Annotated in this window: 107 protein-coding genes (2 of these 107 running past the window's edge); 79 read left to right on the top strand and 28 right to left on the bottom strand. The window is 28.9% G+C overall.

The genetic code is table 11. The annotated features are described in order from the left end of the window. The 25 genes from BTO07_RS10565 to BTO07_RS10450 form a co-directional block, all read left to right on the top strand. Nucleotides 1-1,227, top strand: partial view of a cytochrome ubiquinol oxidase subunit I gene (locus BTO07_RS10565; RefSeq protein ID WP_087521197.1) — the 3' portion only. It extends 105 nt beyond the left edge of the window; the window shows 1,227 of its 1,332 coding nt (coding positions 106-1,332); the start codon falls outside the window, past its left edge; its stop codon occupies nucleotides 1,225-1,227. 3 nt (nucleotides 1,228-1,230) lie between these two features. Continuing rightward, complete coding sequence (cydB, locus tag BTO07_RS10560; RefSeq protein ID WP_087521196.1) at nucleotides 1,231-2,304, top strand: cytochrome d ubiquinol oxidase subunit II; 1,074 nt, start codon at nucleotides 1,231-1,233, stop codon at nucleotides 2,302-2,304. 15 nt (nucleotides 2,305-2,319) lie between these two features. Next, the gene (locus tag BTO07_RS10555; protein ID WP_087521195.1) at nucleotides 2,320-2,619 is read left to right on the top strand and encodes a hypothetical protein; all 300 of its coding nucleotides are present in this window, start codon (nucleotides 2,320-2,322) and stop codon (nucleotides 2,617-2,619) included. Between the two features lie 91 nt (nucleotides 2,620-2,710). Beyond that, on the top strand, nucleotides 2,711-3,325 hold the full coding sequence (locus tag BTO07_RS10550; RefSeq protein ID WP_232457012.1) for a TetR/AcrR family transcriptional regulator: 615 nt from the start codon (nucleotides 2,711-2,713) through the stop codon (nucleotides 3,323-3,325). A 1-nt stretch (nucleotide 3,326) separates the two neighbouring features. Next, nucleotides 3,327-4,574, top strand: coding sequence for a TolC family protein (locus BTO07_RS10545; protein WP_087521194.1), 1,248 nt, complete (start codon nucleotides 3,327-3,329; stop codon nucleotides 4,572-4,574). Between the two features lie 102 nt (nucleotides 4,575-4,676). Further along, nucleotides 4,677-5,582, top strand: coding sequence for an HlyD family secretion protein (locus tag BTO07_RS10540; RefSeq protein WP_087521193.1), 906 nt, complete (start codon nucleotides 4,677-4,679; stop codon nucleotides 5,580-5,582). Continuing rightward, nucleotides 5,582-5,962, top strand: coding sequence for a hypothetical protein (locus BTO07_RS10535; RefSeq protein ID WP_087521192.1), 381 nt, complete (start codon nucleotides 5,582-5,584; stop codon nucleotides 5,960-5,962). Before BTO07_RS10540 ends, BTO07_RS10535 begins: the two co-directional genes overlap by 1 nt. Before the next feature lie 10 nt (nucleotides 5,963-5,972). Beyond that, entirely contained in the window at nucleotides 5,973-6,875 is a 903-nt protein-coding gene (locus BTO07_RS10530; protein ID WP_087521191.1) for an ABC transporter ATP-binding protein, read from the top strand. After that, nucleotides 6,875-7,603, top strand: coding sequence for an ABC transporter ATP-binding protein (locus tag BTO07_RS10525; protein WP_087521190.1), 729 nt, complete (start codon nucleotides 6,875-6,877; stop codon nucleotides 7,601-7,603). The genes BTO07_RS10530 and BTO07_RS10525 overlap by 1 nt, the downstream gene beginning before the upstream one ends. 108 nt (nucleotides 7,604-7,711) lie before the next feature. Further along, nucleotides 7,712-8,098, top strand: coding sequence for a GxxExxY protein (locus BTO07_RS10520; protein ID WP_087521189.1), 387 nt, complete (start codon nucleotides 7,712-7,714; stop codon nucleotides 8,096-8,098). Nucleotides 8,099-8,144: 46 nt separating this feature from the next. Beyond that, a complete protein-coding gene (locus BTO07_RS10515) occupies nucleotides 8,145-9,251 on the top strand; it encodes an ABC transporter permease (protein ID WP_087521188.1) in 1,107 nt (368 codons plus the stop codon). A gap of 93 nt (nucleotides 9,252-9,344) precedes the next feature. Next, nucleotides 9,345-10,466, top strand: coding sequence for an ABC transporter permease (locus BTO07_RS10510; RefSeq protein ID WP_087521187.1), 1,122 nt, complete (start codon nucleotides 9,345-9,347; stop codon nucleotides 10,464-10,466). A gap of 134 nt (nucleotides 10,467-10,600) precedes the next feature. Further along, complete coding sequence (locus BTO07_RS10505; RefSeq protein WP_087521186.1) at nucleotides 10,601-11,032, top strand: hypothetical protein; 432 nt, start codon at nucleotides 10,601-10,603, stop codon at nucleotides 11,030-11,032. Nucleotides 11,033-11,151: 119 nt separating this feature from the next. Continuing rightward, nucleotides 11,152-13,335 carry an amino acid permease gene (locus BTO07_RS10500; protein ID WP_087521185.1) on the top strand — a complete coding sequence of 728 codons (2,184 nt, stop codon included), beginning with the start codon at nucleotides 11,152-11,154 and terminating at the stop codon, nucleotides 13,333-13,335. 75 nt (nucleotides 13,336-13,410) lie between these two features. Continuing rightward, nucleotides 13,411-15,021: a T9SS type A sorting domain-containing protein gene (locus tag BTO07_RS10495; RefSeq protein WP_087521184.1), complete on the top strand. Its 1,611-nt coding sequence runs from the start codon at nucleotides 13,411-13,413 to the stop codon at nucleotides 15,019-15,021. A 70-nt stretch (nucleotides 15,022-15,091) separates the two neighbouring features. After that, a complete protein-coding gene (locus BTO07_RS10490) occupies nucleotides 15,092-16,549 on the top strand; it encodes an NAD(P)/FAD-dependent oxidoreductase (RefSeq protein ID WP_087521183.1) in 1,458 nt (485 codons plus the stop codon). A gap of 104 nt (nucleotides 16,550-16,653) precedes the next feature. Further along, a complete protein-coding gene (locus BTO07_RS17440) occupies nucleotides 16,654-16,791 on the top strand; it encodes a hypothetical protein (protein WP_198342454.1) in 138 nt (45 codons plus the stop codon). A gap of 185 nt (nucleotides 16,792-16,976) precedes the next feature. Further along, nucleotides 16,977-17,633 (top strand): DUF6799 domain-containing protein, encoded by a 657-nt coding sequence (locus BTO07_RS10485; RefSeq protein ID WP_087521182.1) that lies wholly within the window; start codon nucleotides 16,977-16,979, stop codon nucleotides 17,631-17,633. 62 nt (nucleotides 17,634-17,695) lie between these two features. Beyond that, nucleotides 17,696-18,589, top strand: coding sequence for a MipA/OmpV family protein (locus BTO07_RS10480; protein ID WP_087521181.1), 894 nt, complete (start codon nucleotides 17,696-17,698; stop codon nucleotides 18,587-18,589). Nucleotides 18,590-18,699: 110 nt separating this feature from the next. Next, nucleotides 18,700-20,010, top strand: a complete 1,311-nt coding sequence (locus tag BTO07_RS10475) for a TolC family protein (RefSeq protein ID WP_087521180.1) — start codon at nucleotides 18,700-18,702, stop codon at nucleotides 20,008-20,010. Nucleotides 20,011-20,058: 48 nt separating this feature from the next. After that, entirely contained in the window at nucleotides 20,059-21,138 is a 1,080-nt protein-coding gene (locus BTO07_RS10470) for an efflux RND transporter periplasmic adaptor subunit (RefSeq protein ID WP_087521179.1), read from the top strand. Between the two features lie 256 nt (nucleotides 21,139-21,394). Continuing rightward, the gene (locus tag BTO07_RS10465; RefSeq protein WP_087521178.1) at nucleotides 21,395-24,589 is read left to right on the top strand and encodes an efflux RND transporter permease subunit; all 3,195 of its coding nucleotides are present in this window, start codon (nucleotides 21,395-21,397) and stop codon (nucleotides 24,587-24,589) included. Nucleotides 24,590-24,681: 92 nt separating this feature from the next. Continuing rightward, on the top strand, nucleotides 24,682-24,987 hold the full coding sequence (locus tag BTO07_RS10460) for a hypothetical protein (RefSeq protein ID WP_087521177.1): 306 nt from the start codon (nucleotides 24,682-24,684) through the stop codon (nucleotides 24,985-24,987). A gap of 18 nt (nucleotides 24,988-25,005) precedes the next feature. Further along, complete coding sequence (locus BTO07_RS10455) at nucleotides 25,006-25,215, top strand: YgaP family membrane protein (protein ID WP_087521176.1); 210 nt, start codon at nucleotides 25,006-25,008, stop codon at nucleotides 25,213-25,215. Between the two features lie 192 nt (nucleotides 25,216-25,407). Beyond that, nucleotides 25,408-26,223 carry a universal stress protein gene (locus BTO07_RS10450; RefSeq protein WP_087521175.1) on the top strand — a complete coding sequence of 272 codons (816 nt, stop codon included), beginning with the start codon at nucleotides 25,408-25,410 and terminating at the stop codon, nucleotides 26,221-26,223. A gap of 246 nt (nucleotides 26,224-26,469) precedes the next feature. Here BTO07_RS10450 and BTO07_RS17635 read toward each other — a convergent pair whose 3' ends face one another. Next, nucleotides 26,470-26,592, bottom strand: coding sequence for a hypothetical protein (locus BTO07_RS17635; protein ID WP_257789745.1), 123 nt, complete (start codon nucleotides 26,590-26,592; stop codon nucleotides 26,470-26,472). Between the two features lie 307 nt (nucleotides 26,593-26,899). On the opposite strand from BTO07_RS17635, the gene BTO07_RS10445 reads away from it, so the two are divergent. Then, complete coding sequence (locus tag BTO07_RS10445) at nucleotides 26,900-27,745, top strand: universal stress protein (RefSeq protein ID WP_157663326.1); 846 nt, start codon at nucleotides 26,900-26,902, stop codon at nucleotides 27,743-27,745. Nucleotides 27,746-27,775: 30 nt separating this feature from the next. Next, nucleotides 27,776-28,069 (top strand): hypothetical protein, encoded by a 294-nt coding sequence (locus BTO07_RS10440; RefSeq protein WP_087521173.1) that lies wholly within the window; start codon nucleotides 27,776-27,778, stop codon nucleotides 28,067-28,069. Between the two features lie 259 nt (nucleotides 28,070-28,328). Here the strand turns inward: BTO07_RS10440 and BTO07_RS10435 are convergent, their stop codons facing one another. Both BTO07_RS10435 and BTO07_RS10430 read right to left on the bottom strand, forming a co-directional pair. Beyond that, nucleotides 28,329-31,775, bottom strand: coding sequence for a hypothetical protein (locus tag BTO07_RS10435; protein ID WP_087521172.1), 3,447 nt, complete (start codon nucleotides 31,773-31,775; stop codon nucleotides 28,329-28,331). A 247-nt stretch (nucleotides 31,776-32,022) separates the two neighbouring features. After that, the gene (locus BTO07_RS10430) at nucleotides 32,023-33,201 is read right to left on the bottom strand and encodes an acyl-CoA dehydrogenase family protein (RefSeq protein WP_087521171.1); all 1,179 of its coding nucleotides are present in this window, start codon (nucleotides 33,199-33,201) and stop codon (nucleotides 32,023-32,025) included. Nucleotides 33,202-33,359: 158 nt separating this feature from the next. On the opposite strand from BTO07_RS10430, the gene rnpA reads away from it, so the two are divergent. The 20 genes from rnpA (at nucleotide 33,360) to BTO07_RS10330 (ending at nucleotide 54,794) form a co-directional block, all read left to right on the top strand. Further along, complete coding sequence (gene rnpA / locus BTO07_RS10425) at nucleotides 33,360-33,776, top strand: ribonuclease P protein component (protein WP_232457011.1); 417 nt, start codon at nucleotides 33,360-33,362, stop codon at nucleotides 33,774-33,776. Then, on the top strand, nucleotides 33,763-35,394 hold the full coding sequence (locus BTO07_RS10420) for a S41 family peptidase (RefSeq protein WP_087521169.1): 1,632 nt from the start codon (nucleotides 33,763-33,765) through the stop codon (nucleotides 35,392-35,394). The genes rnpA and BTO07_RS10420 overlap by 14 nt, the downstream gene beginning before the upstream one ends. 26 nt (nucleotides 35,395-35,420) lie before the next feature. Then, on the top strand, nucleotides 35,421-37,100 hold the full coding sequence (locus BTO07_RS10415) for a DUF6909 family protein (protein ID WP_087521168.1): 1,680 nt from the start codon (nucleotides 35,421-35,423) through the stop codon (nucleotides 37,098-37,100). Between the two features lie 35 nt (nucleotides 37,101-37,135). Further along, nucleotides 37,136-38,176, top strand: coding sequence for an ECF transporter S component (locus BTO07_RS10410; protein ID WP_087521167.1), 1,041 nt, complete (start codon nucleotides 37,136-37,138; stop codon nucleotides 38,174-38,176). A 3-nt stretch (nucleotides 38,177-38,179) separates the two neighbouring features. Next, nucleotides 38,180-39,187 carry a dTDP-glucose 4,6-dehydratase gene (gene rfbB / locus BTO07_RS10405; protein ID WP_198342453.1) on the top strand — a complete coding sequence of 336 codons (1,008 nt, stop codon included), beginning with the start codon at nucleotides 38,180-38,182 and terminating at the stop codon, nucleotides 39,185-39,187. A gap of 1 nt (nucleotide 39,188) precedes the next feature. Beyond that, complete coding sequence (gene rfbA, locus BTO07_RS10400; protein WP_087521165.1) at nucleotides 39,189-40,043, top strand: glucose-1-phosphate thymidylyltransferase RfbA; 855 nt, start codon at nucleotides 39,189-39,191, stop codon at nucleotides 40,041-40,043. Further along, nucleotides 40,043-40,585: a dTDP-4-dehydrorhamnose 3,5-epimerase gene (gene rfbC / locus BTO07_RS10395; protein WP_087521164.1), complete on the top strand. Its 543-nt coding sequence runs from the start codon at nucleotides 40,043-40,045 to the stop codon at nucleotides 40,583-40,585. The genes rfbA and rfbC overlap by 1 nt, the downstream gene beginning before the upstream one ends. A gap of 29 nt (nucleotides 40,586-40,614) precedes the next feature. Continuing rightward, on the top strand, nucleotides 40,615-41,937 hold the full coding sequence (locus BTO07_RS10390; RefSeq protein WP_087521163.1) for a flippase: 1,323 nt from the start codon (nucleotides 40,615-40,617) through the stop codon (nucleotides 41,935-41,937). A gap of 42 nt (nucleotides 41,938-41,979) precedes the next feature. Further along, the gene (locus BTO07_RS10385) at nucleotides 41,980-43,113 is read left to right on the top strand and encodes a glycosyltransferase family 4 protein (RefSeq protein ID WP_087521162.1); all 1,134 of its coding nucleotides are present in this window, start codon (nucleotides 41,980-41,982) and stop codon (nucleotides 43,111-43,113) included. 32 nt (nucleotides 43,114-43,145) lie between these two features. After that, entirely contained in the window at nucleotides 43,146-43,922 is a 777-nt protein-coding gene (locus BTO07_RS10380) for a glycosyltransferase family 2 protein (protein WP_087521161.1), read from the top strand. Next, nucleotides 43,906-45,096 carry an O-antigen ligase family protein gene (locus tag BTO07_RS10375; protein WP_087521160.1) on the top strand — a complete coding sequence of 397 codons (1,191 nt, stop codon included), beginning with the start codon at nucleotides 43,906-43,908 and terminating at the stop codon, nucleotides 45,094-45,096. Before BTO07_RS10380 ends, BTO07_RS10375 begins: the two co-directional genes overlap by 17 nt. Further along, nucleotides 45,071-46,159: a glycosyltransferase gene (locus tag BTO07_RS10370; RefSeq protein WP_087521159.1), complete on the top strand. Its 1,089-nt coding sequence runs from the start codon at nucleotides 45,071-45,073 to the stop codon at nucleotides 46,157-46,159. The genes BTO07_RS10375 and BTO07_RS10370 overlap by 26 nt, the downstream gene beginning before the upstream one ends. Continuing rightward, a complete protein-coding gene (locus tag BTO07_RS10365; RefSeq protein ID WP_087521158.1) occupies nucleotides 46,156-47,388 on the top strand; it encodes an O-antigen ligase family protein in 1,233 nt (410 codons plus the stop codon). The genes BTO07_RS10370 and BTO07_RS10365 overlap by 4 nt, the downstream gene beginning before the upstream one ends. Then, the gene (locus BTO07_RS10360; protein ID WP_087521157.1) at nucleotides 47,388-48,344 is read left to right on the top strand and encodes an NAD-dependent epimerase/dehydratase family protein; all 957 of its coding nucleotides are present in this window, start codon (nucleotides 47,388-47,390) and stop codon (nucleotides 48,342-48,344) included. The genes BTO07_RS10365 and BTO07_RS10360 overlap by 1 nt, the downstream gene beginning before the upstream one ends. After that, entirely contained in the window at nucleotides 48,329-48,892 is a 564-nt protein-coding gene (locus tag BTO07_RS10355; RefSeq protein WP_087521156.1) for a WcaF family extracellular polysaccharide biosynthesis acetyltransferase, read from the top strand. Before BTO07_RS10360 ends, BTO07_RS10355 begins: the two co-directional genes overlap by 16 nt. Continuing rightward, entirely contained in the window at nucleotides 48,885-50,117 is a 1,233-nt protein-coding gene (locus BTO07_RS10350; RefSeq protein ID WP_087521155.1) for a WcaI family glycosyltransferase, read from the top strand. The genes BTO07_RS10355 and BTO07_RS10350 overlap by 8 nt, the downstream gene beginning before the upstream one ends. Further along, complete coding sequence (locus BTO07_RS10345; protein WP_232457010.1) at nucleotides 50,117-51,478, top strand: exopolysaccharide biosynthesis polyprenyl glycosylphosphotransferase; 1,362 nt, start codon at nucleotides 50,117-50,119, stop codon at nucleotides 51,476-51,478. Before BTO07_RS10350 ends, BTO07_RS10345 begins: the two co-directional genes overlap by 1 nt. A 5-nt stretch (nucleotides 51,479-51,483) precedes the next feature. Next, complete coding sequence (locus BTO07_RS10340) at nucleotides 51,484-52,254, top strand: glycosyltransferase family 2 protein (protein ID WP_087521154.1); 771 nt, start codon at nucleotides 51,484-51,486, stop codon at nucleotides 52,252-52,254. Between the two features lie 49 nt (nucleotides 52,255-52,303). Then, nucleotides 52,304-53,578 carry a phosphoribosylamine--glycine ligase gene (gene purD / locus BTO07_RS10335; protein WP_087521153.1) on the top strand — a complete coding sequence of 425 codons (1,275 nt, stop codon included), beginning with the start codon at nucleotides 52,304-52,306 and terminating at the stop codon, nucleotides 53,576-53,578. A gap of 166 nt (nucleotides 53,579-53,744) precedes the next feature. Continuing rightward, on the top strand, nucleotides 53,745-54,794 hold the full coding sequence (locus BTO07_RS10330; protein ID WP_087521152.1) for a glycosyltransferase: 1,050 nt from the start codon (nucleotides 53,745-53,747) through the stop codon (nucleotides 54,792-54,794). Here the strand turns inward: BTO07_RS10330 and BTO07_RS10325 are convergent. Then, entirely contained in the window at nucleotides 54,768-55,808 is a 1,041-nt protein-coding gene (locus BTO07_RS10325; RefSeq protein ID WP_087521151.1) for a sensor histidine kinase, read from the bottom strand. The two genes, BTO07_RS10330 and BTO07_RS10325, sit on opposite strands and share 27 nt — an antisense overlap. 10 nt (nucleotides 55,809-55,818) lie before the next feature. Further along, complete coding sequence (locus BTO07_RS10320) at nucleotides 55,819-56,517, bottom strand: response regulator transcription factor (protein ID WP_087521150.1); 699 nt, start codon at nucleotides 56,515-56,517, stop codon at nucleotides 55,819-55,821. Between the two features lie 595 nt (nucleotides 56,518-57,112). On the opposite strand from BTO07_RS10320, the gene BTO07_RS10315 reads away from it, so the two are divergent. After that, nucleotides 57,113-57,832, top strand: a complete 720-nt coding sequence (locus tag BTO07_RS10315; RefSeq protein ID WP_087521149.1) for a 3'-5' exonuclease — start codon at nucleotides 57,113-57,115, stop codon at nucleotides 57,830-57,832. On the opposite strand, the gene BTO07_RS10310 is transcribed toward BTO07_RS10315, so the two are convergent. Both BTO07_RS10310 and BTO07_RS10305 read right to left on the bottom strand, forming a co-directional pair. Continuing rightward, complete coding sequence (locus tag BTO07_RS10310) at nucleotides 57,829-59,697, bottom strand: ABC-F family ATP-binding cassette domain-containing protein (protein WP_087522610.1); 1,869 nt, start codon at nucleotides 59,695-59,697, stop codon at nucleotides 57,829-57,831. The genes BTO07_RS10315 and BTO07_RS10310 overlap by 4 nt on opposite strands. A 276-nt stretch (nucleotides 59,698-59,973) precedes the next feature. Next, nucleotides 59,974-64,080, bottom strand: coding sequence for an immunoglobulin-like domain-containing protein (locus BTO07_RS10305; protein WP_232457009.1), 4,107 nt, complete (start codon nucleotides 64,078-64,080; stop codon nucleotides 59,974-59,976). 464 nt (nucleotides 64,081-64,544) lie between these two features. Here BTO07_RS10305 and BTO07_RS10300 point away from each other — a divergent pair, with 464 nt between their 5' ends. Genes BTO07_RS10300 through BTO07_RS10285 form a run of 4 tightly spaced genes read left to right on the top strand, consistent with a single transcriptional unit; the run spans nucleotide 64,545 to nucleotide 68,580 of the window. Next, the gene (locus BTO07_RS10300; protein ID WP_087521147.1) at nucleotides 64,545-65,561 is read left to right on the top strand and encodes a sugar phosphate nucleotidyltransferase; all 1,017 of its coding nucleotides are present in this window, start codon (nucleotides 64,545-64,547) and stop codon (nucleotides 65,559-65,561) included. After that, nucleotides 65,562-66,539 (top strand): tetratricopeptide repeat protein, encoded by a 978-nt coding sequence (locus BTO07_RS10295; RefSeq protein ID WP_087521146.1) that lies wholly within the window; start codon nucleotides 65,562-65,564, stop codon nucleotides 66,537-66,539. A 2-nt stretch (nucleotides 66,540-66,541) separates the two neighbouring features. Continuing rightward, nucleotides 66,542-67,312: a DUF4292 domain-containing protein gene (locus BTO07_RS10290; RefSeq protein ID WP_087521145.1), complete on the top strand. Its 771-nt coding sequence runs from the start codon at nucleotides 66,542-66,544 to the stop codon at nucleotides 67,310-67,312. Further along, entirely contained in the window at nucleotides 67,312-68,580 is a 1,269-nt protein-coding gene (locus tag BTO07_RS10285; RefSeq protein WP_198342452.1) for a murein hydrolase activator EnvC family protein, read from the top strand. Before BTO07_RS10290 ends, BTO07_RS10285 begins: the two co-directional genes overlap by 1 nt. 1 nt (nucleotide 68,581) lies before the next feature. Here BTO07_RS10285 and BTO07_RS10280 read toward each other — a convergent pair whose 3' ends face one another. The 3 genes from BTO07_RS10280 to BTO07_RS10270 all read right to left on the bottom strand — a co-directional run bounded on the left by BTO07_RS10280 (nucleotide 68,582) and on the right by BTO07_RS10270 (nucleotide 70,590). After that, on the bottom strand, nucleotides 68,582-69,085 hold the full coding sequence (locus tag BTO07_RS10280; protein ID WP_087521144.1) for a mechanosensitive ion channel domain-containing protein: 504 nt from the start codon (nucleotides 69,083-69,085) through the stop codon (nucleotides 68,582-68,584). Between the two features lie 9 nt (nucleotides 69,086-69,094). Then, on the bottom strand, nucleotides 69,095-69,604 hold the full coding sequence (locus tag BTO07_RS10275; RefSeq protein WP_087521143.1) for an acyl-CoA thioesterase: 510 nt from the start codon (nucleotides 69,602-69,604) through the stop codon (nucleotides 69,095-69,097). Between the two features lie 80 nt (nucleotides 69,605-69,684). After that, nucleotides 69,685-70,590 carry an SPOR domain-containing protein gene (locus BTO07_RS10270; protein ID WP_087521142.1) on the bottom strand — a complete coding sequence of 302 codons (906 nt, stop codon included), beginning with the start codon at nucleotides 70,588-70,590 and terminating at the stop codon, nucleotides 69,685-69,687. A 95-nt stretch (nucleotides 70,591-70,685) separates the two neighbouring features. On the opposite strand from BTO07_RS10270, the gene dprA reads away from it, so the two are divergent. Together dprA and BTO07_RS10260 are read left to right on the top strand one after the other, a co-directional pair. Next, entirely contained in the window at nucleotides 70,686-71,786 is a 1,101-nt protein-coding gene (dprA, locus tag BTO07_RS10265; RefSeq protein WP_198342451.1) for a DNA-processing protein DprA, read from the top strand. A 46-nt stretch (nucleotides 71,787-71,832) separates the two neighbouring features. Next, nucleotides 71,833-72,891, top strand: a complete 1,059-nt coding sequence (locus tag BTO07_RS10260) for a hypothetical protein (protein ID WP_087521140.1) — start codon at nucleotides 71,833-71,835, stop codon at nucleotides 72,889-72,891. Nucleotides 72,892-73,010: 119 nt separating this feature from the next. Here the strand turns inward: BTO07_RS10260 and BTO07_RS10255 are convergent, their stop codons facing one another. From BTO07_RS10255 to mutY, 7 genes are all read right to left on the bottom strand, one after another. Then, nucleotides 73,011-73,931, bottom strand: a complete 921-nt coding sequence (locus tag BTO07_RS10255) for an energy transducer TonB (RefSeq protein ID WP_087521139.1) — start codon at nucleotides 73,929-73,931, stop codon at nucleotides 73,011-73,013. 62 nt (nucleotides 73,932-73,993) lie between these two features. Beyond that, nucleotides 73,994-74,851: a DMT family transporter gene (locus BTO07_RS10250; RefSeq protein WP_087521138.1), complete on the bottom strand. Its 858-nt coding sequence runs from the start codon at nucleotides 74,849-74,851 to the stop codon at nucleotides 73,994-73,996. A gap of 162 nt (nucleotides 74,852-75,013) precedes the next feature. Then, nucleotides 75,014-76,507, bottom strand: coding sequence for a hypothetical protein (locus tag BTO07_RS10245; protein WP_157663324.1), 1,494 nt, complete (start codon nucleotides 76,505-76,507; stop codon nucleotides 75,014-75,016). Nucleotides 76,508-76,702: 195 nt separating this feature from the next. Further along, a complete protein-coding gene (gene gldD, locus BTO07_RS10240; protein ID WP_087521136.1) occupies nucleotides 76,703-77,254 on the bottom strand; it encodes a gliding motility lipoprotein GldD in 552 nt (183 codons plus the stop codon). Continuing rightward, nucleotides 77,247-78,575 carry a gliding motility-associated protein GldE gene (locus BTO07_RS10235; RefSeq protein ID WP_087521135.1) on the bottom strand — a complete coding sequence of 443 codons (1,329 nt, stop codon included), beginning with the start codon at nucleotides 78,573-78,575 and terminating at the stop codon, nucleotides 77,247-77,249. Before BTO07_RS10235 ends, gldD begins: the two co-directional genes overlap by 8 nt. A gap of 19 nt (nucleotides 78,576-78,594) precedes the next feature. After that, nucleotides 78,595-79,038 (bottom strand): single-stranded DNA-binding protein, encoded by a 444-nt coding sequence (locus BTO07_RS10230; RefSeq protein WP_087521134.1) that lies wholly within the window; start codon nucleotides 79,036-79,038, stop codon nucleotides 78,595-78,597. 40 nt (nucleotides 79,039-79,078) lie between these two features. Then, nucleotides 79,079-80,122: an A/G-specific adenine glycosylase gene (mutY, locus tag BTO07_RS10225; protein ID WP_087521133.1), complete on the bottom strand. Its 1,044-nt coding sequence runs from the start codon at nucleotides 80,120-80,122 to the stop codon at nucleotides 79,079-79,081. Nucleotides 80,123-80,263: 141 nt separating this feature from the next. Between mutY and BTO07_RS10220 the strand changes: the two genes are divergently transcribed. Then, a complete protein-coding gene (locus tag BTO07_RS10220; protein ID WP_087521132.1) occupies nucleotides 80,264-80,554 on the top strand; it encodes an HU family DNA-binding protein in 291 nt (96 codons plus the stop codon). Nucleotides 80,555-80,848: 294 nt separating this feature from the next. Further along, complete coding sequence (locus BTO07_RS10215) at nucleotides 80,849-82,378, top strand: Rne/Rng family ribonuclease (protein ID WP_087521131.1); 1,530 nt, start codon at nucleotides 80,849-80,851, stop codon at nucleotides 82,376-82,378. A gap of 90 nt (nucleotides 82,379-82,468) precedes the next feature. On the opposite strand, the gene BTO07_RS10210 is transcribed toward BTO07_RS10215, so the two are convergent. Then, nucleotides 82,469-83,524, bottom strand: coding sequence for an endonuclease/exonuclease/phosphatase family protein (locus BTO07_RS10210; protein ID WP_157663323.1), 1,056 nt, complete (start codon nucleotides 83,522-83,524; stop codon nucleotides 82,469-82,471). Between the two features lie 131 nt (nucleotides 83,525-83,655). On the opposite strand from BTO07_RS10210, the gene BTO07_RS10205 reads away from it, so the two are divergent. The 8 genes from BTO07_RS10205 to truB all read left to right on the top strand — a co-directional run bounded on the left by BTO07_RS10205 (nucleotide 83,656) and on the right by truB (nucleotide 91,616). After that, nucleotides 83,656-86,412 carry a TonB-dependent receptor gene (locus BTO07_RS10205; RefSeq protein ID WP_198342450.1) on the top strand — a complete coding sequence of 919 codons (2,757 nt, stop codon included), beginning with the start codon at nucleotides 83,656-83,658 and terminating at the stop codon, nucleotides 86,410-86,412. 23 nt (nucleotides 86,413-86,435) lie between these two features. Then, complete coding sequence (locus tag BTO07_RS10200) at nucleotides 86,436-87,857, top strand: DUF5689 domain-containing protein (protein WP_198342449.1); 1,422 nt, start codon at nucleotides 86,436-86,438, stop codon at nucleotides 87,855-87,857. Between the two features lie 88 nt (nucleotides 87,858-87,945). After that, a complete protein-coding gene (locus tag BTO07_RS10195) occupies nucleotides 87,946-88,425 on the top strand; it encodes a hypothetical protein (protein WP_087521130.1) in 480 nt (159 codons plus the stop codon). 71 nt (nucleotides 88,426-88,496) lie between these two features. Further along, nucleotides 88,497-88,898 carry a methylmalonyl-CoA epimerase gene (mce, locus tag BTO07_RS10190; RefSeq protein ID WP_087521129.1) on the top strand — a complete coding sequence of 134 codons (402 nt, stop codon included), beginning with the start codon at nucleotides 88,497-88,499 and terminating at the stop codon, nucleotides 88,896-88,898. 77 nt (nucleotides 88,899-88,975) lie between these two features. After that, the gene (locus BTO07_RS10185; RefSeq protein ID WP_087521128.1) at nucleotides 88,976-89,854 is read left to right on the top strand and encodes a cell division protein FtsX; all 879 of its coding nucleotides are present in this window, start codon (nucleotides 88,976-88,978) and stop codon (nucleotides 89,852-89,854) included. 4 nt (nucleotides 89,855-89,858) lie between these two features. Then, nucleotides 89,859-90,101: a DUF3098 domain-containing protein gene (locus BTO07_RS10180; protein ID WP_087521127.1), complete on the top strand. Its 243-nt coding sequence runs from the start codon at nucleotides 89,859-89,861 to the stop codon at nucleotides 90,099-90,101. A gap of 2 nt (nucleotides 90,102-90,103) precedes the next feature. After that, a complete protein-coding gene (locus BTO07_RS10175) occupies nucleotides 90,104-90,913 on the top strand; it encodes an undecaprenyl-diphosphate phosphatase (RefSeq protein ID WP_087521126.1) in 810 nt (269 codons plus the stop codon). A gap of 10 nt (nucleotides 90,914-90,923) precedes the next feature. Then, a complete protein-coding gene (gene truB, locus BTO07_RS10170) occupies nucleotides 90,924-91,616 on the top strand; it encodes a tRNA pseudouridine(55) synthase TruB (RefSeq protein WP_087521125.1) in 693 nt (230 codons plus the stop codon). Nucleotides 91,617-91,703: 87 nt separating this feature from the next. Here the strand turns inward: truB and mscL are convergent, their stop codons facing one another. From mscL to BTO07_RS10155, 3 genes are read right to left on the bottom strand one after another with little or no spacing between them, the layout of a single operon-like run. After that, the gene (mscL, locus tag BTO07_RS10165) at nucleotides 91,704-92,114 is read right to left on the bottom strand and encodes a large conductance mechanosensitive channel protein MscL (protein ID WP_087521124.1); all 411 of its coding nucleotides are present in this window, start codon (nucleotides 92,112-92,114) and stop codon (nucleotides 91,704-91,706) included. Nucleotides 92,115-92,162: 48 nt separating this feature from the next. Beyond that, nucleotides 92,163-93,263 carry an alanine racemase gene (alr, locus tag BTO07_RS10160; protein WP_087521123.1) on the bottom strand — a complete coding sequence of 367 codons (1,101 nt, stop codon included), beginning with the start codon at nucleotides 93,261-93,263 and terminating at the stop codon, nucleotides 92,163-92,165. Then, nucleotides 93,256-93,879 carry a thymidine kinase gene (locus BTO07_RS10155; protein ID WP_087521122.1) on the bottom strand — a complete coding sequence of 208 codons (624 nt, stop codon included), beginning with the start codon at nucleotides 93,877-93,879 and terminating at the stop codon, nucleotides 93,256-93,258. The genes alr and BTO07_RS10155 overlap by 8 nt, the downstream gene beginning before the upstream one ends. Before the next feature lie 154 nt (nucleotides 93,880-94,033). On the opposite strand from BTO07_RS10155, the gene BTO07_RS10150 reads away from it, so the two are divergent. The 3 genes from BTO07_RS10150 (at nucleotide 94,034) to BTO07_RS10140 (ending at nucleotide 96,312) form a co-directional block, all read left to right on the top strand. Further along, complete coding sequence (locus BTO07_RS10150; protein WP_232457008.1) at nucleotides 94,034-94,753, top strand: hypothetical protein; 720 nt, start codon at nucleotides 94,034-94,036, stop codon at nucleotides 94,751-94,753. An 11-nt stretch (nucleotides 94,754-94,764) separates the two neighbouring features. Next, nucleotides 94,765-95,748, top strand: a complete 984-nt coding sequence (locus BTO07_RS10145) for a glycosyltransferase family 4 protein (protein WP_087521120.1) — start codon at nucleotides 94,765-94,767, stop codon at nucleotides 95,746-95,748. An 87-nt stretch (nucleotides 95,749-95,835) separates the two neighbouring features. Beyond that, complete coding sequence (locus tag BTO07_RS10140) at nucleotides 95,836-96,312, top strand: DUF4252 domain-containing protein (protein WP_087521119.1); 477 nt, start codon at nucleotides 95,836-95,838, stop codon at nucleotides 96,310-96,312. Nucleotides 96,313-96,332: 20 nt separating this feature from the next. On the opposite strand, the gene BTO07_RS10135 is transcribed toward BTO07_RS10140, so the two are convergent. Continuing rightward, on the bottom strand, nucleotides 96,333-96,680 hold the full coding sequence (locus tag BTO07_RS10135) for an arsenate reductase family protein (protein WP_087521118.1): 348 nt from the start codon (nucleotides 96,678-96,680) through the stop codon (nucleotides 96,333-96,335). Between the two features lie 40 nt (nucleotides 96,681-96,720). On the opposite strand from BTO07_RS10135, the gene BTO07_RS10130 reads away from it, so the two are divergent. Continuing rightward, nucleotides 96,721-97,176, top strand: a complete 456-nt coding sequence (locus tag BTO07_RS10130; protein WP_087522605.1) for a DinB family protein — start codon at nucleotides 96,721-96,723, stop codon at nucleotides 97,174-97,176. Nucleotides 97,177-97,386: 210 nt separating this feature from the next. Here BTO07_RS10130 and BTO07_RS10125 read toward each other — a convergent pair whose 3' ends face one another. The 3 genes from BTO07_RS10125 to BTO07_RS10115 form a co-directional block, all read right to left on the bottom strand. Then, entirely contained in the window at nucleotides 97,387-98,181 is a 795-nt protein-coding gene (locus BTO07_RS10125) for a THC0290_0291 family protein (protein WP_087521117.1), read from the bottom strand. 337 nt (nucleotides 98,182-98,518) lie between these two features. Continuing rightward, a complete protein-coding gene (locus BTO07_RS10120) occupies nucleotides 98,519-100,141 on the bottom strand; it encodes an Ig-like domain-containing protein (protein ID WP_232457007.1) in 1,623 nt (540 codons plus the stop codon). Nucleotides 100,142-100,196: 55 nt separating this feature from the next. Then, nucleotides 100,197-100,883, bottom strand: a complete 687-nt coding sequence (locus tag BTO07_RS10115; RefSeq protein WP_087521115.1) for a ComF family protein — start codon at nucleotides 100,881-100,883, stop codon at nucleotides 100,197-100,199. A 127-nt stretch (nucleotides 100,884-101,010) separates the two neighbouring features. Here BTO07_RS10115 and BTO07_RS10110 point away from each other — a divergent pair, with 127 nt between their 5' ends. Beyond that, nucleotides 101,011-102,552, top strand: coding sequence for a glycine--tRNA ligase (locus tag BTO07_RS10110; RefSeq protein ID WP_087521114.1), 1,542 nt, complete (start codon nucleotides 101,011-101,013; stop codon nucleotides 102,550-102,552). A 71-nt stretch (nucleotides 102,553-102,623) separates the two neighbouring features. Here the strand turns inward: BTO07_RS10110 and BTO07_RS10105 are convergent, their stop codons facing one another. Then, entirely contained in the window at nucleotides 102,624-103,175 is a 552-nt protein-coding gene (locus BTO07_RS10105) for a heavy-metal-associated domain-containing protein (protein WP_087521113.1), read from the bottom strand. A 136-nt stretch (nucleotides 103,176-103,311) separates the two neighbouring features. Here BTO07_RS10105 and BTO07_RS10100 point away from each other — a divergent pair, with 136 nt between their 5' ends. Continuing rightward, nucleotides 103,312-104,187, top strand: coding sequence for a DMT family transporter (locus tag BTO07_RS10100; protein WP_087521112.1), 876 nt, complete (start codon nucleotides 103,312-103,314; stop codon nucleotides 104,185-104,187). Between the two features lie 70 nt (nucleotides 104,188-104,257). Here the strand turns inward: BTO07_RS10100 and BTO07_RS10095 are convergent, their stop codons facing one another. After that, nucleotides 104,258-106,306 carry a M16 family metallopeptidase gene (locus BTO07_RS10095; RefSeq protein ID WP_087521111.1) on the bottom strand — a complete coding sequence of 683 codons (2,049 nt, stop codon included), beginning with the start codon at nucleotides 106,304-106,306 and terminating at the stop codon, nucleotides 104,258-104,260. Between the two features lie 8 nt (nucleotides 106,307-106,314). Beyond that, nucleotides 106,315-107,622, bottom strand: coding sequence for a M16 family metallopeptidase (locus BTO07_RS10090; protein ID WP_087521110.1), 1,308 nt, complete (start codon nucleotides 107,620-107,622; stop codon nucleotides 106,315-106,317). 265 nt (nucleotides 107,623-107,887) lie between these two features. Here BTO07_RS10090 and rplU point away from each other — a divergent pair, with 265 nt between their 5' ends. The 9 genes from rplU to BTO07_RS10045 all read left to right on the top strand — a co-directional run. After that, nucleotides 107,888-108,376 (top strand): 50S ribosomal protein L21, encoded by a 489-nt coding sequence (gene rplU, locus BTO07_RS10085; RefSeq protein WP_087521109.1) that lies wholly within the window; start codon nucleotides 107,888-107,890, stop codon nucleotides 108,374-108,376. Nucleotides 108,377-108,403: 27 nt separating this feature from the next. Then, nucleotides 108,404-108,664, top strand: a complete 261-nt coding sequence (gene rpmA / locus BTO07_RS10080) for a 50S ribosomal protein L27 (RefSeq protein ID WP_087521108.1) — start codon at nucleotides 108,404-108,406, stop codon at nucleotides 108,662-108,664. A 120-nt stretch (nucleotides 108,665-108,784) separates the two neighbouring features. Further along, a complete protein-coding gene (locus BTO07_RS10075) occupies nucleotides 108,785-110,701 on the top strand; it encodes a sensor histidine kinase (RefSeq protein WP_087521107.1) in 1,917 nt (638 codons plus the stop codon). Between the two features lie 97 nt (nucleotides 110,702-110,798). Beyond that, nucleotides 110,799-111,521 carry a LytR/AlgR family response regulator transcription factor gene (locus tag BTO07_RS10070; protein WP_087521106.1) on the top strand — a complete coding sequence of 241 codons (723 nt, stop codon included), beginning with the start codon at nucleotides 110,799-110,801 and terminating at the stop codon, nucleotides 111,519-111,521. A 251-nt stretch (nucleotides 111,522-111,772) separates the two neighbouring features. Further along, nucleotides 111,773-113,005: a 3-deoxy-D-manno-octulosonic acid transferase gene (locus BTO07_RS10065; RefSeq protein ID WP_087521105.1), complete on the top strand. Its 1,233-nt coding sequence runs from the start codon at nucleotides 111,773-111,775 to the stop codon at nucleotides 113,003-113,005. 1 nt (nucleotide 113,006) lies between these two features. Further along, nucleotides 113,007-113,564: a YeeE/YedE family protein gene (locus tag BTO07_RS10060; protein ID WP_087521104.1), complete on the top strand. Its 558-nt coding sequence runs from the start codon at nucleotides 113,007-113,009 to the stop codon at nucleotides 113,562-113,564. A 94-nt stretch (nucleotides 113,565-113,658) separates the two neighbouring features. After that, nucleotides 113,659-114,072 (top strand): YeeE/YedE family protein, encoded by a 414-nt coding sequence (locus tag BTO07_RS10055; protein WP_087521103.1) that lies wholly within the window; start codon nucleotides 113,659-113,661, stop codon nucleotides 114,070-114,072. Beyond that, on the top strand, nucleotides 114,073-115,065 hold the full coding sequence (moaA, locus tag BTO07_RS10050; protein ID WP_087521102.1) for a GTP 3',8-cyclase MoaA: 993 nt from the start codon (nucleotides 114,073-114,075) through the stop codon (nucleotides 115,063-115,065). It begins immediately after the preceding gene. Nucleotides 115,066-115,146: 81 nt separating this feature from the next. Next, nucleotides 115,147-115,343: the 5' end (the start) of a molybdopterin molybdotransferase MoeA gene (locus BTO07_RS10045; RefSeq protein ID WP_087521101.1), read on the top strand. Its footprint extends 1,048 nt past the window's final position; only the first 197 of its 1,245 coding nucleotides appear in the window; the start codon lies at nucleotides 115,147-115,149; its stop codon lies beyond the right edge, outside the window.

Genomic DNA, 115,343 nt, shown 5'->3' with positions numbered 1-115,343 from the left:
TTTAAGTGGAAATATTTAAGAAATAATGATGAAAAATATAACAATGCTGCAAAGTTTTTTATGAAAATTTTTGCTGTTAATTTTACAATGGGAGTCGTTACAGGAATTCCGATGGAATTTCAATTTGGAACCAATTGGGCAAAATTTTCTGAATTAACAGGTGGAATTATAGGTCAGACTTTAGCAATGGAAGGAATGTTCTCTTTCTTTTTAGAATCCTCCTTTTTGGCACTATTTATTTTTGGTGAAAAGTTAATGGGTCAAAAACTACATTTTTTAACAGGTTTTTTAGTGTTTTTAGGTTCTTGGGCAAGTGGTTGGTTTATTTTAGCAACCAATGCTTGGATGCAACATCCTGTAGGTTATGAAATTTTAGAAAACGGAAAATTCGTATTAGAAAATTTCTCAGCACTGTTTAGTAATCCTTGGTTACTGCCCGCTTTTTTACATAATCAATTAGCGTCTGTGGTTACTTCTTCTTTTGTTGTCGCAAGTATTGGTGCTTTTTATATCCTAAGAAAAAAACAAGTAGAGTATGGGCAGTTGTTTTTAAAAACAGGTGTAATCTTCGGATTGGTTTCTAGTTTATTAGTTGCTTTTCCTACAGGAGATTGGAATGCTAAAAATGTTGCAAAATTTCAACCTGGAGCTTTTGCTGCGATGGAAGGAATTTTTGAAACAGAACACGCTGGAGCAGAAATTGTATTGATTGGTCAGCCAAATATGGTTGAGAAAAAGTTAGATAATAAGATTGCAGTTCCGAATATATTAAGTTTTTTAACCTATCAAGATTGGGATAAAAAGATTCCAGGAATGGATCAATTTAAAAAAGAAGAATTGCCAGATAATATTCCTGCGCTTTATTATTCTTATCATATTATGGTTGGTTTAGGTACCATATTTATAGGAGTAATGATGCTTGCTCTTTTCTTTTTATGGCGAAGAAAATTATATACATTGAAACCATTGCTTTGGGTAATTATGTTTTTAGTTCCGTTTCCTTATATCGCAAATCTTACAGGTTGGTATGTGGCAGAATTAGGTAGACAACCGTATTTAGTTTATGGTTTGTTAAAAACAAGCGATGGTATTTCGCCAACAGTTTCATCTGGTAATACATTATTTACTTTATTGGGTTTTGTTGCTTTATATATGTTATTAGGACTATTATTTTTAGTCTTAGTTGGTAAAACTATTAACGAAGGTCCAAAACATCAAAAACATTAAACTATGGAAATATTTTGGTACATATTAATAGCTATCGTTTTAGCTGTATTTTTTATTTTAGATGGATATGATTTTGGAACAGGAATCATTCATTTATTTTTTGCGAAAAAAGAAAAAGACAAAGAAGTAATTGCAAAAGCTGCAGGTTTATTTTGGGATTCTAATGAAGTTTGGTTAGTTGCTGCAGGAGGAATGCTTTTTATGGCTTTTCCAACTTTTTATGCTTCCGTTTTTAGTGGTTTTTATTTGCCATTAATAATCGTTTTATGGTTGATTATTTTTAGAGCAATTGGTTTAGAATTTAGAAGTCAGTTTAAATACCAAATGTGGAAAGATATTTGGGACGCTTCTTTTGGAGTTTCAAGTTTACTATTAGCATTGTTTTTCGGTATTGCTTTGGGTAATATTGTTAGAGGAGTAAATTTAGGTGGTGTTGAAAATGGCATTTCTGTTTACGAAGGGCATTATTTTTTCTTGCCTTTGTGGGATAGTAGTTTTAGTCCGTTAAGTGAAACACCCGGAGTTATAGATTGGTTTACAATTATTATTGGTTTAATTTCTGTGGTTACTTTATCAATTCACGGTGCTAATTGGGTGATTTTAAAAACCAATTCATCTATAAATAATAAATTGAAAGGTGTTATTTTTAAGTTGAATATTGTGTTAGCGTTACTTACCATTTTTTCTTTGGTTGTTTGGCAAATAGTGAATCCGAATTCTTTTGATAATTTTGCAGATAAACCTTATTTAATTGTATTTCCAATAATCTATTTATCAGGATTGGTTGGGTTGTTTTTTATCAAAAGGATAAAAAAAGAAGTTTATGGTTTTGTTTTATCAACCTTATTAATAGTAGGAGGAATAACATCATCATTAGCGTCTATATTTCCTGTAATATTACCTTCTATAAATGATGTTCATAAGCCTTTAACAATATACAATACTGCTGCATCAGAATATGGCTTATCAGTATCTTTTACTTGGGGAATTATTGGTTGTATCCTCATTATTGTCTATATGATTATTCAAAAAAGATTAACGAAAGGAAAAATAGATAAAATGGATTATGGTCATTAGCATAAAACCGTTATTATGACAGAAACATTCATTTCTTTATTAAGTATTTTAATCGGAATCATTGGAGCTAATAGTATAGGTTTCTTCTTAAAAAAGTATTCATTTGGTATTGTTGGTAATACAATTGCAGGTGTTTTTGGAAGTATACTTGTAATGAAAACTTTTGGGCGATTAGGTTTTAATCCATTAGCTATAATGGAAAATGGAACATTTAATGGTTTGTTATTTAGTATTAATTGTATTGTTTCTTTTTTAGGTGGAGTTTTTGGGTTGATAGCTATTAGGTTGATAAAAAGCAAATTAAATAAAGAATAACGTTTAACATAAGTTTATAAATAATCAAACATATATCGTGTTTGATTATTTTTTGTACATTTGTTAACCATTTGGTTAAACTATTTAGTTGATGATTAAAAACAAGAAAAACGAGAATACTGAAAGTCTAATTTTAGAAGCTGCAAAATCCATTTTTCAAACAAAAGGAATGGATGGTGCTCGTATGCAAGAAATTGCAAATGAAGCAGGTATAAATAAAGCAATGCTTCACTATTATTATAGAAGCAAACAATTGCTTTTTGAGGCTGTTTTTAAAAACGCTTTTTCATTATTAGCGCCTCAATTAAATACTGTTTTAAACGACGATTCATCAATAGAAGAGAAGGTTATAAATTTTTCATCAAACTATATTTCATTTATAGTTGAGCATCCTTATCTACCAAATTTCATTATTCAAGAATTGAACAGAAATCCTGATTTTATTTTAAAAATGAAGGAAAGTAGTGCGTTTCCTAATCTTGAAAAGTTTAAAAAACAAGTTGATTTCGAAGTTGAAAAAGGTTTCATCAAAAAGATAAAAGCAGAACAATTATTCATCAATATTTTGGCATTAAATGTATTTCCTTTTATAGCGAAACCTTTAATTCAAAACTTAATAGATGCAGATGATACCGCTTTTCAGCAAATAATTGAGGAGCGTAAAACTGAAGTTGCCGATTTTATAATTAATTCAATAAAAAAATAAGATGAAAAAAATACTATTCATTTTAATAATCACGATTAGTTTTTCTACTTTTTCGCAAAAAAATGTAACACTTAATGATTGTTATCAATTGGTAGAAACGAACTATCCTTTGATAAAACAACATCAACTATTAGAAAATCAGCATCAAATAGATACAGAAATTATTTCGAATTCTAAATTGCCTCAATTTAATTTTGATGCACAAATAACGTATCAATCAGATGTTATTGAACTTCCTGCTGCAATGTCTAGCATTGAACCGCAAAATAAAGATCAATATCGTGCAACGTTTTCAATAAATCAGCTTATTTATAATGGTGGTTTAACGGATGCTAATTTAAAAATAAAACAAGGGCAGTTAAAAACGAAGCAAAAACAGATTGATGCAAATATGTATCAATTAAAAACACAAATTAATCAGCTGTATTTTTCAATTCTTTTAACGCAAGAATCTTTCAAATTATTAGAAGCGAAAGAACTTCAATTACAAGCAAAGCTTAAGGAAGTAAAATCGGGTATTAAATACGGAACATTATTACCTGCTTCAGATAGTGTTTTAGAAGCTGAATTGTTAAAAATTAAACAGCAATTTATTGAAGTTGAAAGTAGAAAATCATCTTTAATAGAAACGTTATCAAGTTTAATTGGAAAGCCTTTTAATAGTTTAACACAATTTGAAAAACCTTTAATTAGAACGCAATTACAAAACGAAATAAACAGACCAGAATTAGAATTGTTTCAATTGAAGAAAGAAGAGGTGAATAATTATGAATCACTTATTTCTAAGAAAAGCTTACCGAAATTAAATGGTTTTGCAACAGGTGGTTATGGAAACCCAGGATTAAATATGCTTGATAATTCTTTTCAAACATTTTATACAGTTGGCGTTAAATTACATTGGAATGTTTTTGACTGGAATACCAATAAAAAACAGAAAGAAGTGGTTGCAATAAATAAAGATTTTATTGAAAATGAAACTGAAGTTTTTAAACTAAACACCAATATTGAATTGAATAAACAGCAAAAGGAAATTGAAAAAATTTCAGCATTTATTAATTCTGATATAGAGATTATTAAACTTCGTAAAAAAGTATTGAAGACTTTAGCCTCTCAACTTAAAAATGGGGTGATTACTTCTTCTGTGTTTGTTACTGAATTCACTAATTTATTTGAAGCAGAAAACACCTTGTTAAAACACAGAATACAAATAGAATTAGCAAAAGCAAATTATAATACCATCAAAGGATAATAAAAACGGTTTCCCGCAAATTTCGCAGATGCACGCAGAAAAATATAAATGTTTAAAAATCTGCGAAAATCTGTGTAATCAGCGGGAGCAAAAATAAACAGAATGAAAAAATACACTCACATATTAGCATTAAGTATCATTGCTACAACGCTATTTTCTTGTGGAAAAGACAATGGAAAAGCAGATGGTTATGGAAATTTTGAAGCAACAGAAATAACCATTTCAGCAGAAAATAACGGAAAACTGATTCAGTTTAATGTTAATGAAGGTGATAAACTTAAAAAAGATCAATTTGTTGGTTTTATAGATACTATTCAATTGGCTTTAAAACGTGAACAATTAGTAGTTTCTAAATCTGTAGTTAGTTCAAAATCTAAAGGAGTTTTGTCTCAAATTTCTGTGCTAAATTCAAAGTTAAAGACTGCTAAAATTAATAAAGTTAGAATAGAAAACTTAATTAAAGACAACGCAGGTACACAAAAACAATTAGATGATGTTTCTGGAGAAATGGATATTATTAAAAGTCAAATTAGAAGTGTCGAAATTCAGAATGCACCTGTTGTAAACGAGTTAAAAAATATTGATGTTCAATTAAAACAAATTGATGATCAAATTAAAAAAAGTAAAATTATTAATCCTGTTAGTGGAACCGTTTTAACCAAATATGCAGAGCCAAATGAGATTACTGCTTTTGGAAAACCTTTATATAAAATTGCAGATCTAAGTAATATGGAATTGCGTGTTTATGTAAGTGAAATACAATTGTCAGACATTAAAATAGGACAAGAAGTTAGCGTTAAAATTGATGGAATTGATGCAATGAAATCTTATAAAGGAGTTGTTAGTTGGATTTCTTCTGAAGCAGAATTTACACCAAAAATTATTCAAACAAAAGAAGAAAGAGTTGCATTGGTCTATGCTGCTAAAATTAATGTTGTAAACGATGGAAGTTTAAAAATAGGGATGCCTGCAGAAATGTGGATAGATAATTCAGATAATAATAAATAATGATGAAACTAAGATTCTTAAATACTACAGGAGCATTACTTGCTTTTTTTATCGGAATAATGTCTGTGTTTTCAGGATCATTAGTATTGTTTGGTACTGCAACGAAAGATTACAATGTATTGCAATGGCTTGTAATTTATAATGTAATAGTTGGAGTCATTTCAATTATTGGAGCTTATTTAATTTGGAGGAATACACTAATTAGTAAGAAACTGATTCTTGTTATTCTAGGGTTGCATTTTTTAATACTATTTTATCTCGCTTTTTTTAGTGAAACTGTTGCTGTTGAAAGTATTCAAGCTATGTCTTTTAGAGTAGTTATATGGCTAATTATAGCAATTGTATCAATATTAATTTCAAAATATCTTCATAAAAAATAATTATAAATTTATGAGTATTACTGTTTCTAACATATCAAAATCTTATAAAAAAGTAAAAGCTTTAGAAAACATTTCTTTTGAGGTGAAACCTGGTGAGCTTTTTGGATTAATTGGTCCTGATGGAGCAGGTAAAACCACGCTTTTTAGAATTTTAACCACGCTTTTAATCGCAAATGAAGGTGAAGCAAGTGTTGCTGGTTTTGATGTAATTAAAGATTATAAAAGTATAAGAAAGAATGTTGGCTATATGCCAGGGAAGTTTTCATTGTATCAAGATTTAACTGTTGAAGAGAATTTAGATTTTTTTGCAACTATTTTTGGAACAACCATTGAAGAAAATTACGATTTAATAAAAGATATTTATATTCAAATAGAACCTTTTAAAGATCGTAGAGCAGGGAAATTATCTGGAGGAATGAAGCAAAAACTAGCTTTATGTTGTGCTCTAATTCATAAGCCAAAAGTGTTGTTTTTAGATGAACCCACAACTGGAGTTGATCCTGTTTCGAGAAAAGAGTTTTGGGAAATGTTGAAGCGTTTACAGAAAAAAGATATTACAATTTTGGTTTCTACACCATATATGGATGAAGCTGCTTTATGTGATAGAATTGCGTTAATTCAAGATGGAGAAATCCTTGAAATTGATACGCCAGAAGCTATTGTAAAACATTATCCACAGCCAATTTATAACGTAAGTGCAAATAATATGTACCAGTTAATAAATTGTTTAAATGATTTTGAATCGAATCACAGTGTTTATCCTTTTGGTGAATTTGTACATTATACAGATAGTAGGTCTGATTTTAATCCAACGGAGTTGGAAACTTATTTAGAATCTAAAAATCTATTCAATATTAAAATAGAGAGAACAGTAGCAACGATTGAGGACACCTTTATGGAATTAGCAAAATAATGGAAAATAATAAAGTCATACAAGTAGAAGGATTAACCAAAATGTTTGGTGATTTTACGGCTGTAAATGCAATTACGTTTGAGGTTGAAAAAGGAGAGATATTTGGCTTTTTAGGAGCCAATGGGGCAGGTAAAACAACTGCAATGAAAATGTTAATAGGTATTTCTACTCCTTCATCAGGTAAAGCAAATGTTGCAGGTTTTGATGTGCATACACAAGCAGAAGACATTAAGAAAAATATTGGTTATATGAGTCAGAAGTTTGCACTTTATGACGATTTAACTGTGAAAGAAAATATTACTTTTTTTGGAGGGATTTATGGTTTGTCAAGAAAACGAATCAAAGAAAAAGCAGCGAGTTTAATAGAAGAACTAGGCTTGCAAGATGTTGCAAATAAATTAGTAGGCTCTTTACCTTTAGGATGGAAACAAAAATTATCGTTTTCTGTGTCTTTAATTCACAATCCGAAAATTGTTTTTTTAGATGAGCCAACTGGTGGAGTAGATCCTATTACAAGACGTCAATTTTGGGAGTTAATTTATAAAGCAGCTCATCAAGGAACAACCGTTTTTGTAACTACACATTATATGGACGAAGCAGAATATTGCGATCGTGTTTCTATAATGGTAAATGGAAAAATAGAAGCTTTAGACACACCAAAAAAGTTAAAGGAACAGTTTAAAGTTGATAATATGAATGATGTGTTTTTAAAATTAGCTAGAGGATAATAATATGTCCCGCAGATTTCACAGATTTTCGCAGAAAAAAAAATTAAAGTGTAATTAAAAAATCTGCGTTTATCTGCGTAATCCGGGGGAGAAAGAAAAAGAGAAATTATGGAAGAAAAAACAGAAAACGAAATTTCATACCTAATAAGAGGAGCAATTTTTAATGTATACAATGAATTAGGTCCAGGTTTGTTAGAATCTGTATATGAAACTGTTTTGATGTATGAATTGCAAAAACAAGGACTATTAGTCAAAAAGCAAGTGACACTTCCTGTGTTTTATGACGGTATTGAATTAGAAATAGGTTTTAGATTAGATTTATTAGTAAATAATAAAGTAATTATTGAAATCAAGTCAGTAGAGACGTTATCTAAAGTACATCATAAACAAGTGCTAACTTATTTAAAAATTTCAGAAATGAAGTTAGGTATTTTAGTGAATTTCAATGTAGATGAAATCACAAAAGGCATTTTTAGAAAAGTAAACGGGTTATAATAATAAAAAATCTGCGGTAATCTGTGAGATCTGCGGGAGATACAAAATGAAAAGATTTATAGGCTTCATAAAAAAGGAATTCTTCCATATATTTAGAGATAGACGTTCGTTGTTTATTCTATTTGGAATGCCAATTGCCCAAATTTTATTGTTTGGTTTTGCCATTACAAATGAAATTAATAATGTTGATATTGCTATTTTAGATCATTCAAAAGATGCAACAACAAAAGAAATTATCAATAAAATAGCTGCTTCAAAATACTTTAGCATCAATCAATTTATTGAAAAAGAATCAGATATCGAAGTTGTTTTTAAGAAAGGAAAAGTAAAAGCAGGTTTAAATTTTGAAAAAGATTTTAGTAAGAGTCTTATCAAAGAAAATAATGCAAGCATACAAGTAATTACAGATGCTACAGATCCAAATACTGCAAATACGATCACAAATTATGTAAATGCGATTCTTCAAAGTTATTTAAAAGAACAGAATAAAAGTGTCGAGCAAGTTTATCAAATTGTACCACAAACACATATGGTTTACAATCCAGAATTAAAAAGCGTGTATATGTTTGTTCCTGGTGTAATGACTATTATTTTAATGCTTGTTTCTGCAATGATGACTTCTATTTCTATCACTAAAGAAAAGGAACTAGGTACTATGGAAATTTTATTAGTATCACCATTAAAACCGATTCAAGTAATTGTTGGTAAAGTATTTCCTTATATTTTTCTGTCAATAATTAATGCTATTGTTATCATTGTTTTGAGCATATTTATCTTTAAGATGCCAGTTCAGGGGAGTCTGTTTTTATTAGGAATGGAAAGTGTTTTGTTCATTATAACAGCTTTGGCATTGGGTATTTTAATATCAACAATTTCTGCAACACAACAAACAGCGATGATGATTTCTTTAATGGGATTAATGCTACCAGTAATATTACTTTCTGGATTTATTTTTCCGATTACAAGTATGCCTTTACCATTGCAAGTGATTAGTAATATTATTCCTGCTAAATGGTTTATCATTATTATTAAAGCCATTATGTTAAAAGGAGTTGGACTTCAATTTGTGTGGAAAGAGACTTTAATTCTAATTGGAATGACAGTGTTTTTTATTGGGTTGAGTGTTAAGAAATATAAAATTAGATTAGAGTAAAAACAGATAATAGAAAATAGATGAAAGAAAAAGACTTGATATCATTTAAAGCGTCTTTGTTCTTTATTCTATTCTCTTTATTCTTTTAAAAATATGAAAACGATTCTATACATTATACAAAAAGAGTTTAAGCAAATCTTTAGAAATAAAGGAATGTTGCCAATCATTTTTGTACTGCCTTTAATTCAGTTGATAATTTTATCAAATGCTGCAACTTTTGATGTTAAAAACATAAAGTTTGGGTATGTAGATAATGATCACACATCAACATCTAGAGCGTTAATAGAAAAATTTAATGCTTCTACTTACTTTAATGTTTTAACAGATTTTCCTTCAGAAAAATTAGCGAGTCAAGCAATGTTAAATGGAGAAGTTGATGTTGTTTTAGAAGTTCCATTATATTTTGAACAAGATTTTTTAAAAGAAAAAAAAGCAGCTTTAGGCGTTACTATTAATGCAATTGATGGTGCAGCAGCAGGTGTTGAAAATGTGTATGTAACTCAGATTATTCAACGTTTTAATAAAGAGTTAAAAGTTGACGTTTCTCAATTTGGTCAAATGCAAAGTCAACCAATACAAATTACTACAATTCCTTCCTTTTGGTATAATAAAACACTGAATTATAAAACGTTTATGGTTCCTGGTATTTTAGTTTTATTGGTAACTATGATTACACTTTTCCTTTCTGGGATGAACATTGTTCGAGAAAAAGAAATAGGAACATTAGAGCAAATTAATGTAACACCAATTAAAAAAAGTCAATTTATAATCGGAAAATTATTCCCTTTTTTAGTTTTGGGTTTAGCTATTTTAAGTGTTGGATTATTGATTGCAAAAGTCATCTTTAATGTGCCAATGGTTGGTAGTTTACTTTTGATGTATTTCTATACTTCAATTTATATATTGGTAGTTTTGGGGATTGGTTTGTTTATTTCAAACTTTACAGATACACAACAACAAGCGATGTTTATTGCTTGGTTTTTTATGGTGATTTTCATATTAATGAGTGGATTATTCACGCCAATTGAAAGTATGCCTAAATGGGCACAAACGATAACCGATTTTAATCCGATAAAATATTTTGTTGAGGTAATGCGCATGGTAATGCTGAAAGGTTCTGGCTTTATGGATATTCTTCCGCAGTTATTAAAAACATTAATGTATGCTATTATTATGAATGGATTGGCGGTTTGGAGTTATAAGAAAACCACATAAATTCTGTTTTTATCATTTTCTTCAAATTATTAGTAAAAAGCAGTGTAAAGTTAGCGTTGTGAATACTCAATTATTGATATATTGCAGTGTTCTGTAGAATTATATATGCGCTAACTAGAATAAAAATCAATAAATTGGAAATATTATTTAAGACAATTTGGATTGGACTTTTACTAATTACTTTTTATGTATTTAGCTGGTTAACATTTGGGGAGTTTATATTTGGAGACTTTGGAACTGGTAATTTTACATTATGGAGATTTATCATTCCAAATATTTTAACTTTTGGAATCTTAATTATTTACACAAAAGAACTTTTATTAGGGTATAAACCTAAAACAAAAAACCAGAATTTAAAGTCATTAATAATTTTCTCCTTTTTAATTATAATTTTGACTTTATTACAAATCCCTCAATTTGAATTATTATTTACGGATTTGAAACCGGAATTTTGGCAAATTATTTTATCACTTATAATTGTATTAACTTCATATTTAGGAATAATAATGAATAGAATACTTAAAATTAAAGACCTGAATAAAAAAATAGCAAAGAACTCCTTATAAAAAATACTTCATTTAGCTAAACCAAAATCCTAATTTTCCTTATATAAAACAGATAAATGAATCTAATGAATTCTAAAATCCTTATTTTTAACCTTCTTTTAAAAAATAGCATTTAAGGAATGTCAATCACTAAAAAATTCGGAACATTTGCAGGTGTTTTTACACCCTCATTATTAACCATTTTGGGTGTAATAATGTATATGCGTTTAGGTTGGGTTGTTGGAAACGCAGGTTTATTGGGCACAATTTTAATTATTCTTATTGCTCATGTAATTTCAATATCAACAGGTCTTAGTGTTTCTTCTGTTGCCACTGATAAAAAAATTGGAGCTGGTGGAATTTATTATGTTTTATCAAGAAGTATGGGAATTCCTATTGGAGGTTCTATTGGTATTGCATTATATGTTGGTACTGCTTTTTCTATATCACTATATTTAATTGGTTTTGCAGAGAGTTTTAATAGCTATTTAGATTTAGGAATGGCAGTAAATGATTTTAGAATTACAGGTACAATTGCCCTTGTAGTATTAACTGCTTTGGCATTAATTAGTACTTCTGTCGCTTTAAAATCTCAATATTTTATTTTGGCAGCAATTGTACTATCTCTTGTTTCTATACTAATAGGATCACATAATTTTACTCCACAATCTGTCCCAATGTTTGCAACTGAAGGTTCAGTGCCTTTAGAGATTGTGTTTGCAGTGTTTTTTCCTGCTGTTACTGGTTTTACTGCCGGTATAGCAATGAGTGGGGATTTAGAAGATCCTAAACGTTCTATTCCTCGTGGTACTTTATTAGCAATCGGAGTCGGGTTAATTGTGTATTTAGTTTTAGCTGTTTTTATCGCTTATACAATAGATTCTAACGTTTTAAAATCGGATTATAATATTTTAATGAAAATAGCTTTTTTTGCTCCTGTAGTTATTGCTGGAGTTTGGGGAGCAACATTATCATCAGCTTTAGGAGGTATTTTAGGTGGGCCAAGAATTTTACAAGCTATGTCTGTTGATAAAGTAACTCCTCGTTTTTTTGCAAAAGGAAGAGGTGAAAATAATGAACCTGTAAATGCTCTGTTGCTTGTGTTTTTAATAGCAGAAGCTGGAATTTTAATAGGTGAATTAGATGTTATTGCGCGTGTTGTTTCTATGTTTTATTTAACAGCTTACGGATTTATAAATCTTTCTTATTTTTTAGAAAGTTGGGCAAATCCTGATTTTCAACCGACTTTTAAAATTAAAAGATGGATAGGTTTGGTTGGTTTCGTGGCTTGTTTTGCTGTGATGTTTAAATTAGATATGATTGCTATGATTGCTTCTTTAGCAGTAATTGGAGGATTGTATTTTATGCTAGAAAGAAAGGAAGTCAAAATAAAATCTACTGATATTTGGAAGAGTGTTTGGGAGAATGTTGTTAATAAAGGATTGATGAAGATTGATACAAAGCATCACATTAATTCTAACTGGAATCCAAATATTATTCTTTTTAGTGGTAAAAGTGAGCATCAATCTTATTTATTAGAGTTAAGTAAAGCTGTTTCAGGAAAAACAGGAGTTGTTACTAATTTTAAGCTAATCGTTGATAAAGAGAATAAAATTCCATTAAAAAAGACTGAGCAGATTGTTAGAGAGGAATTATATAATGATTTAGGGATTTTTGCAAGACAGATAAAAGTCGATAATTTATATAAAGGGATTACTAACATTGCCACTACTTTTGGTTTTTCTGGAGTAGAACCTAACACCATTATGATGGGTTGGCCAAAAGGTCTTGAAGGTTCTTCTGAATATGCAGAAATGACTGAAACATTGCTGTATTTAGATTATAATTTATTGTATTTAGATTTTGATAGAAAGTCAAAATTTGGTGATTATACATTGATAGATTTATGGTGGCGAGAAACAGATAGTAAGAATGCAGAAATGATGTTAAATATTGCTCGTTTTATTATTGCTTCACCAAAGTGGGATAAAACTTCGATACGTGTTTTATTTGTTGATTATAATGGAGTTAATCCAGACGTTATTAAAACAAAAATAGCAAAACTTGTAGAAGATCTTAGAGTAATTGTAGAAATTGTAATTGTGGCAAATGTTGTAGACCAAACACCTTTTTATGATTTAATAAAGAAGTATTCTAAGTCTACAAATTTAACTTTAGTTGGTATCCCTAATTATAAAATTGAAAAACAAGCAGAGTTTGTACTTAAAACGAATTACTTATTTGAAACGATTGGTTCAACCTTATTAGTAAAAGCTGCAAACAATTTTAATGTGTTGGATTTAGATTTTAATAAAAGTAAATAATTAAAATGCTTGTGTAACATAAGTTACCGTTTATAATGATTTTTACTCGTAACTTTATTTGTTAAAGAACAAGTTATGAGGACGAAACATTTAGTATTAGCTTTCTTTTTATTGACAATTGTAAATTCATTTTCACAAGATCAATTTACTGTTGAAATAGAACCTCTAATTATTGCAGATGCGCCAAGTGTACATTCTTTTTCTTGGGCAAAAACTACTGATGGAAAATGGATAATTATTGAAGGACGAGTAGATGGTTTACATCAAAGACAACCTAATGCTGCTTTTCAAGAAAAAGATAATAACAAAAGTGTTTATGTTATAGATCCTGTTGCTAATAAAACTTGGAGTACAACGATCAGTGTTTTACAAGCATCAATTTTTGAGCAGTTACAAGCTACAAATCAAGAATTTTATCAAAAAGAAAATACACTTTATATTATTGGTGGTTATGGTTTTAGTACAACTGAAGATGATCATGTTACGTATGATAAATTAACAGCTGTTGATGTTGATGGTTTATCCAATGCTGTTATTAATGGAACAACTATTACACCCTTTTTTAGACAAATTACAAATACTAATTTTGCAGTTACTGGTGGGCAATTAGGTTTTCTAAATGAGGTGTTTTATTTGTGTGGCGGACAATATTTTAAAGGTCAGTATAATCCTTTGGGACCAGATAATGGACCTGGGTTTATTCAAAGTTATACAGATGAAATTAGAACTTTTCAAATCAATGATGATGGTACAAATCTTTCAATCATAAATTATTTAGCACAAAACGACAGCGATAATTTACATAGAAGAGATTATAATATGGCTCCGCAAATTTTTCCTGATGGAAGTGAAGGTTTTACAATGTTTAGTGGTGTTTTTCAACATTCCGCCAATTTACCATGGTTAAATAGTGTTGATGTTTCTGGTTCCGGTTACACGGTTAATACTACTTTTAATCAGTACTTAAGTCAATATCATAGTGCCAAAATACCCGTTTATGATACTGATAATAATGCGATGCACACCTTGTTTTTTGGAGGAATAAGTCAATATAAATTAGATACAAATGGTAATTTAATTAAAGATGATAATGTGCCATTTGTAAAAACGATTAGTAAAGTCTCAAGATTTAGTGATGGTTCAATGGTAGAAAGTAGTTTAGGGATTGAAATGCCTACTTTATTAGGTACTGGTGCAGAATTTATTCCCTTACAGAATAATTCAAATTATCTAACCGAAGAAATTGTAGATATCAATAATTTACAAGAAGGTAAAACATTAGTTGGTTATATTTTTGGAGGAATTGAAAGCACTCAAGAAAATATATTCTTTATAAATGATGGTACACAAAGTAGTGCGAGTAGTTTAGCGTTTAAGGTATTTATTAATAAAACAACTTTAAATGTTGGCGAAGTAAAATTAACAACAAGTAATATTTATAATCTAAAAATTTATCCAAATCCATCAAAAGATATTTTTTCAATTGATGTGTTTATCCCTAATACAGAAGAAAGTGTTTTAGAAGTTTTTAATGTTTTAGGAGTAAAAGTTGAATCAATAAAAATTGAAAAATCAATTGGATTAAAAACAATTCTTTTAGATCTATCAAAAGTGGCTTCTGGAGAGTATGTTTTAATTTTTAAAAACAATTCTAATATTATTGAGAAAAAAATAATAAAACTGTAATTATTCGTAATGTAACAAAAGTTACTGTGTAGTTCTTTTGTTGAAATTATCTTTAACTAAAATATAAAGTATGTCTAAAATTGTCATTTTAGGAGCAGGGATTTCTGGTCACGTTGCAGCTTCTCATTTAAGAAGAAAGTTGTCTAGAGACCATGAAGTTGTTGTGGTTTCTCCAAATAGCAATTATCAATGGGTTCCATCTAATATTTGGGTGGGAATTGGTAGGATGAAATCTGAAAAGATCTATTTTCCTTTAGCTCCTTTATATAAAAAGAAAGGTATTGGTTATAAACAGGCAAAAGCAATTTCATTTTTTCCTGAAGGTGATAAAGGCCAAGAAAAACCATATATTTTAGCTGAATATGTAGTTGGAGAAAATAAAGGGAAACAAGAAAAAGTAACTTATGATTATTTAATTAATGCAACAGGACCTAAACTTAATTTTGAAGCTACGGAAGGTTTAATTCCGGGAAAAAATAAAGCCTTTTCTGTATGTACTTATACACATGCAGATCATGCTTGGGAAGGTTTAGAAGCTTTAATTCAGGAAATGAAAAAAGGTAAGAAAGTTAAGATTCTTATTGGTACTGGTCATGGAAAATCAACATGTCAAGGAGCCGCTTTTGAGTATATTTTAAATGTAGAACAAGAATTGCACAAATATAATGTGCGAGATATGGCAGAAATCACATGGATTTCTAATGAGTATCAACTAGGTGATTTTGGGATGGATGGAATGCTTCTAAGTTATGGAAGTATGACAATGAAATCTCATGAAATGGTTGAGATGATTTTTGAAGACAGAGGTATAAAATGGATACTTGGTGCTGGCGTAAATAAAATTGAAGACGGATTAGCACATTATGAAAATCTAGACGGAGAGTATAAAAAAGAAACGTATGATTTTGCAATGTTAATTCCTTCATTTTCTGGTCATGGTTTTAAAGCCTATGATAAACACGAAAAGGAAATTACAGAAAAACTTTTTAAAGGTTTTATGATTGTCGATGCAGATTATACTGCAAAACCATATGAAGAGTGGTCTGTTAAAGATTGGCCAGAAACGTATCAAAACCCAAGTTATAAAAATATTTTTGCACCTGGAATTGCATTTGCACCTCCACATGCAATTTCTAAACCAAGAAAAAGTAAAAACGGAACCGTTATTTCACCTGCACCGCCAAGAACAGGAATGCCTTCTGGTATTACTGCAATAGTAGTAGCAGATAATATAATAGATTCTATAAAAAACGGAAAAGAATCACTGAATCATAAAGGTTCTATGGGAAATATGGGAGCTGCATGTATTGCTTCTGCTGGTTATGGATTTACATCAGGAAGTGGTGTAAGTATTACAACGTTTCCAATTGTACCAGATTATGAAAAATATCCAAATACACAAGGTAGACAATTAGGTAAAACCTTTGGGGAAATAGGTTTAGCAGGTCACTGGTTAAAACTGGCTTTGCATTATTCTTTTATTTATAAAGCAAAGATGAAACCATTTTGGTGGTTGATTCCTGAATAAGAAGTGAACCCAAGTTTTTACTTGGTGTGAATCGCTTATCCTGAAAGACCAGAGGGATATTCAGGATCTCATGAAGATATTATAAGAATTTAATAATTAGTAGAATGACACAAAGAATATCAAAATATCAAAAATTCAAAATGATGAATCCAATCATTCAGTTTTTCAAATTCATTTATTTAAGTTTAAAAATAATGATTGTTGTTGCTGGAGGACATGGAGGAACTAGAAAAGTAAGCTGATGTGGTTATCAGTTTAGGTTGGTTAAGATGTTGGTGGTTCAATATCTTGAAAAAAGAGAGCTTTATGCTCTCTTTTTTTTGTAAACAGATTGTAAGTGGTTAAATAAGAGCTGAGTGACCTAGGTCATTCCATTATTGATAGTCTTGCGCTACTTTTATGTTATTAACTGTAAATAAAGGACAAAATGAAAAAAGTAATTTTAGCAATAGCATTTGTTGTTTTAGGAACAACGGCTATGATAGCACAAGACAAAGATCAAATTAGAGTTCAAGATCAAGATCGATTAATGTTAGTTGATGGTGATGTTTTGCAAATTAGAGACCGAGATCAAATACGATTAAAGGACAAAACAACTTTAAATGATGGTACCATCATTAATCCAAATGGAAGTTATCTAACAAGAGATCGTGATAGATTAAGATTAAAGGATGGTGAGTGTTTAGATTCTGATGGAGTTAAGTATAGAAACGAATATCAATATAGATATAAAATACAACAAGAAAATAAAGGGTTAACTCAATCTCAAATTCAAGAAAGAAACCAAAGTAGAGTTCATTATACTTTAATGGATGGAGAAATGTTTCAAATAAGAAATCAATCTCAAAACAGAATACAATCTCAATTAAAATTAAATGATGGAAGTGTTGTTAATGCAGATGGAACATACCAAACAAAAGATCGTAAACAACTAAGACTAAAAGATGGTGAATGTATAAATATGTATGGTAAATTATTTAAAAACACCTATAAGTATAGAAAAATGAATCTTAAAAAAGCTATGTTGAATAAAAAGCTTCAAAAAGCACCTAAGAAGCAAAAAACAACGGGTAAAAAAAGTTAAATAATTCAAAATTTTAAAGGGCTTTTTTATAAAAGCCCTTTTTTCATTTAAAATAAAATATTATGAAACTAATAAACTATAATATTCTAGTATTAATTTTGACTATTTTGTTTAGTAACTTAGTCAACTCACAGAATAATGAGGTTACAGAAAGTGTTAATGAATATAGTAATTCATCTTACATTTCTTTAAGCTTAAATTATATAAATGATGCTGTTTTTATGGGTAGGAAAGACTCTATTTCTACGCCTTATTTATATCCTTCCATTATGTTTCATCATAAATCTGGTTTCTATGCAAATGGATCATTTTCTTATTTAACAGAGCCAAATGAAAGCAGAATAGATTTGTCTTTAATTACAATAGGTTATGATTTTAGTATTAAAAAATTTGAAGGCGATATTTCTATAAGTAAGTACTTTTTTAATGAGGATAGTTACAATGTTATTTCTCAAGTAGAAACTGATTTAACAGTCAATTTAGAGTACGATTTTGATGTAATAGAGTTTGGTTTAATGGCAATTACTTTTTTTAGTAACGATAGTAATACCGATTTTATTTTAATATCAGAATTTAGTAAAGATTTTATTACTAATAATCAAAAATTTCAACTGTCACCAACAATTGGAGCTTCTTTTGGGTCTCAAAATTTTTACGAGCAGTATTATTCAAATACCCAATTCGGAAACGGTAAAAATCAAGGACAAGGTCAAGGAGGTAGCGATAATGTTATAGTTCAAAATAACATTCAAATTAATGAAAGTGAAAAATTCAATCTAATGGCAATTGAATTGAGTTTACCTATTTGGTATGTACATAAATCGTATGCCTTTTTATTTGTTCCAAATCTTGTATTTCCCCAGAACGAATCAGAGTTAATTATAGATGATATCTTAGTTCAGGAAGATTTAGACCCAACTTTTTACTGGATGATTGGAGTCAGTTATATGTTTTAATTGTTTAAATAAAATTTTAAATAATTAGGGCACTTTTTATAACATGTAACATTAGTTACAAACCACCACTTATTCTAAACTTACTTTTGTACCAGATAATTGAAGAATACATGAAAAATACAATATACATATCTATCTTTTTTTTGTTTGCAGGCATTTTGTGTTTGCAAGGACAAGAAGTAAAACCAATTTCGAAAGTAGAAGTCTTAGTTAGAGTTTCAGAGAAGAACACAACAATTAAGATTTCTGAAGAAGAATTTAATGCAGCAAAAGCAGATTATAAGCAAACAAATGCAGTGTTTTTACCAAACATTACAGCAAGTCATACTGGTATTTCAACAACAAATCCTTTAATGTCTTTTGGATCTAAATTAAATCAGGAAATATTAACACAGAATGATTTTAATCCAGCATTGTTAAATGACCCAACAACAACTAGAAATTTTGCAACGAAAGTAGAAATTCAGCAACCATTAATAAACTTAGATGGCTTTTATCAAAGAAAAGCAGCGAAGTCTAAAATGGAAGCAATGTCTTTAAAAACAGAGCGTACACAAGATTATTTGATTTTTGAAGTTGAAAAAGCATACATGCAATTGCAGTTAGCATATAAAGCTGTTTCTGTTTTAGAAAAAGCTTTGGAAGCTGCAAATGCAAATAAAGAAATGGCTGATAATAGTTTTAAACAAGGTTTTTTACAGCGAGCTGATGTTTTAAACGTTGAAATAAGAGTTACAGAAGTTAAAAACCAATTGCAAACAGCAAAAAGTAATGTGCAAAACGCTTCAAACTATTTGTCTTTTTTAATGGATGATAAAAGCTATGTTGTTTATCAACCAACAGAAAGTTTAACGGTTTCGAGTATTCATATTGATAACAAAACAATTTCTGAAAACAGATCGGATATAAAAGCAATGCATTTAGCATCTAAAGGTTATGAGGCTATGAATAAAGCTGATAAAATGGCTTTTTTACCACGCTTAAATGCTTTTGGAAGTTATGAAATGTATGACAACCAATTGTTTCAAGGAAATGCAAATGGATATTTAATTGGAGCACAATTAAGTTGGGATATTTTTCAAGGTTCTAAACGTTTTGGTAAAGCACAGAAAAGTAAAGCTGAATTTGAGAAATCTAAATTAGAATACAATCAATATGTTTCTAAAAGTAATTTAGAATTAAATAAAGTAAAGCGTCAATTGGTTGATGCAAAAAATAGATTAGAGTTAACCGATTTGGCAGTACAACAATCTGAAGAATCTTTAAGAATTAGAAAAAATAGATTTAAAGAAGGTTTAGAAAAAACATCAGATTTATTAATGGCAGAAACTCAATTTGCTCAAAAGCAATTAGAATATTATCAAACAATTTTCGAATACAATTTTACACAAACTTATTTAGAATTTTTAACTAAAGAATAAAGATAGTAACCAGTCGCAGTATTCAGTCAAAAAAAATAAAACAAAAAAATGAAAAAATACATCTACATAATCGCAGTAATAACTGCATCATTATTCATTACTAGTTGTGGAAGTGAAGAGAAAAAAGAAGTAAAAGATACTACACCTGCAATTAAAATTACAGTTAGTAAAGTTGCAATAAATAGTGATAGCCAGTTTTTATCTGTAAGTGGAAAAATTCAAGCATCTAATAGTGCAGATTTAAGCACAAGAATGATGGGTTACGTTAAAAAAGTACACGTAAATGTTGGTGATAAGGTTAGAAGAGGTCAATTATTAGTTTCTATTAATAATACGGATTTACAAGCTAAAAAAGGACAAGTAAATGCAGGTATTACACAAGCTAAATCTGTATTTAATAATGCTGAAAAAAATTACAAACGTTTCAAAAATTTATTTGCGAGTAATAGTGTCACTCAAAAAGAAATGGATGATATGACAGCTAATTACGAAATGGCAAAAGCAGGTTTAGAATCTGCAAATCAGATGAAAAATGAAATCAATGCACAATTTGCATATTCTAATATTACAGCTCCTTTTAGCGGTGTAATTACCAGTAAGAATATAGAAGTTGGAGATATGGCAAACCCAGGAATGCCTTTAATTAGTTTAGAAACGCCTAAAGAGTTTGAAGTAATTGCAATGGTGCCAGAAACTGAAATTTCTAAAATTAAGAAAGGAACGTCAGTAAATGTTTTGGTAAAATCTTTGGATAAAATCTTGAAAGGAAAAGTTAGCGAAGTAAGTACTTCTGCTAAAAATACTGGAGGACAATATTTAGTGAAAATAAATTTAGATAAAACAGATGTTCATATTTTATCTGGTATGTTTTCTACGGTTCAGTTTCCTGTAGAAGGAAAAGTAAAATCAGAGTTGGTTTTAATTCCTAAAGAAGCAATTGTAGAAAATGGTCAGTTATCTGGAGTTTATACTGTAAGTGAAAGCAATACAGCATTATTACGTTGGTTGCGTTTAGGAAGAGTTTATGGAAATAATGTTGAGGTTTTATCGGGTTTAAATGCTGATGAATCTTATATAGTTTCTGCGGAAGGAAAATTATTCAACGGAGCTAAAATAAGTGTTCAGTAGAACAGTCATCAGTTGGCAGTAACAGTTTTCAGTTTCCTGCAAGGTTTCAATAACCTTGTAGGTATCAAGATAAAATTTTAAACAAGAATTATCGCGTTAAGGATAGCAATGGAAATCCTTTTTTTTATACTGAACTGGTTTCAGTATCTCTTTTAAAAGAGCAGAAAGCTTAAGTAGAAAGATGCTGAAATTAATTCAGCACAAGAAAAAAGATTGAAATGAATAGCCTGTTAAAACGCCCAAAAATATAAAAGAAATGAAAGAAGGTTTAGCTGGAAAAATTGCAAAAGTCTTTATAGGATCGAAACTTACAGTGCTTCTAATGGTCGTTTTTATGGTTGTTGGTGTGTATGCTTCGTTTTTGATTCCGAGAGAAGAAGAGCCACAAATTGATGTGCCAATGGCAGATATTTTTGTTGGTTATCCAGGTGCGAGTCCAACAGAAATTGAGAATAGAGTTGTAAAACCTTTAGAGAAATTAATTTCTAATATTAAAGGTGTAGAGTATGTGTATGCTACTGCTATGAATGAAAAAGCAATGGTAATTGTGCAGTTTTATGTGGGCGAAGATATAGAGCGTTCTTTTGTGAAATTATACAATGAGATTAACAAACACATGGATCAAATGCCTGCAGGCGTTACGTTTCCGTTGGTTAAAACACGTGCTATTGATGATGTGCCAATGTTGGGGTTAACATTGTGGAGTGAAAACTACAGTGATTATCAATTAAGCCAAATGGGGCAAGAATTAGAAACAGAGATTAAGAAGATAAATGATGTTTCTATTACGCATAAAATTGGTGGAAGAAATCGTCAATTAAGAGTTGTTTTAGATAAAGATAAATTGGCTTCTAGTGGATTAGATTTCTTGTCGGTTTCTCAAATGATAAAAGCCAATAATACACAATTAAGTTCTGGTAGTTTTGATAAAAATGACACGGAGTTTTTAGTAAAAACGGGTAACTTTTTAGCATCTGTAACTGATGTAGAGAATTTAGTAGTTGGTGTACAACAAAATAGACCTATTTATTTAAAACAAATAGCAACTATTGTTGATGGACCAGAAATTCCACAAAATTATGTGTCTTTAGGTTTTGGACAAGCGAGCGAGAAATCTCAAACATACAAATCGGAATATCCTGCTGTAACTATTTCTGTCGCTAAAAGAAAAGGTGCAGATGCAATGAAAATTTCGGAATTAATTTTACATAAAGTAGCGCATTTACGAACTACTTTAATTCCTGATGATGTTCACGTAGAAGTTACTAGAAATTACGGAGAAACAGCTTCTCATAAAGTATCAGAGTTATTGTGGCATCTTATTGGTTCTATCTTTGCAGTTACTTTGGTGGTAATGTTAGCAATGGGTTGGCGTGGTGGTTTGGTGGTGTTTTTATCTGTGCCAATTACGTTTGCTTTAACATTGTTAAGTTATTACATGTTAGATTACACATTAAACAGAATTACGCTTTTCGCATTGGTTTTTGTAACTGGTATTGTGGTTGATGATTCCATTATTATTGCAGAAAATATGCATAGGCATTTTAAGATGAAACGCTTGCCTTTTAAACAAGCTGCATTATATGCAATTAATGAAGTTGGTAACCCAACAATTTTAGCAACGTTTACAGTAATTGCTTCTGTTTTACCGATGGCCTTTGTGTCTGGTTTAATGGGGCCTTATATGGCACCAATGCCAATTGGAGCTTCAATTGCAATGATTTTATCGTTATTTGTAGCTTTAACAATTACTCCTTATTTAGGATATATTTTCTTAAGAGAAAAAGATAAAAAAGGTGGTGAAGAGAAAGTTGAAAAACCTTTGGAAGAAACTTTTATTTATAAAATTTATGACAGATTTGAAAGACCTTTAATTGAAAATAAAACAAGAAGATGGTTGTTTTTAGGAGGGACATTCGTTGTGTTAATGGCAACAATGGTCTTATTTTTCACCAATTCTGTAGCTGTGAAAATGTTACCTTTTGATAATAAAAATGAGTTTCAGGTAGTAATTGATATGCCAGAAGGAACAACGCTAGAAAGAACTGGAGTTGTAACTCAAGAAATTGCACAGTATTTATCTACAAGACCAGAAGTTGTTAATTATCAGAATTATATTGGTACTTCTGCACCAATTACTTTTAACGGTTTAGTTCGTCATTACGATTTACGTGGTGGATCTAATATGGCTGATATTCAAGTGAATTTGGTTGATAAAGGCGAACGTGAAATTCAAAGTCACGGAATTGCAAAATTATTAAGACCAGAAATTCAGAAAATAGCAAAGAAATACAATGCAAATGTAAAGCTGGTGGAAGTTCCCCCAGGACCGCCGGTTTTATCAACAATTGTTGCAGAGGTTTATGGACCAGATTATGAACAGCAAATAGAAATTGCAAATCAGGTTCAAAATATCTTAAAAAATACTGATGATGTTGTTGATGTAGATTTTATGGTGGAAGCTGATCAAATTGAATATCAATTTGAAATAAATAAAGAAAAAGCAATGTTGTATGGAGTTGCTCCTCAACAAATTGCTTATACAATGAATATGGCTTTGTCTAACAGAGCGATTACAAATTTGTATGACGAAAATGCTGTAAATCAAGTTGGTTTGGTTTTAACTTTGGATGAAAAAGAAAAATCAACTATCTCTGATATTTCTCAATTGAAAGTAAAATCGAAACAAGGTAACATGGTGCCAATTGCAGATTTAGTTGAAATTAAAGAAACAATTGCAGCAAAAAGTATTTTCCGTAAAAATCAAAAACGTGTTGTTTATGTAATGGCAGATATGGCTGGGGAATTAGAAAGTCCTGCGTATGCAATTTTAGGAATGGAAGAAAAATTGAATACAATAAAGCTTCCTGAAGGTTATAAATTAAACGAGATGTATTTAGGTCAGCCAGAATTTGAAGACGATTATACTGTGAAATGGGATGGAGAATGGCAAATTACATTAGAAGTTTTTAGAGATTTAGGAATCGCTTTTTTAGGAGCAATTATCTTAATTTATATTTTAATTGTTGGGTGGTTTCAAAACTTTAAAGCACCAATTGTAATGATGGTTGCAATACCGCTATCATTAATCGGAATTGTTTTAGGGCATTGGATTATGGGAGCATTCTTTACTGCAACTTCATTTATTGGAATGATTGCTCTAGCAGGAATTATGGTAAGAAACTCCGTTTTACTGATTGATTTTATCAATTTAAGACTAGAAGAAGGAGTGCCTTTAAAACAAGCAGCAATTGAAGCTGGAGCAGTAAGAACAACGCCAATTTTATTAACTGCAGGTACAGTTGTAATTGGAGCCTTTGTAATCTTATTTGATCCAATTTTTCAAGGATTGGCAATCTCATTAATGGGAGGAACCATTGTTTCTACAGTATTAACATTATTGGTTGTGCCATTAGTGTATTATATGATTGAAAAGAAGAATTATAAATAATCATTTTCCCCAATTGTTGCAGATAATCGCAGATTGAATTTTTATTCTCTGCGTGGATCTGTGAAATAAGCGGAAGCAAAAAATGTTATCAAATGAAATTAGTATTAGTTACAGCCGTAGAAGAATTTCAGAAAGATGTTTTAAACATCTTTAAAAAAGCAAATATTGAAAACTTTAGTAGTTCAGATATTGATGGTCATAAAAATTCACCTTCTTTATTAATGGCTTCTAATTGGTTTTCTGGAGAAAAGACTGGTAACGGTTCAACAATGTTTTTTTCTTTCACTAACAAAGAAAAAATAGACGATTTATTTACTTTACTAGAAGAATTTAATAGCAATTTAGAGACAAATAATCCTCTAAAAGCAATTGTAGTTCCAGTAGAAAGATTTTTATAATTAAAAAATAAAGAAAAAATGTTAAACAAATATTTTAGAGTGATTGTTGGTGTAATGGTTTTGTTAATGGTTGCATTAACTTATTATGTTAGTATAAATTGGTTGTGGTTTGGAGTCTTTATTGGTTTAAATATGATTCAATCTGCATTTACAAAATGGTGTTTGTTAGAAACAATTTTGGTGAAATTAGGTGTTAAAAAAGAAGGTGGCTCTTGTTCATCATGTTAAAAATATAGATAAAATAATAATGTTGAGAATTAATTTTTTCAACAAATAGCTTTGCACACGTGTGGACTCTGAGTAAAATATATTTTTATTTGGAGTTCACTTCTTTGGATTAATTTAATATTTAATAAGTTGATATATATCATTTTATAGTTCTTCTATGATGTCTAATTTTATGCTTTTAAATTTGATAAGATGAAAAGGATATTACATGCTACAGATTATTCAGAAAACGCAATACCAGCATTAAAATATGCGTTTAATTTATGTAAAAAATTAGATGCGAGTTTGTTTGTTATTCATGTTTTCGATTCACTTCCATTAGGTCTTGATGGTGAGAAAGATAACAAACACCTAAGTATATTAACTGAGTTTTGTGAAAAACATTATGAAGGAGATATTGATGAGTTAGATATAAGTTTTGATGCTATTGAAGATAAATCGATAGTACATGCAATTCTTAAAAAAGCGTACAGTTTAAATGCAGATTTAATTATTAGTGGTACTAAAAGTGAAAAAGTACTTAAGGAATTACTTTTAGCAAATAAAGCCAAAAAGCTAATAGAAAAAGCACCCTGCCCTGTATTAACAGTTCCAAAAGAGCAAAAAGAACATAAGATTGATACAATTGTTTATGCTTCAGATTTTGAAGAAAATGATATTTCTGCAATTTATGATCTAGTTAGTATTGCCAGAGCTTATGATGCCATTATAAAAATTGTTCATGTTTCTTCAAAAGAAGATGATGCAGAATTTGCAAAATTAGATTGGTTTACTAACTTACTAAATGAAAAGGTTAAATATGATAAGGTTGATATTGAGATCATCTATTCTCAAAACACCTTCGATTCTTTAAAAGCTTATTTTAAAGAAGAGAATGCTGATATGGTTACAATGTTAGAAAGAAATTCAAAAGGAATAATGAATATGTTGTTTCATATAGATTTAGTTAAAAAAATGGAAACTTTAGGAGATATTCCATTGATGAGTTTTAATGAAAATAAATTGTAATAATTTTATCACTTATAAATAGTTTTAGTTCAAAGTTACTTTGAACAATTTAATAGCAAAAAAAATCCCATTGTATATTTATTTACAATGGGATTTTTTCTGTTGTAGTAACTTACTTTTCCTCTATTATATTTAATTAACATAGATTTCCTTAATATATTACTTGTCAATTTTTTAACATCTTATTTTTATTTATTCTAAATAAACGCTTATATTTGCAGAATAATTACTGATAATGATTGTTTTTTATACTAAAAGTGCACCTGTAATTTCTATTTCGAACGAATCTGTTTGTAATAGTACTTGTTCTGTAAATTGTATTAAACCTAAATCGAAATGCTGTAATAAGTATAAGAAAAAAGGTATCAATTGTAAACGTTGCCCTAATATATTATTACAAGCTGCTTCATAGATTTACTTTTTTGTAGTAATTTTTATAACTCCTTCTTTTCCTTAGTTTTCATACTTCTTAATGTCAATTTCATTTCTAAGAACATTCACAGATTTAATAAATATTGTATTTATTTCTTGAAATTATTCGTTAATAGAGTTATTCATATTATTGATTATTATAGTTTTTTTGTGTGATAAAATCCTGTCTTAATGACTATTGTCATTTTGGGATTCTTTTAATACTCTTAACTTTGAAGATAATAATGTAATAAAATTCTTTAAAATGAAAAAGATATTACACGCAACTGATTTTTCTAAAAATGCAATTCCTGCACTGAAATACGCTCTTAATTTAAGTAAGAAATTAGATACAAGTTTATTTGTAATTCATGTTTTTGATTATCCTACAATTTTTGATAAAGACCTTAAAGAACCTTATATCAATCTTGAAGATAAGACTTATATAACGCAACAAAATAAATTGATTAATTTTTGTAATAGCAATTACGAAGGTGATTTAGAGGAAGTAGATGTAAGTTTTGAAGCTATTGAAAACAAGTCAATTATAAATGGAATTATTGAAAAAGCAAAAAAACTAAATGCAGATTTGATTATTACAGGAACAAAAAGTGAAAAAGTATTAAAGGAATTTCTCTTAGGTAAGACAGCTTTAAAACTTATTGAAAAAGCACCTTGTCCAGTATTAACGGTTCCTAAAGGTATATGTGCAAGTAATATTAAAACAATTGTTTATGCTTCAGATTTTGAAGAAAATGATATTTGTGCAATTTATGATTTAGTACATATTGCAAAGCCATATGAAGCAACAATAAAAATTGTTCATGTTTCTAAAAAAGAAAATTCTTATGTCTTACAGAAGAAAAGTTGGTTTGATCAATTATTAAAAGAAAAAATTAAGTACGATAAAATAGATACACAAATAATTTTTTCTGATAATGTTTTTGATTCTTTAAAAACCTATTTAAAAGATGAAAATGCAGATATGATAGCTATGTTAGAGAGAGATTCAAAAGGAATAGTTAAAATGTTATTTCATACTGATTTAGTTAAAAAAATGGAATCTTTAGGCAATATACCTCTTTTGAGTTTTAATGGTCATAGAATGTAAAAAAGTGATGTAATATTTAATTTTAAACAGATGGAAAGAAGGATATATAGAATATTAATTGTTGTTTCATTAGCATTAGGAATTTATCTTTTTAAGATAAAAGAATCTCACTCAGTACTTTTTTTATCAATATCTTTAGGTATTATCTTTTTTCTTTTTAGTGGTGGAATTCACGGTTTATTAGCTCATTCAGTTACACCAAAATTAAAAAACTATACAATTGTATATCCACTTTTAATGGGCTTAGTGTGGATGTTCTTATTAATTATATTAATGTTTTTTGTAATTCCTATTTTTTGCCCAAACTTTGTTCTATTAGGATGATTTTTTTGCTTCTCAATTTATTTTAATAGCCATTTTTTAAACCTATCTACTATTTTTTGGGGATGTATTAATCCCTTGTTTCTATACTAAATGGATATCTATAATTTCTATTTCTAACGAATATGTTTTCAATAATACATGTTCTGTAAATTGTATTAAACCAAAAATTAAGTATAGAAATAAGTGCATAAAAAAGGGCATCAATTTTAATTGATGCCCTAATATTATTCTAAAAACAGCTTCTTAGCTTGTTTTATATTTACTTTCTAGATAAAGGATCTAATCCAATAGTTCCATTTAAATTTTCTAAATAATTTTCAGAATTAACTTCTTTGTGAAATTGTTTTAAATCTTTTAAACGACCATTAATATCCATTTCTAAAACTAAAGCATTGTTTCTCGGATTTGAAATAAAATCCTCTAAATATTTTATTTGCTTTCCGTAAAAGGCAATATCTTTTTGTTGTTGTAGAACTAATCTTTCTTTGTACCATTCACTATTAACAACATAATCTCTGTCGAAGTACTTACGTAATTCTGGATCGCTAATATGCTTTCCTTCATAATTACCATAAGCCATTATGTGTAAAAGAATTTTTAAAGGTGGTGTTGCAGCTTCAATACTTCCATCTTCAAAATAGTTTAAAGCAACTTTTTGTTGAGCTTCAGTAATGTTTTTAATACCATCTGCATAATCTTCTAAGCCTTGTAATTCTGGTTTTAACATTCTATCACTAAAAACAGCAGTAGGCTCATCAAAAATTCTATTCATACATCTGTAAGAGAATTTCTTAGTAATTCTATACCCTAATCTACTCGCTAAAATAGTTTCTCCTTCGAATTCAAAATCTTCTATTTTTTCTAAAGAACCATTTGCAATTAAAGCTTTTGGATCTCTGTCAATTGGTTCTATTCTTGCCCAAATTTCAGGAATTAATAAACTGACATCATGGTCAATTTTATTTTCTGCACCAACATAACCGGCTGCAGTACTAAAACCATTAGATTCAGTTAAAATATGTGATAACAACGCATTATTTAAATCGGTTGTTGGCGTTAACATATTAAAAGGTGCTTTTGTTAAAGCTCCTTCAGAACCTGCACCAGTTGTTGATGGTGATTTACCTGTTAAACTACAAATAAAATCCATAAATAATTCTGGAGTTTCTTGGTAGTGAATAGGACTATAAACAGCTAATGGTCTAATACCAGCAGCTTTGTCTACAGGGTTATTTCTTCTTCCTGGTAAAACAGCATTTACAACGTTATTTAACGGATCTGTTAATTCCATTTTTCTAACTAAACGAACACCTACTTCTGCTAAATAAGTATCTTCTGTTTCATTGATAACTTTATTAGGCTCTAAATAACGAGGGTTTTTAGTTGGCTCACCATTTACAATTCTTGTATGTGATGGTAATGCAAAAAACTCTTCTTCTTTATCACTTTTTACAATACTTTCAATAAAATCTTTTACGGGTTGCGTATATTTATCATAGTTAATGGTGTCTTCATATATAACAACAGCATCTTCTTTTTTAAGTAACTCGTAGTTTGTTAAAAACCTTCCTTCAGTAACTAAATCTAATTCAGCTCCTTTATCATAACCTCTTACTACTGCTTCATCTGGTCTTTGAAACAAGTGAGCTTCACAATTGGTAAGGATTTTTAAACTCTTGTTTGTAAACTCAGGGTTTAAGTTTTTTAATCTATTTCTAGGTATTGTTATAGAAGCTGTAATATCATCTTCAGTTTGTATTTTTTCACAAGGAGAAAAATCAGAACGTAATTTGTTCAACATCCAGTTTCCCTTTTCGTTGAATCCAATACGAACATAACTACCAACAACAGGAGTATTATTATATAAAAGCCCGGTACCTTTTTTTCCGTTGATAATTTCTACAGACATGTATTCTTTCCAGTTTAACTCACCATGAGCTTGTCTGTATAAACGTTTTACAAATAATACTAAAGAACGAATATGAACAGGAATTCCATCTAAAAACGCATTAAATTCATCTGAATTATGTTCAGAAGGAATTAATAATTTCACTGCAGAACTTAACGATCTTTTTTCACTTAAAAATGATCTTGAAATTGGTCTATTTGGATCTTTAACTTTCCAACGATTAGAGTACACAAATTCTATAATTTCATCTGCTTTTTTGAAATCTTCATCGATATTTTGAATGTTAAAATTACTATATGTAATAGCATTTTGCATCGATTTAGATATTTCAGATTTTCCACCACCAGAAACTGTACAAGGTTTATGACAGAAAACTCCTTCTGCAAACGTATCTACAATTCTCCACAAATCGATAGATTTATGTTTTTCTAATTTAAATTTATTACCTGTTGGGTGTACATAAGTTTTAAAAGGAGACAAAGTTAATTTTTGCTCTTTACTATGATGCATCCAAGTAATACTATTTGTAGTGATGTTTACATATGCAAACTCAGGAATATAAATAATATTTGGGTATTTTTTATCTACGGCGTAGTTTTCTGGTTTTACATCAATTGTATCACCTAAAAGTTGTTTTACACCTTCAAAAGTATGCTCGAAATTATGGAATTCAGAATAGTCTCTACCATCTAAAGTATCACCCATAACTCTTCTAGCAAATGCAATTGCACCCCCAGCATGCTCTTCTTCTACTAATCCAAATAAGTTAGCAGAATAGCTAATTTGAGTTTTAATTTCTTTTTTAGAATAACCATAGTAGTTATCTGCAATTAAAGTAATTACAACACCTCTATCATCTCTACAAGTTATTTTAAATGCACCACCATCGTTATAAAGATCATTTTCATCTTTCCAACACATTCCGTCTTTTATCTGACGTTCTGTAGCATCATCAAAATGAGGTAAACCAAGATCTTTCTTTTTTAACTCTTTTAAATGCGGAGCTAAAACGATACAACCTGTATGACCTGTCCAATGTTCTGTATCTAAAGCAGCATCGTTTTGAGCTAAATTAGGATCTCCTGCGTTTCCAAAAATAGATTCTACGAAATCTAAATTACTTACTAAGTTTCCAGGAACGAAAAAACGAACTTCTAAAGATTTTTCTGAAATAACACCTTTTACTTCCGGACAAACTATTGGTCTCATTAATGTAGAAACCATTACTTTAGCTTGTTCTTCTTGACTTGAAGTAAATGGTAAAATTTTTAAATCATCAGAAGGATTAAAAGCTGCATTTAAAAGATGAGCAAATACTATTTTTGGTACCTCAAATTTATCTAAAGGAACAGGTAAAGGACCTTCAACAATATGAAAAGTCCCTTTTGTAGTTCTTTTATCGTTTAAAGGATTGTTTAAAATTCCTTGCTTTACTCTACTTGTTGTAACTAAATCACTTTTAAAAGTATCTCCATCAGGAGGTAAACTAACCTCTCTTGCTTGTCCTTTTTTTGATAATATTAATGTATTGTTTGGTAAAACAGTAGGTTTGTCTATAGAAACGTCTTTTAAATAGTCGTCTATAAATTCTTGTATTCTTGTATCTACTGGAGAAAGATGATCAGATAATAATCTTGATTTTTCTTGTAAACTTTTTATAAGCCCGCTTGTTAACTCTTCAAATTTAGGATCTAAAAACTTATCAGCACTTTCTGATTTGTCTTTAAATGTTGGTTGTCCCAACGAAGCTAACCTTAAGTTTATAAACTGAACAATATCTTTTCTAGTTTCTTCCATGGTGTTTTAGTTGATAGTATTAGTATAATTTCTTAAGCAAAACTAAAAAATGAAAGATTTATAAAACCTGTTAAATATCATGTTTCGAGTAAATTTTAACGAATACGATTGAGGGAATCAGTTTAAGATTGAGTGTTTTACAACGAATATAAAACTTTAAAAGAGAGAGATTTTTTTGATTAAAAGCTGAAAAAACCATTGAATTAATTTCAATGGTTTTTTCAGCTTTTAGTTACTTTTTTAATTGTTATTTAAATGCATTTAAGCCAGTAACATCCAAACCAGTAATTAGTAAATGTATGTCATGAGTACCTTCATAAGTAATTACACTTTCTAGATTCATCATATGTCGCATAATAGAGTATTCACCAGTAATTCCCATTCCGCCCAACATTTGTCTTGCTTCTCTAGCAATATTAATTGCCATGTCTACATTATTACGTTTTGCCATAGAAATTTGTGCAGAAGTAGCTTTTCCTTCATTTTTTAAAGTTCCTAACCTCCATGCTAATAATTGGGCTTTGGTGATTTCTGTAATCATTTCAGCTAATTTTTTCTGTTGTAATTGAAATTGACCAATAGGTTTACCAAATTGTTCACGCTCTTTACAATAACGTAAGGCAGTGTCATAACAATCCATTGCAGCACCAATTGCGCCCCAAGCAATTCCGAATCTTGCAGAATCTAAACATCCTAAAGGCGCTCCAAGTCCAGATTTATTTGGTAATAAGTTTTCTTTTGGCACTTTTACATTATCAAAAATAAGTTCTCCGGTTGCAGATGCACGTAAAGACCATTTGTTATGAGTTGTTGGTGTAGAAAAACCTTCCATTCCACGTTCTACAATTAATCCATGAATTCTACCTTCTTCATCTTTTGCCCAAACAACAGCAACTTGTGCAAAAGGTGCATTAGAAATCCACATTTTTGCTCCGTTTAAAAGATAATGATCTCCCATATCTTTAAACTTGGTTTCCATACCTGAGGGATTAGAACCGTGGTTTGGTTCTGTTAATCCAAAACAACCCATCCATTCTCCAGAAGCTAATTTTGGTAAATATTTTTTGCGTTGTTCTTCGTTTCCATAAGTGTAAATAGGATACATCACTAATGAAGATTGTACAGAAGCGGTAGAGCGAACGCCAGAATCTCCACGTTCTATTTCTTGCATAATTAATCCGTAAGAAATTTGATCTAAACCTGCGCCTCCATATTCTTCAGGAATATAAGGTCCAAAGGCTCCAATTTCTGATAACCCTTTTATAATTTGAGTTGGAAATTCTGCCTTTTGAGCATATTCTTCAATAATTGGAGAAACATCACGCTTTACCCACTCTCGAGCAGCATCACGTATTAATTTATGTTCTTCAGTTAATAAATCATCTAAATTATAATAATCAGGAGCTTGAAAGAGATCTTTTTTCATACTTAATATCTATAAATTGAATTATTTCGATTTTATATTTGTGTAAATTTAAACAAAATTAATAATAATTGTTTAATTTATGTATTTATCATTGTAAAAATCAATCTTACAATAATCAAATAAAACAAAGTTAAAGATATAAAATCTATTAAAAGTTGATGATTTCTATTAAGTTTGTAGTAATGAAATACACTTTAGGAAAAGAAGAACGGTTAAAAAGTAAAAAGCTTATAGAAAGACTTTATGAAGAAAGGAATTCTGTGAAAGCATTTCCTCTTAGAATGATTTTTCTACAAACAGAGCATACGTCAAATTTTCCTGCTCAAGTTGGTGTTTCAGTACCAAAAAGAAATTTTAAATTAGCTGTTGATAGAAATCGAATTAAGAGATTAATGCGAGAATCGTATCGTTTGCAAAAAGAAATTGTTTACGATAATCTTGATAAACCTTATGTTTTTATGATTTCGTATCTTGGAAAACAAGAATGTACCTATGAAGAGATGTTCTTAAAGATGGAGAAATTATTAACACGGTTTGTAAGCGAAACAAAAAATATAAAAAATGAAGAAATTTAATCTTTCAAAAAAAACGGTTCTTGTTCTTTTAGTTGGAGTCATTTTTTTATCGTTTTCATTTAAATCTAAATTTTTTGAAGTAGCAAAACAGATCGAAATTTACAACACCTTATTTAAGGAGTTGAACATGTATTATGTTAATGAAATTAATCCTGCAGAATTAACCAATAAAGCAATTAAAAATACGCTTAAAGATTTAGACCCTTATACAAATTTCTATAACGAACAAGATGTTGAAGATGCAAAAATTAGAAGAGAAGGTGAATATGGAGGAATTGGAGTTTCTGTATATTATTCAAAAGTAGGTATTGAAGTTAATGAAATTTACAAAGGATATTCTGCAGATAAAGCTGATTTAAAAGCAGGTGATGTAATTATTTCTGTTGATGGACAATCTGTTAAAAATATGGAGAGAGACCAACTCTCAATGTATTTAAAAGGAACACCAAATAGTGAGTTTTCTGTTGAAGTATTAAGACAAGGGAATGTTATTAAAAAAGATATTATTAGAGATAAAGTAGTTGTAAATCCTGTTCCGTTTTCTGAAATGATAGATGAAGAAACAGGTTATATTGTTTTAACTCGTTTTAATGATAAAGCTTCATCCGAAGTAAAAAAAGCATTTCGAAAACTGAAGAAAGAAGGAATGAAAAAGTTGGTTTTTGATTTACGTGCCAATCCAGGAGGGTCTTTAAGAGAGTCTATAAATATTTCAAATTTCTTTTTACCTAAAGGAAAAACAATTGTTTCAACAAAAGCGAAAGTAAAAAAATGGAGTAATACTTATAAAACAACAAACAATCCTTTAGATTTAGAAATACCTATTGTAGTTTTAGTAAATGGACGATCAGCATCAGCATCAGAAATTGTAAGTGGTTCTTTACAAGATTATGATAGAGCTGTAATTATGGGACAACGTTCTTTTGGAAAAGGTCTTGTGCAACGCTATAGAGAACTTACTTATGGAACACAGTTAAAGGTAACTATTTCTAAATATTATACGCCAAGTGGAAGATGTATTCAAGAACTAGATTATGCAAATAGAGATAAAAACGGAAAGGTTCCTAAATTTTCGGATAAAGGAATAAATGCATTTAAAACGGCAAACGGAAGAACTGTTTTTGATGGTGGAGGAGTTTTACCAGATTTCGTAATAAAAACTTCAAAACGAACTGAGGCAACTAAAAGGTTATTGAGTTCTAGAGCGGTTTTTAATTTTGCGACAAATTATTTTTATCAAAACCCACAAATAGAAAGTGAAGCTGATTTTGAATTTAAAGATTCTGAGTTTAAAAAATTCACCACTTATTTAAAAGTTGATACTACTTTTGTAACAAAACAAGAGGCTTTATTTAAAGAAGCTTATACAGCATCAATATCAAAAAATATATCTAAAGAATATAAAGGAATTCAAGACAAATTATTTGATGATAAGATTATAGAAATATCAAAAAATAAAGACATCTTAAAGAGAACTATAAAGGAGGAAATAATAAAAAGATATCATTATCAGCAAGGAGTATATCAACACAATTTAAATAATGATTTAGTGATAAAAGAAGCAGTTATATTGCTGCATAATGAAGATAGATATAAACAACTATTATCAAGTAAATAATTTATCTTTAAAAACTGAAATTTAAAATGGCAAAAACAAACAAAATAGATAGAACAAGAGCTCAAGAATCTACAAATGCAATAGAAAAATTATACATTTCTATGCGTCATTTATTTAGTAGAGGTTTTTATAAACCAATGGGGATTTCTGGAGAAGCTTTAAGAAAGTCTTTACTCTCCTTAAGACCAGAAATTTATGGTTCTATAGCAGAGGATAGAGTTGAGTTAAATGGATTAATTTATGTAATAGAAAGGCTTCCGAAAGGAATTGAAGAATGCCAGTTTATAAATTTAACTGCAGATGAAGGTTATGGTGATTCTCATTTTGAGACAATAATTCCTCCAAAAAGAAGAAGAAATTGTTACAGAATAGATAAAGACCAAATGAATATAGAGATTACTCGTGGAAGGTCTGAAATTTATGATATTCTTACACATTTAACCTTTTTATTTATTGAATCTCATAAAATTCAAAAAAGAGTAACCCTTAACGAGGGACAGAGTTTTATAAGAGAGTGGAAATATTTAGAAGATATTGTTATTTATAATAAGGAAATTTCAGAGGAAGAAAGAGAGGTTTCTATTGCTCATTTAAGTAGTATTTTAGGAAGAACTTTTGATGAAGTGGTAAGTATTCATAAAACATTTCAAACAGAAGAGAAAAAAGATAGATTTTTTCATTTAATTTATTGGTTAGGTAAATTAGCTATTGATGAAGTGCTAGATAATAAGAAGAGAAACGTTACTTTTAGTTCTGTTTTAATTGAAGAAATTGGGCATCACATTTATGGTGATGTTTGGGCAAATAATATTAAAGAAGTTTTAAAAGAAAACAAACTATTAAAAAGACCAATACATATTATTAGTGCAAATATGCATAGTGTATTAAACTCGATTTATGCTAAAGCTGCCTTACCAAAACAAGCAGCAGAACATGAAAATTTTGAACTATTTCAATTATTGAGTAACTCAGACAGTAAACCATTGCAAAAAGCAGTTAAAGAATATGCTTCTCAAAATGGTTTAATTTATGTTAAAGATACATCTGGTACAAATATTAATGTACAAATAATAGATACAGATGAAATAAACTTTGAGGTTTCGCCGTTTAAGAAAGATAATTCTATCGATAAAAGTCCTGTTATTATTGTAATGGACTATGCATTTGGAGAGCAAGCTTATGAAACGATGGATGAACTTTTAAAACCATATAAGAACAGTAAGAAAAAGAATCACTTAGACGTAAAGTCTGTTTCTATAATGGGGAAAGCAGGTATTTTAGAAGGAGGAAAAGGAGATATCATGATTCCTTCTGCACATATTTTTGAAGGAACAGCAGATAATTATCCATTTAAAAATGAGTTGTCTAAAGAAGATTTAGAAGGTTTTGGAGTAGCCGTTTTTGATGGTTCTATGATTTCTGTTTTAGGAACATCATTACAAAATAAAGACTTATTAGAGTTTTTCCACGATTCTACTTGGAATGTTATTGGTTTAGAGATGGAAGGAGCACATTATCAAAAAGCAATACAATCTGCATCAAAAATAAGAGGAAATATCTCTAAAAATGTAAAAGTGAGATATGCTTATTATGCTTCAGATAATCCATTAGAAACAGGAGCAACATTAGCTTCAGGAGGTTTAGGTATGACAGGAGTTACACCTACATACGCTATTACTCAAAAAATATTAGAACAAATTTTTTAGCAGTCAAAGACTGATTTCATACCCAAACTTAAACAATGTCAACCAACCAAACAAACAACAAAGAAGAAGAAGTAGATTTAGGTTCTTTATTTGTAATCATAGGAAAAGGTTTCTCTAAATTTTTCAATTTTATTGGAAATATTTTTAGAGGGATTTTTCATGGAGTAATTTCAATCCTTATTTTTCTGAAAAACAACATTATTAAAATAGGAATTGCTGCTATTTTGGGAGCTATCTTAGGTATTTTTTTAGAAGTAAAAAAAACAAATACTTTTGAATCTGAATTATTATTAGAACCAAATTTTAAAAGTACAAGACAATTATATGATAATATAAATTATTATAATAACCTTGTAAAACAAAAAGATACTGCTGGTTTGGTAGAAACTTTTAAGTTAGATAAATTGGCAGCTGCAAGTCTTAAAAAGTTTGTAATCGAGCCAGTTATATCTGGCAATGATATTATTAATTCCTATAACGGTTTTGTATCTTCTGTAGATACTATTACTGTAAATAGTTATACGTTTGATAAGTTTAAATCGTCATTTACAGAATATGATTATAGGTTTCATAAAGTAACAGTTACTTCAAAACAGAATGATGTTTTTGATAAACTAGATGATGTAATAATTTCTTCAGTAGTAAATAATAAATATTTTAATAGAATAAAAGAATTATCGAATAAAAACTTAAATAGAACAGATTCTTTATATCGTAAAAATTTAATACAAATAGATTCCTTAAGGAAGATCTATATGAATGTTATGCTTGAAGAAGCTAGAAAAAAAACAGCTGCCACAAATATAGATTTAGGAGGGGAGAAAAGAACAACCAAAGAACTAGAACTGTTTGCAACTAGTAGAGATATAAATACTGATTTAAAAAATATAGCATCTGAAAAAGCTACAAAATATGAAGTCATAAATGTTCTTTCTAATTTTCAACCAATAGGTTCTGAGGTAAAAGGAGTAACAAAAAATTATGCTTTTTTATTAACAATATTAGGAGCAGGGTTTATGATTTTGTTTTTACTTGTAAGGCTATTAAATAAGTACTTAAATACTTACAAAAAATAAATTATGCAAACAGTTCTTATAACTGGTGGAGCAGGTTTTATCGGGTCTAATTTTATTCCTTATTTTTTAGAAAAAAATAAGGAATACAAGGTTGTAAATTTAGATTTACTTACCTATGCAGGAGAACTTTCTAATTTATCAAAAATTGAAAATAACCCAAGGTATACTTTTGTAGAAGGAGATATTTGTGATAGAGATTTAGTTGAAAAACTATTTAATCAATACAATTTTAATGGAGTTATTCATTTCGCAGCAGAATCTCATGTTGATAATTCTATTAAAAATCCAGATGCATTTGTTAGAACAAATGTTTTTGGAACGTTTAATTTATTAGATGTAGCCAGAAATTACTGGATGGAATCTCCAAATAATTATAAAAAAGGATTTGAAACAGCTAGATTTCATCATATTTCTACAGACGAAGTTTACGGAACTTTAGGAGAAACAGGTTTGTTTACAGAAGAAACCTCTTATGCGCCTAATAGTCCTTATAGTGCTTCTAAAGCCTCCTCAGATTTTATGGTTAGAAGTTATTATCATACTTATGGAATGAATGTTATTACAACTAATTGTTCTAATAACTATGGTCCAAAACAACATGATGAAAAACTAATACCAACAATAATAAGAAAAGCAATTTCTGGAGAAAAAATACCTATCTATGGCGATGGAAAAAATATTAGAGATTGGCTCTATGTTTTAGATCATTGTAAAGGAATTGAATTGGTGTTTAATACTGGTAAAACAGGGGAAACATATAATATTGGCGGGAAAAATGAACGTGATAATTTATATATAGTTGATGTAATTTGTGGGATTTTAGACAAGGTGATACCTAAAGAAAAATCATATAAAGAGCAAATTAGTTTTGTTAAAGATAGACCAGGACATGATTTTAGATATGCAATAGATGCATCAAAAATAGAAAATGAGTTAAGTTGGAGAGCTGACGAAAATTTTGAAACTGGTATTAAAAAAACCATTGAATGGTATTTAAAAAAGTATCAATAAAATGAAAGGAATAGTTTTAGCAGGAGGTTCAGGTACAAGATTACACCCACTCACATTAGCAGTGAGTAAACAATTAATGCCTGTTTATGATAAGCCAATGATTTATTACCCAATTTCTGTATTGATGTTGGCTGGAATAAATGAAATATTAATTATTTCTACACCACAAGATTTACCATTATTTGAAAGGTTGTTAGGTGATGGGAAAAAATATGGATGCGATTTTCAGTATGCTGTAAAAGAAAATCCTAATGGACTTGCAGAGGCTTTTATTATTGGCGAAAATTTTATAGGAAAAGATAAAGTAGCTTTAATATTAGGCGATAATATTTTTTATGGATCCGGGCTACCAAAATTATTGAGAGCAAATAACAACCCTGATGGAGGAATTGTTTATGCTTATCATGTAAATGACCCTGAAAGGTATGGTGTCGTTGAGTTTGATGATAATATGAATGCAGTTTCTATTGAAGAAAAACCACTAAAACCAAAATCTAATTATGCAGTTCCTGGAATTTATTTTTATGATAACTCTGTGGTAGAAATTGCAAAAAATATGAAGCCAAGTAAAAGAGGTGAATTAGAGATTACAGATGTAAATAAAATATATTTAGAGAACGGAAATTTATCCGTTAGAGTTTTAGATAGAGGTACAGCTTGGTTAGATACAGGTACTTTTGCATCTTTAATGCAAGCATCTCAATTTGTAGAAGTGATAGAAGAAAGACAGGGTTTAAAAATAGGTTCTATTGAAGAAGCAGCTTATAGAAGTGGTTTTATAAATAAAGAACAGCTACATAAATTAGCAGAACCTTTATTAAAAAGTGGCTACGGAAAAAGTTTAATGGATATTTAATGAAAGTTACAGAAACATATTTAAAAGGTTGTTTTGTTATCGAACCTCAAGTTTTTGGTGATGAAAGAGGGAGTTTTTTATTAGAATATAATAAAAAAGAGTTTCAAGAAAAAACAGGTTTTAAAGGAGGTTTTGTTTTAGGAAATCAATCTACTTCTCAATATGGAGTTGTAAGAGGTTTGCATTTACAAAAAGGTGAATATTCCCAAGCAAAACTAGTGAGAGTTGTTAAAGGTAAAATTTTAGATGTTGCTGTAGATGCAAGAAAAGAATCTGAAACTTTTGGGAAAGTTTTTTCAATAGAATTATCGGGTGATAATAAAAAACAATTATTTATACCTAGAGGTTTTTTACATGGTTTTTCTGTTTTGGAAGATGATACAATTGTTTCCTATAAATGTGATAATTATTACCAACCAGATGCAGAAGATGGTGTAATGTATAATGATGTCGATTTAAATATTGATTGGAAAATTCCAAATGATAAGATTATTCTTTCAGAAAAAGATTTAAAATTGAAATTGTTTTCAGTTTATAATTAAATAAAACTTAAATCAATTGATAAAAGTATATGATATTATCCAAATTTGTTGATAGGGTCATTAAAGCTAAAGAAAATGTAAATTTTATAAAGTATTTTAAAAATACTTTATGGCTTTTTTTAAGCAAGTTTTTGGGTTTTTTTTCGACAATTTTCGTAGGTGCATGGGTAGCAAGGTACCTTGGACCTGAAACTTATGGTCTTCTGGCTTATAGTAATAGTTTGGTTGCTTTGTTTTTGCCAATTGCTATGATAGGTTTAAACGATATAATTGTTAAAGAATTGGTGATTTCTAAAAATAATATAGAATCGTCAAAAATTTTAGGAACAGCTTTTTTGTTAAAATTTATTTTTGGTTTTATTTCTTTAATGATTCTTGCTGCTTTTGTGTTTCTAAGTAATGACTTTTCAGAAGTTAGAACGTTAATATTAATATTTTCTTCTTTTTTAATATTACAAAGCTTAGAGGTATTTGATTTTTATTTTCAAAGTGAAGTGAAATCTAGGTTTGTAGTTTATTCTAGAATTGTATCCGTATCAATTTCAAGTATATTAAAAATTATATTTATAAAAATAAATTCACCTGTAAGTTATTTTGCTATTGTTATTGTTTTAGAACTTTTAATAACACACTTAGTAACTTTTATTTATTTTAATAAACTTAAAATAAAAATTCCCATTTTTAATTTTAATAAAAACTATGCATTAAATCTTCTTAAAAAAAGTTGGCCACTTTTTTTAAGTGGAATGATGTATATTGTATATATAAAAATAGACCAAATAATGGTTAAAGAAATGTTAGGAGCTAAATCTGCAGGTTTTTATGCAGTTTCAATTAGTTTAAGTGAAGTTTGGTATTTCATACCAAACATAATTGCAGCTTCTTTCTTTCCAGCAATTTTGTTAAATAAATCAAAAGATCAAAAAACGTATTATCAAAGAATCACAAATCTCTATAGTTTGCTTTTTTGGATAGCAATTATATTATCTATTTTTATTACTTTTTTTGGAGAATGGATTATCAAATATTTGTACGGTAAAGACTATTTAGATTCTTGTAAAATTTTAAGTATTTATATTTGGTCTAATGTTTTTTTCTTTTTTACAACTATTAGTTCTAAATGGTTAGTTGCTGAGGGGTATTATATTCATTCTTTTTATAGAAATATTTTAGGGGCTATTTTAAATATAGGTTTAAACATTATTTTAATAAACAATTACGGATTAACTGGTGCTGCAATCTCTACCCTAGTTTCTTACGCATTTGTTGGATTATTTTATGATTTATTGTTTAAAAAACTTAGGATTAATTTTCAATTAAAAATAAAAGCTATATTATTTATGAAGTCATAAATTAAATTTTAGTACAAACCAACTCTAATTATATCAAAACAAATGAAAATTTTATTTATTACTCACTACTCTTTTCTTTATGGAGCTAATAAATCACTATTACAACTTTTATTAGATTTAAGAACAAATTATAATATTAAACCCATTGTAATTATACCGGAAAAAGGTGCTTTTTCAGATAAATTAGAAGAAAATAATATTGACTATTATATTTTTAGATATTATAATTGGTTAAATGCAAACGGTTTTATTAAAGCTAAAGTAAAGATGCTTATTAATATGTTTTTTTTTAAAAAAGTTTTTAATTTTTTAAAAAATGATAGTTTTGATTTAATACATACTAATTCTAGTGCTACAAATTTAGGTGGATATTTATCAAATAAAATGAAAAAACCACATATTTGGCATATAAGAGAATACGGTAAAGACGATTTTAATATGAATTACTATACAGGGATTAAAAATGCAGGACATTATTTTAATTTAAATGCCTCTGTAATTATTACAGTTTCTAAATCTTTAAAAGATTATTATTCCAAATATATTTATTCTAAAAAAATGAAAGTAATATATAACGGAATTAAAATAAAAAGTAATTTCGAAAAAAAATATAATCATAAATCTCCCTTGCAAATATGTTTATTAGGAGTAATATCTGAAAACAAAAATCAAATAGAAGTAATAAAAGCGTTGTCATATCTTAAAAATGAAAAGAAACAAACCAATTTTATATTATACATAGTTGGTGATGGACTTGATGGATATGTGAAGTATTTAAAAGACTATATAAAAAAGGAAGGACTTATTGATAATGTTGTTTTTAAAGGTTATATTGCTGATGTCGAATTGTTTTTAAAAACTATGGATTTGGGTATAGTTTCTTCTAAAAGAGAAGCTTTTGGAAGAGTAACTGTAGAATTTATGATGAATAAAATTTCTGTAATAGCAAATAAAAATGGTGCGAATACAGAGATTATTAAAGATAATACATTAGGTTATTTATATGACTCTGGTGATATTATTAAATTAGCAGAAATTATTAATGATATTAATTTAAATAGAGAAAATTTAAAGTTGATAGGAGAAAAATCTTATGATTATGTAATAAATAACTTTTCTTCAACCTTAAATGCTCAGAATATTTTTAAAGTATATAAAGAGGTTGTAAATATTTAAAACTTTAAAAGGATAATATATAAATACTTATAATGTCAAAAACTTTATTAAGTGTAGTTACTGTTTGTTATAATTCTGAAAAAACAATAGAAACTACAATAAATTCTATTTTAAATCAAACTTTTACAAATTTTGAATATATAATTATTGATGGAAACTCTTCTGACAATACAGTTAAAATTATAACATCTTTTAAAGATAAATTTATAGAAAAAGGAATTTCTTTTACTTGGATATCAGAAAAAGATACAGGTATTTATAATGCCTTTAATAAAGGTTTAAACTTAGTGAAAACTGGTTGGGTTTCTTTTTTAGGATCTGATGATTATTATAAAAAAAATGCATTAGAAATTTATGCTAACGTTATTTTAAAAATAGATAGCAATGTAGATTTTGTTTTTTCTAATGTAGATGTAATTGATGAAAAAGGGAAAATTGTAAAAAAAATAAATAGCAATTGGTATTGGTCTAAATTTAAAAGATATATGGATATTGCTCATGTTGGCGCTTTTCATCACAAACAATACTTTTTAAAATATGGTTTTTTTAATGAGTCTTTTAAAATTTCTGGAGATTATGAATTGTTATTAAGAGCAAAAAGCAATTTAAAAACTATTAAAATCGAAAAAAACACAGCAATTATGTCTAATGAGGGTGTTAGCAACAATCAGGCTATTTTAGCTTTTAACGAAACTTTTAAAGCAAAATATAAAACAGCTAATATTAGTATTCTTAGTTGTTTTTTAGATTATATCATAGCATTATTTAAATATTACTCAAAAAAAATATTACGTGAAATTATTAGATAAATACCTTGTTTTTAGTAGTGTTTTTGCTCTTTTTACTGAAGGTTTTATCTTTCATTATATTATTGATTGGAAGCTTTTTTACATAATTTTATTTATTAATCTAAGTATACTTTTAATTAAAAATAAATTAGTTGCAAATAAGAATATGTTAATTGTTTATGGTTTTTTATTAATACATGGTGTAGTTATGTATTGTGTTTTAAGAAATCCAATTAGTTCTTTATTAGCTCAGTTATTAGGAGTTGTTTTGAGCAGTTTTTATTATTATAATTTTATCAAACGTTATACCTCTAAACTTCTGTTTAAAACCTATGTAAATACTGCTTTTTATATTGCATTGTTGGCAATACCAATGTTTTATTTAAATATTAATGTTTTTACATCAGGTCGCTTAAATGGAATATTACTAGAACCAGCACACTATGCTGCAATAATGTTACCAGCTGTATATGTAACTTTAGTACAAAAAAGATATTTTAAATTTGCAGTTATTTTAATAACAATTTTGTTGTCTAAATCTTCTGTTGGTTTTCTTGGTTTATTTCTAATATTGTTTTTACCATTATTAAAAGTAAAGTACTTTTTAAAATATTCGCTAATTGTTTTTGTTATTTTAGGAGCAAGTACTTATTACATTTCTACACAATGGAATGTGGATACTAATGAACAAGAAGGAAATGTATTAGTAAGAAGAATTAAGCAAACACAAGAGTCTTTTGTGGCAATTAATACAGGTAAATTTAAAAAATATACCAATTTAAGCTCCTATGCTCTATTAAGTAATGTTTTTGTTTCTAAAAACATTTTCTTACATTATCCTTTAGGGGCTGGTTTGGGTTCATATAAACATGAGTATGATAAAGTTTATCCAGAATTATCACCGCCAAAGTATTTAATTAAGCAAAACTTGTCTAAAATAAATAAACAAGATGCAAACTCTTTATTCTTAAGAATTTGGGCTGATTTAGGTATCTTTGCTGTGCTTATTATGCTCTATTTTATATATAGAAGTTATAAGCTGTTTAAAAAAGATTATAAAACTGAAGAACAGAGTACCTTTTTTTATTTAATAATTAAATTATTTAGAGAAGGGCATTATTTTCCACCCGAGTTTTATTTTTTTGTTTTAATTTTTTTAAAAGACTTCAATGATAAAAATACTACATATAGTTGAAAATTATTCATTTTCTAGTGGAGGAATAAGAACAGTTGTTAAAAATTTGACTAAAGAATTATCTTCACATAATTATGTTTCTTTTATTTTAACTTCTTTAAAAGAGGATGAAGATAGTGATGTGTATCTTGTTAATTCTGATAAAAAACCATGGTTATATTCGAGTAATTGGAAGAAGAAAATTCAACAAATTTGTACTGAAAAAAAATTAGATTGTATTCATATTCATGGAACATGGATGTTTCCTCAGTTTATAGCAGCTAAATTTTGCTTTCAAAATAACATTCCATATGTTATTACACCTCACGGAATGTTTGAGCCATGGTTGTGGGAAAATGGTACTTTAAAGAAAAAAATTTATTTTCATCTTTTGGTTCAAAAATATTTTTCTAAAGCAACAATCATTCATGCTATAACAAGTCAAGAAAAAAGAAACTTGAAAAAACTTTTTCCAGAAGTTAATGTTTCAATAATACCTAATTTAATTATCAATAAAAAGGAAGAACTAGTAGACGAGCTTAACAAAAATAAGTATTTGCTTTATATTGGGCGATTAGATAAAAAGAAAGGAATTGATTTGTTAATAAAGGCTTATATAAAGTTAAACCCCAATGAAATAAAATTAAAAATTGCTGGCGAAATAAACTCCTATAAAGAAGATTTGGTGAAAATTATTAATGATTCTAATATAGATGCAAATAATATTGAATTTTTAGGGTTTGTTAAAGGAAAAGCAAAGGAAGATTTAATTAAAAATGCAATAGCATTAGTTGCACCTTCGCATTCTGAAGTAATAGGGATGGTTAATTTAGAAGCTGCAATCTTAAAAACTCCCGTAATAACAACTTATCAGACAGGTTTAAGTAAGTTATGGAAAGAAAATGGGGGAGGTTTAATAAATCCTAATGAAAAAGAGTTAACAGCTGCTTTAAAAAATGTTTTAAGTTGGACTGATGAAAAACAAAAAGAAGAAGGTGAAAAATTATATAAGTTTGTTTTGCAAACTTATACGTGGGAAAATAGAGTGCATGATTGGAAAAAATTATATAATAGTATTTTATGATGAATAAAATAATAACTAAAATAACAATAGTTCTTTATTTGTCTTTGGCGTGTTTCCCATTAATGAAAGCCAATATTAATTCAATTTTCATTATATTTTGTAGTTTATTTGCTATTTACGAATTTGTAAAAAACAAAAGGAAAGTCGTTTTAAAACCTAATATACTAATACTTACCTCAGTTTTTTGGATGTTCCTTTTACATGAAGTAATTACTTTAGATTTTAATTCTAAAACAATATTACTTCATTTGCCTTTTTTGATATTTCCATTACTTTTTGTTTTTAAACCAAATTATATTAATGATAAAGTTAAAGAATACTCTTTGTTGGTGTTTCAAGGAAGTGTTGTAATTCAGTCTCTAATTTACCTTTTTGTATTTTTAAAAAAGTATAATTTAGTACAGATTTTTTCTATTAATAATTATAATATACCTTTATTTAGAACTTATGTTTTTGAGAATACATCAATTGAAATACATCCAACATATTTTTCAGCATTTCTGCTTTTTAGTTTTACAATTTCACTTTTTTTAGGAGTAAAAAAACAGACTAACAAGTATTTTACATTTCAAATAATTAACATTCTTTTTACAACATTTTTTATTTTCGTTTTTATTTCAAAAATTATTATTATAGCCTTTGTTTTTACGATTTTTGTTTTTATAATAAGAATGTTTCTTAATTTTAAAAGGAAGAAAATAATACAAATTTTAATTCCTCTAAGTATAATTGGTGCATTATTTTATTTTGGTTCTAGTAGGCTAATAAAAGAAAGGTTTAATGAAATTAGAACAGAAATAAATAGACCTTTAGTTGGTGATTATCATAATTCTATTAACATTAGAGTTGCTATAATTAAATGTTCTTTTAAAATATTAAAAGAATTGCCTTTTTGGGGATATGGACAAGATTTACAAAATAAATTGAACGATTGTTATGAAATAAATAATGATAGTAATTTTTATACACTAGCAACATATAATAGTCATAATTATTATTTAAATTTAATTTTATATGGTGGGTGGTTATTTTTATTACTATTTATTTTCTTTTTAGTTCACCTTATTTGGAAAGAAAATTATTCAATTCTTATTATTACTTTTATTCTTCAAGTATTAATTATAAACTTTACAGAAAATTTTTTTTCAAGACAACATGGAATCGTATTGTTTATCTATTTTATATCATTATTTTTAACGCCCAATAGAAAATTTAGGAATTGCAATTAATGAAGAAGAAAATTTTAGTTACAGGTGGGTCTGGTTTTATAGGGACAAATATTGTTGAATTTTATAAAGATAGTTTCGAAGTCTTAAATATTGATGTTTTATCACCTAGAAATTCAAATCATACTGCTTATTGGAAGAAAATTGATATTTTAGATAAGGAATCTTTAAACGAAGTTTTTTCGAGTTTTAAACCGGATTTTGTTTTGCATATGGCAGCAAAAACAGATTTAGATGGAGAAACCTTGGAGGATTATAATGCAAATATAAAAGGTGTCGAAAACATCATTGAAGCAACTAACAATACACCATCAATAAAGAAAATTATTTTTGCGTCAAGTAGATTAGTCTGTGAAATAGGTTATCAACCTAAAGATGAATTTGATTATAGACCATCTACTGTTTATGGGGAAAGTAAAATTATTGGTGAAAAAATAGTTAGATCTAGTAAAATTGAAAATGCAAATTGGATAATTGTTAGACCCACTTCTTTATGGGGGCCTTGGTTTGGAATTCCATATAAGAATTTTTTTGATATCATAGAAAGACAACTATACTTTCATCCGAGAGGAAGGAAGATTTATAAGAAATTTGGTTTTGTTTTAAATTGTATACATATTTTAGATGTATTATTATACAATGATAAGCTTAATAAAAAAACAATTTATTTATCAGATTTTAATGAACTTGAAGTAAAGACTTGGGCAGATATTATTTCTAATCAATTTCATGGAAAAAGAGTAAAACAAATCCCTTATTTTATGCTCAAGTTTTTTTCTGTTCTTGGTGATTTATCAAAGATTCTTGGGGTTAAAAATCCTCCATTAACTAGTTTTAGGCTTAACAACCTTACCACTCAAATGTTTTATGATACTAAAGAAGTGGAAAATATAATTAAAAAATTACCGTTTAACTTAGAAGAAGGAACAAAGATTACATTTAAATGGCTGAAGAAATAAAAAAGTATCAAGATCTAAAGGCCTTTAAAGTTTCTAAAGGTTTTAGAGGTAAATCTAAAGTAATTGTTCAGTTGTGGTCGATTGTTGAGAGTACATTTTTTGCAATGTCACCTCAATTTTTTTATGGTTGGAGAAGATTCCTTTTACGGTTATTTGGTGCTAAAATTGGTAAAAACGTATTGATAAGATCTACAGCTAAGTTTACTTATCCTTGGAAAATACAGATAGGAGATGATTCTTGGATTGGTGAAGACACTATTTTTTATAGTTTAGGTGAAATTAAAATTGGTGATAATGTTGCTATAGCACATGGAGTATATTTTAATACTGGTTTACACGATTATACAAAAGAAGAATTTACTATTTCATCAAAAAAAATAATTATTGAAGATGAATGTTGGATAACAAATGATGTTTACATTGCGCCAGGAGTATCAATTGGAAAAGGCGCAGTTATCGGTGCAAGAAGCAGCGTTTATAAAAATATGCCCGAAGGATGGATTTGTTTTGGAAATCCTGCTAAACCAATAAAAAAAAGACTTGAATAAGAGCATAACTATAATAGGGATTAATTATTACCCTGAAGATACAGCTATTGGTTTATACACTTCACAACTTGCTGAATATTTTAATGAAAAAAATATTGATGTAACTGTTGTTTCTGGATTTCCATATTATCCTGCATGGAGAATAACGGATGAATATAAATCTAAAAAGACTTTTTATAGCGAAAACATAAATGGGATTAAAATTCTTAGATACAAACAGTATGTTCCTAAAAACCCTACTTTTCTAAAAAGAATTTTACATTTACTAGATTTTTCATTAGGAACCTTTATAAATATTTTAAAAATAAAAGAAACAGATGTTGTTATTTGTGTTGTTCCTTTTATTGGTTCTGTATTCTTAGGTAAAATTTTAGCAAAATCAAAAAAAGCTAAACTTTGGGTTCATGTTCAAGATTTTGAATTTGATGCGGTTTCAGATTCAAACCTTGTAGAAAATAAAACTAATAAAAATTTTGTTTTTAAAGGATTGTTCTGGGTAGAAAAAAAGTTATTAAAATCAGCAGACTTATTAAGTACTATAAGTTCTTCTATGATTTCAAAACTTCATGAAAAAGTAAAATTAAGACCGGAAAGTAAAAAGCTTCTTCCAAATTGGGTCGATTCAAATTTTATAAAACCTGAAGATTATAAAGTACATAGGTATCTAACATCTTCAAAATTCAAAATACTATACTCAGGAAATATAGGAGAAAAACAAGATTGGGTGTTTTTTATAGAATTTGTTAAAGAGTTAGAGTGCATTGATGATATTGAAATAATAGTAGTTGGGAATGGAAGTAAAAGAATTTGGTTAGAGGAGCAGTTGTTAGATTTAGACAATATATATTTTTATAGTCCTGTTAAATATTCAGAACTTTCTAATTTATTATGCAGTGCAGATTTACATGTTTTATTTCAAAAAATTGATGTTATAGATACTGTGATGCCATCAAAAATTTTAGCGATGATGTCTAGTGAAAAACCTTCCTTAATTACTGGGAATTTAAAATCTGAAGTTTATTCAATTATTCGTAAATCAAATAGTGGTAAGTATTTTGAGACTAGTGATATTTGCGACGTTTTAGAGTTTGTGAAAAAATTAAAGTTAGATAAACCTTTACAGGAAGAATATGGTAAAAATGCAAGGACATTTGTTTCTGAAAACTTCTCTAAAACCAAAATCTTAAATCAATTTATGGACACATTTGAAAAATTAATTGAATAGTGATATTAAAAATTAAAAAATATTCTGAATTAATTAGACCATTAATAATCTTATTTGATTTATTAATCATAAATATTATTATTTTCTTTCTCTCAGATAGAGAGCATTGGAATCTACAATTTATTCTTTATATTACTTTGTTTTGGCTCTCAATAGCTTTTTATACAAAGTTTTATAATGTTTATAGATACACTCATGTTTTAAAGTTAATTACGCTTTTATTCTCTCAGTTTTTTGTTTTTCTGTTAGCTTTTTTTGCGTATTATACTATTTTTGAGGAAGGAGTTATTGTAAGTAAGCAATCTAATGTTGTTTTTTCTTTTATGGCAACTATTACTTCTTTTAAGTTTTTTTTCTTTTTTCTGTTAAAAAAATATAGATTAAAAGGGAATAATTATAGGAATGTTGTTGTTTTTGGAGAAAGTAAGTCTGCTCAAAATGTTGCAACATTATTTTTGAAAAGGCAAGATTTAGGGTATCGATTCTGTGGTTTTTTTTCAGATAAACAAAGTAGCTCTAAGAATTTTTTGGGTTCTATTAAAGATGGTTTAGAATACACCAAAAAAGAAACTATAGATGAAGTTTATTGTGAGGTTAATTCTGTCTCAAGTTTAAAATTAAAAGAAATAAGAAGGTTTTGCAATGAAAATAAGATTGAATTTAGCTTAATTCCAGAAAATAAGGCAATTTATAGTAAAGACTTCATTCTTGAGCATTATGGAACAATACCTGTATTAAAACTTAAACAATTACCATTTGAAAGAATTGAAACCCATATATTGAAACGATCTTTTGATGTGTTATTTTCTTTATTTGTTTGTGTTTTTTTGTTGTCATGGTTGTTGCCAATTTTATGGGTAATTGTTAAAGTAAACTCAAAAGGTGAATTTTTCTTCAAACAAAAAAGAGATGGAATAAATGGGGAACAATTTTATTGTTATAAAATTAGATCTATGGAAGAAAATTATTTATCAGATTTAGTCTCAGCATCAAAAAATGATGATAGAATTACTTCTGTTGGAATGTTTTTAAGAAAATCTAGCTTAGATGAATTGCCTCAATTTTTTAATGTATTAATTGGAAATATGAGTGTAGTTGGTCCAAGACCGCATATGAATATTCAAACAGAAAAGTACTTAAAGGAAATTGATAATTATTTGATAAGGAATTCTGTAAAACCAGGAATAACGGGTTTGGCTCAGGTTTCTGGTTATAGAGGAGAAGTAAAAAAGAAATCTGATATAGAAAATAGAGTGCGTTTAGATATTTTTTATATCGAAAACTGGTCTTTCTTCTTAGATCTTAAAATTATTTCGCAAACTGTATTAAATGTATTTAAAGGTCAAGAAAGCGCTTATTAGTTAAAATGAAAGAGAAAATAGACATATCAGCATCTATCGTAGTTTACAAAGAAGATATAGATGAACTATCTAAAACTATACAATGTTTTTTAAATACTCCTATAAAAAAACGGTTGTTTTTAATAGACAATACTTTAAATAAGGAGTTTGAAGATGTATTCGATCTAAAGGATGTTGAATACATTGCTGTAGGGAAAAACGTAGGTTTTGGAGCGGGTCATAATATTATTTTAAATAAAATTAAAAATCTTTCAAATTATCACTTAGTTCTAAATCCGGATGTTAGCTTTAATTCAACAGTAATACCTAATTTAATTGCAAAATTGAAAAGGCATGAAATTGTTTCAATGATAGCTCCAAAAGTATTATTTCCAAATGGAGAGCATCAATATTCTTGTAGAAGATATCCAAGAGTTTCAGAATTATTGGCAAGGAGATTTAAGTTTTTAAAGCCAATTTTTAAATCTATAATATATAAAGGAGAATATAAAGAGAAGAACCTTGACTCTTCTTTTTTTGCGGAATATATTGCCGGGTGTTTTCATCTATATAAAACGAAGGACTTTATCGAGTTGAACGGGTTTGATGATCGATATTTTTTATATATGGAAGATGTAGATATTTGTAAAAAAATAAGTTTATCAGATAAGCAGAAGTTATACTATCCCAAAGAAGAAATCACTCATGTTTTAAAACAAGGTTCTTCTAAAGACTTAAATTTATTTTTTCGCCATACTTCATCAGCAATTAAATATTTTTTAAAGTGGGGAATCTAATTTCCTTAATATTTTAAAATATATTTGCAGTAACAACAACACAATAAACATGAATGTACTTATTTTAGGTTCTGGAGGTAGAGAACATGCTTTTTCAATCAAACTATTAGAAAGCGACAAGATTAATCAGTTATTTGTAGCTCCTGGTAATGCTGGGACAGATAAAATAGCAACCAATATCAATATTAACCCTACAGATTTTGAAGCGGTTAAAAAGACTGTTTTAGAGAATGATATTAAAATGGTAGTTGTTGGTCCAGAAGCACCTTTAGTAGAAGGTGTTCATGATTTCTTCTTAGCGGACAATGCCTTGAAAAATATTCCGGTAATTGGTCCTAAAAAAGATGGAGCTTTATTAGAAGGAAGTAAAGATTTTTCGAAACAATTCATGCAAAAACATGGAGTTCCTACAGCACGTTATCAATCATTCACAAAAGATAATTTAGAAGAAGGTTTTGCTTTCTTAGAAACATTAGAACCACCTTTTGTATTAAAAGCAGATGGTTTAGCAGCCGGAAAAGGAGTTTTAATATTAGATTCTTTAGAGGAAGCAAAATCGGAGTTAAAAGAAATGGTTTCTAACCTAAAATTCGGAGAAGCTTCTGCAACAGTGGTTATCGAAGAGTTTTTAAAAGGAATAGAATTGTCTGTTTTTGTTTTAACAGACGGAATAAATTATAAAATTTTACCATCGGCGAAAGATTATAAAAGAATTGGCGAAGGAGATACTGGTTTAAATACTGGTGGAATGGGAGCAATTTCTCCTGTGCCTTTTGCGGATAAAGCATTTTTAGATAAAGTTGAAGAATTAGTCGTAAAACCTACAATTGCTGGTTTGCAAAAAGACGGAATTGATTATAGAGGTTTTATTTTTATTGGATTGATGAATGATAATGGAAACCCTTCTGTTGTAGAATACAACGTAAGAATGGGAGATCCAGAAACAGAGGTTGTATTGCCTAGAATTGAATCAGATTTGTTTGATTTATTTGAAGGTGTTGCACATCAAAATTTAAATGAAAAATCTTTTTCTGTTACCGATAAAACGGCAACAACTGTTATGTTGGTTGCTGGTGGATATCCTGAAGCTTACGAGAAAAATAAAGAAATTACAGGTTTCGAATCTATTGATGAATCTTTTGCTTTTCACGCAGGAACTACAATTAAAGATGGTAAAGTAGTTACAAACGGAGGTAGAGTTATGGCTGTAACTTCTTTTGGAGACACTATCGAAGAAGCTTTAGAGAAGAGTTATAGAAGCATCGATAAAATTCATTTTGATGCAATGAATTACAGAAAAGATATTGGTTTCGATTTAGTATAAACGAATTTTTATTTGGGCGTTTTAACAGGCTTTCCATTGTATCTTTTTTCTGAAAAAGAAAAAAGGATGCCATTTCAATCCTTAACGCACTTTTTTAAAATCTAAATTATTAGCCTGAATAGTAAGTTATAATTTAAAAAATTGGTAGATTTAAATTGAAATAAAAATGAATGCTACCAACAAAAAAATAATAATAGCACCCTTAAATTGGGGTTTAGGTCACGCAACACGTTGTGTGCCAATTATTAATGCTTTGTTGGAAAACGAATTTACGCCAATTATAGCTTCAGATGGAATTGCGCTTGAATTTTTAAAGCAAGAATTTCCAAACTTAGAATATTTAATACTCCCAACTTATAACATTTCTTACCATAGAAATTTAAAGTTGGGATTACTTTTGCAAATCCCTCAAATTTTAAAGTCAGTTAGAAAAGAAAAAAAGGTAATTGATAACTTTATCAAAGCCAATAAAGAGGTTGTTGGTATCATTTCTGATAATAGATTCGGAGTAAGAAGTAAACTTGTTCCTTCTGTTTATATTACACATCAAGTAAATGTTTTGTCAGGAAATACGACTTCTCTAACGAGTTATTTTCATCAAAAAATAATCAAAAAATTTGATGAATGTTGGGTTCCAGATAATGAGAACTCACAGTTTTCAGGAAAACTATCATCAACAAAAAGAAATTTAAATGGTAAGTTTATTGGAGTTTTAAGTCGATTTAAAAAAGAAGTTTTAAAGCAAGAAATAGACGTTTTAGTCATTTTATCAGGACCAGAACCTAATAGAACATTTCTAGAAAATAAATTGATTTCAGAGTTTAAAAATAACTCTAGAAACATTGTTTTTGTTTTAGGTAAAGTTGAAAGTGAACAAAAAATATGGACTTCAGAAAATATTATTTTTTATAACTACTTATTGTCTGATGAGCTTCAAAAAATAATGAACTCAAGTAAAATTGTAGTTTGTAGATCTGGCTATTCTTCAATTATGGATTTGGCTGTTTTGCAAAAGAAAGTTTTTCTTATTCCTACAGAAAATCAATATGAACAATTATATTTAGCAGATTTTTTAGAAGAAAATAGGTTTGCTCCATTTTCTAATATAGCTAATTTTTCAAAAGAAAAAATTTCTGAAATCGAAAATTATAAAGGTTTAAAAGTTGCTGAGAATAGGTTGAATTCTCAGTTATTTAGCCTTTTCCAGCGTAAATGAGAACTCAGAACCTTCTCCATAAGTACTTTTTAAAAGAATGGTTTCATCATGAGCTTCTATAATGTGTTTCACAATAGATAAACCTAGTCCAGAACCACCTTGCTCTCTAGATCTACTTTGATCTACTCTATAGAATCGTTCAAAAAGACGGGGAAGATGCTGTTGTTTAATTCCTTCTCCATCGTCATTGACTTTAATTATAAATTTTTTGTCGTTATAAGAATCAACTGCAACAATTGTATTTCCATTTGGTTTTCCGTATTTAATGGAGTTAACAACTAGGTTTATTAGCACCTGTTCAATTTTTTCAGCATCACCTTTCACAAAAACAGGAAACTCATAAATTCTATCGAATTTTAAAGTGATATTTCTTTTTTTTGCTTTCATTTCAAACATGTCAAAGACATTTTGTACGAGTTCTAAAATGTTAAAAACAGCTATATTTATTTTCATGCCATCATTCTCTAACTTGGCAATCATATCTAAATCCTTTATAACAGCAACCAACCTTTCTACACCTTTGTTAGCTCTTTCGAGGTATTTTGTTCTAATCTGTTTATCGTTTACAGCACCTTCAATTAAGGTTAAAATATAACCTTGTACCGTAAATAAAGGAGTTTTAAGTTCGTGTGCTACGTTTCCTAGAAAGTCTCGTCTAAAAGAATCTCTTTCTGTTAGATTTTCTATTTCAAGTCTTTTACCTTCTACGAATTTTTCCATTCTATTTGAAAGTTTTTCAATATCTGTTGTTACAGAATCGTTTCGAAGATCATTTACATTTAAGATAGAAACATCTTCATATATTTTTTTTAGACGTCTATAAATAAAATGTTCAGTTCTATATTGAATGATAAAAAATGAAATTACGAAAAGAGCAACAATCGAAATAATAATAGTGTTTATTCCAAAATGTTGAACAATAAAAAAGTAAGAAATAGCAGCTATAACGGCAGAGAGTGTCGTTAAGTAGAATGCAGATAAAAGTGCGTAAGAATACGTTTTTTTAATTTTCATTTAAGAAAGCTTATTTATCGTGGTCTTCTAAAACAAACTTATAACCAACTCCTTTTACTGTTTTAAAGTGATCATCACCAATTTTTTCTCTCAGTTTTCTAATATGAACATCTATAGTTCTACCACCAACAACAACTTCATTTCCCCAAACTGTATCTAAAATAACTTCTCTTTTAAAGACTTTACCAGCTTTAGAAGTTAACAAAGAAAATAATTCGAATTCCTTTCTAGGAAGTGATATTTTTTTACCAGCTTTATAAACAACATATTCATCTCTGTCTATAACGATATCACCAATTTTAAAAATCTCTTCGGTTTCTTTTTCAGTTTTTAGTCTACGAAGTAAAGATTTTACTTTACTAACTAAAACTTTAGGTTTTATAGGCTTTGTAATGTAGTCATCTGCACCAGCTTCAAAACCTGCAACTTGAGAATAGTCTTCTCCTCTTGCTGTTAAGAAAGCAATAATAACGTTTTCTAAAGAATTTATTTTTCTGATTTTTTCACAAGCCTCAATACCATCCATTTCTGGCATCATAATGTCTAATAAAATTAGATGAGGGGTGTTTTTTTTAGCAGATTTTACAGCTTCAACACCATTCTTTGCTGTGAAAATTTGATAACCTTCATTCTTTAAATTGTAACCTACAATTTCTAAAATATCTGGTTCATCATCAACCAATAAAATCTTAATATCACTTTTATTCATATACAGATTAAAAACTATGAGTATCAAAAATAGTGATAATTATTTTACAAAAAGGAGTACTTAACAATCATTTAATCTTAGGGGTTTTAGTTAACATTAAAATAACTTTAATGTTATTCTATCAATTTATCTTCTTTTTTTTAATTTAACAATTTATTAATAACCAGCGGATTAAGTTAGAATTTAAATACTTATTATATTTACCTTCCAACATTTAAATCAAATCACACATTAAAAAAAAATATTTTTTTACTTTATTTTCAACTCTTTTTTAGTGCATTATCTTCTGGTTAAAGTGCTGAATCTTTACAAATGTAGCCGCAATAAATTCATATGTAAATGGAAGTTTTGTTTTGAAAACTAGTGTTAATTGGATGTATGTTGTTTAACGACAGTCTATTACTGTGTTAAATTTAGCTGCATTAATGTTAAGACAAGGTTCGTCACAAAGTATAATCACTTCTATTGCTATATCTGGTGGAAATGGAGTTTTTTCAGTAAAATTTTACAAGAGTTTTACAGATTCTGTAATTAGGAATGTTGAGCTTTTTTATTTTCACTATCTTTAAGTCAAGAAAAAGAAAAACGTATTGCTATGAATTTATCTGTAAAGTTAAATGATGTCCTTTTTTTGGACATTGAAACTGTACCTCAAAAAGAAAACTGGAAACAACTTTCTAAAGAAACTCAAGAACTCTTTGCAAAGAAAACTCAATACCAACGTAAAGAAGGTTATACCGCAGAAGCCTTTTATGAAAGAGCAGGTATTTGGGCCGAATTTGGTAAAATAGTATGTATTTCTGTTGGTTATTTTATAGATATAAAGAAGAGCAAGCAATTACGTTTAACTTCTTTTTTTGGTGATGATGAACATAAATTATTAACGGAGTTTAAAGTTTTATTGGATCAACATTTTGTTAAGAAAAGCAATGTTTTATGTGCTCATAACGGAAAAGAATTTGATTTTCCTTTTATAGCAAGAAGAATGATTGTTCATCAAATAGAATTACCAAAGAAACTAAATTTGTTTGGTAAAAAACCTTGGGAAGTTCCACATTTAGATACTTTAGAATTGTGGAAATTTGGTGATTATAAACACTACACATCATTGAAGTTATTGACTTCTATTTTGGGTATTCCATCTCCAAAGGATGATATTGATGGAAGCGAAGTTGCTGGTGTTTATTATAAAGAAAAAAATATACAAAGAATTGTAAGCTATTGCGAAAAAGACACAATAGCTGTAGCTCAAATTTTATTGCGTTTTAATAATCAAGAATTATTAAAACTAGAAGATATTGTTAGTGTGGATTAATCTTCTATTTTCATAGAAAGCTCTAACCAACGCTCTTCCTTTTCCTCTAATTTTGTGATTGTTTCTTGTAGCTCTTCAGATTTTGCTGCAATATCATCAGGTGCTATTTCAACGTTTAAAAACTGCTTCTCTATTGCTTCTTTTTTTCTTTGAAGTCTTTCAATATCACTTTCTAAAGCACCAAATTCTCTTTTTTCATTAAAGCTTAATGCATTTTTATTTTCTTTTTTAGCAGGTTTTTTCTCTTCCTTTTTTATGACGTATTTTTCTGTAATTTCTTTTGTGCCAGAATTGTCATACGCTCTAAAATCTGAGTAATTTCCTGGGAAATTTTCAACAACACCTTCGCCTCTAAAAACAAAAAGTGCATCAACAATTTTATCCATAAAATACCTGTCGTGAGAAACAACTAAAAGATTTCCTGGGTAATCTAATAAGAAGTTTTCTAAAACATTTAGGGTTACAACATCTAAATCATTTGTAGGCTCATCTAAAATTAAGAAGTTAGGATTCTGAATTAAAACGGCGCATAAATACAAACGTTTTTGTTCTCCACCAGATAATCTTTCAACAAAATCATATTGTTTCTTTTTATCGAATAAAAAGCGTTCTAATAATTGTGAAGCAGAAATTTTTCTTCCTTTTGTTAAAGGGATAAATTCTCCAAATTCTTTAACTACATCAATTACTTTTTGTCCTTCTTTAATCTGAATTCCAGCTTGTGTGTAATAACCATACTTTACAGTTTCACCTAAAATAACTTTACCGCTATCTAATTCAGATGTTCCTGTAATAATATTTAAAAAAGATGATTTTCCTGTTCCGTTTTTACCAATAATTCCTACACGTTCTCCACGTTTAAAAATATATTCGAAACCGTCTAATATTTTCTTATCACCAAAAGATTTAGATACATTATGAAGTTCAAGAATTTTACTTCCTAAACGCTCCATATTAATTTCTAATTGAACTTGATGATCTTGTCTACGTTGGTGTGCTTTCTCTTTAATTTGATAGAAATCATCTGTTCTTGACTTCGATTTTGTAGTTCTAGCCTTTGGCTGCTTTCGCATCCATTCTAATTCCTTTTTAAATAAACTTTTAGCTTTTCCTAAATTGGTAGCTTCTAAAGCAATACGTTCTTCTTTATTTTGTAAATAGTAAGAATAGTTTCCTTTGTATTTGTATATTTTACCTTCGTCTAATTCCAAAATTTCATTACAAACACGCTCTAAGAAATAACGGTCGTGTGTAACCATAAATAAGGTAATCTTTTCTTTTGCAAAGAAAGCCTCTAACCATTCTATCATTTCTAAATCTAAATGATTTGTTGGCTCATCAAGAATTAATAAATCTGGTTTATTAATTAAAACAATTGCTAAAGAAAGACGTTTTCTTTGTCCTCCAGAAAGTGAACCTACTTTTAAAGTTAAATCGTCTAATTTTAATTTTGATAAAATCTGTCTGTATTGAGTTTCAAAATCCCAAGCATTATGTTGGTCCATTAAATCGAAAGCAGCTTGGTATGCATCTCCATCATCCAAGTTCTTTAAAGCCTTTTCATATTGATTAACAATAGAAAGAATTTTATTATCAGTAGCGAAAATAGTTTCTTCGATAGTTAACTCTGGGTTAATATCATCTTTCTGAGCTAAATAAGCCATAGAAATACCTTTTCTACTAACTACTTGTCCAGAATCAGGAACATCTAAACCAGCAATAATATTTAAGATTGATGTTTTTCCACTACCATTTTTAGCTACAAATGCAACTTTTTGATCTTTACTAATTCCAAAAGAGATGTCTTCAAACAAAACACGTTCTCCATAAGCTTTAGAGATATTTTCTACTGATAAATAATTCACAGAAATAAATTTATTTTTTGCAAAGAAACAAAAAACCCAAGCGTTAACTTGGGTTTTTGATGGCATTTAATTTTTAAGGGGGATTCTTGGGGGAATTAAATTAAATGTTTACTATGATATTGTAAATATAGATCTAATAAATCTCCTTGTCAATCCCTGAAAACAGTGAAATTTTTACCTCACTGAAAATGGTGAGATATTTCACTGAAATCAGTGATTAAAATGAAAAAACCCAAGCAATTGCTTGGGTTTTAATGAGAAGTAATTCAAATAATTTTATAGTTTTATGAATTTTTCTATAATAATTTCTTCTCCATCATTAATTTCTATCAAATAAATTCCTACTTTTAAATTAGCAATATTGATAGATTCTTTAGAAATACTTCCAGATTTTATGGTTTTACCAGTAATATCTATAATTCTAAAGCTATTTTGTCCTTCTGTAGCTAATCTTACATTTAGTAAGTCTTTAGCAGGATTTGGATACATTTTAAATGTCTTGTTAGACTCATTAGAGTTGTAAGTGACATATAAACTAGTATTATTAGCAGCAGTGTTTGTAAGGCTAATATTATCTATAGCAATATCTGCTTGCCAAGTTGCACCAGTAATTCTATTAAATCTTAACTGAACTGTGCTTCCTAAGTATGAAGAAAGATCTACACTTGCAGATAACCAAGAGTTTCCTAGGTTTCCAGATTGACTCCAAATACTTGTCCAAGTTGCTCCATTATCATTACTAGCTTCTAAGTCCATTGTTCCCATATCTGTAGCTCCATACATATGATAATCAAAATTAAATGATGCAACTGATAATCCAGATAAATCAAAACAAGGAGAATTAATTATAGCTTGTTTTGTTGGGTAACCTGTTCCGCTTCCAGAAGCTTCAACATAAATATAGTAAGTACCTTGGTTTGCAGAAGCAGGACCTGTATTACTAGAAGGAGTTGTGCTTGAGTTTACAGACCAGTCAATATCATCAGATGAAGATTGACTCCAAGAACCAAGTGTGTTTTCAAAACCTTGAGTATAAGGGAATGATGTTATTTCTGCTGTACATCCATTTCCTGTGCTACCTCCATTTGTGATTTGAACATTGTCTAAGGCAATATCAGCTTGCCAAGTGCTTCCAGTAACTCTATTAAAACGTAATTGAACACTACCTCCAACATAAGCATTTAAATTAACGCTAGCATTTAGCCAAGAATTACCTTTATTTCCAGATTCATTCCAGATGCTAGTCCAAGTAGAACCATTATCTGAACTGATTTCTAAAGCAATTGTTCCTATATCAGCAGCTCCATACATATGATAGTCAAAAGAAAAAGAAGCTTCTGTTTCACCTGATAAATCATAACAAGGAGAATTAATTATAGCTTGTTTTGTTGGGTAACCTGTTCCATCGCCTGAAGCTTCTACATAAATGTAGTAAGTACCTTGATTTGCAGAACTTGGTCCTGTGCTACCAGATGGAGTTCCTCCAGAATTTATAGTCCAATCAATATCATCTGATGAAGATTGTGTCCAAGATCCTAAAGTATTTTCAAATCCTTCACTATAAGGAAAAGTTGAAACACCATTAGTACAACCACCAGTGCTAACGTTATTTACGTTTACTGTTCTTGAAACTTGAGTTGCAGCATTTCCAGCAGCATCACTTACATTGTAATTTACAGTATAAGTTCCTGCTAAATTTGTGTTTACTGTTCCTGTGGTGATTATGCTAGAAGTTAAATTTCCATCAACATTATCTGTTGCAGTTGCTCCTTGTTCTGTATAAGTATCACCAACTGTTAGATTAGTCGTTGACGCTCCGTTTAATGTTATAATTGGAGCTGTTCCATCACTAACATTTACAGTTCTTGAAACTTGAGTTGCAGCATTTCCAGCAGCATCACTTACATTATAATTTACAGTATAAGATCCTACACTACTTGTGTTTACTGTTCCTGAAGTAACTATGCTAGAAGTTAAATTTCCATCAATATTATCTGAAGCTGTTGCGCCTAATTCATTATAAGTATCACCAACATTTAAATTTATTGTTGATGCTCCTGTTAAAGTAATTATTGGAGCAGTTGTATCTGCAACTCCACCAGTAATATTTACGGTATAGTCTTCAGTTTCTCCATAATCAAATGAACCACAAGCAGAAGGAGTAGCATTATATTGCATAACAACACGCATTCTTGTTGCACCTGTAATTGCTGATGTTGGCACAGTAAAAGAACCACTTACTGGTGTTGTTTGTGAAGCTGCGTTTGTCCAAACAGTTTCACCACTATCAACAAAATCTCCATCTTTATTATAATCAATAAAAACAGCATAACCTTCGCTATATACAGTTCCTGTCCAAGTTGGAGTTATAGTAATTGTTGAAGAAGCTCCTTTAGTTAAACTTGTAGATTGAGAAGTGTAATCTGCATATCCTCCAGATGAAGCACCAGAAGTATTATTAATACTTCCTAAATTTACATTACTAATATATTCATCAGCAACACTATTTCCGTTAGAAGCACAGTAGTTAAGTTGCACTTCTGTTGTTGTAAAACTTGCTGATGCGCTATATGCTGATGTAGAATTATCTGGACACTTGCTTCTTACTTGTATTTCGTATGAAGTTAGTGGAGTTAATCCTGATAAAGAAGTAGATGTTCCTGCAACTGCAGAAGTAGCCCAAGTAGAGGTTCCTGTTTGTCTGTATCTAAAATCGTAAGAAGTACCAGCAACTGCATTCCAAGAAGCTGTAGCTGTAGAAGATCCAAATCCATCAATAGTAAGATTAGAAGGAGTTGTAGCATTACAAATAACAGGTGTTCCTGTTAAACCAGTTACAATTAAAGAGTAATTTTGACTTCCACCAGTTAAAGTTCCTTTGTTGGTTACAGTAATTGTGTAAGTTCCTGAAGCATTTGCAACATCAACTCTTTCATAAGGGTCAACATTATTGTCTTGTTTAGCGTTTGTTGTTGCTCCTGTTAACTCATAAGGGAAACTTGTTGTTCCTCCTTGAGTAACTCTAATATCTAAATCATTTACTAAAACAGGTGTTGTTAAATTTACAGTTCCTGTATTAGCTGTTCCTGCTCTATCTGTCCAAGAAATTGAAGCTATTAAATCATTAACACCATCAGAATCTACTGTGATTTGATATGATTGACCACTTGTTAATGTAAGTTCTTCGATCTTTGCTTCATTTCCATTTTGTGTAATAGCTTCTGCTGCTGCTTTAGTATTCATTAATCCCCATCCAAAAATTGCATCAGGTCCAGAAACTCCAGAATCATCTGCAGTGTGCAGTGCTAATCCTTTTAAGGTTGCTGCTTTCATAAAAGAACCATTTACATTATTAGCGTGTTGTTGCAATAATATTAATGATCCGGCAACATTTGGCGAAGCCATTGATGTTCCTGAAATTGAATTATATGCAGTATCACTAGTTTCGTAAGTAGAATATACAGAAACTCCATTACCAGCAATATCTGGCTTAATACGGAAGTCATCAGTTGGTCCTTCACTACTAAAAGTAGCAATTGTAGTACTTATTAAGTTTCCGTTTGCATCTACATTTGCATCATTAGCTGCTGCAACTACTAAGTTATTTTTTGATGTTGAATGACCTGTTAATTTGTCAAATCCTGAACCTCCTGTTGGGTTTGTATTCGCTGTATCATCTGTACCGTCATTTCCAGCGGCAACTACCATTAAATAATTTGGTGCATTAAACATAATTTCATCCCAGTCTCTAGAGTCTTCTATGTAACCACCAAAATAATATTGAGGTAATTGTACTTGACCAGCACTGTTTCTTGCGGCATAACCATAAGAGTGATTGGAAATTAGCATACCATTTGCAGCAGCTGTAGTAGCTTCAGCAAGATCACTGTTCCAGTCATATCCTATTGCTTGAGCGTGAGAAGCCATACCTTTTGCATTGGCAACTACTCCTGAAGCTATAATTGTTCCTGTTACGTGGGCAGAGTGGTAATTTAAAGAACCTGAATCTCCTGTAGAAAATCTATTATTTCCACCAGCTCCATCATATTCTTGATGAGATGCTCTTGCAACTCCACCATCCCAAACATAAGCGGTCATATTTTGTCCGTCTAAGTTTAAACCTAAAGATCCTCCAGAGTTTAAGTGATCTACTCTAGTAGATTTTGCTGCGGCAACATTAAATGTTGTGTAATAAATAGGTTTTCCGTTTACTACTTTCTGGAGTTCTTGTAATTCACCTTTTTTGTTTGTGAATTTAATTTTCCATCCTTTTTCTTTTGCAATTTTGTTTGCTTTTAGTTTTTCAATAGAAGCCTTTTCTTTGAAATCCTTTTTTAAAATGGTTAATTTTTCTTGATTGTACTTGCCACTAATTTTTTTCAACTCAGTTTGCTTTTGTGCATGCAAATTAAAGTTGAACGCGAAAAAAACTCCTATAATAAGAAGTTTACTGAAGTAACTTTTTTTCATTGTTTTTGTGGTTTTTAAATAATGATTATTTGAATTAATTTGTATCGCTTTTTTTTTGAAAAGTCTAAACGATGAGACTTAAATGGTGTGTGAGTTATAATTTAGAACCATTATGCTGTTTGACGGTTTTGAAATTTTGATTGCAAAATATTTTATTTTAAAGTTAAATAAACTTAATTAAATGAATTATTCGTTACAAACTTATAATTTTATTACTAATATCGCAATCACTGAAAACGGTGAAATATTGTCCTCACCGAAAATGGTGAGTTCTCTAACTGTTTTCAGTGAGGTAGAAAAAGTAAAATTGAATTCTAGCTTTTTACATCTCCCTTATTAATGGTATATTGCATGCTTAATTTTGATAAAAGAATAATATGAAGATAATTGTACCAATGGCAGGGATTGGGTCTCGTTTAAGACCTCATACTTTAACAGTTCCAAAACCTTTAACTGTAATTGCGGGTAAACCAATTGTACAACGTTTAGTAGAGGATATTGCTTCTGTAATTGATGAAGAAATTGATGAGATAGCATTTGTTATAGGTACAACAGCTAAAGGATTTCCGACAGATACAGAAGAACAATTGTTAAAAATTGCTAAAGAATTAGGTGCTAAAGGATCTGTTTATGTGCAAGAAGAAGCTTTAGGAACTGCACATGCAATTTATTGTGCAAAAGAATCTTTAAGTGGTCCTTGTGTTGTTGCTTATGCTGATACTTTATTTAAGGCAGATTTTAAACTTGATGCAAATGCAGATGGAGCAATTTGGGTGAGTAAAGTAGAAAATCCAAGTGCTTTTGGTGTTGTAAAATTACAAGATGGTTTTATTACCGATTTTATAGAAAAACCAAAGGACTTTGTGTCTGATTTAGCGATTATTGGAATTTATTATTTTAAAAGTGGAGATAAATTATTAGAAGAGATTCAATATTTAATTGATAATGATTTAAAAGAAAACAATGAATATCAATTAACAAATGTATTAGAATCATTAAAACTACAAGGAGCAAAGTTTATTCCAGGAACCGTAAATACTTGGATGGATTGTGGTAAAAAAGACCCAACTGTAGATACTAATAAACAAGTTTTAGGGTTTGAACATGAAGCAGGAAACAATTTAGTTTCTAAAGATGTTGTTTTAGAAAATTCAGAAATTATTCAACCTTGTTTTGTTGGAGAGAATGTTGTGCTTAAAAATACAAAAATAGGACCTTATGTTTCTATTGGAGCAAACAGTGTTGTAGAAGATTCTACGATTGTTAATTCTCTAATTCAATCTAATGTAGAAATTTCTAATGCAAATTTAGATAATGCTATGATTGGAAATTATGCTAAATATAATGGTAAATATACTTCTGTAAGTATTGGTGATTATACCGAATTAACATAAATGATTACAATATTTGAGAAAAAAGAACAGAGAAAAAAGAGAGCTATTTATTTTAAGTATGCTCTCTTCTCTATTTTTTGTATTCTTTTCTCTTTAAAGTCTTACACACAAGATAGTATACCAGTTGCTAAAGATTTAACCGAAGAAAAAGAGTTAGACTTTCAGCAATTTTTTTTTAAAGCTTTATCAGAAAAATCAATTGGTAATTATCAGAAAGCCATTGAAAATTTAGAAAGCTGCAATCAGGTTTTAACAAATAATGTTGCTGTTTTCTTTGAGTTTTCTAAAAACTACTTATTGCTTAACAAAACCTTACTTGCAAAAGAATATATAAACAGAGCTTTAATAACAGCGCCAAATAATATTTGGATGCTAAAGCATCTGGTTAAAATTCATATAAAAGATAGAAGTATTACTGAAGCAATTGCGATTCAACAAAAAATAGTTGCTATCAATTTAAAAGAAAGAGAGTTTTTGTTGAAATTATATCTTAAAAATAGAGATTATAAAAAAGCAATTTCTTTAATGAATGCGATGGAGCAGGATAATGCATTGTCTTCTAACTTTAAAAACTTAAAAAATAATCTAGAAAAAAGAAAAAGAAAGGTTGTTGTTGAAGAAAAAACAAGTGATGTTGTTTCCTTAAAAGATCAATTTAAGTCCAATAAATCGTATACTATTTTAAAGCAAATTTTAGACGAGTCCAAAAATAATACAGAAGAGCTTTTAAAGTATAGTAATGAGGGAATTTCGCTGTTTCCTGCACAGCCTTATGTGTATTTTGTAAAAGGAAAAGCATTGAATTATCAGAAAAAGTATAAAAAAGCGTTATTGAGTTTACAAAATGGTATCGATTTTGTTATTGAAGATACTATGGAAGCAGATTTCTACAAAGAAATGGCAATTTCTTATAAAGGTTTAGGTAACTTTAAAGAGGAAAAAAAGTTTATTGAGAAATCAAATAAAATCAAAAGTTAAGAATGAAATTTATAAAATATTTTGTGGTTCTTTTAGTTGTATTTACTTCGTGTAAAGCAAAAAAGAATTTAATGGATTCAAATGTAGTTGCCGAAGAAATGTCGGCTAAAAAGATAGCTAGAAAACATATTGCATCTAATTTTGATAAAAAAACGGTTGATGCAAAACTGAAGGCAAATTTTAATAACGGAAAAATAAAACAAGGTTTCTCTGTTAGTTTTAGAATGAAAAAGGATGAGGTTATTTGGTTAAAAGGAACGAAGTTTATTACGCTGTTTAAAGCAAAAATTACACCTACATCTGTTCAGTTTTATTCTTCTTTGAGTAAAAAATATTTTGATGGAGATTTTTCGATGCTAAAGAAAATATTAGGAACAGATATTAATTTTGATCAACTTCAAAATTTATTATTAGGGCAATCTTTAATGAATGTTAAGAAGCAAAAACAAGAGGTAATTATACAAGATAATTCTTATGTTTTGTCACCAAAAGTGCAAGAAGATTTATTTGATATTTTCTTTTCAGTAAATCCATCTCATTTTAAATTAGATAAACAATCTATTGTTAATTCAAAAAAGAACCAAAGATTAGACGTTTTTTACCCATCGTATAAAATAGTTGACGATGCAGTTTTTCCATCAGAAATTAAAATAAAAGCAAAACAACCAGGTAAGTTTACGAATATAGATTTTATTGTAAAATCTGTTCAGTTTAATACCGATGTTAATATCTCTTTTTCAATCCCTAAAGGGTATAAGCAAATTAAAATATAGTGAAAAGTAAAAAAATATACATACCAATTTTAGTCTTTTTTCTAAGTGTTTTTTCTGTTTTTGGTCAAACGAGAAAACAATTAGAGGTACAGCGTAAAAAACTGAATAAAGAAATTAAACAGGTAAACACGTTGCTTTTTAATGAAAAGAAAAAAGAGAAGAATGCTTTAGACGATTTAAAGGATATCAATAAAAAAATTGAAGTTAGAGCTAAACTAATTTCTACGATTAATGCAGAAGCGTCAATTTTATCAAAAGAAATTGCTGTAAATGAAGCTAAGCTTAAAAAATTAAATAAAAAATTAGCTGAATTAAAAGAGGATTATGCGGATATGATTTTTAAATCATACAAAAGTAAATCTCAACAAAGTAGAACGATGTTTTTGCTTTCGTCTCAAAATTTTTATCAAGCTTATAAAAGGCTTGAGTATATGAAACAATATACTTCTTTTAGAAAAAATCAAGGAGAAGAAATTGTTGAGAGTACAAATTTTGTTCAAAAATTGAATGATTCTTTATTTTTTCAGAAGAATGTAAAAGACACTTTAATTTTATCAGAAAAACAACAGAAACAACAAATTGAAGCTGATAAAAAGAGTCAAGAAAAGTTATTAACTACTATTAAGAAGAAAGAAAGTAAGTATAAAAAAGAGCTTCAAAATAAAATTAAAGAAGAGAAAAGAGTTGTTGCTAAAATAGATAAAAAGATTCGTGAAGAAATTGCACGAGCAAATAGAATTGCATTGGCAAAAGCAAAAGCAGCAGCAGCGAAGTTAAATTCAAAACCTAGTTCTAAGCCTAAATCGGTTAAGAAAAATGAATTTATTTTAAGTCCTGAAGCAAAAGCATTAGCAACAAAGTTTGAATTAAATAAAGGTAAATTACCTTGGCCTGTTAGTGAGGGTATTGTTGTTAGAAGGTTTGGTAAGCAGCCTCATCCTTCATTTCCTGGAATTACTATAAATGGTACAGGTTTACATATTGTTACGAAACAAGGAAGGGAAGCTAAGTCTATTTTTAATGGAAAAGTGTTGAATGTTTTAGTGAATTCTGAAGGAAGAAGAAATGTATTAATTCAACATGGAAATTATATTTCATCTTATAATAACTTAGAAAAAATCTATGTTAAAAAAGGTGATAATATAAAAACAGGACAAAAAATTGGTCAGATTTTTACAGATAAAGTTTCTAAAAAGACCAAAATAGTTTTTGTATTGTTTAAAAATACAACACGTTTAAATCCATCTTCTTGGATTTTAAAAAGATAACTTAACTCTCCGGTTGAGGTGAGTATTTAATATTTTTTTGAAGAATAACAGCGTTAGGCATTGTTATTAGCTCCTTTTCTGGTGTTCTTAATGTGATAAAAAAAGCGCCAATATCTCTAATTTCACCAGTAATATTATTGTCTTTTTCTAATATAGTAATAGTGTCTCCAATTTTTACTGGATAATTTATAAATAAAATTATACCAGCTGTAATGTTAGAGAGAATAGACCATTGTGCAAAAAAAGCAATACCTAAAATCGTTAAAAAAGAAGAAACATAAACGAGTAATTGTTTTTCATCAACACCCCAAATAAAAGAGACAACAACAATTACAGTAATATAAATTAATACTGTAATTATTTTATTTGTGACTAAGATTCTTGCTTTCTGAAAGCCAAATTTTGTTTGAATTTTTTTTAAAGAATTCGTAATTAACAAGCGAAGAAAAAAAGCAGTTACAAAAATGGCAACTGAATAGATGATTTTGTAATTGTATAGTTCCATAATTTTAGATTAATTAAATAAAGCTTTTAAGGCTGTAGCATCATGAGCGTCTAATTTACCAGCTAATACTAAACTTAACTGTTTACGTATTAGAGCTCCTTTAAAACGTTCTTTTTCTAATTCAGTTTCAGGAATTATTTGTGGAATCGGTACCGGTTTACCTGCTTCGTCTACAGCAACAAAAGTATAGATACCTTCATTTACTTTTGTTCTAGATCTAGATTGTCTGTCTTCAATCCAAACATCAACATAGGTTTCCATAGAAGATTTAAATGCTCTAGAAACTTTCGCTTCTAAAGTTACTACACTTCCTACAGGAATAGGTTTGTTAAAAGCAACATGATTTACAGATACTGTAACAACAATTTTTCTTGAGTGTCTTCTTGCAGCAATACTACAAGCTCTATCCATTCTAGCTAATAGCTCGCCACCAAAAAGGTTGTCTAAATAATTAGTTTCCCCAGGTAAAACTAAGTCGGTAAGTGTTGTTAAAGATTCTTTTGGTGTTTTTGCTTCCATCAAAAAATATTTTTTGCAAAGATAGCAATCGCTTATTTAAAAGTGAAAATTAAAAATGTTAAAGAAAATTGAATTAATTGTTACTTTTTAATCAACAACCAAGCATCTTTAGACACTGTTTTTTGAATCTTGTAAAGGCTATTTGTTGCTTCGTTACGATCAGAGTAACTGTTAAAAGTTACTTGAGTTAAGCCCCATTTGTTAACGCCAATTATTTTAGCGTCAAAACCTTTTGCTTTTAATTGCTTTACTTTCTTTTCTGCGTTTTCTGCAAATTGAAAAGCACCAGCAATTATATGAAATGGTTTTACTTTTTCTTTAACAACATTTAAGTTGATTGTTGGTAAAGGATTAGAAATTACAAAAGTAGCAGATTGTATCTTTTTTTGAATCGCTTTTTCTTGACTTGCTAAAACTTCTTTTTGCTCATTTTGTTGATAACCATTGTAGCCAGCAAAACCTAATGTTAATAAAATTGCAGCAGTTGCGGCATATTTTATAAATGTAGGAATCGCTTTTTTCTCTTCTTTTGCAAGAACAGGTATTAAAGGTTTTACTTGTTGTTTGTATCTAGAAATTGCCGAAGATTCTAAAGTTGATAAACCAAAAGATTCTGTTAAATAGTTAACAGAAGTATTAGGTTCAAAAACGATTTGTTTTTCTTCGTTTAATGATAAAACTCCTAAGCTATCTATTTCTACAGATTTAGATTGTAATTCATTTTGCCATTTAATTACAGACAAAGAAATAGCGGTAGAAGCTTTCTCGAAAGAAATGTTTTCTGCAGAAGCAATATAGTTCGCTAATAAACCATCATTATGTTTTAATAGACTGTTAAACGCAACCTGTTTTATTGGTGGCGTAAAAGTGTGTGTGAAATTATTGGCTTTTGCACCAATTCTATTGGTTACAAATCCGCCAAAATCTGGTACAATTACGCAATCGTATCTGTATAATAAATCGTTTATGTAGGTAGCTAATGTCATTATAACAAATATAGAGAATTTGATGTTTTGTAAAAGAAAGTTCTCTAATATTTATCAACAAATTTTTTATATATTGGTTGTCAAATTGTTATCTATTGAAAGAAGAAAAATTACTCGCAATCCTAAGATTGCAGAAAAGTAAAGCTGTAGGCGATATTTTGGCGAAGAAACTCATTGTAAATGTGGGAGATGTCTGTCAAATATTTAAAGAAAAGGCTACAACTTTATCAAAAATAAACGGAATAGGGAATCATGCTTTAAAACATCTTTTTGATGCTGAAAATGTCAAATTAGCAGAGCAAGAGCTAAAATACATTCAAGATAATGGTATTTCTTATTCTTATTTTTTAGAAGATGATTATCCTACAAATCTTCAACATTGTATAGATAGTCCTATATTAATTTTCAAAGACGGAAACTTAGATTTCTCTAATAAAAAAATCATTTCAATTGTTGGTACAAGAAATATAAGTTCTTATGGTCGCGATTTTTGTAATCAATTTATAAAAGAAATCGCTGAATATAATCCAATAATAGTAAGTGGTTTTGCTTATGGAGTAGATATTTGTGCGCATAAAGCAGCAATAGAAAACAATTTGCAAACAATTGCAGTTTTAGCACATGGTTTCGAGCAAATTTATCCGAAGGTTCATAAAAAGTATATCAATCAAGTAAATGAAAATGGAGGATTTTTAACCGAATTCTGGAGTGAAGAAGCTCCATTAAGAGAAAATTTTTTAAAACGAAATAGAATTGTAGCTGGTATTTCTACAGCAACAATAATTATAGAATCAGCATCTAAAGGAGGTTCTTTGGTAACTGCAGATATTGCAAATTCTTATGATAAAGATGTATTTGCTGTTCCAGGTAGAACAACCGATATTTATAGTAGAGGTTGTAATAATTTAATAAAAAATAACAGAGCTCATTTATTAAATTCAGCATCAGATGTTGTAAAGATGCTAAATTGGGATGTTCAACAAAAACCCAAGATAATTCAAAAACAGTTATTTATCGAATTGAATGAAAACGAACAGAAAATTCATGATTTATTACACGATAAGGGGCAACAATTATTAGATGTTATTGCTTTAGAATGTAATATTCCTATTTTTCAATTATCATCAATTTTATTGCAAATGGAATTAAAAGGAATCACAAAGCCTTTACCAGGAAAGATGTTTGAAATAGCGTAGAGTCTATTAATAATCCTTATTTTTGTAGAATATTTAGACAATAAAAATGGCTGAAAATCAAAAATTAATTTCAAAAAAGAAACCAACCTTTCCTGTAAGTAAATTGTTGGCTGCTTTTTTAAAAAAGCATAATAGAAGTACTAAAATTAGTATTTTATATGATGATTTATTGCGTTTTCAAGGAGCAATTTCTGTCTATGATAAAAATGATGTAGACACGCTTTGGGTAAGAACTTATTACTCTGAGTTTGAAAGAGAAGAAATAGACTTAAACTTAAAAAAAATATATACTTTATTACATTCAGATGGTAATGAAAAAACTATTCCTTATTTAAATATTGATGCTATTGATTTTTGTACGTTTGGTAATTCCAAACCATTTAGAATAAAAGTTAGAAATATTTTAAATGATAATTTCACTTATTTCTATGTAAAACAAGCAGATGCATCTCGTGTTTATGGTTTAGAATTAGAACATATTTTGTCTCCATATACAATGAACTATTTGGTGTATGAAGATACTTTAATAGAAGAGCATATTTCTGGAATTCCTGGAGACGATTTTATTGAGAATGTTCTTCCAACTTGTTCAAAATCAGAAAAAGCTCAAATAGCCAAAGAGTTTGTAAAGTTTAAAGAAAGATGTTTTATTCGTCTTTTAGGAGACATGCGTTCTTACAATTATGTAATTACACCAATTCATGATTTTGATAAGATTGTCTATAAAATTAGAGCGATAGATTTCGATCAACAGTCTTTTGAAGGAAACTTAAAAGTTTACAACTTACAGTTTATGAAAGAGAATTTTAAGATGGTGCAAATGGTTGGTGAACGATTAGAGAATAGTTCTATAAATCAGTACAAAATAGAAGAACGTTCATACATTGCAAAAAGAATGATTAGTTCTCCAGACAGAATTCAGCATATTGTTAGATGTATGATTCATGACACTATTTCATTCCCAAAACATGTAGAGCGTTTAAAGCAAGATTTAATAGAATATGTTGGTGATGTAGAGTTTAAGAAATGTAATAATATGGGCGAAATTTTAGAGACTATTCTAATTTTTGTAAAACGTAACTATCTAGATATTAGTAGTAAATAGTTATATTCTGTTTTTTAGAAGCTATTTCCTGCTTTCACTACTCGCTTTTTTTTCGAAAACTCAAAAAAGAGCTCAAACAGACCGTTCAATCAGGGCTAGACTTGTTTGGTAGTTATTTATTATTTTACTTCAAAAGAAATTGGCAAAGTATATTTTGTTTTCACAATTATACCATTCTGTTTTCCTGGGATAAATTGAGGTAATTCATTAAGCATTCTTATCACTTCTCTTTTTAATGCTGGGTGAGGTGCTCTTACTTTAATATCAGTTAGATTTCCATTTTCATCTATGATAAATTGAGTTTGTATTTTATGTTTTCCTTTGTATAAACCTAAATTTATAGTTGTATTTATGTCAAAATTTTCTTGAAAAAAATTCTTCATTCTTTTATCAAAATCCTCTTTTATCTTATGTTTCGATAGTTTTTTAGAGGTTTTAAACCTTGGTGATTCTTCAATTGCAATAAAACTAATATCTGTTTCTTCTTCTAAGGTAATTTCTCCTTCAACAGCTAAGTCTCCATTAACAATAACTTCAACTAGCTCACCAGTTGTGATTATTTCTATAATGCTATCTTTTTTAGAAGTTGTATCACAAATAAAAATACCAGTGGTTTTTGGAGGTGGTGAAACTTTTCTCGTTTTTAATATTGAAACTTTTTCAATTTTCAAAGTATCAATAATAATTATATTCTCAATTTTCTGTTTCTTGCCATCAGAATATTGGCAGCTAAAAAGTGAAGTTCCCATCACAAAAAATAAAGACAAAGTAAATAATTTTTGAAATGATAATTGTTGATTAAAAGCTATTCTAGGAATTTCAATTGTCACCGAATCCAATTGTTTACGATAAAAATGTCCACAAACACGTTTGCTTTTATTTTTAACTAAATAATCTTGAATTTCTACAGTTGACTTTTTAGTGAAATCGACAACAGTTTTAGAGCACGATTTACAGAACCTTCCTTTTTCTTTAGGAGTCATTTCGTTCCAGTTTTCATGACAAGGTTTTGGGATAGTAATCTTAAATTTCGAGTTCATTGTGTTGGGTTTTATGAACTAAAATCAAAGAAGATGCCAAAGTTAAAATTATGTTAAAAAAATTATTTTCTTGTTCTAAATCCTTCAATTACAACTGTTAGTAGAATTAAACTTCCTCCCCAAAATGTATTCAAAGTAGGGGTTTCTTGAAGGAAAAAGAATGCTAAAATAATTCCAAAAATGGGTTGTAAACTACTAATAATACTAGCGGTAGAGGCCGAAAAGAACTTTAAAGAATGTAACATTAAACTATGACCAATAGCAGTTGTTAGGAATGCTAATAACAGTAAAAATGGAAACTGACTTTCTAAACCAGATAAATCCATAAAGAATAAGGTTGGTAAGAGTAGAATGGTAATAATTACTGTTTGATAAAACATAAGCATTGTACCATTATAGTTAGAAACTTGTTTCTTTAATAGAAGAATTCTAATTGCATAACAAAATGCTGAAAAGATACCGAAAAGCACACCTTTTACTTGCGAACTTTCAATATTAAAATCTGGAGTTAAAATGTACAATCCTGTTAAAACCATTAATCCTAATAAAATATAAATAGGATTAAATTTCACCTTTAAGAACAAAGGTTCTAGTAACGCAATTATAATAGGAAATGTATATAATGATAAAACACCCAAAGCAACATTAGCGAGTTTTAGGGCGTAGAAATAAGTTATCCAGTGTACAGTCATAAAAACTCCACTAATAAAAAAGGGGAAATAATCTTTAGAAGATTTTATGGTTAAATCTATTTTTTTATATCTACAAAAAACATATAAAAACACCATTGCTAAAGAAGCTCTAAACCAAATAATAATTTCAGTTGGTAATGCAATATATCTTCCTAAAACACCAGAAGTACTAATAAAAAGAGTTGCTAATAGCAAGCCTGAAAGATTTTTTGTGTGTGAGTTTTCCATTAAATTTTCAATAATTTTATAATGTAAATCTTATTGTGTGGTAAAATTGATGAAAAAAAACGGAAGAAAAAGCTTTTGTTTCGCTTTATGAACTGAGTATTTTTTGGTTAAAGTAAAAAAAGTAGCTTAATTTTTTTTAGGCTACTTTTTTTAAAGGTAATATTATTTTACAGTTTGTTTTGTTAAGGTTACTTTCCAAACTTTGTTTGAAGCTCTAGAATTTCTTTTCCCATAAGTTCCTGGGTTAGGTTTAAAAGCTTCTATACCACCAAATATATAGCCAACATCTATACTGTTAGTGTTTTTGAAAGTGGTGTTTAAATCGATTATTTCATTAGAATATTTCGAATAAGAAATATTCTCGTTCGGAAATAGAATAGCTTCTGCTCCATAAAAAGGAGGTTTGTTTTTAGAATTCTCACTAAATAAATTGTTGCTAAATATTTCATTTTCACTTTTTAAAGGATGCTTATTTATATCCGTTTTTATATGCATTCCTGTGTTGGTAAAACCAGATAATTCATCATTATAATCTTTCTCAGGCCCATCACCAATTCCTCCTAATAAATAAGAATGTGAAATACCAGAAATACTATCGTAAGCTACAAAGTTTGGTGAAGCATAAACGTTATAATTCTTTTGGTTATAGGTCTTATCGTATGTAAATAACTTACTTTCTTTATTTGCCCATTGTGGATGAACATAGATTGCGTCATTCCAAGCTTGTAAATTACTATCATTTCCAGGTTTAAAAACACCAGCATAAATAGCAATTCCTGGTAAAATTTTATTAGAAACAGGACTTTTGTAAATTGAAGGTAAAATTGGTCCATCTCTTCTTCTAAAAATTGAAGTATTATCTGAAGCCGCTCCATTAGGATCACTAACATCAGAAATAGCACTGTTGAAAGATAAAGATAGAGTGTGTTTTAGAGTGTCTTTTTTTACAATTTTTGAACCTATTGAAAAAGGATAAACAGCATCTACATATTTTTGTCCTCCAGTAGCTACAGCTTTTTTTCCAAAATTATGACCGCCAACTAAATAAAAAGTTCCATTTTTTATCGTTTTACCACCAATATAATATAACTCTCCACCAGTACTAACTAAACTTTTGTTTCTTGTAAAAGCAAACAATTTAGATTTTTCCATTCCTTCATAATTCCCTTTTACTAATTGAATCATTGATGGAACGTGAATACGAGCTATATGATCGTAAGTAATATAACCTTTAGTTGGTTCTTCAAAATTTATTGCTCCATAACCACCAGTTATATATAGAAATTCGTCAACTTGTTTTACGTTTGCATTTGTATTTTTAAATACACTTAAAAACTTTTTAAAAAGAGCTGTATTTTCTTTGTCAAAATTTTCTGATATAATAGATGTCAATTTAGTGATACTTATACTAGTGGGAACTGCATCAATAATTGGGTCATAAACATAAATGTTTTCATTAAAAGAAACTTTTGTAAATGAAGTGTTAGCATAATTGCCATGTAAATTATGTAAACCACCATTTAGTGAGTCTATAGAATTTGTTCTACCAGCAAAAAGTAACCATTCAGAACCAGATGTTCCGTGTATAAAAGATTGTAAAGAAGGTGCATTTCTATTTGGTGCAGCTTTAATGGAAACCAAATATTCAGGGATCAAAGTTGTTTTTTTAGTGTTGTTACAAGAGTAAAACATCAAAAAGGATAATGTTAAAGCGCTGAAATAAAGAATACTTTTTTTCATAATTAATAAGTTTAGTTAGTTGCTAACAAGAACTAAATAATTATGAAAGTGGTTAAGAGTTTTATTTTCTATTTTATAAAACAGGTAGATATACTTAGTGTTAAGAGTTTTTTACTCTTTCCATTCTAAAGTTTCTACAATGTGTAATATATCTTGTTTTATATAATCTACAGCTGGTAAAATGGAGTCGTAATTGGGCTTCGCGTAAAAATACAAAGAACCTTTTAAAAAATTATTTGTACTATCTGTAATATGAAATTGAATTTGAGAAGCAGCATTTCCAGTAATTTCGTACAAACTACCAAAGATCCTTTTTTCTGGGTTTACAAAATCTTTTGGAATAATTTGTTCTGCTTTTACGGTGTGTTTAAAAACTAATTTTTCTGCTTCTGTTAAAAGTTCTTTTAAATTATTATTTACAGGTCTGTAAGTAATATCTATGGATGCCTTTAAATTAGGATACTTAATTTTTAACCAATTATTAGCTTCATTAATTACTGTTGTATTTTCTAAAACTTCAAATGAATAAGGTCTTTTTAGTGTTAGTTTTTTGTAAGTTTTTTTAGGATAGGTTAAACTTAAATATGCTTTAGGTTTTGGCAAAACGTCTTCATTACAAGACATGAAAACAGTTAGTATAATTAATAAAAAGAGGTTACGCATTTCTTGTTGCTTTAACTTGTTTAATACGTTTTTTATCTAACGCTTCTATTGTAAACGTATAATTCTTGAAGTTTATTTTCTCACTTTTTTTCGGGAATTTTCCAGAAATTTCTAAAATAAACCCTGCTAAAGTTTCACTTTCTCCTTTTTCTTCTTCAAAAATAGCTTCATCTTCATCATCTAAAACCCTACAAAAATCTTTAATTGAAGTTTTACCCTCAAAAACATAATTGTTTTCATCAATTTTAGAATAAGATAAATCTTCATCATCAAATTCATCATTAATATCACCTACAATTTCTTCAATAACATCTTCTAAAGTCACCAAGCCACTGGTTCCTCCATATTCATCAACAACAATTGCTAAGTGGTTTTTCTTTTCTCTAAAATCACCTAACAAGTCGTCTAATTTTTTGTTTTCTGGCACAAAAAAGGGTTCACGTAATAAATCTTGCCATTTAAATGTAGTTTTATCTAAGTGGCTTAATAGGTCTTTTGCGTATAAAACACCGATTATATTATCAATATTATCTTTGTAAACTGGGTTTCTAGAATATCCATTTTTTAGAATTTTATTTAAAACAACTTCGTATGTTTCTTTATCAGAAATTGCAAAAATATCGATACGAGGTTTCATAATTTGCACCGTTTCTGTATTTCCAAAATTTACAATTCCTTCAAGAATTTTTTGTTCATCTTTTGTCGTTGCTCCTTCAGATGTTAACTCTAAAGCTTGCGATAAAGTTTCTACAGAAAAGTTAGAGTTTTTACTTCCTAATTTCTTTTCGATCCACTTTGTTAATGTAATTAATGGTAGACTAAACGGTGTTAATATGATGTTTATTATGTGAATGAATTTAGACATTTTTTTAGAAAAAGTAAGTGCATTTCTAGATGCGTAAACTTTTGGTAAAACCTCTCCAAACAAGAGAATTAAAAAAGTTACAAGTACAATTTCTAATAAAAATCGAATAGGAACTGTAAATAAATATAAGTTTAATTGATAGTTAAAATCGCTAAATAAAGTTTCTGCTAAAGAAGCAAATAATAAAACAATTAGAATATTTATAAAGTTGTTGGTAATTAATATTGTAGCTAATAATTTTCTCGGTTTTTCTAATAAAGTTACTACAATATTATCCTCTTTTCCGTTGTTGGAAAGTTCGTTTAAATCGGTTTGAGAAAGTGAGAAAAAAGCTACTTCTGTTCCAGAAACTAACGCTGAACTTATTAGTAAAACAATTAGAATAATGGCATTAAATGTAGTTAGTAAATCAATAGAGGCAAAAAGTAAAAACAAAATTTCGGGATCTGGGTCCAATTGCTGTGGTTTTGGTTAATTAAAAGGGTAAATCATCATTTTCTTCTGTAGCTACAGTTTTTGGAGCTGGAGCTGGGGCAGAAGGTTGCTGTTGATTTGGTTGAGGCGTATTTGGGTTGGTTACGTTATTTTTAGTCGATAACATTGTCATTTCATTTACTTGAATTTCTGTAGAATATCGCTTAACGCCATCTTGTTCCCACTGACGATTTTTTAATTTTCCTTCAACATAAATTTTATCACCTTTATTTAAATACTTTTCACAAACCTTTGCTAATCCATTTCTAACAACAATATTATGCCAGTCAGTTGTGGTAGTTTTTTCTCCTGTTTGTTTATTGGTATAGCTTTCAGAGGTTGCTATTGGGAATCTTCCAACGCAATTTTGATCATCAAAATAATGCATTTTAACGTCATCACCTAAATTACCAATTAAAATCACTTTGTTTATTGTTCCTGCCATAGCTTGTTTTTTTCTACATCAAAAGTACTAAAAATATCAATTACTTTTTATCTAGATAAGCTTCTAAGAAATTTGCGATTAAAACAGGAACTGGATATTTCTCAATTTCATTCCAATTTATGTTTACTTCGGATGAATTTTTTGTTTCTACAATCCAGAATTGTGTATATAAATGTTGATGTGATAATTTGTGTACAATTTCCTTCTTATTAAATAGAGAGAGCGTTGTTTCAGAAGGAAATAAATTGATAAATTCTTCTGATGAAATAAGCTCTTCCTTATCAATAGTCGTTTCCGATTCAATTAAAGGGAATTGATATAAACCTTGCCAAATGCCTTTTCCTTTTCTTTCTGATAAAATAGTTTTATTATCATCCGTTTTAATAACTAGAAAATTAAAATAACGTTTTCTGACTTTTATCTTTTTCTCTTTTACGGGAAGTTCCTTGATTAACTTTTTTTCTAAAGCAACACAACTATCAGAAAAAGGACACGTTTCGCATAAAGGATTTTGAGGTTTGCAATGAAGCGCACCAAAATCCATAATTGCTTGATTAAAAGTTCCAGATTGCGTTTTATCAATTAAAGATTGTGCTAATGCTTTAAACTCTTTAATTCCTGCGGATGAGTTAATAGGTGTTTTAATTCCGAAATAGCGAGAAAGTACTCTATAAACGTTTCCATCTACAACTGCAGTTGGTTCGTCAAAGCAAATAGAAGCAATTGCAGAAGCTGTATAATCTCCAATTCCTTTTAGTTTTATGATTTCATTATAAGTTGATGGAAATTCACCTTTTAATTCGTTTGCAATCAGTTTTGCAGAAAAATGCAGGTTTCTTGCTCTAGAATAATATCCGAGACCTTGCCACATTTTTAAAACGGTACTTTCATCCGCTTTAGCGAGGTCGAAAACTGTCGGAAATGCCTCTGTAAATTTCAAATAATAAGACAAACCTTGGGCAACTCTTGTTTGTTGCAACATAATTTCTGATAACCAAATAAAATAGGCGTTCTTTGTACTGCGCCAAGGCAATTCTCTATTGTTTTGTAAGTACCAGTAAATTAATATGTTAGAAAATTTCATTGTTTAAAAATAGGATTGCAATAATACATTTTAAAATTCACATAAATTTAAGTGTTATTATTTTTGGAATTGATTAATTATCATATATTTGCATCCGCATTTTTGAAAGTAATTTAATAAAAATATAGTAAAAAAAGAGACATGACGAAAGCAGATATCGTATCAAAGATTTCAGATAAATCAGGAATAGAAAAAACAGATGTATTAGCAACTGTTGAAGCATTCATGACTGAAGTAAAAGATGCATTAGAAAATGGCGATAACGTTTATTTAAGAGGTTTTGGTAGTTTTATTATCAAAACAAGAGCAGAGAAAACAGGTAGAAATATTTCTAAGAATACAACTATTAAGATTCCTGCGCACAACATTCCAGCTTTTAAACCGGCTAAAACTTTTACAGAAGGAGTGAAAAGTAAAGTAGCAGTTAAATAACAAAATATTAATCTAAACCTAAAAAAGGGTTTAAAAAACAACAGAACATTATGCCAAGCGGTAAAAAAAGAAAGAGAGCAAAGATCTCGACACACAAAAGAAAGAAAAGAGCAAGAGCAAATAGACACAAGAAAAAGTAAGCATCCGCTTACTTTTTCGTTTATAGTTTAGCGAAAAAAACAAAAAAAGTTCATTGACATTAGAGGTTAAACTAACCTCACACGGTATTACATAATATACCTGACAATATTAACCCATCTACACAATTATGTGTAGAGTTAAAACCAGTTCAGTATGAAAACAGAATTAATAATTCGTTCAAATTCATCTGATATTGATTTTGCCTTATTAAGAGATGGAAAACTTATTGAATTAAATAATGAAACAAGTGACAACAAATTCTCGGTTGGCGATATTTTTTTAGCCAAAATAGGAAAAGTTTTAACTGGTTTAAATGCTGCCTTTGTAAATGTAGGTTACCCTAAAGATGGGTTTTTACATTATCATGATTTAGGTGCGCAGGTAAACTCATTAAATTCGTTCATTAAGAAAGTAAGCACAGGTAAGTATAAAGATTTCACTTTAAGTAACTTCCGTAAGGAAGAAGACATTAACAAAGACGGTAGTATTAATCAAGTACTAAAAACAGGGCAAAACCTATTAGTACAGATAGTAAAAGAACCAATTTCTACGAAAGGCCCCAGATTAAGTTCTGAGTTGTCTATAGCAGGTAGATTTTTAGTTCTTGTTCCTTTTTCTAACCGAGTTTCTGTTTCTCAAAAAATAGCAGACCCAAAAGAAAAAGAACGTTTAAAAAGATTAGCAAAGAGCATCAAGCCTAAAGGTTTTGGTGTTATTTTAAGAACTGTTGCCGAAGGTAAAAAAGTTGCAGAATTAGATAAAGATTTGCAAAACTCATTAGAACGTTGGCAAAAAATGTGTAAAAGTATACCAAATACAAACACACCAACAAAGATTTTAAGCGAGTTAAACAGAGCATCTTCTATTTTAAGAGATGTTATGAATGATTCTTTCACTAGTATTGTAACAAATGATGAAACTTTGGCAGTAGAAATTAAAGAGTATTTACAAGAGATTTATCCTGAAAAGGAAAAAATTGTAAAATTACACAAGTCTGAAACTCCTATTTTTGAAAAATATGGAATAGAAAGACAAATTAAAACATCATTTGGAAAAACAGTTTCTATGAGCAAAGGTGCCTATTTAGTTATAGAGCATACTGAAGCTTTACACGTTATTGATGTTAATAGCGGAAACCGTTCAAATAAAGCAGGTTCTCAAGAAGATACTGCATTAGAAGTAAATCTAATTTCAGCTACTGAAGTAGCACGTCAGTTACAACTGCGTGATATGGGAGGAATTATAGTTGTAGATTTTATTGATATGCACAAAGCTGAAAACAGAAATAAACTGTATCAGCATCTAAAAGAACAAATGGCTTTAGATAGAACAAAGCATAAAATATTACCTCCAAGTAAATTTGGATTGGTACAAATTACAAGACAAAGGGTAAGACCTGAGTTAAGTATAAAAACTACCGAAGCCAACCCAAGTAAAAGTGGAGAAGTAGAAGCACCAATAGTTTTGTTAGACAAACTAGAATCAGATTTAGAGAAGTTTATGTCAAACTCTAAAAATAAAAAGGTACAATTACATGTACATCCTTTTATTGCAGCCTATCTAACAAAAGGAATGAATTCTATTCGTTTTAAATGGTATTTAAAACACAAAAAGTGGATTACAATTATACCTCGTGATGCTTACACATACTTATATTATAAATTTAAATCTCCAAAAGATTAATCTTTATAAAATAATAAGGGAATAAATTTTTATCAAAAAACCCCGCAACTATTAAGTTGCGGGGTTTTGTATTTTATAAAAATAAGTAATTTATTTCTTTTCTTTAATCAAATACATATAAACTGGGTAATGATCTGAGTAACCACCTGTGTAGTTTCCATTAGAAAAACTTCTAAAAGGATATCCTTTATATTTCCCCTTTTTAGTTGTTAAAAAGCTTTTATTAAAAACCATTGCTTTATACATTTTATAAGTAGAAAAATCTTTTTCGCCTTTATCTAATAAGGGAGAGGTAAAGTATATTTGGTCAAATAAGTTTATCTTATCTCTATATTTTAAAGTGTTAAAACCCCTTCTAAACATATCTTCATAAGGATTAAATAAATCTCCATCCGTTACATTTTTCTTTCTGCTTTTCGTTTTTAAAACGTTTTTAAAACTCGAATTTGTAGGATCATCATTAAAATCTCCCATAACCAAGATTTTTGCTGCTGGATCTTGATCTTTAACTTGTTTTATTATTTTTAAATTTTGATAAGCAGCTTTCTCTCTTGATGGTCTACTTGCAGCTTCACCACCTCTTCTAGAAGGCCAGTGATTTACAATTACGTGTATTAATTCGTCATCTAGATAACCAGAAACTAAAAGTTGATCTCTTGTATACACTTTAAAGTTGTCTCTATAAATGTTCGGATTAAATGCTTCATGATGAATTGGTTTAAAATATTTCTTTTGATATAATAAAGCAACATCAATTCCTCTCTTGTCAGGAGAATCATAATGCACAATTCCGTAATCGTTTTTAACTAAATGTTTAGAGTTTACAAGATCTTCTAAAACACTTAGGTTTTCTACTTCAGAAACACCAATAATAGCAGGACTTGTATTTGCTTTCTCTTCTCCGATTTGAGCAATTGTACTTGCTAATTTGTCAATTTTATCCCAATAAACTTTAGATCTACCGAATTTCAATTCCATCATCGGGCTCTTTTCATCTTCCTTAGTAACATCATTTATGGTGTCAAATAAGTTTTCTAGATTGTAAAAAGCAATGGTTCTAATGCTATATTTTTTTCCATTTTTTTGTGCACTACATGCAAAAAATGTAATCGAAAATATTAAAATTAAGAATATATTTTTACTCATTTTTAATGATTTTTTGTTGAAGTAAAAATACGAAACTTAAGCGGTTTTTGGTGTTTCATAATCTGCTTTTTACAAGTGTTAAATATTTTTTACCTAACTTATGAGCGCTAGAAAAAAAGAAAAAAGGATTTATGAAAAAAAATGTTATGGCAACTTGTTTGCTATTAGCCTCATTTTTGGGTGTTAATGGACAGAACAAAGTGAAGGGAACTGTTATAGGAAATGATTCCAAAAAACCACTTCAAGGAGTTTTAGTAAAAATAAAAAATACCTTTAAAAGTGAAACTACAGATTTAAATGGACACTTTCTTATTAAAGATTTTCAGAACGGAAAATTTATTTTAGAAATAAAATTCTCAGGTTATGAAATCCAAAATATTCCGATAGAACTTTCGGGTAAAACTTTAGATTTAGGAATTATCCCACTTTTTAAAAATCTTTCTGAAGACCAAGACTTAAGTTTAATTACCATTACTGATGATGAGTTAAATAATGATGTGAGTTCTGCTGATAATATTTCTGGATTGCTACAATCATCAATGGATATTTTTCTAAGAACAGCTGCTTTTGAATTTAGTTCGTCTTTTTTTAGAGTTAAAGGTTTGGATTCTGGAAATGGTAAAGTGCTAATTAATGGCATAGAAATGAATAAAATCTATGACGGTAGAGCGCAATGGGGTAATTGGGGAGGATTGAATGATGTATTAAGAAACCAAGAATTTAGAAGTGGTTTAACTCCTTCAGATGTAACTTTTGGCGGTCTTTTGGGTTCGAAGAATATGAATACTAGAGCAACAGAACAAAGACCTGGTACACGAGTTTCTTATTCTTCATCCAATAGAAGTTACCAGCATAGAGTTATGGCGACACATTCTACAGGAACCATAAAAAATGGTTGGGCATTTACTTTTTCTGGAAGTAGAAGAGCAGGTAATGAAGGTTTTAATGATGCAACTTCTTACAATGCTTATTCCTTTTTTACATCCATAGAGAAAAAACTAACTGATAAAAGTAGTATTAATTTTACAGGAATTTTTACGCCAAATAAACGTGGAAAATCTTCACCAAATACACAAGAAGTCTACGATTTAAAAGGGATAAAGTATAACGATTATTGGGGTTCTTTAAATGGAAAACAAACAAACTCAAGAATTAAAGAAGTGAATGAACCCATTTTAATGTTGAATCATTATTGGGATGTTTCTGAAAGCACATCAATAAATACAAATGTTGCATATCAATTTGGTAAGATTGGTAATAGTAGGATTGATTATAATTCTGGTGCGAATCCGAGTGCTACTTATTATCAATATTTACCAAGTTATTTTTTAAGAAATGGCGATTTTGAAGGCGCTTATGATGCTCAAAATAATTTTCAAAATGATGGGCAAATAGATTGGAATGCAATTTTTGATGCAAATACTACAAATGCAAATGCTGATATAGAAAATGCTTATGTTTTGTATGAAGACAGAAATGATGATAAATTATTATCAGTAAACTCCATTTTAAGTAAAGAAATAAATAGCCATATTTTAATAAACGGAAAAATTGGTTTTAAACGTTTGCAGTCTCATAATTTTGCAGAAGTTATCGATTTATTAGGTGGAAGTGGTTATTTAGATATTGATCCTTTTGGTGCGACAGAAGATGAAAAACAAAACAATCTTTTAGACCCAAATAGATTGGTTGGTAAAGGAGATGCTTTTAAGTATAATTTTAATCTGAATTCTACAATTCTATCCTCTTTTGTGCAAGCACAGTTTAATTACAATAAAGTAGATTTTTATACAGCGGTAAATTTTTCTAATACGACACATCAAAGAGAAGGATTGTATAAAAATGGTGGTTTTTCTGAAACTTCCCTAGGGAAATCTAAAGAACAGAAATTTACCAATTATGGAATTAAATCTGGCATAACTTATAAATTTACAGGTCGTCATTTGGTTGATGTAAATGCAGCATACTTAACAAATGCACCAACAATTAGAAACACGTTCTCTAACTCAAGAGAAAACAATAATGTGGTGTTAGATTTACAGAGTGAAAAAACACTTTCTGCAGATATAAGTTATGTTTTTAGAAACCCAATAATTACATCAAAAGTTACCGCATATTATACATCAATAAAAGATGCAACAGAAATTTCGTTCTATTTTGCTGATGGAGTAGGTGGAGATAACACTGCTTTTGTACAAGAGATTTTAAGCGGAATTAATAAAAAACATTTGGGATTAGAATTAGGAATTGAAGCACAATTAACATCAACATTTAAATTAAAAGGAGCAGCTTCTATTGGTCAGTTTACCTATGAAAATAATCCGCATTTAGAATTAACAACAGAAGCCGATACTGAATCTTTGGCAGCAGGTTTTATTGATGGATATAAGGATTTTGGAGAAGCAAATCTCAAGAATTATAAATTAGCTGCAGGACCACAAAACGCATATTCTTTAGGTTTTGAATACAGAGATCCGGATTATTGGTGGTTGGGAGCAACCGTAAATTTTTTCAGCAATACATTTATAGATGTTTCACCATTAAACAGGTCTAAGAATTTTTATTTAGATGATGATGGATTGCCTTTCTTAGATTATGATACAACGATTGCAAAAGAACTTTTAACACAAGAGAAATTTGATGATTATTCAGTTGTAAATATTGTTGGAGGTAAATCTCTTAAAATTAAGGATTATTATATAAGTGTATTTGCAACCGTAAATAACTTGTTAAATAAAACCTATAAATCAGGTGGATTTGAGCAAGGTAGAAACGCAAATTATAGACAATTAAAAGAAGATAAAGTTTTAGATAAACCCGTTTTTGGAAGTAAATATTGGTACGGAAGAGGTACAACGTATTTTTTGAATGTGAGTATTAGCTTTTAATTAAAATCAAAAAAAAAGAGAAAATGAAAACGAATAAAATAAGCACTTTACTATTTTTTGTAATAATTAGTATTTCTTTTATCACCTGTGTAGAAGATGGAGATTTTACAGTTCCAGAAAGTTTAGGAATTGAAGAAAATGAAGATATCGCTAAAATTTTAGATAGTATTAGTACTGGGGATCTTCAAATGAAAACAATACAACAAGTAAAAGAATTGTATATAATTGGCAATGATCCGTTAGAAATTACATCGAACATCGTTGTAAAAGGATATGTTATCTCTTCGGATAAATCCGGGAATTTCTACAAGGAATTTTATATGCAAGATGCTCCGGAAAACCCAGTTTCAGGGATAAAAGTTGCTTTAAACTTGAGTAATAGTTACAATAAGTTTAATATTGGGAGAGAGATTTATATTCGTCTAAAGGGATTGTATATTGGTGAAACTAATTCTGGAAATGGAATAATTACAATTGGTGGAAAAATAAAATCGACAGATATTACTGAAATTGAAAACATAACTGTAAATCAAATTCCAAATCATATTTATAGATCAGAAACTACAAAAGAGATTATTCCTAAAATAATAGATTTTGCAGGAATAAATGAAACAGATATTGGAACGTTTATCACATTAGAAAATGTATTTTTTGAAGCAAATTTATCAGGGAAATCTTATGTAGATCCAAAAGAAGATTTTGATACTCAACGTAAAATTCAAACTTGTTTGGGCTTAGGTTATGATGAGTTGTTAGTAGAAACGAGTTCTTTTTCACGTTTTTCAAATGAAACTTTACCAGAAAAAGCAGGAAGCATCAATGCGATAGTTTCTAAAGATTTTGGAGGTAATTTTATTGTGTTAAATATAAACAATACTAATGATGTTGTTATGACTGAAGAAAGATGCTCTCCTTTACCTATAGCAGATTTTACAACAATTTTATTGGATGAGAATTTTGATGATGAATCTGGAGATATTGATGTTTTAAATTGGATTAATTATCGTGAAGAAGGTACAAAATCGTGGAGATCCTATACAGATTCTTATGCGCAAAGTAAAGCAGCAAGAGTTGGTTCTAAAAATTCTGGAGATGTAAGTACAATTTCGTGGTTAATTACAGAAGGTGTTGATTTAGACACAACAACACAAGAGTTTTTGTCTTTTGAAACTTCCAATAGTTTTTCAAACGGAAGTGAGTTACAAGTATTAATTTCTACTGATTTTAATGGTAATGAAAATAGTATAAATTTGGCAACTTGGTTTGTTTTACCTGCAAAAATTGTTTCTGATGGAGAGAATTTTAAAAATTGGATACATTCTACATATATTGATTTATCAAATTATTCAGGTACAGCTTATATCGCTTTTAAATATTCAGGAAATGGAAATGTGAATTTTGATGGAACTTATGAATTGGATAATGTTGTTATAAATGCGAAGTAATAGATAATGTTTACCTATTCATAATCAGGTGTTTTTCCTCTTTCAAGAACTTATTTCAATAGGTATTTTTGTAAAAAAGGAAAAGATTATGAATGTTAATGTATTAGAGAAACCAGTTAAAAATAGAAGTACTTTCAATTTAAATGTAGAATTAAAAATATTAATTACTAATGGTGTTGTAAATTTTTCTTCTAAAGATGATGAAAGAGGAATTCATTCTTTATGGAATGGTGAAAAACTGACGATACCAGTTTATGGAGTTTATAAAATATCATGGGGTTTTTATCAAAACTCAATAAATACTTTTTATAAAGACCATAAGACAGCATTGGCTTTAATGATAAATAATAAAAAGCTCGATGAAAAAGCAGAAATTACTAAAGAAACACCAAGTTTTCATGCAATAAAATCGTCTCATAAGACACTTTCTCTTTTATTAAGAGAGAATGAAATAGTATATCTAAATGCAGAAATATTGAATATTGAAAATTCAAATATGAAAAATGTATATTTAAAAGTAGTAAAATTAGATGTTGAAGGAAATAGTGAATTTGGTTACGAGAATTAAATTGTATAATTATTTGTTTTGGGTGAAAACTGTTTCAATTTAAATTGAAACAGTTTTCTTATTTTTGAAACATGGAAAAAATTGAACACATTGGTATTGCAGTAAAAGATTTAGAAAAATCGAACCAACTATTTGCTTCACTTTTTGGAAAAGCACATTATAAAACTGAAGAAGTTGCTTCTGAAGGAGTAAAAACCTCTTTTTTTCAATCAGGTCCAAATAAGATAGAATTGTTAGAAGCTACAAACCCAGAGAGCCCAATTGCAAAGTTTATAGAGAAAAAAGGAGAAGGAATTCATCACATAGCATTTGCTGTTAATGACATCGAATCAGAAATAAAAAGACTTCAAAAAGAAGGTTTTATTGTTTTAAATGAAACGCCAAAGAAAGGTGCAGACAACAAATTAGTAGTGTTTTTACATCCAAAATCAACAAATGGTGTTCTTATAGAGTTATGTCAAGAAATAGATTAGTTAAATTACTGCCAACTCTTACTGTCAACTGCTTTCTAATTATTATCTTGCGTGCTAAATTAAAAACCAAACTATAGATGTCCTCCAAATTTGATTCTTATCAAAAACGACGACTGCAATCTTCTTACTTTTCAGTAGTAATAAGTATTGCTTTAGTTCTTTTTATGGTTGGTGTTTTAGGGCTGGTTTTATTAAAATCAACTTTAGTTGCAAACCGTGTAAAAGAAAAAGTAGCCATAACTTTATTTTTAAAGGATGATGTTTCTACTAAAAATAGAAACGATTTAAAAGCATCTTTACAAAAGGAGGAATTTACTAAGAGAATTATTTATACAAGTAAAGAAAAGGCTGCGAAAATTTACAGTAAAGAAATTGGTGAAGATTTTCTGAAATTTTTAGGAAAAAATCCACTAAAAAATGGAATAGATATTTATCTGAAAGCAGATTTTGTTACTCCAGAAAAAATGCAAGAATTGGAAGAGCGTTTTCTTAAAAATGCTTTTGTAGCGGATGTTTCTTATGATAAACCATTAATTAATTTACTAACTAAAAATATAAAAAGAATTAGTTTTTGGCTATTAGTTTTTAGCGGGTTTTTTGGTTTAGTATCAATGATTTTAATTAATAGTTCAATTAGGCTTTCTATTTACTCTAAACGTTTTAATATAAAAACCATGCAAATGGTTGGCGCCACTAAAGGATTTATCAGAAAACCTTTTATTTGGCGAGGTATAAGATTAGGAATGATTGGCGCAATTATAGCACTAATAGGATTGGCATTTGTTGTCTATTATATAGATAAATATGCACCAAGTTTAGAACTAATTAAAGATTATGTTACTTTAGGATATTTAGTTGGAGGCGTTTTAATTTCAGCTTTTTTAATTACTTTGATAAGTACTTTTTTTGCTACACAACGTTTCTTAAACTTACAAACAGACGAACTTTACTATTAATAATATGGAAAACGAAAATATACAAAAACCAACTTTTTTATTTGGTAAAAGAAATTACATGATAATGATTGTTGGTATCATATTTATTACTCTTGGCTTTATATTTATGTCTGGAGGAGGAAGTGATAATCCAGAAGTTTTTAATGAAGAAATCTACAACTGGCAACGTATTCGTTTAGCACCAACATTAGTAATTATTGGTTTAGCAATAGAGATTTACGCTATTTTAGCAAACCCTAAAAAATAAGAATGAATTTATTAGAAACTATAATTTTAGCTGTTATTGAAGGAATAACAGAATATTTACCTGTATCATCAACAGGACATATGATTATCGCTTCGTCTTTTATGCGAATTGCTACAGACGATTTTACCAAACTTTTTACCATTGTAATTCAACTAGGTGCAATCTTGTCTGTTGTTGTTTTATATTGGAAACGCTTTTTTCAAAGTGTGGATTTCTACTTTAAATTATTAGTAGCATTTATTCCTGCTGTAGTTTTAGGTTTATTATTAAACGATTTTATAGATAGCCTTTTAGAGAGCCCTGTAACTGTTGCTATTTCATTAATAATAGGGGGTTTTATTCTATTAAAAGTTGATGATTGGTTTAAAGAAAATGAAGTATATGATGCCGAAAACCCAACTGCTCACACAGAGATAAGCTATATGACTGCTTTAAAAATTGGTTTCTTTCAATGTTTAGCAATGATTCCTGGTACTTCTAGAAGTGGTGCGAGTATTGTTGGTGGAATGACACAAAAAATCAATAGAAAAACTGCTGCAGAATTTTCATTTTTCTTAGCAGTACCAACAATGTTTGGTGCAACAGCTTATAAAATATATAAATATTATAAGGCAGGTTTTGTGTTGTCTTCAGACCAAATTAATTATCTAATTATTGGAAATATTATTGCTTTTGTAGTAGCTTTAATTGCTATTAAATCTTTTATCGATTATTTAAGTAAAAAAGGATTTAAAATTTTTGGTTATTACAGAATTGTTTTAGGAATCGCTTTGTTAGTCATTCATTTTTTTATTTATAAATTGACTATTTAATTTTTTATTGATGAATATTGAAGAGTATCAAAATGGTCAGGTTTTATTGATTGATAAACCTTTAAACTGGACCTCATTTCAAGTAGTAAATAAACTTCGTTGGGAAATAAGGCAACGCTTTAATATCAAAAAAATTAAAGTTGGTCACGCAGGTACATTAGATCCTTTAGCAACTGGGTTGTTAATTATTTGTACAGGTAAACAAACCAAAGAAATACATATCTATCAAGGTCAGGTAAAAGAATATACAGGTACTTTTACAATTGGTGCTACAACTCCTAGTTACGATTTAGAGACTGAAGTAGATAAAACATATCCAACAGAACATATTACAGAAGAATTATTACACGAAACAACAAAACAGTTTGTTGGTGAAATTCAGCAAAAACCACCTATTTTCTCTGCTATAAAAAAAGACGGTAAGCGTTTATATGAATTGGCTAGAAAAGGTGAAACTACAGAGATTAACGCAAGAACAGTAACGATATCAGAATTTGAAATAACAAAAATAAATTTACCAGAAGTAGAGTTCAGAGTGGTTTGTAGTAAAGGAACTTATATTAGATCTTTAGCCTATGATTTTGGATTAGCTTTAAATTCTGGCGCACATTTATCTGCATTGAGAAGAACTAAAATTGGTGATTTTTCTGTTGATAAAGGACTTTCTGTGGAGGGTTTTATAGAAGGTTTAAAAGGTGATTAAAAAAATATTTTATCAAGATAAAAATACAGAATATAAAAAAACCCAAGCAATTGCTTGGGTTTATATTTTATTAAGAAAACCTAAAACTTATTTCTTAGCTAATAAATCTCTAATTTCAGATAACAAGTCTTCTTGACTTGGTCCTTTTGGAGCTGCAGGAGCTGCTTCTTCTTTCTTTTTAGTCTTGTTGTATGCTTTTACAATCATAAACATTACAAAACCAACAATGATTAAGTTGATAATAGTATCAATCCAAGCACCATAAGTAATTGCGTTTTCTGGAGTTGTTACTTTACCTGCTGCATCTAAAATTGCTTCAGATAAAACATGTTTTTGATCTGCTAAACTTACGCCTCCTGTAAATAAACCTACAACTGGCATAACAATATTACTTACAAATCCTTTTACAACAGCACCAATTGCGCCAGCCATAATTACTGCAACTGCAAATTCAATTACATTACCACCAGTAATAAAATCTTTAAATTCTTTTAACATTTTACTTTATTTTTAATTAATTATTAGATTGCTAAAGTAATAAAAAATTTAGACTTTTAACATTTTGTTAACACGTTGAGAAATTGCGGTCAAGGTTTCGTAAGGGATTGTTTCAGAAACATCAGCAATATATTGTATCATTTCTTGATTGTTAAAAATGATAACTTCATCACCTTCTTTACAATCAATTTTGGTAATATTTACCATAATCATATCCATACAAACGTTACCAACTATTGGTGCTTTCTGATTATTGATAAGTACAAATCCTTTTTTATTTCCTAATCTTCTAGACAAACCATCTGCATGACCAATAGGAATCGTAGCTGTTTTTGTTGGTTTTTTTGCAACGAAAGCTCTGTTATAACCTACTGTTTCTCCAGGTTCGATTAAGTGAATTTGAGAAATAATTGATTTTAAATTATGCGTGTTTTTAAGTTGACTCGTTTCCTTTTCATCATTCCCAAAACCATAGAGACCAATTCCAATTCTCACCATATCAAATTGTGCTTTTGGGTAGTTTACAACTCCAGAAGTATTTAAAACATGTAACATTGGTTCGTAACCTAAATGTTTGTAGAACTGTTGTGCTATGTATGCAAAATTGTTAATCTGATTGATTGTAAAATCTTTTTCTTCAAGATCTTCACTAGCTGCCAAATGAGAGAATAAAGAATGTACTTTTACATGTGTAGTTTCTTTTAAACTAGAAATTATTTTAGGAATATCTGTATGCCAAAAACCCAATCTATTTAATCCTGTATTAAATTTTATATGAATTGGGTAATTCATTAACGGAATTTCATCAGCTAGTTTTAAAAAAGCATTAAATATTTTAAAACTATATAAGTTCGGTTCTAGTCTATAATCTACAATAGATTGTAAGTTTTGTGTTTGAGGATGTAAAACTAAAATAGGAGTTTCAATTTTTGCTTCACGTAAAGCGATTCCTTCATTAGCATAAGCTACCGCAAAATAATCTACTTTATCTTCTAAGAATTTAGCAATTTGTACTGCATCACTTCCATATCCAAAAGCTTTAACAACAGCCAAAATTTTTGTTTCTGGTTTTAGTTTTTCTTTAAAATAATTTAGGTTATGCAAGATTGCATTTCCATCAATTTCTAATATAGTAACATGATTATTCATCTGTATTATTTTCTTTTTCAGAAGTTTTTTCTGCTTTCTGGCTTTTCAAAGCTTTGTAGTAAGCAGCTCTACTTAAAGGCTCATATTCTTGAGTTTCGCCCAACATCACTAAGTCATCATTTTGCGCTTTTCTAAAACTATAATGAGCTAAATTACCTGTATGTGTGCAAACGGCATGCACTTTTGTTACATATTCAGCAGTAGCCATTAAAGCTGGCATTGGCCCAAAAGGATTTCCTTTAAAATCCATATCTAAACCAGCAACAATTACTCTAACTCCTCTGTTTGCTAAATCGTTACAAACTGCAACAATTTCATCATCAAAAAACTGAGCTTCATCAATACCAACAACATCAACATCACTTGCTAACAAACGAATATTTGAGGCAACAGGTACAGGAGTAGAACGAATTCTATTGTCGTTATGAGAAACAACCTCTTCATCGTCGTAACGAGTGTCTACAGCGGGTTTAAAAATCTCTACACTTTGCTTTGCAAATTGAGCACGTTTTAACCTTCTAATTAATTCTTCTGTTTTTCCAGAAAACATTGAGCCACAAATTACCTCAATCCAACCAAATTGTTCTGTATGATTTACTGTATTTTCGAGAAACATTTTGTAATTTTAGGCATTAGAATATTAAATTTGATGTTACTTTGACTTTCAACAAATTTATGAATATTTACGAGTAAAAAATAACTTCAACTTACAACTTATGCACAAAAAACTGGAATCGGATTTAATAAGTTTAGCACACAGCATCTTACAAATGAAAAATAAAGAGAATGTGTTTTTATTAAAGCAAAAATCGAAGGAAATTTATGAAAAATTATCCGTTTTAGCATTTGTTGAAGAATATGTTAACTCTGGACCAAACTTAAAACAGACTAAAGAAGAAGTGATTTCTACAGTAGAAAACGCTTTTCAATTAAAGGATTCTAAAGAAGATATTATAGAAACAGTAGATGAAGTTGAAACAGTCGTTCATCAATTAGAAGAGGTTTTGGAGATAAAAGAAGAAATTGTAGAAGAAGTAAAGGTAGAGGTTAAAAATGAAGAAATTCTTGAACAACCTTTTGATGAATTAGAAGAGTTAATGCTTTCTAAAGAAAAACCTGTAACTGAGCTTATTGATGATGTTGTTAAGGTTGAAAAAAATAAAGTATTATCTTTAGAAGAAGAATTACAAGACACTATTTCTGTAGATCAATTAGCTACATTGTTTGATATTCCTGCGCCAAAATCTTTAAACGATAGATTGGCAACAAACATTCAAATAGGGTTAAATGATAGAATCGCTTTTGTAAAGAATTTGTTTGAAGGAAGTCAAGAAGATTTTAATAGAGTCGTTTCTCAATTAAATACGTATGCAACAGAAAAAGAAGCAAAGAAATTTATTAATAAAATGGTGAAACCAGATTACGATTGGTCTCAGCAAGAAGAGTTAGAAACTCGATTTATAGAAATTGTAGAACGTAAATTTGCTTAAAACCTTATATATTGAAACCAATTTTAATACATACACATTTTCATAAGCGCAGAACTGGAGTTACCAGAAGTATAGAAAATGTACTGCCTTTTTTTGATGAAAAGTTCGAAAATTATATTTATGGTTATAATGTTGAGGGAAATAAAATTTCTTCATCAAAACTAAAATCATTGTTATTTTCTAAGAGAGAAGTTGTGGTTCATTGCCATAGAAATAACGAAATTATTAGAATGCTTATTTATAGAGCATTTGGCGCAAAATTTAAATTGATTGCTACACGTCATGCAGAAACTAAACCATCTAAACTTACTTTAAAACTATTAAAAAGTGCAGACAATGTTGTTACGCTGATTAATAGTATGAGTGAAAAATTAGGTTTAGAAAATACAATTGTTGGTCATGGAGTAAATGTTGATTTATTCTTACCAGATAGCACTAAAAAGCTCCCGGATATTCAACAAGAAAATATTATTTTATGTGCAGGAAGAGTTCGTAAAGCAAAAGGGCAAGTTGTTTTATTGGAAGCTGCAAAGGTTTTAAAAGAGGATAGCAATTGGGCGTTAGTAATTGTTGGTAAAATTGATAAACCTGTTTTTTTAGAAGAACTTAAAGTAATCGCAAAAAAGCACGAGATAGAAAATCAAGTTTATTTTGTTGATGAAACTTCAGATATTATTTCTTATTATCAAGCATCAAAAATTGCCGTTGTTCCAAGTTTTTCAGAAGGATTTTCTTTAGTAACAGCAGAAGCAATGTCTTGTGGTTGTTCTGTAATTGCAACTAAAAATGTTGGCGTTCATTCATCATTAATATCACATTCTAAAAACAGCTATTTATTTGAAGCAGGTGACGTTTCTGAATTAGAAGAACTGATGTCTAAATCGATAAATAATGAAATTCCACATCTAGGAAAACAAGCTAGAGAAGAAATTTTAAAAAATTGGAGTGCTAAGAAAGAAGCAGAAAACTTAATGAAAGTGTATCAAAAAAGTTAGTTTTTAGGATTGATAAATGAATTCTAAAAATAAGGAATTGTAACAAACTCTTTAGTTAGTCGTCTTCAAATTATAAAACCGACTATTATGAAACATTTAGCAACAATTTTTTTCGCACTTTTAATTACTACTGTTTCTGCACAAGAAGCAGCATTTAAAAAGTTCTACCAAGTCAATAAAGACAAATCAACTTTTTCAATTAATTTATCAGCATCATTAGCAGGTTCATTTTTAGATGATGAAAATGATGGCGATTTAATGAATATCATAAAAAAATCTAGCGATTTTAAATTGATGATTTTTGATAATGAAGACAATGTTATTGCAACAGACTTTAAAAAATTCAGAAGAAAGAACAAGCTAAAAACGCTTGCCAGAGTAAAAGATAATGGAAGTAAAGCCGAATTATATTTTATTGAAAAGAATGATTACATCCGAGAAATTATCATAAGAACAAATAGTGATAATGATAAATTGGTGCTATTTGGTGTAAAAACTAAAATAACAAAAGACGAATTAGCTGCTATGATCTCTTCTTCGGATATAAATATCTCATCAAAATAAAAAAGCTTAAAAGAGAAGATTTAACCGATCTTCTCTTTTAAATTTTCAATTACTTTTTTACTATTTCCAATAAAAATTTCTTTATCAACAATAAAAACAGGACGTTTTAAAAACGTGTATTCATCCAAAAGAAACTGTTTATAATCAGCTTCAGACAAAACCTGATTTTTTAAATCCATAGACTTATATAGATTTGCGCGTTTATTAAAAAGTGCTTCATAACTACCAGAAAGTGTATACATTTCTTCTAATTGAGTAGCAGTAATATTGTTTGCTTTTATTTCTTGTCGTTCAAAACCATCCGTATTTACCTCTTTTAAAATTCTACGGCAAGTATCACAAGTTTGTAAAAAATATACTTTCTTCATTTTTATGGATTATATTTACAGTTCAAAATTACACATAAAAATGAAAATACAATTTGATGTTTTAAGAAAATCTCGCGATCTCGTTTTAAAAGAACTAGAAGGATTAACTTTAGAGCAAATTCATACAATTCCTACAGGGTTTAAAAATAATATTGCTTGGAATGTCGCACATTTAGTAGTTACACAACAAGTTTTGCATTATAAATTATCTGGTTTAAACTGTTTATGTCCAGACGATTTAATTGACGCTCACAAAAAAGGAACTTCACCAACTAAAACCTTTACAGAAGAAGAGTTTGAAGAGGTAAAAGAATTGTTAATGGGCTTGCCAGATACGTTACAAGAAGATTTTGAAGCAGGTATTTTTGAGAATTATACCGAATATCCTACAAGTACAGGTTTCGTTTTAAGTTCAATAGAAAACGCAATTGCTTTTAATAATTTCCATGAAGGAATCCACTACGGAATTATTAGATCGATTAAGAAATTTTTATAGAAGCTATTTCCAGCTTTCACTACTCGCTTTTTTTGTAAAAACAAAAAAGAGCTCAAACAGACCGTTCAATCTGGGCTAAACCATTTTGCCAACTTATAGAAAAGAAAAAGCAGTAGAACAATATTAAAAACATAAAAAAAGAGAGCCAATTGGCTCTCTTTTTTTTATTTAAATAATTTAGGGATTATTTAAATTCTTTGGGGGATATTTTTAATAGAATAATGGTGTATTATAGTTTAGATGATAAACCAAACCAAACTGAATATTTAGTAACCATTCATTATTTTTGTTTTCAACAACTGGCGCTTGTAAACCATCAATAGTATCAGAAAAGAAATATTGATATGTAAATTGTGCAACTAAATCAAGTTTTGGAGCTAACTTATATCTTGTTCCCAAGCCAAAACTTAAAGAAACAGCTTCACCATCACCAATATCTAAGGCGTTCTTAAGCGTGTATTTTTGAGGTAAAACACTAATATCTTCATGCCAGTCTCCTAAGTCAGAAGTTAAACTATTTGTAAAAAAGGAATATTTTACTCCAAATGTAACGAAAGGATTGAACAAGGTATTACTATAAGGATACACAAATTCTTCTAGTGGATACAAAAAATATTCTACGCTTAAACCAACATCTAACATTCGTATTGTGCCTTTCATGGCTCTCAGTTGTTCGCCTCCATAGGAATCACGTTGTGCCCATTCACCATAATGCCGAAAATCAGCATTTTTAAGATATTGCAATTCTGTCTTAACCATTAAGTGGTTATGAATCACATCATGTGGATCCCACCTTATATTATTGTTATAAAAACTAAGGTAGTGCGCAACAGAAAATGTCTTTCCATTGTTATTCCATTCGCTGGCAAAGTTTCCTCTTTGCCCGTAATCTGTTTGTAAACTAGTAGATCCAACAAATGTCCCAATATCATGGGTTAAGTGTTGAGCCTTAAATTCTAGAATAGAAACAATTACAAAAAAAATAATTGTTATAGGGGTTTTCAAGATTTAGGGGTCTTAAAGTAAAAAAATTAAAGTAATAGGAGGTTATAAATTATGTCATGAGGACCCGATCTTATAGGATTGTGATAGAAACTAAGATAGTGTGCAATAGAAAATGTCTTTCCATTGTTGTTCCATGCAAAAGAAAAATTTCTTCTTTGTCTGTAATCTGTTTGTAAACTAGTAGATTCAACAAATGTCCCAATATTATTGGTGATGTGTTGAGCCTTAAATTCTAGAATAGAAACAATTATTTTTGTAATTGTTATAGGGGTTTTCAAGATTTAGGGGTCTTAAAGTGAGCATCAAAGATAAAGTAATTTTTTTATAACAACAAAGTCTATTGTAAACTTTTAATTGTGAAGACGTTTCCGTCTAAGTAATAATTAGCTCTTACCTCTAATTCTTCAGAAAAATAAATAATTTTTTCAGGTTGCTGTTTTAATAGGTAGTTTCCAGTATCCCATTTATTATTTTTATTTTCATCTATAATTGCTCTAACAAAGTATGTTTTAGGTTCTAGAAGATTGAATTGAATTTCTTTAGAATTCGAGATAAATCTTCTTTCAATAAGTTTGTCTTTATCTTTTCCTTCTAAAAGCTCAATAATTAAATTTTGAGAAGTTTCGTTTTCAATGTTCATTGTAATTCTTCCGTAATCTTCAATTTCTTTTGTGATAAAGTTGAAGTTTAAAGTGTCATTTTTTTGTTCAAAAATATCAAAAATAGCAGAAGGAAGTATATTTAATGAATAGGCCTGTTGTGGTTCTTTCTTAAAAAGTAACGCAATTTTATTTTCTTTGGTAGAAATATAACTAGAATATGAAACAGCTAATGTATCCTTATCAGTAAGTGTAATTTTATTTGTGTCAATTTTTACAAGCGGATTATTTCCTCTAATAAAAATAGTGTCTCTAAAATGAAGTGTTCTTCCTATTGATGAACTTAAAAGAAGTGAATCTGTCTTTTTCTTACGAAGCTTAACAGTAATTGTATCTATGAATTTTTCGTTGGTAACTATAAAGTTTAATGAATCTGCTTCAATAGGTGTAAACCAATAGTTAAGTGTGTCTTTATCTATTTCAAATTTTGAAATACTTTTAAAATCTTTAGGTGTGTCAGAAATAATTTTAACTTTTAAATCTGTTATTTCCCCTTCGTAACCAAAAGCAATCTTACCTTTTGTAATTTCTTTTCCACGTTTAAAATTGTAAGGTTGTGTTTCTTTAAAAAGTATAATTGGTTTTTTAATAATACTATCTCTAGGCAAGGTTATAGTATCAGTAAAAAAACCTATTTTATCTTCTTTTGAGTTAAAAAGATAATCATTTGTAGTTTCCTTTAAAGCAATCATTAAATATTTTCCTTCTCTTAGATTAGTTAAATTATAAAAAGAAGTGTCTAAGGTATTTGTAATATAATTTGGTTTCTTGTTAAAAACAATAGAATCAGTAAAAGTACTATCTATTTTGTACAATAAAACATTGATGTTTTTAGGTTTTATGTCTAAATACGAGTTTTTAACTTCTCCAGAAGTTGTAAGTGAATCGATATAACTTCCTGTAGAGAAGACGTATTTAAAGCTTTCTAGTTTATTACTTTCATTATTATCTTCAATAGCATTACCAAAATTTATAATATAAGTAGTGTTTTCATTTAATGTATCAAGAATTTTTAAAGTTAAAGTTTTACTTGCAGATCCTTGAGGTGTTACCAATAAAGGGCTTTTTAAAGGTGGAGAGACAATAAGTTGTTTGTTTAATTCTTTCAATTTTATAAATTCATTAAACTCTAATTCTATTTCTTTTTTATCAAAATTAATAGTTTCATAAGGTGGGTTAGAGGTTATAAACAAAGGAGCATCTTCATCTTTTGGGCCACCTTCTGGTCTTCCTGTTCTTGCACAATTAGATAATAAAATAATTGAAAGGCTAAAAATAATAAATCTAAAAAATGGTTTCACAAAAGTAAATTTTATACAAATTAACAATATATTTTTCATTTAAAAATCATAAATTTTACTCTGTATACGCCATTGTTAAAATACTAATTTTTACACCTTCAGTTTTTTGTAATTCTTTTGCACAAGCTTCTAAAGTTGCACCCGTAGTAATTACATCATCAATTAATAAAATATGTTTGTCTTTTAAGTTTGATGTATTCTTTAACTGAAATTTGGTATCATTATTATTAAATCGTTCAAAACGAGCCTTAAAAGTTTGAGTTTTTGATGTTGAGGTTCTCAATAGTTCGTTTTCTAAAAATGGTTTTTCTAAGTGATCACTTAACTTCTTACCAAATTTTGAAACTTGATTATAACCTCTTTTTTTCAATTTCTTTGGATGTAAAGGAACAGGAACTATCAAATCAATATCAGAAAATTCATTGTTTTGTTTTATAATTTCTCCTAACCAATTGCCGAAAAACGTTCCAATTTCTTCATTTCCTTTATATTTAAGTTCATGAATTAGCTTTTTAGTAATTCCTTCTTTTCGATAAAAAAGTAATGTATTTGCTTTTTCTATAATGATTCTACCGTAAAAAGTTTTTGTTATTTTATTATTAGAATAGTTTGTAAAGTTGGTTAAAGGTAAGTCGTGCCTACAAAAAGTGCAGACAGTATTTTCGTTTTGAGCCAGCTGATTATCACAATTAGCACATAACTCAGGATAAAATATCCTAAAGAAATTTTTTAAAATCCTCATATTTTTCTTAGCAATTCATTTTAAAGATAAGTAAAAATATCAATATTAAATAGTTGAGTCTTTAGCTTAAAAAACTTGAAAGGTTTTTCTTGAAAAATTTCTGTAAACGTGTATCTTTGCGCTCATTATGGCAAAACAAGAAGATAAATTTAAAAAAGTTTTATCGCACGCTAAAGAATATGGTTATGTATTTCAGTCTTCTGAAATATATGACGGTTTAAGTGCGGTTTACGATTATGCTCAAAATGGAGTTGAGCTAAAGAAAAATATTAGAGATTACTGGTGGAAAGCAATGGTGCAAATGCATGAAAACATTGTAGGTATAGATGCTTCAATTTTAATGCATCCAACAACTTGGAAAGCTTCAGGTCACGTAGATGCTTTTAACGATCCTTTAATTGATAATAAAGATTCTAAAAAACGTTATAGAGCAGATGTTTTAATTGAAGATTACTGCGCTAAAATAGAAGGGAAAATAAACAAAGAAGTTGCGAAGGCTGAAAAACGTTTTGGTGATGCTTTTAATAAAGAAGAATTTATTGCAACCAACGGAAGAGTTGTTGGTTATCAAGAAAAAATAAATTCAATCTTAGCAAGAATGGGTAAATCTTTAGAAAGTGAAGATTTAGCTGATGTTAAGTTGCTAATTGAAGAATTAGAAATTGCAGATCCTTTAACAGGTTCTAGAAATTGGACAGATGTAAAACAGTTCAATTTAATGTTTGGTACTAAATTAGGTGCTTCTGCAGAAACTGCAATGGATTTATATTTACGCCCAGAAACTGCTCAAGGAATTTTTGTAAATTTCTTAAACGTGCAAAAAACGGGTAGAATGAAAATTCCTTTTGGAATTGCACAAACTGGTAAAGCTTTTAGAAACGAGATTGTTGCAAGACAATTTATTTTTAGAATGCGTGAGTTTGAACAAATGGAAATGCAATTTTTTGTAAAGCCAGGAACTCAAAAAGAATGGTATGATGCATGGAAAGAAACGCGTTTAAAATGGCATTTGTCTTTAGGGATGGGAGCAGAGAACTACCGTTTTCACGATCATGATAAATTAGCACATTATGCTGATGCAGCTGCCGATATTGAGTTTAATTTTCCTTTCGGATTTAAAGAGTTAGAAGGAATTCATTCTCGTACAGATTTTGATTTAAAAGCACATGAAGAATTTTCTGGTAAGAAATTACAGTATTTTGATCATGAAGAAAATAAAAGTTATACACCTTATGTTGTAGAAACGTCTATCGGTTTAGATAGAATGTTTTTAGCAGTTTTTTCTAATTCATTACAAGAAGAAGCACTAGAAAACGGTACATCAAGAACTGTTTTAAAATTACCTGCAGTTTTAGCACCTTTTAAAGCAGCTATTTTTCCTTTAGTTAAAAAGGATGGTTTGCCAGAAGTTGCTCGTGAAATTATGGATGATTTAAAGTGGGATTTTAACGTTTTTTACGATGAAAAAGATGCTGTTGGTAAACGTTATAGACGTCAAGATGCTGCTGGAACGCCATTTTGTATTACTGTAGATCATGACACTTTAGAAGATAAATGTGTTACTATTAGACATAGAGATACTATGGAGCAAAAAAGAGTTGCAATTGCTGATTTAAAAGATATTATTAAAGCAGAAGTTGCTGTAAAAACTTGGTTACAGAAAATGTAATTAAATTTTAATAACAAAAAAAGCGCTAAATCTTAATTAAGATTTAGCGCTTTTTTCTTTAAGAGTAGTTATTATGCTGTCTTTTTATTAGCACAACATTCTTTTTTACAGTCTGCTTTACAAGCTGTTTTAGTATCAGATTTTTTATCTGCAGAACAACAAGCTTTTTTACAATCTGGCTTGCATTGTTTTTTAGTATCACATTTTTTATCAGCACTGCAATCTTTTTTATTGCAATCTGCTTTTTTACAGTCTTTTTTGTTAGCGCAGTTTGCTTTGTTTTTTCCTTTGCAGCTTTGCGCATTTTCAGATGCTTTGTATAATTCTCCTCCTGCAATACCATCTACAAAAGCAATTAAGTCTTTTTTAGAAGTTGTATTTGCATCAAATTCTACATTCGCAATACTATCTTTAAATATAACTTTAGCGTCTAAAACACCTTTTTTCTTAGATAATTTAGATTGAATTGTCTTTGCACAACCAATTTCGCAAGTCATTCCAGAAATAGCTAAAGAAACATTTTGTTTATCAACAGGTAGAACTTCTTTTTTTGCTTCACTTTTACATCCAGTTAGGATAAAAAGAGCAATAGCAACAGAAAATAATATTTTTTTAGTCTTCATATATTTAGATTTAATTTTTCACAAAAACCCTCTGAGAGTGTCATTAGATTAAATGATAAGATTATTTCACAAATTTATTAATAAAAGAGCTGACTTTTAAAGTTTTATCGGATTTTTACAAAATATTTTTATAAAAATGAATAATCAACAACAAAAGTGGTTTTACCTTATTATTCTTTCACTAGTTTGGGGTAGTTCTTTTATCTTAATGAAGAAAGCCCTTTTAGGTGTAACACCTATTCAGTTAGGTGCTTTAAGAATGATATTTACAGCTATTTTTTTACTCTCTGTAGCTTTTCCTTCAATTAAAAGAATTAAAAAAAGGCATTGGAAATATATTACTTATACAGCACTAGCAGGTACATTTATACCAGGTTTTCTATTTGCGTTTGCAATTACAACTATAGATAGCTCAATTGTATCTATTTTAAATTCATTTACACCTTTTAATACTTTGATTTTTGGTGCAATTGTATTTGGTTTTTATTTTAAGAAAGCCCAATTATATGGTATACTAATAGGTTTAGTGGGGACTTCAATTTTAATATTAAAAGGAGCTGATTTAAATCCGGATCAAAACTATTGGTATGCTTTGTTGATTATTATTGCATCTGTAGGTTATGCTTTTAACGCAAATATGATAAAAAAATATTTGTATGATTTAGATGCTTTGGCAATTACAACGGGTAATTTTTTATTGTTGATTATACCAGCAACGATTGTTTTAGGTTGTACCGATTTCTTTAAAACGTTTGATTCAGGAAATGAGGTTTTAATGAAGTCTCTTGGTTATTTAGCTATTTTATCAGTTGTAGGTACTGGTATTGCAAAAACTATTTATAATAAATTGGTTCATATTTCAGATCCAGTTTTTTCATCTTCTGTAACTTATTTAATTCCATTAGTAGCAATTTTTTGGGGAGTGTTAGATGGAGAGAAATTGAGCATTATTCAGGTTTTTGGTGGAGTTATTATTTTAATAGGAGTTTATTTAGTGAATAAGAAGAAGTAAGTTTTAAGGCAAAAAAAAAGAGCCAAAACCGAAGTTTTGACTCTTTCTAATGTTATTTAATTTTAATAATCTATTTAAAATCTACGTCAGAAACTCCTTCGTTAATTTTAATATCAGTTACTTCAAAATTTAAATCCATAGGACCCATTTTTTGTCCAATTGTAAATGGAAATTTCATTCCGTTTACTTCTTTATAATTTGAAAATACAGTTGGTACTCTAACTTCTTTACCATCCGGAGTTTTAACAATTTTCACCTCTTTTACTTTTAATCCGCTTTTTACATCAAAAAAGATTTCTGTGTCATTATGTTTAATAACATAAACTTTTTTACCATCTAAAGGTTCGATTCTTAAAAGTTCTCCATTTTTGTATGCTAATTCTTCAGTAATTACATTTTTCGCTTTTGCTTTTACTATTTCATCTGCACTCATTTCTTTTTTTCTTCCTTGTGCTTCTTGATAACCAGTTTCTCCATCAAAAACCATTTTTGATAAAACTTGCCCCATTCCAGAAACAACTACAGAAGATTTATTTGGTGCTGCAGTTTTTGCTACTAAAGAAATATCCATTCCTTGTACTTTTGCTCCAGAAGTCATTACTATTGATTTTACAGCCATTAATTTGTCTTTTCCACCAATTGCATCTATATATTTATCTACAACAGTTGCAGCAGTAACTCCTTTTGGAATTGGAATTATCATTTCTGGTTTCTCAGTAGGATTTCCGTATTTATCAAAATATTTAATAGCGTAATCACCTTTTTCAAGATTGTCAAGTACATCTATTGCTTTACCCGTAATTACAATCCTAGCGTTATCACCTTTAAAATGTTTTATTGCGGCGTTTTGAACGTCATCAACAGTTACAGAATTTATATTTTTAATATAATTTGCGTAAAAATCTTCTGGTAAATCATAAAGAGCAATGTTAAATGCATAATTTGCTGCAGTTGCAGGTTTTTGAACATCCATTACAAAACTACCAATGTATTCTTCTTTAGCATCTTGTAATTCTTTTTCAGTTACTTTCTGAGAACGAATTTTACTTATCTCTTTTTGAATTTCTACAACAGAACTATCAGTAACAACATTTCTTACGCTTGCAGTAGCTCTAAAAGCACCTGTATATCTGCTTTGACTAACTCTAGAGTAAGAACCATAAGTGTATGCTTTGTCTTCTCTTAAGTTTTGAAAAAGTCTAGCTGAACCACCGCCACCAAGAATCTTATTAGCTAATAATGCAGCGTAATAATCTTTATCTCCTAATGTTAAATCTGTAGTATTAACAACAACAACCTCAGATTGCTTTGCATTTGACATGTTTACAAAGTTGATTTCTGTAGTAGAAACGTTTTCTGGTTTTGGGAAATTAGATACAGGAATTTCTCCTTTTTTCCAATCAGAAAATAACTTTTTCACTAACTTTTTTGTTTGCTTAGTGTTTATGTCTCCAACAATAATTAGATACGCATTGTTAGGTTTGTAATAGGTGTTAAAGTTATTTTTAACATCTGCTAACGTTGTGTTATTTACAGTTTCTTTACTTGTGTGTTCTCCTGAAGGATGATTTTTACCATACACCAAAATACGTTCTACTCTTCTAGCAATTGCAGGAACATCTTTTTCTTGAGTTTTTAAACTTTCTAAAGTTACTTTTATTTCTTTATCAAATTCTTCTTGAGTAAACTGAGAGTTTTTTACACCATCTGCCATTAAACCTAATACTTCAGGAAAATATTTTTTTAATGATCTTGCAGAAGCTCCAGAACTAAAGAAACCTACATTGGCACCTAAGAAATCTACCTTTTCATTAAATTCATCTTTAGTGATGTTTGTAGTTCCTCTACCTAATAAACTACCCATTATATCAGAAACTCCAGCAATATTGCCTTCAGAATATGGTTTGTTGTCTATTCTTAAAGTAGCAGAAACTCTTGGTAATTTATGGTTTTCTACCATAATTACTGTTAAACCATTCTTTAAAGAAAACTTTTTTGCTTTTCCTAATTTTACTACAGGATCTGGTCCTGGAGTAGGCATCTTACTTCTGTCTATTTGCGCAGTTGTGGCAAAAGATATTGTTATAAGTGCTATTATTGATAATATTTTTGTTTTCATCTTTTATATTATTTTTTCGTAGGTAAATATTCTAAGATTAATCTCTGATTTTTATTTAAGTATTTCTTTGCAACTTCTCTAATTTCTTCTCGAGTAATAGATCTATACACATCTATTTCCGAATTAATTAAATTTGTGTCTCCATACATAGTATGATATCTAGCCAAAGAATTTGCAATACCAACAACACTAGAGTTAGAATTTACATAATTATTTTCGAATTGATTTTGCAATTTTTGATATGCTTTTTCAGAAATTAAATCCGTTTGAATTTTTACAATCTCTTCATCCATTTCATTAACCAAGTCTGTTAAAGCTACTTTACCTAAAGGAAGAGAAAAAAGTGCGTAAATACCATAATCTTGTTGACTAATATTTACAGCCTGTACAGCTAAAGCCATTTTCTTCTTGTCAACCATTTTCTTGTAAAGAATAGAACTTTTACCAACACTTAAATAAGAAGAAATCATATCTAAAACCTTAGAATCTCTTGTTTTAAAAGAAGGAGTTCTATAAGCAGCAATTACTGCGGGTATTTGAATGTTTTCATCATAAGCTGTTGCTTTAAACTCTTCTGTAATTGGTTCTTCTTTCGGAAAACTTCTTACTACATCAGCACCTCTTGGTATTGGTCCAAAATAATCTTCTATCATTTTTTTGGTTGTAGCAAAATCAATATCACCAGCAACCACTAAAGTAGCATTATTGGGTACATAATATTTTTTATTGAATGCTAAAAATTCTTCTAAAGTAGCAGCATCTAAATGATCCATGTATCCAACATTTGGATCTTTATATGGATGTACTTTAAATATGTTTTTAGAAATTTCAGGTAAAATATTAGAATATGCTCTTGTACGTTGTCTTTTTTCTTCTTTTACAACTTCGTTTTGAGTATCTACACCTTCTTGTTTAATAATTGGGTGTAATAAGCGTTCAGATTCCATCCATAAACCTAACTCTAGTTTGTTTGAAGGAAATATTTCATAATAATAGGTTCTGTCTTGAGAAGTATTTGCATTGTTTTTTCCTCCATTGGAAGAAACAATTTTAAACCATTCTCCTTTTTTGATGTTTTCTGTACCTTCAAATAATAGGTGTTCAAAGAAATGTGCGAAACCAGTTCTTTTTCTATCACCATCTTTACCACCAACACCATACATTACTGAGGTAATAACAACTGGTGCAGATTTGTCTTGATGCAGTATTACGTGCATTCCATTGTCTAACTTGTACTCTTCAAACTCAACTTTTTGAGCATTTAAAGAAAATGCTACTAAAAAAGCAGAAGTAAGGGATAAAAAATTCTTCTTCATTTAATTTTTTTTTAATTAATATTTGATATTTTGTTTGACGCTGATGTAATGAATTTGTTACATTTTTGAATCAAACAATTTTAATTGTTCCCAAAAATAATTTTTTTTGAAGAATATAAAGTTAAAAATGAGTTTTATTATCTTGATTTTGATTGAATTATTTATGAAAACTATATTGGTAAGTTCTAAAAAAGGTGTATATTTGCACCCGCATTTTCATTAGGATAATGCAAAATAATTAGTATTAATACGCAAAACAAATAGTATGTACGCAATCGTAGAGATGGCAGGGCAGCAGTTTAAAGTTGCAAAAGACCAAAAAGTTTACGTTCACCGTTTACAAGGAGAAGTAGGATCAAAAGTAACTTTTGATAATGTACTTTTAATTGATGAAAAAGGTAACGTTACAATTGGCGCCCCAGCTATAGAAGGAGCTTCAGTAACAGCTCAAATTTTAAGTCACTTAAAAGGTGATAAAGTAATCGTCTTCAAGAAGAAAAGAAGAAAAGGTTATATTAAGAAAAATGGACACAGACAGTATTTAAGTGAGATTCAGATTGAATCTATCGCTACTTCTGGTGCTAAAAAATCAGCTAAAAAGGAGTCTGCTCCTAAAGCTGAAGTAAAAGGAGAAGCTACAACAGATTATAGTTCTATGACTGTTGCAGAATTAAAAGCAGCTGCTAAAGAACAAGGTATCTCTGGGTATACTTCTTTAAAGAAAGTTGAATTAATTGAGGCTTTAACTAAATAAGAATTTCAATTTTAAAACCATAAGATCATGGCACATAAAAAAGGAGTAGGTAGTTCGAAGAATGGTAGAGAATCAGAATCGAAAAGACTAGGTGTAAAAATATTTGGAGGACAAGCTGCAATTGCAGGGAACATTATTGTTCGTCAAAGAGGAACAACTCACAATCCAGGAGAAAACGTTTACATGGGTAAAGATCATACTTTACATGCAAAAGTTGACGGTGTTGTAGAATTCCGTAAGAAAAGAAATAATAGATCTTATGTATCTATTACTCCATTTGAAGCTTAAGAAATTTAGCTTTTAAAAGATTTAAAATCGCTTAAGCAATTATTTGTTTAAGCGATTTTTTTGTTTTATAACAATTGCTGCTTTTATTTAATTAAATTTAGGGCACTTAATTCTCTTCAAATGAAATCATTTTTAAACATCATTTTATTTCTAATAGCATTTAATTCTTTTGGGCAAAAAGAACCTGCAATAAACGCAACTCATAAAGTTGAAGCGTTTATTTTAGAAAAAAAGTTAGATTCTGCTAATTATTATCTAAAATCAGTTAAAGATGAATCGTATAAAGATATTCTGCAGAAAATAATAGACAAAAAAGAGGTTTCTTCTAAAGAATACTACATATTTACCTCTAGACTTGGTAATAGACAATCAATCAAGTATAAAAGAGTTTCAGAGTTTATTAATAATAATGTCAAAGAACCTTTAGGGGAAAAGATTGATTTAGATTATGTAGAAAATAAATGGACTCAAGTTTCTAAATTGAGAGATGAAGTAGGTTTAAATGAAGCTTCAGAAATACAAAAAAGTTTAGAGGATTATGTAAATAAATTTAAAGATACAGATAGAGATGTTTTAATAGCAAAGACTAAAATTAAGACGCATCCTATTGTAATGTATCAAATTCAAAATGATGTAGAAAATGGAAAAAAATTATGTCTAGAAAGTTTAGAAGCTGCAAAAAAATTAAATAGCAAAAAATTACAAATTGTTTTCTTATATCATCTTTCAGATTTTTTAATTATTGAAGGGAAACTACAAGAATATATTGATGTTAGTGAAAAAAGTCTTAAGCTAGAAAAAGAGTTACCAGAAACGTCATCTTATTATCATGCTACAGTAGAACATTTAATTGATGCATATATTTACAAAGGAGAAAACAATAAAAAAGTAGTATTACTTATTAATGAGTTGTATGAAAACCCATCTGTAAGAATAAATACGTATTCACTATATGCAAAGTTAGTTTCGAGATTAGACGTGGGTTCGCCACAAAAAATAGAAATATTTAATAAGTTTAATGTTAAAAGTGTACCGGAACTTATATCTAAACTTAAAAAGTTAGGTAAAGATTTAAATCCAAATGATTTTTTTCACCTCATAAATAATGGCTCTAGAGCTTTGGTTTCTCATGGTTTTTTAAATGAAGCTATTAATTATAAAGATGAAGCAATTATAATTACAAGAAAGATATACGCAGAAGATTTATCTAAATCCTTAGCTAGTTTTAGAACTGAACAGGCAGTAAAAGAAAAGGAAAAGGAAATAGCACATGAAAAAGAAAAAACAACACTTTATAGTGTTATTGCTTTTCTAGCCATCATTCTATTAATAATTACATTAGTCGTCTTAAGAAAAATAAAAAAACAATCAGGAGAACTAAAAGAGAAGAATTGTATTATAAAAAAAACATTAAAAGAGAAAGAGTTATTGGTTAAAGAAGTGCATCATAGAGTAAAAAACAACTTTCAAATTGTATCAAGTTTACTTGAGTTGCAAACTAAGGGAATTGAAGATGAAAAAGCATTAGAATTAGCAAATCAAGGAAAGAATAGAGTAAAATCGATGGCTTTAATTCATCAGAAATTATATCAAAACGAAGGTGGATTAATCGATTTTGATGAATATATAAGAACTTTAATAAAAGAGCTATCATCAATGTATTCTTCAAAAGACAATGTAAAAACTACTGTTTCTTCGGAGGACATGATGTTTGATGTAGATACAGCAATTCCTTTGGGGTTAATTATAAATGAAATAATTACGAATTCTTATAAATATGCCTTTAGAAATGATAAAGAAAATAATTTATCAATTTCAATTCACAAAGAAGATAATGATGATTATAAATTGGTGATCGAAGATAATGGACCAGGTTTATCTAAAAATCTTGATGTAAAAAAGGCTAAAAGTTTAGGTTTACGTTTGGTAAATAGATTGGTAAAACAACTGCATGGAACTTTAGAGCAAACTAATAAAAAAGGAGCAAAATTCGAAATTCATTTTAAAGATAGTAGCGCAAGACAATTAGTAAATTAGTTTTAGAACAGTAATTATACTCTTTAGAACATTTTAGAATAGTTTGGTATCATTTCTTTTTGGAATTCATATTTTAGTGTAAAATTGAAAGATCCCTATGAGTAAAGTGAAGATTTTAGTTGTTGAAGATGAGGTGATTATTGCAGATAATATTTGTGATGCTTTAGATGGTTTAGGTTATAAAGCTTTAGAACCAGCAATAAATTATACAGAAGCAATACTTAGAATAGAAGAAGAAAAACCAGATATTGCTATTTTAGATATTCAATTGTCTGGAAAAAAAACAGGAATAGATATTGCAAAAAAGATTAAAGAATCTTATAACTTTCCTTTTATTTTTCTCACATCTAATTCAGATGCATTTACAGTAAATTTAGCTAAAGAGGTAATGCCTCCTGCATATTTGGTAAAACCATTTTCTAAGGATGAACTATATACATCTATTGAAATAGCACTTCATAATTTTTCTAAAAAAATTGGTGAGGTAGATACTGAAAATCTAATAATTAAAGATTCACTTTTTGTAAAAGATAAAGGGTCTTATAGCAAAATACATTTTGATGATATTTTGTATCTAAAAAGTTCACATGTGTATATTGAGATTGTTTTAAAATCTAATAAGAAAATGGTTGTAAGAACAAGTTTGAATGATATTTTAGAAAAACTAAATGATAATTTTGTTAGAGTGCACAGAGGTTTTATTATAAATACCAAGTATTTATCTCAAATAACACAAACATCTGTTAAGATTTTAAGTGAGGAAATTCCAATAGGAAAGAAATATAAGGAAGATATCGTAAAAAGAATTAATTTAATTTAGTAAATCAATAATTAGTTGGTTTTTAGAACAATATAAAGCTGTTTAGAACATTTTTAGATGTTAGAACTTTCTTTTAATGTACATTTGAGTACGATTTAGATTGTTTTTCAACATTTTTTCGGGGGAATGTGATGTTGACTATAAAACTAAATTCGTGCAATAATATGTAAGCTATTCTTTTTTTGGGTAGCTTTTTTTTATGCAGTGAATTTATTCAAACTTACTTACTACTATTTCGTACTTTTGCAGTTATGAAATTTTTATACAATTTTGTCGTTTTTATTACTTCTCTTTTGCTGCCAATAATAGCGTTGTTTAATAAAAAAATTAAATTATTTATTAATGGAAGAAATGAAACGTTTTCTAAAATCTCTAAATTAAAGAATTCAAAAACTATTTGGTTTCATGCAGCTTCTTTAGGTGAGTTTGAGCAGGCCAGACCTATCATCGAAGAATTAAAAAAACACTATACTGAGTATAAGATTTTAGTTACTTTTTTTTCACCTTCAGGATATGAAATCAGAAAAAACTATAATTTAGCAGATGTAATTTGTTATTTGCCTTTAGACTCTAAATCGAATGCAAGAAAATTTATAAAAGAAGTGAATCCTTCTTTGGCAGTTTTTATAAAGTATGAGTTTTGGCCAAATCTTTTAAATGAGTTAAAGTTAAAAGAAATTCCAACAATTTTAGTTTCTGGTGTTTTAAGAGAAAAGCAATTATTCTTTAAAAGTTATGGTGGTTTTATGAAAGACTCTTTAAAAGCCTTTCATCACTTTTTTGTTCAAGATGAAAACTCTAAGAAATTATTAAATTCAATTAATTTTGATAATGTTACAGTTGCAGGAGACACGCGTTTCGATAGAGTTTCTAAGATTTTAGAGCAAGATAATTCTCTTGATTTTATTAATGAATTTAAAAACAATAAATACACAATTGTAGCAGGAAGTACTTGGCAAGAAGGAGAAGCGTTTTTGGTTGATTACATAAATAATACTGCATTAGAAGATGAGAAGTTTATTATAGCACCTCATAATATTAAGCAAGAAGCTATTTTAGAATTACAGAAATCTATCAATAAAAAAACTGTTTTATTTTCAGCTAAAGCTGATAAAAACCTGTCAGAATACACTGTATTTATAATTGATACAATCGGAATTTTAACCAAAATTTATGCAGCAGCAGATATTGCTTATGTTGGAGGAGGTTTAAAAACAGGTTTACATAATATTTTAGAACCAGCAACTTTCGGAATTCCTGTAGTGATTGGAAATAAATACGACAAATTTAAAGAAGCTGTAGATTTGGTTAAAATAGGAGGTTGTATTTCTATTAAAAACGGAGAAGAATTTACAGAGAGTTTTATCAAGTTAAAAAAAGATGAAAACTTTAGAAGATTAACGGGAGTTATCAATAAAAGGTATATTCAAGATAACTTTGGGGCAACGAAATTAATTATGAATTATTTAAAGAATACAATATAAAATGGAGTTTATTACACAACCTTGGCCTTGGTATGTTGGTGGGCCACTAATTGCTTTTGTACTATTTTTAACCTTCTATTTTGGACAAGCATTTGGAGTTTCTAAAAGTTTAGAAACTTTTTGTACAATTGGTGGAGCAGGGAAAATTTCTGATTATTTTAAAGTAGATTTAAAAGAAAGAAAATGGAGCTTATTTTTTGTAGCAGGAATTATTATTGGAGGTTTTATTTCTTCAGAATTTTTAATGCAATCTCAAGCAATAGATTTAAACCCAGAAACAGTTATAGAATTAGCCGATTTAGGTTTTGCAAATGCAGGAAGTTCTTATTTACCAGAAGAAATTTTTAGTTTAGAAAGTTTACTAACTGTAAAAGGATTTTTAATTTTAATTGGCGCTGGAGTTTTAATTGGTTTTGGAACTCGTTATGCAGGAGGTTGTACTTCTGGTCATGCAATTACAGGTTTAAGTAGTTTACAATTCCCTTCTTTATTAGCAACAATTGGGTTTTTTATTGGTGGTTTAATAATGACGTGGTTTTTAATCCCTTTAATTTTTTAGCCAATAGTTGGCATTAAGTAAAAATAGATAATTGTTTATTATGTCATTTCGAACGCAGTCGAGAAGTTAATAGTAAATTTGAAAATATGTTTAAATGAAAAATATTAAATTTTTAATAATAGGAGTTTTATTCGGAATCATTTTAAGTAAAACAGAAGTAGTTTCTTGGTACAGAATTTACGAAATGTTTAAGTTTCAATCTTTTCATATGTATGGTGTAATTGGTAGCGCAGTTGTTATCGGAATTGTATTAATGCAACTCTTTAAAAAAGGAGTAATTAAAGATTATTTAGGAAATCAAGTTATTGTACAAGAAAAGGAAAAAGGATATATAAAAACAATTCTTGGAGGAACCATTTTTGGTTTAGGTTGGGCTTTATCGGGTGCTTGTCCAGGTCCATTATATGTACTTATTGGTCAAGGTTTTTTACCAATTTTAATTGTACTTTTAGGAGCAGTTTTAGGAGCTTTCATTTATGGATTAGTGAGTAAAAAATTACCAAACTAGATGAGTAAATTAGTAGACAATTTTGGAAGACAAATGGAATATGTGCGATTGGCAGTTACAGATCGCTGTAATTTGCGTTGCCAATATTGTATGCCTGCTAAAGGAATTGATATTGTTCCAAGACAAGAGTTACTTTCTTTTAAAGAAATGTATCGTTTAATTCGTGTGTTAACAGAATTGGGGGTAAATAAAGTACGTTTAACAGGCGGAGAACCTTTTGTTCGTAAAGATTTTGTTGGTTTTTTAGAAATGTTGTCTTATAATGATTTGTTAGATGAAATTAATATAACAACAAATGGCGCTTTAATTTCTCATCATATTTCTAAAATTGAAAAATTAGAAAAAGTTAAAAAAATCAACCTAAGTATAGATAGTTTACATAGAGAAAAGTTTGCGAAAATTACTAGAAGAGACGTTTTTCCGGAAGTTTATAAAACATTTGAAATCCTAGAAAAAAGTAGTTTAAATTTAAAACTGAATGTAGTTGTACAATCTGGTTTTAATACTGATGAAATAGTCGATTTTGTAAGACTGACAAAAGATAAAAATGTTGCAGTACGCTTTATTGAAGAAATGCCTTTTAATGGAAAAGGGCAACGCGATATGCAAGAGAATTGGACTTTTAAAAAGATTTTAAACGAGATAAAAACTGAGTTTGATGTTACTGAGGTTTACTCAGGAAAATCATCTACATCAAGAAATTATGCAATTGATAATCATTTAGGTTCTGTTGGTATTATTCCAGCTTTTACAAGAACTATTTGTGGAGATTGTAATAGAATTAGAATTACGAGTACAGGAACTTTTAAAAATTGTTTGTTTGATGATGGTGTTTTTAATCTTCGAGATTTTATACGAAAAGGAGCTTCTAATGACGATTTAAAAGAACTCTTTTTAGGTTTAGTAAAAGAGAAGCCAGAAAATGGTTTTATAGCAGAAGCAAATAGAAAAGATGGTGGCGCTTCTGAAAGTATGAGTACAATTGGAGGATAGTAAAAGTTTAATCGTGTAATTGTTTAATTGTGTAAAACACTTGAACAATTACACAAATAAACACTTAAACGTTTTTAACAAATGATTTCAGTAGAAAAAGCTTTAGAAACTGTTTTAAATTCAACTCAAGGTTCTGGAGTTGAAGAAATTCCGTTTATAAAATCAGTTGGTAGAATTTTAAAAGAAGATATTCTCGCAGATAGAGATTTTCCTCCATTCAATAGAGTTTCTATGGATGGAATTACAATTGATTATACTTCATTCAAAAACGGACAAAG

The organism is Polaribacter sp. SA4-12 (assembly GCF_002163675.1).
GTDB lineage: Bacteria > Bacteroidota > Bacteroidia > Flavobacteriales > Flavobacteriaceae > Polaribacter.
Note: the sequence above shows the minus strand (reverse complement) of the source record. Positions and strands in the feature narration are given on the sequence as shown.

What these genes read in the sequence shown, in the direction of transcription:
- cydB (WP_087521196.1), top strand. Translation starts at nt 1,231, where the DNA reads ATGGAAATATTTTGGTACATATTAATAGCTATCGTTTTAGCTGTATTT.
- BTO07_RS10555 (WP_087521195.1), top strand. Translation starts at nt 2,320, where the DNA reads ATGACAGAAACATTCATTTCTTTATTAAGTATTTTAATCGGAATCATT.
- BTO07_RS10550 (WP_232457012.1), top strand. Translation starts at nt 2,711, where the DNA reads ATGATTAAAAACAAGAAAAACGAGAATACTGAAAGTCTAATTTTAGAA.
- BTO07_RS10545 (WP_087521194.1), top strand. Translation starts at nt 3,327, where the DNA reads ATGAAAAAAATACTATTCATTTTAATAATCACGATTAGTTTTTCTACT.
- BTO07_RS10540 (WP_087521193.1), top strand. Translation starts at nt 4,677, where the DNA reads ATGAAAAAATACACTCACATATTAGCATTAAGTATCATTGCTACAACG.
- BTO07_RS10535 (WP_087521192.1), top strand. Translation starts at nt 5,582, where the DNA reads ATGATGAAACTAAGATTCTTAAATACTACAGGAGCATTACTTGCTTTT.
- BTO07_RS10530 (WP_087521191.1), top strand. Translation starts at nt 5,973, where the DNA reads ATGAGTATTACTGTTTCTAACATATCAAAATCTTATAAAAAAGTAAAA.
- BTO07_RS10525 (WP_087521190.1), top strand. Translation starts at nt 6,875, where the DNA reads ATGGAAAATAATAAAGTCATACAAGTAGAAGGATTAACCAAAATGTTT.
- BTO07_RS10520 (WP_087521189.1), top strand. Translation starts at nt 7,712, where the DNA reads ATGGAAGAAAAAACAGAAAACGAAATTTCATACCTAATAAGAGGAGCA.
- BTO07_RS10515 (WP_087521188.1), top strand. Translation starts at nt 8,145, where the DNA reads ATGAAAAGATTTATAGGCTTCATAAAAAAGGAATTCTTCCATATATTT.
- BTO07_RS10510 (WP_087521187.1), top strand. Translation starts at nt 9,345, where the DNA reads ATGAAAACGATTCTATACATTATACAAAAAGAGTTTAAGCAAATCTTT.
- BTO07_RS10500 (WP_087521185.1), top strand. Translation starts at nt 11,152, where the DNA reads ATGTCAATCACTAAAAAATTCGGAACATTTGCAGGTGTTTTTACACCC.
- BTO07_RS10495 (WP_087521184.1), top strand. Translation starts at nt 13,411, where the DNA reads ATGAGGACGAAACATTTAGTATTAGCTTTCTTTTTATTGACAATTGTA.
- BTO07_RS10490 (WP_087521183.1), top strand. Translation starts at nt 15,092, where the DNA reads ATGTCTAAAATTGTCATTTTAGGAGCAGGGATTTCTGGTCACGTTGCA.
- BTO07_RS17440 (WP_198342454.1), top strand. Translation starts at nt 16,654, where the DNA reads ATGACACAAAGAATATCAAAATATCAAAAATTCAAAATGATGAATCCA.
- BTO07_RS10485 (WP_087521182.1), top strand. Translation starts at nt 16,977, where the DNA reads ATGAAAAAAGTAATTTTAGCAATAGCATTTGTTGTTTTAGGAACAACG.
- BTO07_RS10480 (WP_087521181.1), top strand. Translation starts at nt 17,696, where the DNA reads ATGAAACTAATAAACTATAATATTCTAGTATTAATTTTGACTATTTTG.
- BTO07_RS10475 (WP_087521180.1), top strand. Translation starts at nt 18,700, where the DNA reads ATGAAAAATACAATATACATATCTATCTTTTTTTTGTTTGCAGGCATT.
- BTO07_RS10470 (WP_087521179.1), top strand. Translation starts at nt 20,059, where the DNA reads ATGAAAAAATACATCTACATAATCGCAGTAATAACTGCATCATTATTC.
- BTO07_RS10465 (WP_087521178.1), top strand. Translation starts at nt 21,395, where the DNA reads ATGAAAGAAGGTTTAGCTGGAAAAATTGCAAAAGTCTTTATAGGATCG.
- BTO07_RS10460 (WP_087521177.1), top strand. Translation starts at nt 24,682, where the DNA reads ATGAAATTAGTATTAGTTACAGCCGTAGAAGAATTTCAGAAAGATGTT.
- BTO07_RS10455 (WP_087521176.1), top strand. Translation starts at nt 25,006, where the DNA reads ATGTTAAACAAATATTTTAGAGTGATTGTTGGTGTAATGGTTTTGTTA.
- BTO07_RS10450 (WP_087521175.1), top strand. Translation starts at nt 25,408, where the DNA reads ATGAAAAGGATATTACATGCTACAGATTATTCAGAAAACGCAATACCA.
- BTO07_RS10445 (WP_157663326.1), top strand. Translation starts at nt 26,900, where the DNA reads ATGAAAAAGATATTACACGCAACTGATTTTTCTAAAAATGCAATTCCT.
- BTO07_RS10440 (WP_087521173.1), top strand. Translation starts at nt 27,776, where the DNA reads ATGGAAAGAAGGATATATAGAATATTAATTGTTGTTTCATTAGCATTA.
- BTO07_RS10435 (WP_087521172.1), bottom strand. Translation starts at nt 31,775, where the DNA reads ATGGAAGAAACTAGAAAAGATATTGTTCAGTTTATAAACTTAAGGTTA.
- BTO07_RS10430 (WP_087521171.1), bottom strand. Translation starts at nt 33,201, where the DNA reads ATGAAAAAAGATCTCTTTCAAGCTCCTGATTATTATAATTTAGATGAT.
- rnpA (WP_232457011.1), top strand. Translation starts at nt 33,360, where the DNA reads ATGATTTCTATTAAGTTTGTAGTAATGAAATACACTTTAGGAAAAGAA.
- BTO07_RS10420 (WP_087521169.1), top strand. Translation starts at nt 33,763, where the DNA reads ATGAAGAAATTTAATCTTTCAAAAAAAACGGTTCTTGTTCTTTTAGTT.
- BTO07_RS10415 (WP_087521168.1), top strand. Translation starts at nt 35,421, where the DNA reads ATGGCAAAAACAAACAAAATAGATAGAACAAGAGCTCAAGAATCTACA.
- BTO07_RS10410 (WP_087521167.1), top strand. Translation starts at nt 37,136, where the DNA reads ATGTCAACCAACCAAACAAACAACAAAGAAGAAGAAGTAGATTTAGGT.
- rfbB (WP_198342453.1), top strand. Translation starts at nt 38,180, where the DNA reads ATGCAAACAGTTCTTATAACTGGTGGAGCAGGTTTTATCGGGTCTAAT.
- rfbA (WP_087521165.1), top strand. Translation starts at nt 39,189, where the DNA reads ATGAAAGGAATAGTTTTAGCAGGAGGTTCAGGTACAAGATTACACCCA.
- rfbC (WP_087521164.1), top strand. Translation starts at nt 40,043, where the DNA reads ATGAAAGTTACAGAAACATATTTAAAAGGTTGTTTTGTTATCGAACCT.
- BTO07_RS10390 (WP_087521163.1), top strand. Translation starts at nt 40,615, where the DNA reads ATGATATTATCCAAATTTGTTGATAGGGTCATTAAAGCTAAAGAAAAT.
- BTO07_RS10385 (WP_087521162.1), top strand. Translation starts at nt 41,980, where the DNA reads ATGAAAATTTTATTTATTACTCACTACTCTTTTCTTTATGGAGCTAAT.
- BTO07_RS10380 (WP_087521161.1), top strand. Translation starts at nt 43,146, where the DNA reads ATGTCAAAAACTTTATTAAGTGTAGTTACTGTTTGTTATAATTCTGAA.
- BTO07_RS10370 (WP_087521159.1), top strand. Translation starts at nt 45,071, where the DNA reads ATGATAAAAATACTACATATAGTTGAAAATTATTCATTTTCTAGTGGA.
- BTO07_RS10365 (WP_087521158.1), top strand. Translation starts at nt 46,156, where the DNA reads ATGATGAATAAAATAATAACTAAAATAACAATAGTTCTTTATTTGTCT.
- BTO07_RS10360 (WP_087521157.1), top strand. Translation starts at nt 47,388, where the DNA reads ATGAAGAAGAAAATTTTAGTTACAGGTGGGTCTGGTTTTATAGGGACA.
- BTO07_RS10355 (WP_087521156.1), top strand. Translation starts at nt 48,329, where the DNA reads ATGGCTGAAGAAATAAAAAAGTATCAAGATCTAAAGGCCTTTAAAGTT.
- BTO07_RS10340 (WP_087521154.1), top strand. Translation starts at nt 51,484, where the DNA reads ATGAAAGAGAAAATAGACATATCAGCATCTATCGTAGTTTACAAAGAA.
- purD (WP_087521153.1), top strand. Translation starts at nt 52,304, where the DNA reads ATGAATGTACTTATTTTAGGTTCTGGAGGTAGAGAACATGCTTTTTCA.
- BTO07_RS10330 (WP_087521152.1), top strand. Translation starts at nt 53,745, where the DNA reads ATGAATGCTACCAACAAAAAAATAATAATAGCACCCTTAAATTGGGGT.
- BTO07_RS10325 (WP_087521151.1), bottom strand. Translation starts at nt 55,808, where the DNA reads ATGAAAATTAAAAAAACGTATTCTTACGCACTTTTATCTGCATTCTAC.
- BTO07_RS10320 (WP_087521150.1), bottom strand. Translation starts at nt 56,517, where the DNA reads ATGAATAAAAGTGATATTAAGATTTTATTGGTTGATGATGAACCAGAT.
- BTO07_RS10315 (WP_087521149.1), top strand. Translation starts at nt 57,113, where the DNA reads ATGAATTTATCTGTAAAGTTAAATGATGTCCTTTTTTTGGACATTGAA.
- BTO07_RS10300 (WP_087521147.1), top strand. Translation starts at nt 64,545, where the DNA reads ATGAAGATAATTGTACCAATGGCAGGGATTGGGTCTCGTTTAAGACCT.
- BTO07_RS10295 (WP_087521146.1), top strand. Translation starts at nt 65,562, where the DNA reads ATGATTACAATATTTGAGAAAAAAGAACAGAGAAAAAAGAGAGCTATT.
- BTO07_RS10290 (WP_087521145.1), top strand. Translation starts at nt 66,542, where the DNA reads ATGAAATTTATAAAATATTTTGTGGTTCTTTTAGTTGTATTTACTTCG.
- BTO07_RS10280 (WP_087521144.1), bottom strand. Translation starts at nt 69,085, where the DNA reads ATGGAACTATACAATTACAAAATCATCTATTCAGTTGCCATTTTTGTA.
- BTO07_RS10275 (WP_087521143.1), bottom strand. Translation starts at nt 69,604, where the DNA reads ATGGAAGCAAAAACACCAAAAGAATCTTTAACAACACTTACCGACTTA.
- BTO07_RS10270 (WP_087521142.1), bottom strand. Translation starts at nt 70,590, where the DNA reads ATGACATTAGCTACCTACATAAACGATTTATTATACAGATACGATTGC.
- BTO07_RS10260 (WP_087521140.1), top strand. Translation starts at nt 71,833, where the DNA reads ATGGCTGAAAATCAAAAATTAATTTCAAAAAAGAAACCAACCTTTCCT.
- BTO07_RS10255 (WP_087521139.1), bottom strand. Translation starts at nt 73,931, where the DNA reads ATGAACTCGAAATTTAAGATTACTATCCCAAAACCTTGTCATGAAAAC.
- BTO07_RS10250 (WP_087521138.1), bottom strand. Translation starts at nt 74,851, where the DNA reads ATGGAAAACTCACACACAAAAAATCTTTCAGGCTTGCTATTAGCAACT.
- gldD (WP_087521136.1), bottom strand. Translation starts at nt 77,254, where the DNA reads ATGCGTAACCTCTTTTTATTAATTATACTAACTGTTTTCATGTCTTGT.
- BTO07_RS10230 (WP_087521134.1), bottom strand. Translation starts at nt 79,038, where the DNA reads ATGGCAGGAACAATAAACAAAGTGATTTTAATTGGTAATTTAGGTGAT.
- mutY (WP_087521133.1), bottom strand. Translation starts at nt 80,122, where the DNA reads ATGAAATTTTCTAACATATTAATTTACTGGTACTTACAAAACAATAGA.
- BTO07_RS10220 (WP_087521132.1), top strand. Translation starts at nt 80,264, where the DNA reads ATGACGAAAGCAGATATCGTATCAAAGATTTCAGATAAATCAGGAATA.
- BTO07_RS10215 (WP_087521131.1), top strand. Translation starts at nt 80,849, where the DNA reads ATGAAAACAGAATTAATAATTCGTTCAAATTCATCTGATATTGATTTT.
- BTO07_RS10210 (WP_157663323.1), bottom strand. Translation starts at nt 83,524, where the DNA reads ATGAGTAAAAATATATTCTTAATTTTAATATTTTCGATTACATTTTTT.
- BTO07_RS10205 (WP_198342450.1), top strand. Translation starts at nt 83,656, where the DNA reads ATGAAAAAAAATGTTATGGCAACTTGTTTGCTATTAGCCTCATTTTTG.
- BTO07_RS10200 (WP_198342449.1), top strand. Translation starts at nt 86,436, where the DNA reads ATGAAAACGAATAAAATAAGCACTTTACTATTTTTTGTAATAATTAGT.
- BTO07_RS10195 (WP_087521130.1), top strand. Translation starts at nt 87,946, where the DNA reads ATGAATGTTAATGTATTAGAGAAACCAGTTAAAAATAGAAGTACTTTC.
- mce (WP_087521129.1), top strand. Translation starts at nt 88,497, where the DNA reads ATGGAAAAAATTGAACACATTGGTATTGCAGTAAAAGATTTAGAAAAA.
- BTO07_RS10185 (WP_087521128.1), top strand. Translation starts at nt 88,976, where the DNA reads ATGTCCTCCAAATTTGATTCTTATCAAAAACGACGACTGCAATCTTCT.
- BTO07_RS10180 (WP_087521127.1), top strand. Translation starts at nt 89,859, where the DNA reads ATGGAAAACGAAAATATACAAAAACCAACTTTTTTATTTGGTAAAAGA.
- BTO07_RS10175 (WP_087521126.1), top strand. Translation starts at nt 90,104, where the DNA reads ATGAATTTATTAGAAACTATAATTTTAGCTGTTATTGAAGGAATAACA.
- truB (WP_087521125.1), top strand. Translation starts at nt 90,924, where the DNA reads ATGAATATTGAAGAGTATCAAAATGGTCAGGTTTTATTGATTGATAAA.
- mscL (WP_087521124.1), bottom strand. Translation starts at nt 92,114, where the DNA reads ATGTTAAAAGAATTTAAAGATTTTATTACTGGTGGTAATGTAATTGAA.
- alr (WP_087521123.1), bottom strand. Translation starts at nt 93,263, where the DNA reads ATGAATAATCATGTTACTATATTAGAAATTGATGGAAATGCAATCTTG.
- BTO07_RS10155 (WP_087521122.1), bottom strand. Translation starts at nt 93,879, where the DNA reads ATGTTTCTCGAAAATACAGTAAATCATACAGAACAATTTGGTTGGATT.
- BTO07_RS10150 (WP_232457008.1), top strand. Translation starts at nt 94,034, where the DNA reads ATGAAAAATAAAGAGAATGTGTTTTTATTAAAGCAAAAATCGAAGGAA.
- BTO07_RS10140 (WP_087521119.1), top strand. Translation starts at nt 95,836, where the DNA reads ATGAAACATTTAGCAACAATTTTTTTCGCACTTTTAATTACTACTGTT.
- BTO07_RS10135 (WP_087521118.1), bottom strand. Translation starts at nt 96,680, where the DNA reads ATGAAGAAAGTATATTTTTTACAAACTTGTGATACTTGCCGTAGAATT.
- BTO07_RS10130 (WP_087522605.1), top strand. Translation starts at nt 96,721, where the DNA reads ATGAAAATACAATTTGATGTTTTAAGAAAATCTCGCGATCTCGTTTTA.
- BTO07_RS10115 (WP_087521115.1), bottom strand. Translation starts at nt 100,883, where the DNA reads ATGAGGATTTTAAAAAATTTCTTTAGGATATTTTATCCTGAGTTATGT.
- BTO07_RS10110 (WP_087521114.1), top strand. Translation starts at nt 101,011, where the DNA reads ATGGCAAAACAAGAAGATAAATTTAAAAAAGTTTTATCGCACGCTAAA.
- BTO07_RS10105 (WP_087521113.1), bottom strand. Translation starts at nt 103,175, where the DNA reads ATGAAGACTAAAAAAATATTATTTTCTGTTGCTATTGCTCTTTTTATC.
- BTO07_RS10100 (WP_087521112.1), top strand. Translation starts at nt 103,312, where the DNA reads ATGAATAATCAACAACAAAAGTGGTTTTACCTTATTATTCTTTCACTA.
- BTO07_RS10095 (WP_087521111.1), bottom strand. Translation starts at nt 106,306, where the DNA reads ATGAAAACAAAAATATTATCAATAATAGCACTTATAACAATATCTTTT.
- BTO07_RS10090 (WP_087521110.1), bottom strand. Translation starts at nt 107,622, where the DNA reads ATGAAGAAGAATTTTTTATCCCTTACTTCTGCTTTTTTAGTAGCATTT.
- rplU (WP_087521109.1), top strand. Translation starts at nt 107,888, where the DNA reads ATGTACGCAATCGTAGAGATGGCAGGGCAGCAGTTTAAAGTTGCAAAA.
- rpmA (WP_087521108.1), top strand. Translation starts at nt 108,404, where the DNA reads ATGGCACATAAAAAAGGAGTAGGTAGTTCGAAGAATGGTAGAGAATCA.
- BTO07_RS10075 (WP_087521107.1), top strand. Translation starts at nt 108,785, where the DNA reads ATGAAATCATTTTTAAACATCATTTTATTTCTAATAGCATTTAATTCT.
- BTO07_RS10070 (WP_087521106.1), top strand. Translation starts at nt 110,799, where the DNA reads ATGAGTAAAGTGAAGATTTTAGTTGTTGAAGATGAGGTGATTATTGCA.
- BTO07_RS10065 (WP_087521105.1), top strand. Translation starts at nt 111,773, where the DNA reads ATGAAATTTTTATACAATTTTGTCGTTTTTATTACTTCTCTTTTGCTG.
- BTO07_RS10060 (WP_087521104.1), top strand. Translation starts at nt 113,007, where the DNA reads ATGGAGTTTATTACACAACCTTGGCCTTGGTATGTTGGTGGGCCACTA.
- BTO07_RS10055 (WP_087521103.1), top strand. Translation starts at nt 113,659, where the DNA reads ATGAAAAATATTAAATTTTTAATAATAGGAGTTTTATTCGGAATCATT.
- moaA (WP_087521102.1), top strand. Translation starts at nt 114,073, where the DNA reads ATGAGTAAATTAGTAGACAATTTTGGAAGACAAATGGAATATGTGCGA.